The organism is Arthrobacter sp. ATA002 (genome assembly GCF_026898095.1).
GTDB lineage: Bacteria > Actinomycetota > Actinomycetes > Actinomycetales > Micrococcaceae > Arthrobacter_B.
Genome location: NZ_CP114015.1, coordinates 2,743,369 through 2,858,711 on the forward strand (window position 1 = coordinate 2,743,369; position 115,343 = coordinate 2,858,711).

A 115,343-nucleotide genomic window follows, 5' to 3' on the forward strand; every position below is an offset into this window, starting at 1 on the left:
CGCTTCCATCATCCCCCGTCTCCGACATCTTGATGACCCGGATGTGATGATCGGCAAACGCTGCCACCTGCGGCAGGTGGGTCACCACGATGACCTGCACGTGCTGGGCCAGCATGGCCAGCCGGCGGCCGATCTCAACGGCTGCCTTGCCGCCGACGCCGGAGTCGACCTCGTCGAAAATGAAGGTGGGTACCGGATCAACCGCGGCCAAGACAACTTCAATGGCCAGCATCACACGGGAGAGTTCGCCGCCGGAGGCTCCCTTGCCCAGCGGCCGGGCCGGCGCTCCGGGGTGCGGCTGCAGGAGGAACGTAATCGCGTCGGCTCCGTGGACGCTGAGCTCTTCGACGGGGGTGACGTCGATGAGCAGGTTGGCGTTGGCCATGGCCAGGGCGGAGAGCTCATCGCTGACCCGCCGGGCAAGGTCGACTGCCGCTTCCGTGCGCAGCTTGGTCAGCTCTGCCGCAGCCGTCATCAGGGACGCCTGGAGCTCGGTGATCTCCGCCTCCAGCGCCTCGATCCGGGAGCTGTCGTCCCCGAGTTCAGCCAACCGGATGCGGCTGGCGTCCGCCCAGGCCAGGACCTCGTCCACGGAGGGGGCAAACTTTCGGATGAGGGCGGAGATTTCCGCCCGGCGCGATTCCACCTCGGCCAGCCGTTCCGGGCCTTCGCCGTCCAGGGAAGCGCTGTAGCTGGCCAGCTCGGTGGCGATGTCGGCCAGGATGTAGCCCACCTCAGCCAGCCGCTTCGCGGATTCAGCCAGGGCGGGGTCGTGCTCACCGGCGAGTTCCAGCTGCCGCTTGGCGCTGTCCACAAGGGAGGTGGCGTCGGAGCCGTCGGAAAAGTCACCGGCGATCAGGGCCTGATGGGCGCCCACCGCTGCGGTGCGCAGTTCCTCGAAGTTGTTCAGCCGGGTGGCCTCGGTCTTGAGGGTTTCGTCCTCCCCCGGCAGCAGCTCCAGGGCGTCGATCTCCTCCAGCGACGCCGCAAGGTATTCCGCTTCCCGGAGCCGTTCCCGGGCCTGGTCGCGCAGCGTGGACAGTTCCGTGACCGCCGCCCGCCAGCGTGCGTAATCGGTTTGGTAGGCGGACAGCGCCGCGGCCAGGGCCGGCCCGGCGTACTTGTCCAGGGCTTCACGCTGGGCCACGGTGCTCTTGAGCCGGAGCTGGTCCGACTGTCCGTGCACCGCCACCAGGTGCTGGCCGACTTCGGCCAGCACCCCGACCGGTGCGGAGCGTCCGCCCACGTGCGCACGGCTGCGCCCGGCGGCATTCACCGTGCGGGCCAGCATCAGCTCGGTCACGCCGTCGTACGTCTCCAGCTCCGCGCCTGCGTCTTCGGCGCGGGCCACTGCGGCGTTGTCCGGGGGCAGGCGAACCAGGGCTTCCGCCAGTGCCGCCTTGGCTCCGGTGCGGACGGCCCCGGCGTCGGTCCGGGCCCCCAGGAGCATGCCCAGAGCCGTGATGACCATCGTTTTCCCGCGCCGGTTTCACCGGTGACCACGGTGAACCCGGGACCGAGCTCCAGGGTGGCATCGGTGATGACGCCGAGGTCGCGGATGCGGATTTCTTCGATCATGCGTTCAGCCCTCCGCTCTCCGCCGTCCGGGGCGTGAGTTCCACGCTTCCCGAAAGCTCTCCCGCGCCGCCCACCGGGCCGCGCCAGCCCTGGGTGGGCAGCTGGAACTTGCGGACCAGCCGCTCCGAGAACGGCGTCGCATGTGTTCGGGCGAGGCGGACCGGAATCTCCGAGCGGGTCACTTCCACGCGTGCTCCCGGCGGCAGTTCCACGCTCCGCCGGCCGTCGCACCACAGCACGCCGGCGGCGTCGGTCCGGGTGAGGATTTCCACAGCCAGAATCGAAGTGGGCGCGACCACGAGCGGCCGGGCGAAGAGCGCATGGGCGCTGATCGGAGCGATGAGCAGGGCTTCAACTTCGGGCCACACCACGGGGCCTCCGGCGGAGAAGGAGTACGCGGTGGATCCGGTGGGGGTGGCGAGGACCACGCCGTCACACCCGAAGGAACTGATCGGCCGGGCGTCCACCTCCACAACCACTTCGAGCATCCGCTGGCGGTCGGCCTTTTCAATGGCGGCCTCGTTCAGGGCCCAGGTGTGGGCGATCAACCGGTCCCCGAACCAGACCCGGACATCGATGGTCATGCGTTCTTCGACGGTGTAGGCGCGCTCCACTACCCAGTGCACTGTCTGTGCGAGGTCTGCGCGTTCGCTCTCCGCGAGGAAGCCAACGTGCCCGAGGTTCACCCCGAGCAGGGGCACGTCGGTGCCGCGGACCAGTTCCGCGGCACGCAGGATGGTGCCGTCTCCGCCCAGGACCATCACCAGGTCCACTCCGTCGAGTTCGACGTCTTCGGTCAGGATTTCGGTGGGCGCAGTCAGGACGCCGTATACGGCTTGGATGTCTTCCAGGTCCCGGCGGCGCATGACCGGGGTCAGTCCGGAGGCGTGCAGCTGAGTGCAGGCCTCCTGGGCGGCAGACATGGCAGCCTGCCGGCCGGTGTGGGCCAGCACAAGTATCCGTCTGCTCATGTCCGTAACATCCTCTTCCGCTCCCGGAGGAGCTGGTTGGAACCCCGCCGTCAGTGCTCTGTCGTCAGTCTCCCGCGGCCGCTTCCGCGGCGCCGGTTTCGCCTGTTTGGCGGTCCGCTGCGGGTTTCGGTCCGGCTCCATCAAACCCGCCAAAGGCCTCATCCACCAAACGGCGGGCTTCGGCCTGTGCATCACCGGCCGGCGTTCCGGACTCCGCGCCCGGCTCCGGCACGTGCAGCCAGAGGAAGAACTCAACGTTGCCGTTCTGGCCCGGCAGCGGGCTGCGGGCCAGGCCGGCGATGCGGAGATTTTCGGTCAGAGCCGACTCCACGACCCGGGCAACCGCCATCCGGTGCTTCTGCGGATCCAGGACGACGCCGGCCTTTTCCAGCTTCTCACGGCCCACCTCGAACTGTGGCTTGACCATGAGCAGCAGGCTTCCGCCCGGGCGCGTTGCTGCCGCCAGCGGAGCAAGCACCATGGTGAGTGAAATAAAGGATAGGTCGGCGACGGTCAGGTCCGCAGGTCCTCCGATCCGGCCGGGCTCCAGGTACCGGACGTTCAGTCCCTCGTGGACATCCACGCGGGCGTCGGCGCGCAGTGTGTCCACCAGTTGTCCGTGTCCGACGTCGACGGCCACCACCTGCTTGGCGCCCCGCCGCAGGAGGACGTCGGTGAATCCCCCGGTGGATGCTCCGGCGTCCAGGCAGCGCAGCCCTTCAGGGCGAACCGCAGGAAAGGCGTCAAGGGCTCCGGCCAGCTTGTGGCCGGCGCGGCTAACGTAATCCGGAGCGCCGTCGTCGATCACCGAAAGTACATCTTCCGCACCGACGGTGGCCGAGGCTTTGCCCAGAGCGACGCCGGCCCGGAGGACCCGTCCCGCTGCGATCAGCTTGGCCGCGTGGGTCCTGGAACGGGCCAGTCCCCTGGTCACCAGTTCCTGGTCAAGTCTTGCCACTTCTCTAGCGCTCCTCTGGCGGTTCGGTGTTCAGTTCAGCCAGCAGGCGGTCGTGGAGCGCGCTGTACATACTGTGATGCCCGGAGACGGGGGCCGCTGCCAGAGTGCGCAGCGGTGCCAGGGCGGCATTGACCGCAGGGTCCGCGGTTTCTGCCCGCGGCTCAGGCCAGCTGTGCCCGGCCGGACGCTGTTCGCCTGCGTTCTCAGTCAACCCGCTGCCCTCCCCTCTCCGACGTTTGCCACCAGCTTATCCGCCGGGGGTGACAGTCCAGTTGAGGGCGGGTGTAGTGGCTTTTTCCTCATCCGGGTGCGCGTTCCACCATGCTGCGCACGCCGCGCGCCAGCTGTCCAGGTTGCTGCTGTCTCCGGAAATCTCCACAGTGTCCCCGGAGACCCGGGCCGTGGAAGTTCCGCAGCTGTATCCGCCGTCCCGGGCCTCCACGGCCGGGTAGGGCGAGTACAGGGCGTCAAGGTCTGCCAGCAGATAGGTGGGCCGTTCCTGCGTGCGGGCGGCCAGGACGGTCTGGGGCGTGTCGACGCCGGTAAGCACCAACGCCGTTGCGAACCCGGCGTTATTGCCGCCGAGGATGTCGGTGTCCAAGCGGTCACCGACCACGAGCGGAGCGTCCGCCGCCAGATGCCGTGCGGCCGTGAGGAACAACGGGGCCTCGGGCTTGCCGGCCACCAGCGGTGTCCTCCCGGTGGCGGCCGCAACGGCAGCCACCAGCGTTCCGTTGCCCGGGGCGATCCCCCGCGCCTGCGGAATGGACATGTCGGTATTGGTGGCCACCCACACGGCGCCGCGCTCCACGGCAAAGGCGGCCTCCGCCAGGTCTTTCCAGCCCAGCCCGGGGTCGAACCCCTGGATGACGGCGTTGGGCCTGTCATCGGCGGAGTTCACGGGCACCAAGCCCTGTTCGCGGACCTGGTCGGTCAGCCAGGCGCTTCCGGTCACCAGGACCGGGCGCCGGCAGGCACCTGCCCGGCCAGCAGTTCGGCACCGGCCTGCGCCGATCCAAACACGGTTTCCGCTGTTGCCGGGGCACCCAGCTCCTGTAAATGCGCTGCCACCGTTTCCGAGGAGCGCGATGCGTTGTTCGTGACGTATGCCAGCTGGACTCCGGCGCTTTCGAGGCGCTGCAGCGCCTCAACGGCTCCCGCAATGGCGTGCGGCCCGGCATACACGACGCCGTCGAGATCGGAAAGAACGGCGTCGTACCCGGCAATCAGCGGTGTGTTCGCCATGGAGCTACGCGCGTTCCTCGTCAACGTCACCGGCAGGTGCGTCGGCGGAGAACTCGTCGTTGTCGTTGCCGTCGTCGTGCAGCTCAACGTTGTTGTTGTCGTCGTCTTCTTCGGCTTCGAGGACGCCGATGATGCCTTCCTGGTCGTCCGACGGCAGGGTGTCGACGTCGTCGCTCAGTTCCAGCTCACCGCCGGCATCTGCGGGCTCGGCTTCCGCGGGAGCGGCGAAGGGAGTGTCCGAACGCTCGGCGCCGCGGTGTTCACCGCGGTTGTCGCCGTCGCGGTCTTCACGGCCGCGGCGCGGCTTCTCCGGCTTCTCCTCTTCATCGTCGAGGTCAAAGATGTCCGGCTCGGCAAACTCGCCGATGCCCAGGGCCTTTTCGGCCAACAGGGCACGGCTGCGCCACTGTTCGGCTTCTTCGTTACGGCCGGCAAGTTCCAGTGCGTCACCGTAGGCCCGGAACAGGCGCGGGCTGAAGGAGAACGCACGGTTCTTGTCCAGCTGCGGGATTTCCAGGGCAGTCACGGCGGCATCGTACTGTTCCATGTCCATCCGGGCGCCCGAGGCCACGATGGCCATGTCCACCTGGCCGGCAGTGTCCAATTCTTTCGCCTCGTCGGAACGGGCGATATCCAGGGCACGGTCCGGACGCCCGAGTCCGCGTTCGCAGTCGGCCATCATCGCCAAGTAGGCATTGGAGCCGCTAATACGGCGGTACGTGCGGAATTCGCGCAGCGCTTCACCAAAGTGCTCGGACGCGTATGCGGTCAGGGCAACGGCTTCGCGCACTGCCGCCATGCGTCCGCCGCGGCGGCTGGCAGCCAGCGCGTGCTGGAAGGCAAGTTCCGGATCGATGTCGATCAGGCGTCCGGCCATGACGAGGTGCTTGGAAACCCACTCGCCGTTCACTTCCTCCAGGACACGCAGCTGGGCGCGCGTGACCTTGTCCAGCTCCTGGCCTGTGACGTCGTCATCGATCTCGGGTGAACGCTCACGGTCGGGACGGTTGGCACTGCGCAGGTCACGGGCGTTGTGCTTGTGCTCCACAACCGGTGCATCCTCGCCCCGGGCCGGACGGTCCTTGGAGAAGGACGGCTTACGGTCGTTGACACGGGCCGGACGGCGGTCATCCCCGCCACGCGCCGGACGGTCGCCGAACGACGGCTTGCGGTCGCCGAACGACGGCTTGCGGTCGCCGAAAGACGGCTTGCGGTCGCCGAAAGACTTCCGCTCGCCGCTGCGCTCAGAGAACGGCTTCCGCTCACCATCACGCGGCGGACGACGATCGTCGCCACCAAACGACGGCTTACGGTCACCGCCACGCGCCGGACGGTCGCCAAACGACGGCTTCCGGTCACCAAAGGACTTCCGCTCACCGCTGCGCTCAGAGAACGGCTTCCGCTCACCATCACGCGGCGGACGACGATCGTCGCCACCAAACGACGGCTTACGATCGCCGCGGTCGCTAAGGGCTTACGCTCACCGCTGCGCTCAGGGAACGGCTTCCGCTCACCATCACGGGCCGGACGACGGTCATCGCCACCGCGGGCAGGCCGGTCACCAAACGTCGGCTTGCGGTCCTTCGAGTACGGCTTGCGGTCCGAGGACGCGCCCCGGTCGCCAAAGGACTTCCGCTCACCATCACGCGCGGGCCGGCCCCCGAAGGAGGGCTTCCGGTCTTCGAAACGCTTAGGAGCGTTCCGGTCATTCGTGGCGGGGCGTCCGCGGTCATCCCGCTTGCCTGACGAGCTACTGCTGCCGGCGGCGTTGTTTCCGGCGCCGCGCTGATCCCTGTTGTTTTGCTCTGACATGCTGGTGAGTTCCTCTCGTCGTGAGCCGACCAACGGAATTTACTGCAGTCGCTCGTCACTATGGATATATAAAAGTCGGTTCTAAAGTTTGGGGGCCTAAACAGGCACAGTCTGATTCTAGTCCAGGTACGTTCGGCGATGGTCATCCCCTCCGGTGAAGCTGCAAAGGGATTAGGTGAGTCTTGCCACCTCGGCCCTCCGGACCTAGGCCGGCCGGGCTATGAACCTGGGTACAGACCCGAGGCAGGCAACGCACGATCCAGCTCCGGGGTTCGCAGAAGTCCTGTGCACAGAACAGGCGGGATGTCCGGGGCTCGGGCCCGCCATGCCTGCCATAGGACGCACCGTCGATCCGAAGTCCAGCTGTTCACCGCAGCGTGCCGGGTTAAACAAGTAAGGCCCCGCAACCATGCGGGGCCTTACTCTCTCAACCAGAACTTGTCCGGCGGTGACCTACTCTCCCACACCCTCCCGGATGCAGTACCATCGGCGCTGTGGGTCTTAGCTTCCGGGTTCGGAATGGGACCGGGCGTTTCCCCACGCTATGACCGCCGTAACCCTTCCACCCACACCACCCCAAAACAAACCTCAGGGTGAGGGGAAAACAATGGTCACAACAAGAAACACACACCCCCGGCAACCAGGAAACCCCAGCCACCTCAGCGCGTATTCCCCATAGGTGAATACAACAATAATAATTCTAAACCATCACACCGCCGGTAAAGACAGTCTGATGACCTGTTCACGGGTGACAAACCACACGGGTTTGTTATCCGGGAACCACATAGTGGACGCAAGCAACACATGATCTCCCATGATCCTTCTCTGGCCGGAACGTTTGAAGTCGTTTCCCGCCCAGATCATGGTGTGGTGTAAGTTATCGGCCTATTAGTACCGGTCAGCTTCACGGGTCTTTAGTCCCCGCTTCCACATCCGGCCTATCAACCCAGTGGTCTGGCTGGGGGCCTCTCACACACAAGGTGTATGGAAATCTCATCTCGAAGCGGGCTTCCCGCTTAGATGCTTTCAGCGGTTATCCCATCCGAACGTAGCTAATCAGCGGTGCACTTGGCAGTACAACTGACACACCAGAGGTTCGTCCGTCCCGGTCCTCTCGTACTAAGGACAGCCCTTCTCAAATTTCCTGCGCGCGCAGCGGATAGGGACCGAACTGTCTCACGACGTTCTAAACCCAGCTCGCGTACCGCTTTAATGGGCGAACAGCCCAACCCTTGGGACCTACTCCAGCCCCAGGATGCGACGAGCCGACATCGAGGTGCCAAACCATGCCGTCGATATGGACTCTTGGGCAAGATCAGCCTGTTATCCCCGAGGTACCTTTTATCCGTTGAGCGACGGCCATTCCACAATGTACCGCCGGATCACTAGTCCCGACTTTCGTCCCTGCTCGAGATGTCTCTCTCACAGTCAAGCTCCCTTGTGCACTTACACTCGCCACCTGATTGCCAACCAGGCTGAGGGAACCTTTGGGCGCCTCCGTTACTCTTTAGGAGGCAACCGCCCCAGTTAAACTACCCATCAGGCACTGTCCCTGACCCGGATTACGGGCCGAAGTTAGATATCCAGTATGACCAGAGTGGTATTTCAACGATGACTCCGCCCGAACTGGCGTCCGGGCCTCACAGTCTCCCACCTATCCTACACAAGCCACACCGAATATCAATACCAAACTATAGTAAAGGTCTCGGGGTCTTTCCGTCCTGCTGCGCGTAACGAGCATCTTTACTCGTACTGCAATTTCGCCGAGTTTATGGTTGAGACAGCGGGGAAGTCGTTACTCCATTCGTGCAGGTCGGAACTTACCCGACAAGGAATTTCGCTACCTTAGGATGGTTATAGTTACCACCGCCGTTTACTGGGGCTTAAATTCCCAGCTTCGCCCACGAGGGGCTAACCGGTCCTCTTAACCTTCCAGCACCGGGCAGGAGTCAGTCCGTATACATCGTCTTGCGACTTCGCACGGACCTGTGTTTTTAGTAAACAGTCGCTTCCCCTGGTCTCTGCGGCCCCGATCCCCTCCGGACAGCAAGTGTCCATCAAGGTTGGGGCCCCCTTCTCCCGAAGTTACGGGGGCATTTTGCCGAGTTCCTTAACCATAATTCTCTCGATCGCCTTAGTATTCTCTACCTGATCACCTGTGTCGGTTTGGGGTACGGGCGGCTAAAACCTCGCGCCGATGCTTTTCTAGGCAGCATAGGATCACCGGATTCCCCCCTGAGGGGGTCCCGTCAGATCTCAGGATCGTCATCAAAGACACAGCAACGGATTTACCTATCGCTGACCCTACATCCTTAGACCAGGACAACCATCGCCCGGCCCGGCTACCTTCCTGCGTCACACCTGTTAATACGCTTACCTCCCGGGATCAGGTCCCGCGCTCCACCAAAAACCATGTCGCCACAAGGGCTAACGGTCAGGTATCGGGCGGTTAGTGTCCCCCGTTCAGTATGGGCGGTTCTTCGCCGGTACGGGAATATCAACCCGTTGTCCATCGACTACGCCTGTCGGCCTCGCCTTAGGTCCCGACTTACCCAGGGCAGATTAGCTTGACCCTGGAACCCTTGATCATTCGGCGGACGGGTTTCTCACCCGTCTTTCGCTACTCATGCCTGCATTCTCACTCGTGTAGGCTCCACCGCTGGTTTACACCGCGACTTCACTGCCCACACGACGCTCCCCTACCCATCCAAACGCTTGAACGAAAATGGATAAAACCATCCGCTTGGCTAATATTTGAATGCCACAACTTCGGCGGTGTACTTGAGCCCCGCTACATTGTCGGCGCGGAATCACTTGACCAGTGAGCTATTACGCACTCTTTCAAGGATGGCTGCTTCTAAGCCAACCTCCTGGTTGTCTGAGCAACTCCACATCCTTTCCCACTTAGCACACGCTTAGGGGCCTTAGTTGGTGGTCTGGGCTGTTTCCCTCTCGACTATGAAGCTTATCCCCCACAGTCTCACTGCTGCGCTCTGACTTACCGGCATTCGGAGTTTGGCTGACGTCAGTAACCTTGTAGGGCCCATTAGCCATCCAGTAGCTCTACCTCCGGTAAGAAACACGCAACGCTGCACCTAAATGCATTTCGGGGAGAACCAGCTATCACGGAGTTTGATTGGCCTTTCACCCCTACCCACAGCTCATCCCCTCCATTTTCAACTGAAGTGGGTTCGGTCCTCCACGCGCTCTTACACGCGCTTCAACCTGGCCATGGGTAGATCACTCCGCTTCGGGTCTAGATCACGCCACTGCAACGCCCTGTTCAGACTCGCTTTCGCTACGGCTTCCCCACGGGTTAACCTCGCGACGTAACACTAACTCGCAGGCTCATTCTTCAAAAGGCACGCTGTCACAACCACAACACCCCACAAGGGATGCTGCCCTGCTCCAACGGATTGTAGGCACACGGTTTCAGGTACTGTTTCACTCCCCTCCCGGGGTACTTTTCACCTTTCCCTCACGGTACTTGTCCGCTATCGGTCATCAGGGAGTATTTAGGCTTACCAGGTGGTCCTGGCAGATTCGCACGGGATTTCTCGGGCCCCGTGCTACTTGGGATCCTCTCCAAGCGGCAGCATACATTCCGGTTACGGGGCTAACACCCTCTACGGCCCGGCTTTCAAACCGGTTCACCTATGCACCTGCACTCACTTCACCAATCCGGCAGAACTGGTACGGAAAGTCCCGCAACCCCAGTGATGCAACGCCCGCCGGCTATCACACACCACTGGTTTAGCCTCTTCCGCGTTCGCTCGCCACTACTAACGGAATCACTGTTGTTTTCTCTTCCTGTGGGTACTGAGATGTTTCACTTCCCCACGTTCCCTCCACGCACCCTATGTGTTCAGATGCGGGTCACCCGGTCACTCGCGCGCCGGGCGGGGTTTCCCCATTCGGACATCCTGGGATCACCGCTCGGTTATCAACTCCCCCAGGCTTATCGCAGATTCCTACGTCCTTCTTCGGCTCCTGATGCCAAGGCATCCACCGTGTGCCCTTAAAACTTGACCACAAAGATCAATAAATATTATCGCTATCGAGAAAACCATGATCTCACCAGGCACCACCCCAAAGGATGACCCCTGGATCCACCAGGTTTATCTGAAATTGCACTTAATAATTTTAAGATGCTCGCGTCCACTATGTAGTTCTCAAACAACAACCCCGTCACACCCCGCCACCACCACGGATACACCGTGGACAGTCTTGGACCTGCGCAGGAACAACCGGAAACAACACGAAAACCCGTGTCCCCTCCAACCAAACATGCAGTTGTCAGTTCTTCGGTCCTGTTATTTCAGGACCCAACAGTGTGCCAAACGGTAAAACCCGGTACTTGAAGACACCGGCAGCGCTTTCCAGTTCCCGGAAGGGAACGTACTCCTGCTGCCGGGCCCAACGCCGGGCACCTGCTCATTGATATTCCACCCTTGAGCACCCACCGGAAAACGAATGTTTCCGACATGGGCATCTCCTGCAAAGCACACATCCAACACTGTGGAAGGATCCGGGCTTTGAGGTGCTCCTTAGAAAGGAGGTGATCCAGCCGCACCTTCCGGTACGGCTACCTTGTTACGACTTAGTCCCAATCGCCGGTCCCACCTTCGACGGCTCCCTCCCCGCAAGGGGGTTAGGCCACCGGCTTCGGGTGTTACCAACTTTCGTGACTTGACGGGCGGTGTGTACAAGGCCCGGGAACGTATTCACCGCAGCGTTGCTGATCTGCGATTACTAGCGACTCCAACTTCATGAGGTCGAGTTGCAGACCTCAATCCGAACTGAGACCGGCTTTTGGGATTAGCTCCACCTCACAGTATCGCAACCCTTTGTACCGGCCATTGTAGCATGCGTGAAGCCCAAGACATAAGGGGCATGATGATTTGACGTCGTCCCCACCTTCCTCCGAGTTGACCCCGGCAGTCTCCTATGAGTCCCCGGCATAACCCGCTGGCAACATAGAACGAGGGTTGCGCTCGTTGCGGGACTTAACCAACATCTCACGACACGAGCTGACGACAACCATGCACCACCTGTAAACCGGCCACAAGTGGGGGACCTGTTTCCAGGTCTTTCCGGTTCATGTCAAGCCTTGGTAAGGTTCTTCGCGTTGCATCGAATTAATCCGCATGCTCCGCCGCTTGTGCGGGCCCCCGTCAATTCCTTTGAGTTTTAGCCTTGCGGCCGTACTCCCCAGGCGGGGCACTTAATGCGTTAGCTGCGGCGCGGAAAACGTGGAATGTCCCCCACACCTAGTGCCCAACGTTTACGGCATGGACTACCAGGGTATCTAATCCTGTTCGCTCCCCATGCTTTCGCTCCTCAGCGTCAGTTACAGCCCAGAGACCTGCCTTCGCCATCGGTGTTCCTCCTGATATCTGCGCATTTCACCGCTACACCAGGAATTCCAGTCTCCCCTACTGCACTCTAGTCTGCCCGTACCCACTGCAGACCCGGGGTTGAGCCCGGGCTTTCACAGCAGACGCGACAAACCGCCTACGAGCTCTTTACGCCCAATAATTCCGGATAACGCTTGCGCCCTACGTATTACCGCGGCTGCTGGCACGTAGTTAGCCGGCGCTTCTTCTGCAGGTACCGTCACTTTCGCTTCTTCCCTGCTGAAAGAGGTTTACAACCCGAAGGCCTTCGTCCCTCACGCGGCGTCGCTGCATCAGGCTTTCGCCCATTGTGCAATATTCCCCACTGCTGCCTCCCGTAGGAGTCTGGGCCGTGTCTCAGTCCCAGTGTGGCCGGTCACCCTCTCAGGCCGGCTACCCGTCGTCGCCTTGGTGGGCCATTACCCCAACCAACAAGCTGATAGGCCGCGAGTCCATCCAAAACCGCATCAAGCTTTCCACTCCCATGACATGCGTCAGGAAGTCGTATCCGGTATTAGACCCGGTTTCCCAGGCTTATCCCGAAGTTAAGGGCAGGTTACTCACGTGTTACTCACCCGTTCGCCACTAATCATTTTGTGCAAGCACAAAAGTCATCGTTCGACTTGCATGTGTTAAGCACGCCGCCAGCGTTCATCCTGAGCCAGGATCAAACTCTCCGTAAATGTGTTACAGACACAGGGCCGGAGCCAAGGAAAATTGGCTGCACAGTCCTGCACTAAATTCGAAACCAGCTAAAAAAGCTGCTCCCAGCCCACGGGGTGGGCGGAAACAGCCAGTTCAACCAATCAAAATAATTGGTATCAATAAACTTGGCACACTATTGAGTTCTCAAACAACAGATGCATACGAAATACTCGGAAAACAATCCGTGAACCGGACCGCGTTTTTTCTTTTCTCTTCGCTGCAGTGTTTCTTTATTCTATTTCATCCGGACCGTTTTTGGCAATTCGGGATAATTCCCGCTATTTGCTTCATTCGTCCGAAGAAAACCCGTTACAAAGCGTCCGGATTATCTCCGGTGCTCTTGTGTTGGGGTTTTGCTGCCGCTTCCGGGAGTCTCACGTGCAGATACACTTCGCAGTGTCTGTCAGGCGCTCACCGGGGCAACTCACTCAACTTTACACAGCCCCGGCGGTCCGCGCAAACCGTTGGAGTGTGACCTCCTGCACGCCGCCCCTGCCGCCGTTCGCAGCCTCCCGCCGTCCTCCCGTGGATTCCAGACGAGGTCGAGAAATACTCCGAAACGGAGAAAACCGGCCCTCCCGCACGCGGCTCCGAAAACTCGGAACCGGCGAAAGAGGACCGGCCTTCCAACGGGCCGGTAAAACTATCCGGCTGACACTTCCACGGTCGCAAGCGTCCGCTTACCGCGGCGCAGCAGCAGGTACCGGCCGTGCAGCAGTTCATCGCTGCCGATCCTTGTTTCCGCGTCCGTTATCTTGCGGTTGTTGACGTAGGCACCGCCTTCGGCAACAGTGCGGCGGGCCGCAGAGTTGCTGGCCGCCAAGCCCGACGCAACCAGCAGGTCCGTAATGCCCAGCCCACTGCCGTCGACTACCACCCGGGGAAGCTCCGCCGTAGCAGCAGTCAGGGTCGCTTCGTCCAGCCCTGCAAGTTCACCCTGTCCGAACAGTGCGGCGGAAGCGGCGATAACCTTCTCGGTTGCCTCCACCCCGTGAATCAGTGAGGTCACGTCGTAGGCCAGCCGGCGCTGCGCCGCACGCTTGTGCGGCTCTTCGGCAACCGCGCCGGCGAGCTCTTCAATTTCCGCCCGGGACAGGAAGGTAAAAACCTTGAGGCGGTCGACCACGTCGGCGTCGGAAGTATTCAGCCAGAACTGGTACATCGCGTACGGGCTGGTCATGCTCCCGTCCAGCCAGATGGCGTTGCCCTCGCTCTTGCCGAACTTGGTGCCGTCGGAGTTGGTGATCAGCGGCGTGCCCAGGGCGTGAACGCTCTTGCCTTCGACCTTGCGCACCAGTTCGGTGCCGGAGGTGAGGTTGCCCCACTGGTCCGAGCCGCCGGTTTCCAGCACGCAGTTGTAGTCACGGAAGAGCTGCAGGTAATCCATGCCCTGCAGCACCTGGTAGCTGAACTCCGCGTACGAAATACCCTCGTCGGAGTTCAGGCGGGAGGACACGATCTCCTTCTTGATCATGGTGCCCACCCGGAAGTGCTTGCCGATGTCCCGCAGGAAGTCGATGGCGCTCATGGGAGCAGTCCAGTCAAGGTTGTTGACCATCTGCGCAGCGTTGTCCCCGTCAAAGCTGAGGAAGCGCTGCACCTGTCCCTGCAGGTAGCCGACCCACTCCGAGACGGTTTCCTTGGTGTTCATGGTGCGTTCGGCGGTGGGACGCGGATCCCCAACCAGGCCGGTGGATCCTCCCACCAGCGCGAGCGGACGGTGGCCGGCCAGCTGGAGCCGGCGCATCGTCAGCAGCTGCACCAGGTTTCCCAGGTGCAGGCTCGGCGCGGTGGGATCGAAGCCGCAATAATAGGTGATCGAATCCCCGGCGAGCAGTTTCTCCAGTTCGGCCTCGTCAGTGGAGACATGGACCAAGCCACGCCACTTCAGTTCCTGCCAAACATTGTCGAACGTTGGATCATTCTTCTGGGCGCTCAGGCCCGCAGGGGTTTCGGTAGTCACGTCTTCCAAAATATCAGTCTTCTTCGTCAACAATGCCCGCGGGAACCGGGCGTACGGCAATAAGTCGCAGCCGCTGGGTGGGGCGTGTCATGGCCACGTACAGGTCCCCGACCTTCCCGGCCGCCGCGGTCAGCAGCTCTTCAGGCTCCAGGATGATAACGCCGTCGAACTCCAGGCCTTTGGCCTCCCGCGGCGAGGTCACCACGATGTCCTGTTCAATCCCGCCCGCACCGGTCCCCAGCCGCCGGCCGTAGGCCGCACCAACCTCGCGGCGCACGGCGTCCAGATGATGCTCCTCGGCAATGATCGCCAGCAGCCCGCCTTCCAGTGCAGCCAGGTCCTCGGGGAGGACCTCCATCAGGCGGGACACCAGCCCGCCCTCCGGAACCTGGTCGATGAACGGCGCCCAGCGGCCCTCGCGGACCGCCTTGGGTGCGGAAACCACGAGGCCGGCGGCATTGGCCATGCGCACCGCCGCTTCGGCGATCTGCGCCGGAGTCCGGTAGTTCACCGTGAGCTCCTCCAGGGTCCAGCGGTCCCCAACGAACGGCGCCAGGGCCTGCTGCCACGAGGTGGCGCCGGCGGCAGAGCTGGTCTGGGCGATGTCGCCGACCACGGTGAAGGACTTCAGCGGGCAGCGGCGCATCAGCAGCCGCCACTGCATGGCGGAGAGCTCCTGCGCTTCGTCCACCACGATGTGCCCGAAGGCCCAGGTGCGGTCGACGGCGGCGCGGTCGGCGGCGGTCAGGCGCGCCTCCCCCACCGTGTTGTGGTCCGCCAGGTCCTCGGCGGACAGGATGCCGTGTGCCCCGGAGTCCTCCAGGAAGCCCTCGGTGTTCTCGATGGCGCGCTCGGCGTTGGCCAGGTCCCGCTTGCGCTGTTCCTCGCGCAGGGCATGGTCGCGTCCGGCCGAGGCATCGAGCTCGCCCAACAGCTCAGCCGCTTCATCCAGCAGCGGAATGTCGGATTCCGTCCACGGCGCATCGGGGCTGCGCCGCAGCATGCGAAGCTCTTCCGGGCTCAGTTCGGGTGCGGCAGCCTCGAGGTGACCCGGCTTGCTGAAGAGCTCGGAGAGCAGTTTCTCCGGGGTCATCGGCATCCAGCACAGGTTCAGGGCAATGCGCACGTCACGGGAACTCCGCACATCCTCGGCCAGGTAGGCGCGGTCGGTGCTGTTCCCGGCACCGGCGGATTCCTCGAGCTGCTCCGTCAGCTGCTCGGTCAGCTCGCGCAGCAGGATTTTGACGAAGGTCACGCGTGCTTCATTGTGCGGCTTGCCCGTGGCGCGTGCCTTGTCGCGTGCCCGCTGCACCATTTTCGGCGTCAGCGTGAGGATGGTTCCCTCCACGTTCAGCCGCCGCGGCTCGAGCACCAGCCGCTGGCGGTTGGCGACGGCGTTGGCCACCACCTGCGCCATGGAAATCCGGCCCTTGATTTCGGCCGCGTGGGCGTCTTCTTCGGGTACCGCGTTGATGCCCGGCATCAGCTGTCCCAGGCTGGACATAACGACGCCGGTCTCGCCCAGGGATGGCAGCACCCGCTCAATGTAGCGGATGAATGCGTTGGAGGGACCCACCAGCAGCACGCCGGCGGACTTGAGCCGTTCACGGTGCGTGTACAGCAGGTACGCCGCACGGTGCAGGGCGACGGCGGTTTTTCCGGTGCCCGGTCCGCCCTGTACCACCAGCGTGCCGGCCAGCGGTGCGCGGATGATGCGGTCCTGTTCGGCCTGGATGGTGCCGACAATGTCCGACATCTGTCCGGTGCGCTTGGAATTGAGAGCCGCCAGCAGCGCGCCTTCGCCCTGCAGCGCCTCGTCCTCTTCGAGCATGGTGTAGTCGAGCACATCGTCTTCGATGGCCTGCACATTGCGGCCTTTGAGGATCAGGTGGCGCCGCCGCCGTACGCCCTGGCGCTCGAAGGCGGTGGCCTGATAGAAGGTACCCGCTTCCGGGGCGCGCCAGTCCACCATCAGCCGCTGCAGGTCTTCCGTGGACAGGCCGATGCGGCCGATGTAGCGCTCCTCGCCGTCGTCGAGGTCCAGCCGGCCGAAAACCAGGCGGTCGTCCACGGCATTCAGCTGCGCCAGGCGGTCCTCGTACATGGTTGCAAAGGCATCGCGTTCGGAGCGGTTCTGGTGCGAACCGGCCGAGTGGCTGCGCCGCACCTGGGCCAGCTGTTCGCGCTTTTCCTCGCGGAGTTCATCAAGTCGCTGGTACAAACCGGCGACGTATTCTCGCTCGTGTTCCAGCTCGTGGTGGGCAGAAGACATTTCAGGCATGTTCGCGTTCCCTCTCGCAAAGGCAGACCGTCAAGTTTAGCGTGCATTTGGACTTTTTCCATGCATTGCGGTAACCGGGTGGCACCGGCCCTTGCCGGGGTGGCCGTGATGCGCCAAAGCGCAGTGCGGCCGGGCGGCATGGCGCCGTCCGGCCGGGACGTTGAGCGTGTCTAGTAGGTGGTGAGGGCGTGAACGGAATAACCGTCCAGCGCCCCGCGTCCGCCGAGGTCACGCAGCTCAAGCACGACGCCGAACCCGGCGACAACGCCGCCGGCCTTCTCGATGAGGCGGGCAGTGGCGGCGAGTGTCCCCCCGGTGGCCAGGACGTCGTCAAGGATCAGGATCCGTGAGCCTGCGGGGAAGTCGTCCCGGTGAACCTCGAGCGTGTTTTCGCTGTACTCCATCGAGTAGCTTTCCGAGTACACGTCCCGGGGCAGTTTGCCCGGCTTGCGGACGGTCAAAACGCCCTTGCCGGCCGCATAGGCGGCTGCGGCGGCGAGGAGGAAGCCACGGGCTTCAATGCCTGCGACGTAGTCAAAACGTCCCTCGTACTCGGCCAGCAGGGAATCGACGACATTTTGAAAGGCCGGTCCGTCGGCGAAGACGGGGGTTAGATCCCGGAAAACGACGCCGGGCTTGGGATAGTCCGGCACAACTGCGCCAAGGCGTTCGATGGTGTCGGCGATTGACTCAGTGTTCTGTGCGGCATCCGCGGGCGTTTCTTTCACCCGTCCACCTTACCGGCTCCGCTGCGGGACCTCTTGGTCGGACCGGGCAGCTGTGGTGCTTCTCTCGAGGGCCCGCGGCGCCGGAAGCCGGCGGAATAAAGGCTCCGGGGAGGCAGTTGCCACATTCGCACGGGTTCTTCGGAGAGGACCCTGAATCAACAGCAAGGATTGAAACACATGGCTAACCTGCACGAAGTGCTGAAGAACAAGATCGGATTCGGGACAGCTCCGCTGGGAAACATGTTCCGGGACATACCCCAAGACGAGGCGCTGGCCACCGTCGAGGCCGCCTGGAACGAAGGTATCCGCTACTTCGACACTGCCCCGTTCTACGGAGCCGGTTTGGCTGAATCCCGTTTGGGTGAGGTGCTTTCCCAGCATCCCCGTGACGAGTTTGCCCTGAGCACCAAGGTGGGCCGGCTCATCCTGGACGAAGAGGAAGAGAAGAACGGCGGCCTCTTCAACCACGGACGGGCGAATAAGATCGCCACGGATTACACGGCTGATGCCACGCTGCGGTCCATTGAGGAAAGCCTGACGAGGCTAAAGACCGACCGCTTGGACTTTGTCTTCATCCACGACACGTCCCGGGACTTCCTGGGCGATGAGTGGGTGGCTAAGTTCAATGAGGCCCGGACCGGTGCATTCCGCGTGCTCGCCCGGTTGCAGGACGAAGGCGTGATCAACGGCTGGGGCCTCGGCGTCAACACCACCGAGCCCATCGAACTGGCCATGGACATGGACTCGGCCGCTCCGACCATGAGCCTCTCCGCCACCCAGTACACCCTGCTGCAGCACGAGCGTGCCCTGCAGCGGATGATGCCCGCCGCCCAGGCGAAGGGTGTGGGCATTGTCGTCGGCGGTCCCTTCAACTCCGGCGCCCTGCTGGGTGGAGACTACTTTGATTACGCGGAGATCCCTCCGGAGGTCAGGGAGCGGATTGCCCGGTTGACCGCAATCGCCGGGCGGTACAACGTGAGCCTGAAGGCCGCTGCGCTGCAGTTCTCCGCCGCCCACCCCGCGGTGGCTGCGGTCATCCCCGGTTCCAGCCGGCCCGAGCGCGTGGCGGAGGATGTTGCGGCTATGAAGGCACAGATCCCCGGCGCGTTCTGGAACGAGCTGCTGGAGAACAAGCTGATCTCCGCGCAGGCGCCCTGCCCGGCGCGGTGTAGGCGCGGTGTAGAAGGGCCCTGCTGCCAAGAGGGTTAGGCTCCCGCAGGGTTTAGGGCTCACAGGCGGCGTCCGGGTGGTCATCCCGGACGCCGCTTATGCGTTCTGCGGCTACCGGGCCGTGGCGCCGGCGGCAGTCCGGGGCTTGCGGGCCACGGCGGGACGGTATTTGGATACGGTGGGATCGGTTGTTAGCCAGAACCGCCAGGGGTACTCAGTGGTGCCTCCGGGTCCGCTGACGCCTACCCGCGGGCCGGAGGAGACCAGCGACGCCGCCACCGGCTGATCGGGCAGCTCCAGGTGCAGCGGAGCGGCAAAAGCGTCGGCACCGTCAAGGGTGCGGTCGATGCCCAGGGCCTGGGCCAGCCGGGCCGGACCGCGGGCCAGGTCCAGATCGGTGCGCGGGTTGTTGCGGCGCATCCGTGCGGTTTCCTGCCCGCCCACGATTTCCCCGGCACGCAGCAGCAGCCCCGTTGCGGAAACCTTCCTCGCCGCACACCACGTTGGCGCAGTAATGCATGCCGTAGGTGAAGTAGACGTAAAGGTGTCCGGCGGGCCCAAACATGGTGTTGTTCCGGGCCGTGCGTCCGCGGAAGGCGTGGGATCCGGATCCACGTCGCCCATGTAGGCCTCCACCTCGGTGATCCGCACGCTCACCGGTTCACCGCCGTCGTCGTGCGTCAGGACCGAGCCCAGCAGGAGGCGGGCCGCGTCCGTGGCCGGTACAGCAAGCCGTGCTCTTTCGCTTGTTTCTTCCATTTTTCGACCGTAGCAAGCGCCGGGCCGCTCCGCGGAATCGGAGGTGCGCCGGGGCTCTAGACCATGGAGCGGTAGAACCGTTCCAGTGCTGCCAACCGGTGCGAGTTCGGGTGCGGCATGCTGCCCTCCAGCTGGTCATGCACGGAGTCCAGAGCCATGTGCCACGCGGCCAGCAGGGCCGCGGTCTGATCCCGGCTAGCGGTTACGGGCCGGCGCACTTTGAGGCGGGTCTCCTCGCCGTCGTTGGTCATTTCCATCTCAGCGTCCCCGCCAAGTCCGAGCGTCCGGCCGGCGGCGTTGACGGCGGCCTCCACGTCTTCGGAGGGAGCACGGTACCAGCGGTTGAAGACCAGTTCGGCGTCGGAACCCGAGCCCGCCACCAGCCCGATGGTGGGTGAAACATCGAAGTCTTCCGCGTAGGCATCCCGCAGCGCCAGCCAGCGTTCCATGCTGTCCGGATTCGGCGTCCGTCCGGCGGCAACGCTGGCAAAAGCATCAAGGATCCCCTGCCACCCTGCGCTCCCTTCGGCGATGAAGTCCGGCGTGTCGGTGCGCGAGCGGAACTGCAGCAGCGCTCCCCGCTGCTTTCCAGGACGTGCCATTCCAGCACCGAGTCCGATCCGAGCTGGTCTTCCCACGTGATTTGCAGGCTGGAGCGCGGCTCGAGCTGGAGAACGGTTCCGGAGCTGGAACCGCCGTCCATCTCCAGTTCGTACTCCTTGCCGAGCTGCCAGCCGGGGCTCACCTGCCCCAGCCACAGTGGAATTTTTGCCGGATTCGTCAGGATGTCCCAGATGTGTGCTGTCGGATAGTCGAGTTGGCGGTCAAAAGCGACCGCATATCCATCGGAGAGTTTCTCGATGCGTCCTTCGGGAACCGGTGCCGAACTGTAGCTTGCCGCCATTGTTTGTCCTCCTGTCCGGGAGCCGCCGGCATGGACTTGTTCCAGCGTAGCGCCGGGTGCGAACCCTCCGTAAGGCTCCCCCGGCTACCGCCCGCGCCCAAAGGTGATACTCGCCCGTGCTCGGAATTTACTTGGTTTTGGAACGCGCTCCAATTGCCGGAAAGGTCGGTGGCAGCTGAAAGCCTAAAGCCATGAAAACGACGACGGCGCCCGGCCAGCGGGTGGATCCACCTCCCGATCCTCTGTGCTCATCTGAAACGTCCCGGCCCGGGTGGAGGACAGCATGGGAACCTGTGAAGGACGACGGCCACGGGCTCGGCGATTCGGCAGAAGAACCCGCCGGCAGGACTGAACCGGCGGAGGATGCGGACATGCAATCCGTATTTTCTGCACGCGGTTCCGATTGCACTGCTGCTCGTCAACCGGGCGTCTTTGTGCTGCCGGTCGGACTCAGCGGCTCCCTGGGGCTGCGCTCTGCCGGTTCCCTGGACCAGGAACGGACCGGATCGGCGCTGCAGGGGCTGCGGGGGCTCGAGGGCTGGGCCGCAGCAGCGCGGGCGCGGCTGGTTCATCGACAGCATCAGCTCATGGCCGAAGAGCTCGAGCGGTTCAATCGGGACCAAGCTGCCCGGGACGCAGCATGCGGTCTGCCGGCCGTTCCCCGAAGGGTGGACCGCGGCCTTGCCTTCACTCTTGCTGCCACTGAGATCGCCACAATGCTCGGCATCCCGGAAGGGACCGCAAAGGCGCTTGTTGATGAGTCCGACGAACTGTGTCAACGCTGCCCCGGCACCCTGGCCATGCTGGAGCGGGGAGATATCAGCCCCGCACAAGCCAGAACCATCCTTGACCAGACCCGCTCACTCGTCGCGGAAGAAGGGCCCGCTGGAGCTGCCGCTGCCCCGGACACCTCCGGCGGTCCCAAAGCCGAAGATGGTGCCCCTGCCAGAGATGAGGACGGTGCGGGACCGGACGGAACCGGTGCGGGTCCGGACGGCGGAGCCGGTCACGGAGGACTCCTTTCCGGTGCCGGCGCAGGTTTCCTCCAGGCGCTGCCCGTGCCTTGGAAGTAAAGCTCCTGGAGCTGGCTCCGGGTCTGACCAACGCCCAGTTGCTCCGCAAAGCCCGGCGGTTGCGGGAACGGAGCTATCCGGAGTCCATTCCGGTGCGCCATCGTACGGCTTTCGAGCAACGCAGAGTGTGGTTCCAGCCGCAGCCGGACGGCATGGGCCATCTCACGGCGTACCTACCGGCAGATAAGGGGAAGAACATTTTTGGCGCGCTGACCGGGGCGGCCCGCGGCGAGCAGTCGCTTGGCGATCCGCGGTGCCTGGATCAACTGCGCACTGACATCCTGGCTTCCCTGCTCCTGCACACGCCCGAACCTTGGATTGGTACATCTCTCAGTGACACGAGAATGCGCGTCACGAGCGAATCCTGCGGTCCGGAGGAAGCCGGCACTCTACGTGCACACGGCAACGGCCCCTCATCCCCTGGTGGGGAGACGCGCGACGTCCCTTTGCTCCCGCCCGGTTCAGTCGCCGAAATCATGGTGCTCATCAATGCCGACACGCTCCTTGGCGGCGATGATGCTCCTGCAGAACTAGCCGGCTACGGGCCGATCAGTGCTCAGGATGCCCGCAGAATGGCGCAGGCAGCGTTGCGGTGGACCGGGTTGGTCCAGGATCCACGAACGGGACAAATCCTGGGAGTCGGACGGCGCCGAAAGGTGCCGGACGGATTGCGAAGGTGGCTGCAGGCGAGGGACCAGACCTGCCGCTTTCCCGGGTGCAGTGTGGGCACTGCCCGAACCGAAGCGGACCACACCATACCGTGGGCGCAGGGAGGCCCCACTGAGCACTGGAATCTTGCGAATCTCTGCAGGAAACATCACCGGATGAAGACCCTGGGCCATTGGAAAGCCAGACAGGTTTCACCGGGTGTGTTGGAGTGGATTTCTCCCCTCGGTCGGCATTATCAGACCCAGCCGGAACTCACGCTTGGGCAACTTCGCCCGCCACCGCGCCGGGTGGTCGAGCCTGGGCCGGAAACGGGATCGATGCCGGCGGCGGGACTGCTTCGGGAATCGGGACTCCGCCGGGAACCGCAACCGGAAGCGATAGCGGGAACGGAGCCCGAGGAGTGCCCGCCGCCGTTCTAGGCAGCCGGGCGTTTGGCGAGTGATCGGGTGCTTGCCGATCCCGGGCCTTTCTGGTCCCGGGCCTTTCTGGTCCCGGGCCTTTCTTGTCCGCTCGGCTGCAGGTTTGGTGACCGGGCTACAAGTCCGGCGCTCCACCTGCACGTCCCGCGGAAAGCCATCGGGACTGCTTGCCTGCCTGGCAGCCGGCAGCCGGCAACCGGACTGGATGTCGGCGGACCGCCAGCAACTCGGCCACATGCCTGGCAGCCGGCCCGACCACACGCCTCCTCGGACAACCATCCGGATTGCTTGCCTGCCCGGTGGACCACCAGCAACTCGGCCACCTGCCCCGTGGACCACCAGCAACTCGGTCACCTGCCCGGCGGACCACCATCCATCGGCCGCAAGCCCTGCGGTTTACGGTCCGACAGAATGTCGCTGGACCACCGTCCGGTCGGCTGCCAACCCGGGCAGCCAGATCATGGATTTACTTCGCCGGAATACCTGACGGCCAGGGCAGAAGTGACGGAAGCGAGACACCGTCAGCAGCTGCCTCCGCCCGAAGGCTTCCAAGATTGGGAGTTCGCCCGGCGAGCCAGGCAGCGATGTCCGTTGCCATGCCGTTCACCGAGACCGTCGTCGTCGGTACTTCCGGGGCGGAGCCGCCCAACACACGGGGAGGCAAGCCGAGCGGCTGAAGCCTGAGGCGGACTCCGGAGGGTACGCGGGCAGCGAGGAAACCGAACAGGTTCTCGCAGAATTGCGGCGACCAAGAGTCTGCCTGCGCGTCGGACCCCAGATCGGTTCGGTGAATGACCAGTTCACGCCACATCGCCAGGCCGCCATCCCGGACAACGCCGTTGCGGTAGGAAATCGGCGCGTCCCAATCGTCTTCCCCGAGTCCGCGGAAGGCCGTAAGGGCGGCGTTCAACGAATTCCCAAGATCGGAGCGGAGCCGGTCGGCACTCCGAACCGCGCCTTCTTCGATGGCACGGTTCCGTCCTTCAGCACCGCCGTCATATAGATCGACCTTTTCCCCGCGGGCGGCATATTCAAGCTGCCGGGTCATTCCTTCTGCCACACCTGTCACATGGGCCAGCACATGTCCGCGCGTCCAGTCCGGAAGCTGGGAGGGAGCACGCACGTCATCGTCAGAGTAGGCTGCGATGCTCTCCTGCAGTGCCGCAGCGGCAGCTTCCAGATTGGCGACGAGCTGAGCCGCTGAAGGACGGGGCGAAGGCTTCGGCGCGGAAGAGGCGGGGAAGGAGTCTGTGGAACCAGTCATGGACCTACCCTAGGCGGAAGACCTGCAAAAACCGGACAGCCCACTGCTCATTGTCGGCGTCACATGAATACGGCGTCACCGCCTCAGCAACGTTGCAGCGTCCCAGCGTCACGTGATCACAGGGCCAGCAGCTCCGGCAGCGTCAGCCCCGCTTACAACTCATAACAGTGCCGGATATGCCGCCGCCCAGGATCTGCCTGCCAGAATTCGATTTCCCGCGGCTGGACTGCATAGAGCTGCCAGGAGGGGTTCTCGGATCCGTCGGCAGCCGGACGCTCTGCCCAATCCCGCGCCGAGGCAGCCACGGACAGCTGTACGACAGAACCGCTGACCCGGACCTGTCGCCCCACTTCGGACCAGTAAAAGTTCATGGCGGCACGCTGATTCTCCGACAGTTCCTTCCCTTTGCGGGAGGTCCGGGCGGTGGCGAAATGCCAGCCGTCCGCGTCGAGGTCCTTGAGGATGAGCATGCGCGACGAGAGATTTCCTGCAGCATTGGCGGTGGCCAACGAGAAGGCATGCGGCTGGCGTACGCCGGCAGCGAGGGCTTCACGAAGCCAGGACCGGAACAAGTCGGAAGGATCGGCCGGAGCCGAGGCCGGATCAAATGCAGGAAGATTTTCCGGGAAATCAGGCAGGGCCCGCAGCATCAGGCGGAAAGAGTCACTCATGGTCCCACACTAGGCCTGCAGCCAAGAAGCGGACACGTCCGCGCACAAGACCCGGCTATGTCCGGGACGGCGTGGCCGGACATTGCGCTGCTGCCTGCGCTGCAACCTCCGCTGCTGCCTCGGCCGCCGCCTGCGGGCTGCTGCCCGTGTACTGCCTGCCCGTGTACGGCCTGCAGGCAGCAGTAGGACAAGACCCGGAACGTGCAGTGCCCGTGCGGAAAAATTTCCACACGGGCACTGCAGGCGCATGATGCAGCCTTCGAACCGCACCGGCCAAGCAGCACCGGCTGAGCCGCACCATCCGGGCCTCACCCTCGCACTACGCGGTGTAGTTCCGGGCTGCTTCCAGCTCCTGCTTCAGCGCGGCCAGCTGCGCTTCGACGGCGGACCGTGCGGTGCCACCCTGCGCACTGCGGCTGTCCAGCGATCCCTCGGTGCTCAGAACCGTACGGACCTCCGGGGTCAGATGCGAAGAAATCCCCGCATAGTCCCCGTCCGTCAGGTCCCACAGCTCCACGCCGCGGCTTTCGGCCAGCTGCACCGCGGCACCGGAGAGCTCATGCGCTTCGCGGAACGGTACGCCCTGGCGGACCAGCCACTCGGCAATGTCCGTCGCCAGGGCAAAGCCCTGCGGTGCGAGAGCCTGCATCCGCTCGGTGTTGAACGTCAGCGTAGCGACCATGCCGGATACCGCCGGAAGCAGGACCTCCAGCGTGTCGGCAGCGTCGAAGACCGGTTCCTTGTCTTCCTGCAGATCACGGTTGTACGCCAGGGGAAGTCCCTTGAGCGTGGCCAGCAGGCCGGTCAGGTCGCCAATGAGGCGGCCCGCCTTGCCGCGGGCCAGTTCCGCCACGTCCGGATTCTTCTTCTGCGGCATGATGGATGACCCGGTGGAGAAGGCGTCATCAAGGGTTACGAAGGAGAACTCCTTGGTGGCCCAAATGATGATCTCTTCACTGATGCGGGACAGATCGACGCCGATCATGGCGGCAACCCAGGAGAACTCCGCGTAGACATCGCGCGAGGCGGTGCCGTCAATGGAGTTCCAGACCGCCGATTCAAAACCCAGTTCGGCAGCGACGGCGTTGGGATCCAGGCCCAGCGAGGAACCGGCCAGGGCACCGGAGCCGTACGGTGATACCGCAGCCCGCTTGTCCCAGTCCATCAGCCGCTGCACATCGCGCAGCAGCGCCCAGGCATGGGCCAGCAGGTGGTGGCTGAGCAGCACCGGCTGGGCGTGCTGCAGGTGGGTGCGGCCCGGCATGGCAACACCCAGGTGCTTTTCGGACTGTTCAACCAGGGCATCAACTGTGGCCAGGACACCGGCAGCGATGATGCGGGCATGGTCGCGCAGGTACATCCGCCCCAGCGTGGCGATCTGGTCATTGCGCGACCGGCCGGCGCGCAGCTTGCCGCCCAGCGCCGGACCGGCACGCTCAATGAGTCCGCGCTCCAGGGATCCGTGAACATCTTCATCGGATTCCGCGGGAACGTAGGCGCCCGAGCGGACGTCGGCGTCGAGCTGGTCCAGAGCGGCGAGCATGCCCTCCAGCTCGGCGTCGTCCAGCAGGCCGGCCGTGTGCAGCACGCGGGCATGCGCACGGGAGCCGGCAATGTCATAGCCGGCAAGCCGCCAGTCGAAGTGGGTGGACTTGCTCAGCGCCGCGAGGGCGTCAGCGGGACCGCCTGCAAAGCGGCCGCCCCACAGAGCGCCCTGGACGGTGGAACCCGCAGCTGCGGTTCCGGCCGGGTCAACCGGCGGCTTGCCGTGATTCATTTCCTACTTACCTTCTGCCAAACGCTGGTCGCGGCCGGAGGCCACCTTGGAGGACATGCCGAACAGTTCGATGAAGCCGCGGGCCATGGACTGGTCGAAGCTGTCACCGGTGTCGTAGGTGGCCAGGTTGAAGTCATACAGCGAGCTGTCGGACCGGCGCCCGGTGACCACGGCACGCCCGCCTTCCAGAGTCATCCGGATATCACCGGAGACGTACTTCTGCGTGTCCTCGATGAACGCATCCAGGGACTTCTTCAGCGGGGAGAACCACTGGCCGTCATAGACCAGTTCGGTCCAGCGCTGACCGACAGTCTTCTTGAAGCGCGCCTGCTCGCGTTCCACCGTGACGTTTTCCAGTTCACGGTGGGCGGTCATCAGAGCCATGGCACCGGGGGCTTCATAGATTTCACGGCTCTTGATGCCCACGAGACGGTCTTCGACAATGTCGATGCGGCCAATGCCCTGGGCACCGGCGCGGCGGTTCATCTCTTCGATGGCCTGCAGCGGGGTGACCGGCGTGCCGTCGATCGCCACCGGCACGCCTGCACGGAAGGTGATGACCACTTCGTCGGCAGCCAGGCCGGCGGCGGGATCGGAGGTGTACTCGTACACGTCGGGGGTGGGGCCGTTCCAGATGTCTTCGAGGAAACCGGTCTCCACGGCCCGTCCCCAGACGTTGGCATCGATGGAGAACGGGTTCTTCTTGGTGGTGACGATCGGCAGGTTCTTTTCCTCGGCAAAGGCGATGGCCTTGTCGCGGGTCAGGGCCAGGTCGCGGACCGGAGCGATGCACTTCAGGTCCGGGCCCAGGGTCTGGATGCCCACTTCGAAGCGGACCTGGTCGTTACCCTTACCAGTGCAACCGTGCGAGACGGTGGTGGCACCGAACTCGCGGGCGGCAGCGACCAGGTGCTTCACAATCACCGGACGGGACAGCGCCGAAACGAGCGGGTAGGAGTCCATGTACAGACCGTTGGCCTTCAGGGCCGGCATGGCGTACTCGGAGGCGAATTCGTCCCGGGCATCGGCAACATAGGCTTCGACGGCGCCGCAGGAGAGGGCGCGCTGGCGGATGGTTTCCAGGGATTCGCCGCCCTGTCCGACGTCGACCGCCACGGCGATGACTTCGGCACCGGTTGCCTCGGCGATCCAGCCAATGGCCACCGATGTATCAAGGCCACCGGAGTAGGCCAGAACAATGCGTTCGCTCACGAAATACGCTCCTCTTGCTTGGTGCAGCCGAAGCCGGCTGCTGTGTTGATGAAGGTAGGTGGAAAGTCTTGTGGGGACAGCTACAGGATGCGGCTGTCCGGTGCCTGGCCGTTGGCCGTGGCCTCGTCCGCGATGCGCAGGAAACGCGCTGCTACGTCGGCACCGCCGTCGGGGTCGCGGGTGACCATAACCACGGTGTCGTCTCCGGCAATGGTGCCCAGGATGGAGGGCAGCACCGAGTGGTCGATGGCCAGGGCCAGGAAGTTCGCGGCGCCCGGAGGGGTCCGCAGGACCACGATGTTGCCGGAGGCCTCCGCGGTGACCAGCAGTTCCCCGCAGAGCCGGGCCAGCCGGGCGTCCAGGACTTCCTGGGTTACCCCGGATTTCGGTGCGCGTTCGCCGCCTTCGGACGGCACCGCGTACACCAGCACCCCGTCCTTGCCGCGCATCCGCACTGCGCCCAGTTCCACCAGGTCCCGGGACAGGGTCGCCTGGGTGACCTGGACGCCGTCGTCTGCCAGCAGGGCGGCAAGTTCGGCCTGGGACCGGACCGAGGATCCGGTCAGCAGGGCGCGGATGCGCGCCTGGCGGGCGGTTTTGGTGGCCGGCATGCTCATGATGCGGCTCCCGGAGCTGATGCGCCCTCCGGAACACCGGTCAGGCCCGAGCGTGCCATCAGCCACACCATGAGGGCCTTCTGCGCGTGCAGCCGGTTTTCCGCTTCGTCCCACACCACGGACTGCGGTCCGTCGATGACGTCGGCGGAGATTTCGTAGCCGCGGTAGGCGGGGAGGCAGTGCAGCACGACGGCGTCATCCGCAGCGTGTGCCATGGCGGCGGTGTCCACGGCGTAGTCGCGGAAGAGCTCGGTGCGGGCAGCCTTTTCATCTTCCTGGCCCATGGAAACCCAGGTGTCGGTGGCGACGACGTCGGCTCCGGCCAGCGCTTCGGCGGGATCGGTGGTGATCATCACCGATCCGCCGGTTTCCTCGGCGCGGGCCGCAGCGGCGTCGACAATCAGCGGATCCGGCAGGTAGCCCACCGGGCCGGCCACCCGGACGTGCATTCCCGCGGTGACACCGGCGAGCAGGTAGGAGTTGGCCATGTTGTTGGCACAGTCGCCCAGATAGGTCAGGGTCAGGCCGGCCAGCACCCCCTTGCGCTCGCGGATGGTCATCAGGTCCGCCAGCAGCTGGCAGGGGTGGTAGTCATCCGAGAGGGCATTAATGACCGGAACACCGGAGTTTGCGGCCATCTCCTCCAGCCCGGACTGCGCGTAGGTGCGCCAGACAATGGTGGAAACCATCCGCTCCAGCACCTTGGTGGTGTCAGCGACGCTCTCCTTGTGCCCGAGCTGCGACTCCCCCGCACCGATGATCAGCGGCACCCCGCCGAGATCGGAAACCCCGGCGGCGAAGGACACGCGGGTGCGGGTGGACGTTTTGTCGAAGATGACGGCCACGGTTTTACGGCCGGTGCCGGCTCCCGCGTAGGGCTGGTACTTGTAGCGGTCCTGCTTCAGCGCGTCGGCAAGGTCCAGCACCTCGGCCTGCTCGGCCTGGGTAAGGTCGGTGTCGACCAGGAAATGGCGGGTCATGATTGTCCTTCTGTCTCTGCTGCGGCCCGGGCGGCGGCCAGGATCTGCGGCAGTGTGTTCACAAATGAGTCGGCCTGGACGCGGGTCAGGATCAGCGGCGGGGCCAGGCGCAGGGTGTGCGGGCCGGTGGAGTTGATGATGAAACCCGCGTCCAGTGCCGCGGCCACTGCCGCAGGTGCGGTCTCGCCAGTCAGATCGAACCCGATGAGCAGCCCTTCCCCGCGCACCTCAGCGACCCCGGGTACCGCTGCCAGGGCGGCGCGCAGGTAGGCGCCGGTGTCCCGGACCTGGTCCAGCAGTCCGGTGGATTCAATGACATGCAGGGTTGCCAGCGAGGCCGCGGTGGCCACCGGATTGCCGCCGAAGGTTGTTCCGTGCTGGCCTGCCGAGAGCAGCGAGGACGTTTCCGGGCCGAAGGTGATGAGCGCACCGACGGGGAAGCCGCCGCCCAGCCCCTTGGCCAGGGTCATGGCGTCAGGCAGCACGCCCTCGGAGGCGAACCAGTTACCGGTGCGGCCGATGCCGGTCTGGACTTCATCGACGATCAGCAGTGCGCCGGCAGCGGCGGTGATTTCCCGTGCCGCCCGCAGATACCCCGCAGGCAGCGGCCGGACCCCTGCTTCGCCCTGAATCGGTTCGATAAAGACGGCGGCAACTGTGTCATCCACGGCTGACCGCAGGGCTTCCACATCTCCGAACGGAAGGTGCTCCACTCCGCCGGGCAGCGGTTCAAACGGTTCGCGGTAGGCCTTTTTCGCGGTCAGGGCCAGTGCTCCCAGGGTCCGGCCGTGGAACGCCCCTTCCAGGGCAAGAATCCTGGTGCGCTGCGGACTCCCGCCGCCGGCGGCGCCGTTCCCGGCCGCCCCGGTGTTGCGGCGGGCCAGCTTGAACGCCGCCTCGTTGGCTTCGGTCCCGGAGTTGGCGAAGAACACCTTCGAGCCATCCGGAGCCCCGGCAAGCTGCAGCAGTTTCTCGGCGAGGGCTACTTGGGTGGGGCTGGTGAAAAAGTTGGAGACATGGCCCAGCGTAGCCAGCTGGCTGCTGATGACCGAGGTCAGGAAGGGATGTGCGTGGCCCAGTGCGTTGACGGCGATGCCGCCGAGCAGGTCCAGGTATTCCCTGCCGTCGGCGTCCCAGACGGTGCAGCCGCTGCCGCGGACCAGCACCCGCTGCGGCGTGCCGAAGACTCCCATCAGCGAGGAGCCGTAGCGGCGCAGCCAGTCCTCGGAGGTCCCGGTCAGTTCCGCCAGCGCGGCGTCGGCATCGGGCACGGCGGAAGTACCGGAGGGCACGTCGGCCTCGGTGTGTTTGCTCATGGCGGTGCTCATTGTTTCTCCTCCGGAATGACCTGGGTGCCGATGCCGGCGGTGGTGAAGACTTCCAGCAGCATGGAGTGGGCCATCCGGCCGTCCACGACGGCGGCGCGGTCCACGCCGCCGTCAACCGCTGCCAGGCAGGCCTGCATCTTGGGGATCATGCCTGCTTCCAGCGACGGCAGCATGGCGCGCAGTTCTCCGGCGGTGAGCGAGGAAATCAGCGAGGACTTATCTGCCCAGTCTGCATACAGGCCCTCGACGTCAGTGAGCACCACCAGCCGAGAGGCGCCCAGGGCGACGGCGAGGGCTGCGGCCGCCGTATCCGCGTTGACGTTGAGCACCTGACCGGTGGGGGCGCCGTCGCGGTCCACTTCGGGAGCCACGGTGGAGATGACGGGAATCCGGCCGGCCTCGAGGAGGTCCACAATGGCCCCGGGGTTCACGCCGGTGACTTCGCCGACCAGCCCGAGGTCGACTTCCTCGCCGTCCACGACCGCACCGATCCGCTCGGCCCGCAGCAGGGCGCCGTCTTCACCCGAAAGCCCGACGGCGTAGGGTCCGTGGGCGTTGACCATGCCGACCAGTTCGCGGCCGACCTGGCCGGTGAGGACCATGCGGACCGCGTCCATCGCTTCGGGCGTGGTCACCCGGAGGCCGCCCTTAAATTCGGACTCGATGCCCAGGCGTTCCAGCAGAGCACTGATCTGCGGACCGCCGCCGTGCACGACGACGGGATGGACACCAACGTGGTGCAGGAAAACGATGTCCTCGGCAAACGCCTGGCGGAGCTCGTCATTGACCATGGCATTGCCGCCGTACTTGATGACCATGATGCTGCCGGCGAACCGCTGGATCCAGGGCAGCGCCTCAATGAGGGTGGCGGCCTTGTCCTGGGCGGCCAGCTGTTCTTTGGCTTCTGTGGGTGTGCTCATGATGTCCCCGATCAGCTGCTGTAGGCCGAGTTTTCGTGGACATAGTCCGTGGTCAGGTCGTTGGTCCAGATGGTGGCGCTTTCGGTGCCGGCGTTCAGGTCGATCTCGACCGTCACCTTCCGGCCGGTGAGGTCCACCAGATCCCGGGAATCGCCGATGCCGCCGTTGCGGCAGACCTGCACACCGTTGATGGTGACGTTGAGCTGGTCCGGTTCGAAGACGGCATCGGTGGTGCCGACTGCGGAGAGGACCCGGCCCCAGTTGGGATCGTTGCCGAAGATGGCGGTCTTGAACAGGTTGGAGCGGGTCACGGAGCGGGAAGCGGTCTCGGCGTCGGCCACGGAGGCGGCGTTGACGGTGGTCACCGCGATGTCGTGGCTTGCGCCCTCGGCGTCGGTGATCAGCTGCTGCGCCAGGGTGTGGCAGACCTCGGTGAGGCCGGCGGTGAATTCCGCAGTATCCGGAACAGTCTCGGAGGCGCCGGAGGCCATCAGCACCACGGTGTCGTTGGTGGACATGCAGCCGTCCGAGTCGGTGCGGTCAAAGGTGACCGAGGTGGCAGCACGCAGGGCGGCATCCAGCGCGTCCGCAGGCAGGGCTGCGTCGGTGGTCAGCACCACGAGCATGGTCGCCAGGCCCGGCGCCAGCATGCCGGCTCCCTTGGCCATGCCGCCGATGGTGTAGCCGCTGCCGGTGAAGACCGCCTGTTTGGACACGGTGTCCGTGGTCATGATGGCTTCGGCCGCGGATGCGCCGCCGTCGGAAGCCAGGGCCTGGGCTGCTGCCTCCACGCCGGGAAGGATCTTGTCCATCGGCAGCTGTTCGCCGATCAGGCCGGTGGAGCAGACCACCACGTCGGAGGCAGACAGGCCGAGCACCTCAGCGGTTTTTTCCGCGGTGGCGTGGGTGTTCTGGAAGCCCTGCGGACCGGTGCAGGCGTTGGCGCCGCCGGAGTTGAGGATGACGGCGTCGGCCCGTCCGTCGGAGATGACCTGGCGGGACCAGTGCACGGGTGCGGCAGCCACCCGGTTGCGGGTAAAGACGGCCGCTGCGGCCTTGGACGGGCCGTCGTTGACCACCAGCGCCATGTCCCGCCCGCCGGAGAGCTTCAGGCCGGCGGTAACGCCCGCGGCGCGGAAACCTGCCGGGGCGGTGATTCCGGTGCTGTCCGTACTTGTGTTGGTGTTCGCGCCTGCGTTGGTGCCCGGGGACTTGATGCCCGGGGTATACGTGCCTGCGGATGTGCCGTCATGCACGGTGCTGTTTTCGGTGGTGCTCATTACGGGGCAACTCCCTGCGTTGTCAGTCCGGCGGTTTCATCCAGGCCGAGGGCAATGTTCATGGACTGCACCGCGCCGCCGGCGGTGCCTTTGTTCAGGTTGTCAATGACACAGGTGACGATCACGCGGTTGGCGTGGGCGTCATACGCCAGCTGCAGCGCGGCATAGTTGGAGCCCACCACCATCTTGGTGGCCGGCCACTGGCCGTCCGGCAGGAGCCGGACAAAGTGCTCGTTGCCGTAGGCCTCTTCCCATGCGGACCGCAGCTGCTGGGGGCTGACGCCGGGGCGGACCTTGGCGGTGGCGGTGGTGAGGATACCGCGGGACATGGGCGCCAGCGTGGGGGTGAAGGATACGGCGACGGTTTCACCCGCCGCGGCGGACAGGCCCTGTTCGATTTCCGGCGTGTGGCGGTGGCTGCCACCGACACCGTACGGACTCATCCCGCCGAGGACTTCCGAACCCAGCAGATGAGGCTTGGCAGCCTTGCCCGCGCCCGAAGTGCCGGAGGCAGCAACGATCACGACGTCGTCGGGCTCGAGCAGTCCCGCGGAGAAGCCCGGGGTGAGCGCCAGCAGGGATGACGTCGGATAGCAGCCGGGAACGGCGATGCGGGTGGCGCCCTTGAGCCGGTCGCGGTGGCCGGGCAGCTCGGGCAGGCCGTACGGCCAGGACCCGGCGTGCGGAGAACCGTAGAACTTTTCCCAGGCCAGCGGATCTTCGAGCCGGTGGTCGGCACCGGCGTCAATCACCAGCACTGAGGGATCCAGCTGCGCGGCAATGGCGGCGCTTGCACCGTGCGGCAGGGCGAGGAAGACGACGTCGTGCCCGGCCAGGTTCTCCACTGTGGTGTCCTCGAGGACCCGGTCTGCGAGCGCGTGCAGATGGGGCTGCAGCTCGCCCAGGCGGGAACCGGCGTTGCTGTGCGCCGTAATGGCACCGACGGTGACGGAGGGATGCCCGGCCAGCAGGCGCAGCACTTCGCCGCCGGCGTATCCGGAGGCTCCTGAGACAGCAGCTGTAATCGTCATGGTTTCACCCTACAGTAGTTTTATGCATAGTCCTTCATATTTATGCATTGATGACGCGGCTGCGGATTTGGGCGGCTGCGGCACCAGGGTGAGCAGGCCCGGTGTGCAGGCCGGGGTCGTGCCCTACGATGGCAGCGACACCAGTGCCTGCAACAGAAGAGACATTCCATGCATAAAGCTATTGTGGTCCCCGCGCCCGGCGGGCCGGAAATCCTGCGTTACGAAGATGTCGACCTGCCCGATCCCGGCCCCAAGGAACTGCTGGTGCGGGTCGCGGCCGCTGGCGTGAACTTCATTGACACCTACAAGCGCAGCGGCGTCTACCCGATGGATTATCCGTTCATTCCCGGCGTCGAGGCCGCGGGAACCGTGGTCGCTGCGGGGCGCGATGTGGCAAATGTCCGCGAGGGCGCCCGGGTTGCCACGGCCGAGGGGGGCGGCACCTACTCCGAATACACCATCATGGAGGCGGACAAGGCGCTGCCGGTCCCCGACGGCGTCAGCGACGAAGTGGCGGCGGCAGTGCCGATGCAGGGCATGACGGCTCATTACCTGTGCAATTCGACCTTTCCCGTGGAAGAGGGGCACACGGTCCTGACCCATGCCGGCGCCGGCGGAGTGGGGCTGCTGCTGATCCAGCTGCTCAAGGCCAAAGGCGCCCGGGTCATCACCACCGCCTCTTCGGAGGACAAGCGGGAACTGGCCCGCTCCGCCGGCGCCGACCACGCGCTGGAGTACGAGGGTTTTGCCGAGGAGGTCCGTCACCTGACCGACGGAAAGGGCGTCGATGTGGTGTACGACGGCGTGGGGAAAGCGACGTTTGACGGCTCCCTGGCCAGCCTGCGCAAGCGGGGCATGCTGGTGCTCTTTGGCGGGGCCTCGGGGCAGGTGCCGCCCTTTGACATTCAGCGGCTCAACTCTTCCGGTTCCCTCTATCTGACCCGGCCCACCCTGGGCGACTACCTGCTCACGCCCGAAGAGCGGCAGTGGCGCGCGCATGAGCTGTTCGAGATGGTCCGGGAGGAACGCTGGACGTGCGGATCGGCGCCACCTATCCGCTGGCCGAGGCCGCCCGCGCCCAGGCGGACCTTGAGGGCAGGAAGACCACCGGCAAGGTGCTGCTGCTTCCCTAGCGGTCACCCGCCGAAGTGGAATGGAAAAACCCTCGACTTTCCAGGTCGGCAAGTTTAGGCTTGCCGACATGGAAACTGAGGATCTCAGCCCCCGGGGCGTCCGGGAGCAGCTCAACACCCTGCAGGCCGACGCCGTCGTTGCCGGACGGCGGTCCGCTGCCCCGCTGTGGTACCTGACAGCGCAGGCACTCTGCTGCGCGGTCTTCGTCCTGTCCTTCAGCTTCGGCCGTTGGGAAGCCATGGGCTTTGCATCCGCAGGGGTGGCCCTGTGCCTGCTCGGAATGCTGCGTCCGGTGATCACCGGCACCCGAGCCGATCCGTGGGCCTACCGCCGGTCACTGAAAGTTGGTGCGGTGCTGGCGGCATTCCTGTTGGTCATGCTCGGCGCAGGCATGTTCGCGCTCGGCCCCGGCAGTCCGCCGGCCGTACCGGCGGCAGCTGCCCTGCTGACATTCGGCGTAACCCTGGCACTCGGTATCCGCATGGAACGGGCCTTTTCGCGCTCCGTTACCGACGCGGCATGACGCGCGTGGAACCACGGTTTGACGAGCTGGTGCACGGAGCAGTCCGGCTGCGCGTGTGCAGCATGCTGGCCCGCCTGGGCAGCACCGAATTTGCATTGCTGCGCGATTCGCTCAAGGTCAGCGATCCCACCCTGAGCAAACACCTGAAGCACTTGGAGCAGGCCGGCTACCTGCAGTTGGCCAAAGGACCCGGACTGGCCGGCCGTACCCGCACTTGGGCGGAGCTCACGGCGAAAGGACAGGCAGCCTTCGACGGCCACGTCGCTTTCCTGCGCGAGGTGATCGGCCTCGACGCCGGCATTCCTCAGCCGGGCGAATCCCCGCAGCCACGACCATCACCGAAGTGACGGCCCTCCGATGGCGGCAGTCAGCCGCAGTCAGTCTTGTCGCAGCATTGGCGGCCTGCGGCCAACCCGGTTCCCCTGAAAGCACCGCTGCTCCCCCGCGGACGGGGAGCGGATCTGGTTCTGCACGTGGACTATGAGGGAAAACTGGACTTTTGTCCGGAAACCCTGCAGCGGGGGCTGTCCTCATGAAGCCCCTGGGCCTCGGGGCGGCCAGGGAATCCGCTGAACCGGCACCGCACGCATGGAAACCCGTAATAGAGCAGTTAAGCCGGCCGGCAATAAAACGATACCTATGAAGCCGGGTGGTTAGACTCATTTTCACCGGACAGGCGTCAAGGATGGCGCCCCGCCCCGCATTCCGCGAAGTGCCAACCCGACAGGAGACCAATGTCTGCAGTGGACAAACTGACGATCGCCCTGGGCGAAGGAGCGGTTCAGATTCTGGATCTCACAACGCCCCTCAGCAGGGACACCCCGATCCTCAACCTCCCGGAACCATTCGCCAACACCGTCGGCCTGAGCCTTTCCGCCGTGAGCCGCTTCGACGACGCCGGGCCCGCCTGGGCCTGGAACGACGTGACCGTGGGAGAGCATGCGGGCACCCACCTCGACGCTCCGGTGCATTGGATCTCGGGCCGCGACGGCAAATCAGTGGACCAGATCGAGCCGGCCCGCCTCATTGGTCCCGCCGTGGTCATCGATAAAACCGCGGAGGTCGCTCAGAACCCGGATTTCCTCCTGGAGCCGGCGGACTTTGAGCAATGGGAGGAAGATAATGGCCCGTTCCCGGACAATTGCTGGATCATCTTCCGCACCGGCTGGTCAGCCCGGGGCAGCAATGCCGCCGGCTTCATTAACGCCGACGACGGCGGCTCCCACACGCCGGGAGTATCACCGGCCGGTGCCCGCTGGATTGCGGCCAACAACAGCATCAGCGGCTTTGGGGTGGAAACCGTGGGCATTGATGCGGGACAGGCCGCATCCTTCGATCCCATGTTCCCCGTCCACTCGTTCCTCCTAGGCGCGGACAAGTACGGAATCACCTCTCTCCGCAACGTCGACAAGCTGCCGACAACCGGATCCACCCTGATCGTTGCACCGCTGCCGATCGTCGGGGGAACGGGGAGCCCGGCACGCGTCTTCGCCCTCGTGGACGCCCCGTGAGTGAAACTGTGACGGTGTCCGCCCTCGTCGGGCGGACTTTGGCGGATCTTGGCGTCGGGCATGTCTTCGGGGTTGTCGGCAGCGGCAACTTCGACGTCGTCAATGCGCTCCGGGCCGAAGGAGTGCCGTTCACGGCTGCCCGCCATGAAGGCGGCGCTGCCACCATGGCGGACGCCTACGCACGGATGTCCAGCAAGGTGGGTGTCGTCAGCACGCACCAGGGCTGCGGCCTGACCAATGCCGTAACCGCAATCGGAGAGGCGGCGAAGAGCAGGACCCCCATGATCGTCCTGACGGCTGACACCCAGGCCGCCGCCGTGCGCTCGAATTTCAGGATTGACCAGGATGCGCTGGCCCGCAGCGTCGGCGCCGTCGCCGAGCGGGTCCATTCGGCCGAATCCGCCGCTGCGGACACCGTGCGGGCGTTCCGCACCGCGCTCAATGAACGGCGGACCGTTGTCCTGAGCCTTCCCCTGGATGTTCAGAAAACGCAGGCACCAGCCCCTGGTCACAGTGTTCAGCTGACGGCGCCTGCCCGCGTGCGCCCGGATTCCGCAGGTGTTGATCAGCTCGTGCGCCTGCTTCGGGACGCTGAGCGGCCGGTCTTCGTTGCCGGGCGCGGCGGCCGGGGCGCCCGTGCTGAGATTCTTGCCCTTGCCGAGCACTGCGGGGCACTCATAGCAACCTCCGCTGTGGCTAACGGGCTCTTTACCGGAGAAGCGTTCAACCTGGGGATTTCCGGCGGTTTCTCCTCTCCGGCCACAGCCGAGCTCATCTCCGGCGCCGACCTGATCGTCGGCTGGGGCTGCACCTTGAACATGTGGACCATGCGGCACGGCAGGCTGATCGCCGATGACGCGAAGGTGGTCCAAATCGACGTCGAGGACGCATCCCTCGGAGCCAACAGGCCGATTTCCTGGGCCTGCTCGGTGATGCTGGGCTTACCGCCGCAGACGCGCTGCAGTCGCTGAAGGGGCAGCAGCCGGCCGCCGCACAAAAGTACCGCACCCCGGCAAACGCGCTGCTCATCAAGGAGTTCTCCAGATGGCGGGACGTGGAGACGCCTGACCTCTCGACACCCACGCGAATCGATCCCCGGGTCCTGAGCAGGGAGCTCGACACCCTCCTTCCGGCTGAACGCATAGTGTCCGTGGACTCCGGAAACTTCATGGGTTACCCCAGCCAGTATCTGGCCGTTCCCGACGAGTTCGGGTTCTGCTTCACGCAGGCCTTTCAGGCCGTCGGACTGGGACTTTCCACAGCTATCGGGGCGGCCATGGCGCAGCCGGGCCGGCTGCCGGTCCTGGGTGCCGGCGACGGCGGATTCCTCATGGGAATCAGTGAGCTGGAAACCGCGGTCCGACTGGGCCTGCCCCTCGTGTGCATTGTCTACAACGATGCGGCCTACGGCGCGGAAGTACACCATTTCGGCCACGGCGACGAGGAAGTTGACCTCGGCAGCGTCACCTTTCCGGACACCGATATTGCGGCCATTGCCAGGGGATTCGGTGCTGAAGCAGTCACGGTGCGAACGGTGGAGGACCTGCAGTCCGTAGAAGCGTGGGTTGCTGCCTATGAGAAAGGCACCCAGGACCGCCCGCTGGTCATCGATGCGAAAATCGCGTCCGATGGCGGTTCCTGGTGGCTCGCCGAAGCGTTCCAGGGTCACTGACCTCCGTGAGCGCTCGGTTAGAACAGCCGTCTACCCTTTCGACCCGGTGCGGATTAGGATTCTCGGCACCCGGTGGACGAGACCCGTTCGCCGCTGACTGTCCCATGCCGGCGTCAAAGGAGTAGCCATGTCCAACAATCTGCTGCCGTCCGCCCCGCCTGTGCTACAGGAATATTACCGCATCCTGACCGCCGGCCCGGAGGCGTTCGACGACGGTCAGGGGCTCCGCGGACTTCTCTCAGACCGGCTCGATTTCACCGGGGCCATCGCCGGCCACGTCCCTGACGCCAAGGAGGGATTCCTGCAGGGGGTAACCGGCTTCATCGGGACCGTGCGCGGCATCGATGTCATCCGGGACGTTCATGACGAGGCGGGCTCGGCGGTTCTGTACGACGCCGAATTGCCCGGCGGGACGGTTCGCTTTGCGGAGTTCTTCACCTTCGCTGACGGCGTCATCAACACGCTGGACGTGCACTACGACGGAGCGGACTACATCGCCAAGGGCGGCCGTTAACCGCCGCTGAGTGTCCTCATGCGGCCGCTCCCTGCCGGCGCGGCCCGCTTCCCGCACCAGGAGGAGGCCAACACGGAAAAGGGCTCCGCCGGAGGAAATCCGGCCGAGCCCTTTTCGGGAAGATCTCCCCGGTGCTTTTACAGAAAGTTACCGCTGGACGGCACCGAACCGTTCGGCGGCCAGAGCGACGGCGGCTGCCCGGGACTCCGACGCCTCATCAGCGGTCAGGGTCCGGTCCGGAGCGCGGAAGCGCAGGGCGAACGCCAGTGACTTGTGCCCCTCGTCGATGCCCTTGCCGGAGTAGACATCGAACAGCGAGATGTCTTCGAGCAGTTCCCCGGCGCCTTCGCGCAGGGTCTCCAGCACCGTCTCGGCGGGGATGGCGGCTTCCACCACCAGGGCCACGTCCTGCGTGGTGGCCGGGAACGAGGAAATCTCGCGGGCCACAATCACCTCAGGCGCGGCGTCGAACAGCGCATCGGCGTCGAGCTCCAGCGCCACGGTGCGGGCCGGCAGGTCGCGGGCGGCCAGCAGCTTCGGATGCAGCTCACCGGCGTAGCCCACCGTCTCGCCGCTGCGCAGTGAGAGCTTGGCGGTGCGGCCCGGGTGGAAGGCCTGGTGCTCGCCCTGGCTCACCACCAGTTCCACACCCAGCACGTCGCCCATCAGGCGGGCTGTGTCGACGGCGTCGGCCCAGTCCCAGGCACGCGGGGTGTAGCCGGCGCCCGGCTGCGACTCGTGTCCGGTGAACAGGACGCCAATGTGCAGCGGCTGGTCCGGAACGCCCTCATACAGGGAATCCAGAACTTCCTCGGAGGGACGAACCCCCAGCGGCGGAATCGTTTCGGTTCCCAGCTGCTCACCCGGCAGGAAGACCGACCCGGATTCGAACAGGGCCAGGTCCCGGAACCCGCGGGACAGGTTGCGCTTGGCCACCTCGAACAGCCCCGGCAGCACCGAGGTGCGCAGGTAGCCGAACTCCGCGCTGAGCGGGTTGGCCAGCTTGACCGCGGCCGGCGGGGTGCCGGCGTCGGGCGTTCCGAAGGTGTTGTTGTCCTCCTCCGTGACGAACGGGTAGGACAGCACCTCGGTCAATCCGGCGGCGGCGAGGGCCTGCTGCAGGCGGCGGCGCTGCTGCTGGATGCGGGTCAGTCCGCGGCCGGGAGGGGCCGTGGGCAGAGTGGAGGGAATGTTCTCGTAGCCGACCAGGCGGATGATTTCCTCGGTGAGGTCCTCACGCGTTTCCAGGTCCGAACGCCAGCTCGGCGGGGTCACCGAGTAGCCGGCAGCAGTCTTGTCCACCTCGGCGCCCAGCGCGGTGAGGGTGCCGGTGATCTGGTCTTCGCTGAAGTCGTAGCCGATCAGCTTCGATGCGAAGTCCACCGGCAGGTCGATGGCCTTGGCCTCGGGCTTGGTGCCGGCGTCGGTCACTGACGCTTCGGCGGTGCCGCCGGCCAGCTCGGTCAGCAGGTCCACGGCCCGCTGCGCGGCGACGTCGGCAATGTTCCAGTCCACGCCGCGTTCGAAGCGCTTGGACGCTTCCGAGGGCAGGCGGTGCCGGCGGCGGGAGCGGCCAATGCTGACTTCCTCGAAGTGCGCGGCTTCGATGAGCACGTTCTGCGTGGCATCGGAGACCTCGGTCTCCGCGCCGCCCATCACGCCGGCAATGCCAATGGCGCCGGAACCGTCGGTGATGAGCAGATCCTCGGGATCCAGGATGCGGACCTTCTCATCCAGCGTCTTCAGCGTCTCCCCGGCAGCGGCACGGCGCACCACAATGTCACCGGACAGCTTGTCCAGGTCATAGAAGTGCAGCGGCTGGCCGAGTTCGAGCATCACGTAGTTGGAGATATCCACGATCAGGGAAATCGAGCGCATTCCCGCCAGGCGCAGCCGCGAAGCCATCCACGGCGGCGTCGGTCGCGTGGGATCCACGCCGCGGACGGTGCGGGCCACAAAGCGGTCGCAGCCGGCCTTGCCATAGATCGGCGCTTCGTCTTCCAGACGCACGCCGTAGCCCTTGCCGTCGGCTTCGGGCACGACGACGGCGCCGGCCGGGTCGGTGAACTTCGTTCCGGTGGCGTGCGCGTACTCCCGGGCAGCGCCGCGGATGGAGAAGACGTAGCCGCGGTCCGGCGTGACGTTGATTTCGGCAGCCTGGTCGTAGAGTCCCAGCAGCTCCATCGCATCGGTGCCGACCTCCGGGTCGAGTCCCAGGGTGGAGAGCACCAGGATGCCGTCGTGGTCTTCACCGATGCCCAGTTCGCGCACGGAGGCGATCATGCCGGCCGAAACGTGGCCGTAGGTCTTGCGCGGGCTGATCCGGAAATTTCCGGGCAGTACGGCGCCGGGCAGGGTGACCACAACCTTGTCCCCCACGGCGAAGTTGTGCGCACCGCACACGATGCCCTGCACACCGGACGGGTCGATGCCGTCACCGGCGAGCGTCTGCTCGGTGCCCTCGGGCACCACGCGGACGGAGCACCAGTTAATGGTCTTGCCGTTCTTCTGCGGCTCGGGCTCCATGGAGAGCACCTGGCCTACAACGATCGGGCCCGAGAGTTCGTCGGTGGGACGGTGGACGTCCTCTTCCTCCAGGCCTACTTTGACCAGTTCGGCCATAACGTCTTCGGCGGTTGCGTCCGCCGGAACCTGGGCATACTCGCGCAGCCAGGAAAGTGGGATTCTCACTCAGATCTCCATCCCGAAGTGTTCGCTGAAACGTACATCGCCCTCGATCATGTCGCGCATGTCCCCTACTTCGTTGCGGAACATCAGTGCGCGTTCAATACCCATGCCGAAGGCAAAACCTGAATAGACCTCGGGATCAATGCCGGCCGCGCGCAGCACGTTCGGATTGACCATGCCGCAGCCGCCCCACTCGATCCAGCGCGGGCCGCCCTTGGCACCGGGATGCCAGATGTCCAGCTCGGCGCTGGGCTCGGTGAACAGGAAGTAGTTCGGGCGCAGGCGGACCTTGGCTTCGTCGCCGAACAGCACGCGGGTGAAGTGCTCCAGCGTGCCGACGAGGTCGGCCATGGTCAGGCCCTTGTCGATGGCCAGGCCTTCGAACTGGTGGAAGACCGGCGTGTGGGTGGCATCGAGTTCGTCGGTGCGGAACACCTTGCCCGGGCACAGCACATAGATGGGCAGGTCGCGTTCGAGCATGGAGCGCACCTGGACCGGCGAAGTGTGCGTGCGCATCACCAGGTGGGCTTCGGGCGGCTCGACAAAGAAGGTGTCCTGCATTTCGCGGGCCGGGTGGTCCGGCTTGAAGTTCAGGGCGTCGAAGTTGAACCACTCCGACTCGACCTCGGGGCCTTCGGCGATTTCCCAGCCCATGCCCACGAAGATGTCGCTGACGCGGTCCTGCAGGGTGGAGAGCGGGTGGCGGCCGCCCATGCGGCGGCGGCGCGGCGCTGCGGTGACATCCACGGCCTCTTCGACCAGGATCCGCGCGTCGCGCTCGGCTTCCAGTTCCACGGTGCGGGCCGCGAGCGCGGCGTTGATGCGGCCCCGGGCCGGGCCGATCAGTTTGCCGGCGGCGGACTTCTGATCCTTGGGAAGGGAACCGATGGTGCGGTTGGCCAGGCTCAGCGGCGACTTGTCACCGGCAACGGCGATGCGGACGTCCTTAAGGGCGTCCAGGTCCGCTGCAGCAGCGATGGCGGCGAGCGCGGAGTCGACGGCGGCACCAACTGCCGCTTCATCCAGCGGATTGGGCGGCTCGGGGACGGTGTCTGGGGACGGCGTCCCCGGTATGGAGTTCGACATGTACAGTTCTTTACCTATTTCCGGCCCTGTTGATGGACGTTTTGATGGGCGTTGGTCGTGGAAAAACGAGGGAAAATGCCCGTAGCTTCCAGTCTAACCAACCCGGACTGTGACCCGGGCATGACGACGGCGGGGATGACCGGGAATGATCCGCACGTGACGGGTCCGGCGTGGCGTCCCTACACTGACAGCGTGAACCGTCCCCGCACTGCTGCCCCCTCCCGGTTCCGCACGTTTTTTGTGAGGCTCCGCCGGTTGCTGAACATCGTCAACCTGAGCACCCCCGCCGGGATTGCCCTGGCCCGCGCCGGTGGATGCCGGATTTCCCGGGGCCCGGACGGACTGCTGCTGGCCGGCGGCTGGACCTGGCCGCTGCCCCGGGCAGCCGCCTTCACGGTGGGCAACGTGATCCTGTACCGCTCCCGGGCCGCTGCTTCGTTTCGCCCCGGACCAGCCGGACACACCGGACCCGCGGTCAAAACCGCAGCGCCCGGCAGTGCCGTCAGCAGCCTGCTGCGGCACGAGTCCCGGCACAGCAGCCAGTACGCGGCGTTCGGGCCGGTGTTCCTGCCGCTCTATTTCCTCGCGGCGGCGATCTCCACGCTCCGGACCGGGGATCCGGCGTCGGGCAATGTTTTTGAGCGGCTGGAGGGACTGGAGGACGGCGGTTACCGGCGCCCCGGGCATGCCTCCCCTGTGCCGCTCCCCGGACCCGGCTCCCCCTAACCCTGTCCCCCACCTAACCCTGTCCCCTAACCCTGTCCCCTAACCCTGTCCCCCGCCGCTCCCGCTGACGCCGCAGGGACTGTCCCGGCATTAGTACATGTGTTCTAATGGACGGCATGAGATGGGAAGCCCAGGAACCAAAGGCGGCCGGCACGCAGGATGCGCTGCTGGCCCTGCAGGGCGTGGTGCGCAGCGTCAAGACACCGGAATTTGCTGGGATCACCTTTCACGAAGTGATAGCCAAGTCAGCCCTGAACAAGGTGGGGAAGACATCCGGAATGCCGTTCGGCTGGACCATCAATCCCTACCGTGGCTGCAGCCACGGCTGCGTCTACTGCTTCGCGCGGAAAACACATACCTACCTGGACCTGGACAGCGGCCTGGATTTCGACAGCCAGCTGGTGGTCAAGACCAACGTGGCGGAAGTGCTCCGCTGTGAGCTGCGGCGTCCGTCCTGGCAGCAAGAGCACGTCGCGATGGGCACCAACACCGATCCCTATCAGCGGGCCGAAGGCCGGTACCGGCTGATGCCGGACATCATCAAGGCACTCGCCGCCTCCGGAACGCCGTTTTCCATCCTGACCAAGGGCACGCTGCTGGCCCGGGACCTTCCGCTGCTCAGGAGCGCCGGGCAGGACACGGAGATCGGCATGGGAATCTCCCTGGCCCTGCTGGATCCGGATTTGGCCCACCGGGTGGAGCCGGGAACACCCACGCCAAAAGCGCGGCTGGAGCTGATCAGCCGGCTGCGGGATGCCGGCCTGCCCTGCTCCGTGATGGCCATGCCAATCCTGCCCTGGCTGACCGACGGCGATGAGTCCTTGGACGCCCTCTTCGGCGCCCTGGCTGCTGCCGGCGCCACCGGAGTAACCGCCGGGGCACTGCATCTGCGTCCGGGCGCCCGGGAATGGTTCCTCACGTTCATTGCCCGCGACTACCCGCATCTATCAGGCAAGTACGCCCGGCTGTACGGCGGCGGAACCTACGCCTCCAAGGAGTACCGGCAGTGGCTGGCCGGCCGCGTGCAGTTCTTCAAGAAAAGACACGGCTTCACCTCGAAGGCACAGTTCCTGCCCTCCCGGACCGATACGCCAGCCCGCCCCGGACAGCCCGCCCGGGTAACCGGGGCAGGACCCGCAGTTCCAGCCTTTGCCGCGGAGGCAAACCCGGTTGCCCAAACGCTCTTCTGAGCCGCCCGAGAAAAACGCCAAACCGCAGCGTGGAGCCCGGCGGTAAGCGCCGGGAGCTGCGCCGCTACGGCCGGGCGGCAGTCTCCAACAGTGCCCCGACGATGGGAAGATCGGCGGGAATCCAGGCCAAAGCGTTCAGCTCCCCGGGGTCGAGCGCAACCCACCGCAGCTCGTCATGGTCCTCCAGCGGAGAAGGAGTACCCTCGGTTACCTCGGCAAGCCACACCCGCATGGCTGCTTTTACGTTCAGCGGCCACCCCTGCTCCCCGGCCCGCGGATTTCGGCACCGAGCCGAACCTCAATCCCGAGTTCTTCCTGCAGTTCCCGGTGCAGGCCCTCTTCGCAGGTCTCGCCGGCTTCGACCTTGCCGCCGGGGAACTCCCACATACCGGCATACTGCTCGGGCGCTGTGCGGCGTGCAGCCAGCATTTTCGTGGGAGCGGCCAGACTGTCCACGAGTGCGGCACCAACAACTTGTTTCAGTTCGGAATTAGACACGGATCGAGTCTACGGCCCGGTCTGGACTAAACTGGGCGGGACAGCGCTGTTGCGGTTACCGCCAAGCCCCGGAGCATCTACGCCGGCAGGGGCCGTGCGCGTCCCTTCCCAAACGTTGGCGGCCGCCCGCGCCAGGCCGCCCTCCGACTTCCCCGCAGAAAGCCTGCAGGTTTCTGGGGAATCCTCGCGGATTCTTATGGTTTCCACGGATTTCCAGGGGTTTCCATGGTTTTGCGGCGGACTTCCACGGTTTGCCGCGGTTTTTCTGCGCGTTCCCGGCCTGCGGCGACCGCCCGGCCTCACACCGCATTTGTTCTGAAAGAGATCTATGTCGTCGTCCTCACCCGCACGCAACGCCAAGCGGGCCTCACTGGCCATCTTCGCCCTCGCCGTCGGCGGATTCGCCATCGGCACCACGGAGTTTGCCATCATGGGCCTGCTCCAGGAAATGGTCACCGAGCTGGGGATCTCCGTTCCCGCGGGCGGCCACGTCATTTCCGCCTATGCCCTCGGCGTGGTGGTCGGCGCTCCGGTCCTCGCCGCCCTCGGGGCACGGATGCCGCGCAAAAAACTCGCGGTGGGGCTGATGGTCCTCTTCGCGGTGGGCAATCTGTCCTCGTTCTTTGCCCCGGATTACGCATGGCTGCTGGTCAGCCGCTTTGTCTCCGGCCTGCCCCACGGAGCCTTCTTCGGCGTCGCCGCCGTGATCGCCGCGTCGCTGGTGGCACCCACCCGCCGGGCCCGTGCCATCTCCATGGTGATGCTGGGCCTCAGCATCGCCAACGTGGTCGGCGTTCCGTTTGCCACATGGCTGGGCCAGCAGGCCGGGTGGCGCTGGATGTTTGTCCTGGTAGGGGGCATTGGACTGCTGACTGTGGTCCTCATGGTGCGGTTTGTCCCGTATCAGGCAGCCCTTCCCGGAGCCAGCATCCGGCGCGAACTCGGTGCCCTGCGCCGGGTCCAGGTGTGGCTGGCCCTGCTGGTGGGCACCGTGGGCTTCGGCGGCTTCTTTGCGGTGTACGCCTACATCTCCCCCACGATGACCAATGTGGCGGGCTTTAATGCTGAGCTGCTGCCGCTGATCGTTGGCCTGTATGGCTTGGGCAACGTGGCCGGGAACATTGCCGGCGGACGCCTTGCGGACCGCAGCGTCATGCGGAGCATCTACGGGATTCTGGCCGGCACCGTCCTGATCCTGGCGTCGTACGCGTGGCTCGTCCAGTACAAGGCCGGGGCACTGGCGTTGGTGTTCCTGGTTGGAGCCATCGGGTCCATGCTGGTTCCGCCGCTGCAGACCCGCTTGCTGGATGTCTCCCCCGATGCCCAATCTCTGGCATCGTCCCTGACCCACTCAGCGTTGAATATGGCTAATGCGCTCGGGGCCCTGCTGGGCGGGTTGGTCATCGCCTGGGGCTGGGGTTACCGCTCGCCCGCCGTCGTCGGCGCCGTCCTGGCCCTGATGGGACTGGGCATCGCCCTGCTGAGTGGCTGGCTGGACCGGAAGGGTCCCAGCCTGCCTGCAGAGTCCGTGGGGCAGGCAGCCTCGGAACAAGCACCCGTTCAATAGGAGCACCGGCCGGCGCCTTGAAGGGCCGGGGCGGACTATGGCGTGGGCGGGCCATGCGCCCTGACCCGCCCGCTGTGCGGGCATCAGGAGGGGCTCCGCCCGGTCTGGACTCAACGCGCGTTCCCGCACGTGATCCGCCCGTTTCCAGCGGCGCCTCGGCCTCTGGCGCTGCCGGGTGCTAGCGGTTCTGGGCGCGCGCCGACGCGTAAAGGCACACTGTGGCCGCGGTTCCCACATTGAGGCTTTCGGCCCGCCCGTATACCGGCACTGCCACACGGTAGTCGGCTTCGGCCAGCGCGGCGTCGGACAGGCCCTGGGCTTCATTACCGAAGAGCCAGGCGGTGGAGTTCTCCAGCCGCGGCTGGGACGGTTCGGCCACGGCGGCGGGGGTGGCGCCGTCGGCCTCTTCCGGAGCGGCAGGTGCCAAACGCCGCAGCGCGCTTTCGTCCTGGAGCCGGTCAAGGTCCACGTTTCCGTAACCGTCGGCGGCCAGGACAGTCAGGCCGTGCGCGCGCAGGGCGGACATCAGGAAATCGAGCTCGACGCCGGTGACCACCGGCAGGTGGAAGAGCGAGCCGGCCGTGGAACGCACGGCTTTGGGGTTGTGGATATCCACGCTGGAGGAGGTCAGCACCACGGCGTCGGCGCCGGCCGAATCAGCGGCACGCAGAATGGTGCCGGCGTTTCCGGGGTCGCGGACTTCGCACAGGACGGCAACCATCCGGACACCGGAGGCCAGCACATCGTCCAGGTCATACTCCGCAATGCGGCACACGGCCACGATGCCCTGCGGAGAAATGGTGGTGGCCATCGCGCCGATGACCTCATCGGTGGCCAGCCGCAGCGGCAGCCCGGCTGCCAAGTCGGCCAGCTCCGGCATCCGCTCCAGGCACGCTTCGGTGGCGAAGACTTCAAGTACGACGCCGGCCCCGCCGGCCGAGGCGTCGGCCCGGTGGCTCAGCAGCGCCTCACGGACGGCCTGCGGCCCTTCGGCCACAAAGCGGCCCGTCTTCGACGCGCCGGGCGCCCGGCCAGCTTCGCCACATCCCGTACCCGATCTGCTCGGGGATTGGCCATTGGCGGAGCCGGCGGGCGCCCAACAGTATTCATGATCGGTTAATAACCGATTTCTAGCCCTGGAACTTCTGGCGGGATTCTCCGCCAGCAGGCTCCAGTCCGGCAGCCTTGGCGGCTTCGACGGAGTTGAACCAGTACTCGGCTACGGTCTGCTCGTACCAGGTGGAACCCGGAACGTGGTACTTGCCGGAGCCCAGGTTGCCCTTGATGACAAAACCCTCGGGAGCGTCGCCTTCGGAAGCCTTGAAGCCACCCTGGGCGTCAGCAACAGCAGCAGCCGGCTTGGAGGCAGCCGGAGCAGCCTTGGCAGCGGGAGCAGCAGCAACGGCCGGAGCCGAGGTGTCGGACGGCAGGGCGTTCTTGGCGATCTGCACCAGCGTGGCGAACGCGGCGGCGTCGTTGACGGCCAGTTCTGCCAGCATGCGGCGGTCAACCTGGATCTCGGCAGCCTTCAGGCCCTGGATCAGGCGGTTGTAGGTCAGGCCGTTGGCGCGGGATGCAGCGTTGATGCGCTGGATCCACAGGCGGCGGAAGTCGCCCTTGCGCTTGCGGCGGTCGCCGTAGCTGTACACGAACGAGTGCAGCAGCTGCTCTTTGGCCTTGCGGACCAGACGTGAACGCTGTCCGCGGTAACCCTTGGCGCGCTCGAGGATAACCCGACGCTTCTTATGGGCGTTTACCGCCCGCTTCACACGTGCCACGTGCGTACTCCTTTGGATAAATCTTCCGTGCACCTGCACTCAGGTACTCGGCCTGGATTCAGGCCCGGAAAAGCTTGATGGTGTGACGGAAGCCCGGACGGGCCGCCTGTCGAGGGGGGAAAGACTAGATGCCCAGCATCTTCTTGATGACCTTGGCGTCTGCCGGGGCAACGAGCTTGTCGCTGGCAAGGCGGCGCGTCAGCGTGGACGGCTTGTGCTCGAGGTAGTGGCGGCGGTTGGCCTGCTGGCGCTTGAGCTTGCCGGTACCGGTCAGCTTGAAGCGCTTCTTGGCGCCACTGTGGGTCTTCATCTTCGGCATGACTACCGATCTCCTTTGGGTTTCCGCAGGCTTAGAGCCTGCGGGGCTTTGGGCACCTTGCAGTGCCGGGGGTTTACTGGACGCCGGGACGTCCTGCGGGGAAAAGCTGAGTTCTACTCCGCAGTTCCGGGCTTGCTCTGGCTTGCTGCACCCCGTGAAGGAGCAGCCTTGCCAGCAGGTTTGGATGCTGCGGCCGGCTTGGGACGGGCAGCAGGCTTGGGTGCCGGCTTCATGGCCGTGGGCTTGGGCACTGCAGCCGGCTTGGGAGCCGGCGCGGGCTTCGACTCGGCGGGAGCAGGCGCTGCGGCGGGTGCCTCTGCAACCGGCTTCGGAGCCGGAGCCTTGGCTGCTTCCGCCGCGCGGCGTGCGTCCGCTGCTGCCTTTTCGGCGGCAGCCTGGGCACGCTTTTCAGCCATCTCCTTATCGGCCTTTTCCTTCTCGGCGCGGGCCTTGTCAGCCTCGGCCGCGGAAGAACCAAGCCGCAGGCCGTCGGGCAGAAGATCCGCCAGGCTCTGCGTCAGCGGCGCCTTGTTTTCAGCGGAGGTATCAACCCGTGCGGGTGCTTCCCCGTTCTTGACCGCTTCGTTGGCTGCCCTGGCATCGGCACGCTGCGACGCGCGGCGCGCTTCGGCCTTGGCTTCGGCCTTGTTCTTCAGCGGTCCAATAACCATGACCATGTTGCGGCCGTCGATGCGGGGAGTGGATTCCACTACGCCCACCTCGGCGACGTCGGCTGCGAACTTGTTCAGCAGCTTCATGCCCATTTCCGGGCGCTGCTGTTCACGGCCGCGGAACTGGATCATGGCCTTGACCTTATCTCCGGCAGCGAGGAAGCGCATGGCATGCCCGCGCTTGGTCTCATAGTCGTGAGTGTCGATCTTCAGGCGGAAACGAATTTCCTTCAGAACGGTGTTCGTCTGGTTCTTGCGTGCCTCACGGGCCTTGACGGCGGCTTCGTACTTGTACTTGCCGAAGTCCATTAGTTTGCACACCGGAGGCTTTGCCTGCGGTGCCACCTCAACAAGATCCAGGTCGGATTCGGCTGCCAGACGCAGGGCGTCTTCGATACGGACAACCCCAACTTGCTCTCCAGCCGGTCCTACCAGCCGCACCTCAGGGACGCGGATTCGATCATTGATTCTTGGCTCGCTAATGTTGCAGCTCCTGATTTCTTCAAAACGGCTACCGCCTGCAACTGAAGAAGGCCCCCAATTGCACGCGCAATCGGAGGCCTCGAGGGGTCGGCGGGTGCTGCGTCAGCAGCAACCTCCCGGATTGATTGGTCCAGGCAATGCCTGGACCCGCCACCGGGGGCCGACCGTACCCGGCAACTCTGCTTCTGCACAGGCGCCCTAAGGCACGCGGACTGAAGATTCAGGCTGACGCGGGTGGGAGGATTCTCCGCTTGCATACTGGTTGATGTGACGCAGTCAACAACCGCTTCAAGAAGGGCGCTGAAAGTAACGACAACCAGTTGGTCTGTGACAAGCTTACCAGTATGAGTACCCCACAGAGCAACCCGGCGGACGAGCACACCCGTCATTCCTTCCCCGGCACCCCGGAAGAGGTGCACACCCCTTCGGCTGAAGAGCAGGAAGTGGCGGCCCAAATGCGTGACATCGCAGAGGTCCCCGCAATCGAAGTTATCACCACCGCCGCCGTCCACCTGATGAGCGCCGCCGCCGTTAAGTGCGGCCTCGCCGAAGGAGACGACGCCGAGGAACTGAAGGACCTGGATGAGGCCCGGAAACTGATCGTCGCGCTGGCCGGCTTTGTTACCGCCGCCGCTCCCGAAATCGGCAGCCGGCACGCCGGTCCGCTGCGCGACGGCCTGCGCTCCCTGCAGCTGGCCTTCCGCGAGGCGTCCCTGGTCCAGGATCCCCCGGCAAGGGCCCCGGCGAGAAGTTCACCGGTCCCGTTAACTAGCTTTCGCATTCCCTGAGCCCGGCGGGCCCGCAGTTCGCGGTGGCCCGCCGGGCTTTTCGCTGTCCGAAAGAATGCGTAACCTGTACGGGACGTTCAACGGAAGGCGGTGACGCCCGATGGGCAGCACGGGTGCCGAGGCCTACAGGAAAAGGCTCGAACAGGCAGCACGGCTCAAGGCTGCGGGAACGCCGGAGAATGCGGGCTACAAGATGCCCGAGGGCCTCGGCGGCGCACGGGAGGATGAGCTTGCTGCGAAACGCCGGAAAATCAGCGCGGCAGACAAAGCCGATTACCTAATCCGTGACGCCATGAACCGTGGGGAGTTCCAGGATCTGCGTTACGCCGGCAAGCCGATCCCCGGCCTTGGTGACCCGGACCCGGACTGGTGGATCAAGCGCCTGATCAAACGGGAGAACATCTCCGGTCTCGGCCCGCCCGCCCTGCTGCTGAGGGTCGAGGATGAGGAGTTCGGGCCGCGGCTGGACCGGCTGCCCTCCGAGCGGCAGGTGCGCGACGCCGTGGAGGACTTTAACTCGCGCATCATCGAGGCGCGCCGGCAGTTGCTGGGCGGGCCGCCCGTCATCACTAAGCTCCGCGACGCCGAGGAGGAAGTGCGCGGCTGGCGGGAGCGCCGGGGCCTGCCAGCCGGAGAGCCGGAGGCGGAAGCGCTGGCTGCGGCGGCAAACGGAGCCGGTACGGCCGATACGACCCGGCGGCCCGGTCCCCGGCGCTGGCTGCGCCGCCTCCGCGAACGGCTTGCCCACGGTCGGCCGGGCCGGCTGCCGGAGTAGCCCGGGAGGCCCGCCAATCCGTCCTGCGCTTCAAGGGCTGCGCCACCGGGCCTGCACCACCCCGGCGGTTCTACGCAGCCGGCAGCCGCTGCCCGCGGCGGCTGACCTTCCGCACGCTCAGGGTGACCAGCACCAGCAGCGTGGCAGAGACCCCGGCAACCGTGAATCCGGCCCAGGGACCAACGAAATCGATTGCTGCACCGGCCAGCGGTGCACCAAGTGCCGTCCCCGAGGTCAGGGCGGAGCCGTACCAGCCCATCGCCTCTCCGCGCCGTTCCTCGGACACCAGATCGGCAACCCGTTCCGAAGCCGAGGACAGCACCGGAGCACACAGCAGACCGGCGGGAATGGAGAGCAGCGCCAGGCTGATTGTGTCCGTGGCCAGGGCCATGGGAAGGGTCAGGACGGCCATGGCCAGCAGCAGGAGCATGGGCGAGATCCGCCGGCGCATGGCCCCGTAAGTCAGGCCGCCCACCACGGAGGCCGCACACCAGACGGCGAACACGATGCCTACCTGCTGGGGCTGGCCGGTGTGCTCGACCAATGCCACAATGCCGACGTCGGAACTGGACAGCAGCAGCCCGGCACCCACCGCCACGGCAAAGACCACGGCCACGCTGAGCGTAAACCAGGAGAATCCCGACTTCAGCCGCGCACCGCGGCTGAGGGCCGCCAGCGGCTGCAGCTCTGATGAGGCCTCTGACAGGTGCGCGGGCGCGGCGGCCACCACGGCCGCATTGGCGGCCTCGCGTTCCTGCACCGCAGACGCAGCATCACGCGGATTGTCGGAGCGCGTGGGCGGATTGAACCAAATCAGCAGCAGGCCTGCGAGCGAGGTGGTAACACCCACCAGGGTCAGTCCGATCACGGAGGAGAACGATGTGGCCAGGACGGCTCCCAGCGCGGGTCCGCCCATGAACACGACTTCGGTGGCGATCGAATCCAGGGCAAAGGCGGTTCGGCGCTGGTCCCCCGTGGCGAGCACGCCGAGGGACTGGCGGACCACGCTAAAGACCGGAAGGGTGAAAACGCCGCCGATCAGTGCCAGGACGAGCAGCCACTGATAGCTGGCGTGCGGGGCGATGGACCAGATGACGGCCTCGGAGACCACCGAGGGAATCAGGGCGCGGCGCAGGCCAACGTTGTCCACGCGGCGGCCGCGCCACGGGGCGCCGACGGCTATGCCCACGGTCACGACGGCGGCAACGGCACCGGCTTTGGCGTATCCCATGTCCATGGTCAGGACCACATGCAGGGTCAGCAGCACGCCGGCGGCGGAATGCGGGAACCGGGCGATCATGCCCACCAGCAGCAGCCGGCGGATGGGGGCGATACGGAGCAACTCCCCGTAGGCGGAGAAATTCACGGCACTTCACTTCCGGCGGTCCCCCGCCCAGCAAGGTCAGCGCGTGATTTTGAGATCCAGGGAATCCACGCGCTCAACGAATAACGGATCGGCAGCGAGGCGTTGCTGCAGCGTGCCGGCGATGCCCTGCACCGCCTGCGCATCCAGTCCCGGTGCCAGGTGAAGGACCATTCTAAGCTCAGGACCGGCACCACCCCGGCCACCACCGTTCCGCGCGCCGACCGTGTCACCGTTCCCGGTCCCTGGACGAGCTGAACGCCCGTGACGGCGGGTTCGGCGTCGACTGCTGCCGATACCGCCTGCGCCACCTCCTCATCGGCGTACGAGGGGGTCCAGGGCCGCTGCTGGGCCAGGGCCCACATGGCCGGGCGGCGCACGACGAAGGTGACGTCGGCACCGGGATCCACGACCAGCAGCTGCGCCTCCTCCGATACGGCGGAGAGGGCGGCGCGGGCGGCATACACAGCCACCGGGCGGGCCTCCGGGTGCCATTGCTGCAGCGCCGGTACGGAGGTGAAGACCGGCAGCGCCTTGCGCCCGTCGGGAGCGGTGAGGGTAACCAGTGCCATATCGGCCTCTTTGTCCGCGGTGAGTCCGTGCTCGGACTCCGCCTCGGCGCCCAGGGTCGCCACGATGGGTACAAAGACGCGGGCGGTGGCCAGCGCGGCGACCACGTCCGCTTCCGTGCCTGTACCCTCTTCCAGCGCCGCTGCGGCGGCGAGGTATCCGGCGTCGGCCGCACCGTCGTCGGCGTCGAAATTGTGCAGCGGATTGCCGTCGCCGGAGAGGTCCCGGCCGGACCAGGGCTGCCCGGCGGAGTCGGAGGGCCCTCCGGCCCCGGCGAGGGCGGCGGCGATATGTCCGGGGAGGGCGCGCTCAGCCATGGGTCCTAGCGCTCCGGATGTCCGGCGATGTCGAACGCCTGCGGAAGCGTGAAGGCGCCGGCGTAGAGGGCTTGCCCACGATGGTGCCTTCCAGACCGAGCGGAACGAGTTCGCGCAGGGCAGCCAGATCGTCCAGGGACGAGATGCCGCCGGAGGCGACCACGGGCCGGTCGGTGCGCTTCAGCACCTCCCGCAGCAGCTCCAGGTTGGGACCGCGCAGCGTGCCGTCCTTGGTGACGTCGGTGACCACGTAGCGCGGGCAGCCGGCGTCCTCCAGCCGGGCCAGGACCTCCCAGAGATCCCCGCCTTCCTTCGTCCAGCCGCGCGCGGCCAGGGTGGTGCCGCGGACATCGAGTCCGACGGCGATGGCCTCGCCGTAGCGGGCGATGGCACTGGCGGTCCATTCCGGATTCTCCAGCGCGGCAGTGCCCAGGTTTACCCGGCTGGCACCGAGTTCCAGGGCCAGGTCCAGGGAAGCGTCGTCCCGGATGCCGCCGGAGAGCTCCACCTTGATGTCCAGTTCCTCCACTACGCGCTTGAGCAGCGGAAGGTTGGAACCGCGGCCGAAAGCTGCGTCCAGGTCCACCAGGTGAACCCAGTCGGCGCCGTCGTTCTGCCAGGCCATGGCCGCTTCAAGCGGATCTCCGTAGCTCGTTTCGCTGCCGGCCTCACCCTGGACCAGGCGCACGGCCTGGCCGTCCGCGACGTCCACGGCGGGCAGCAGTTCGAGGATGGGCGTTTCAATCAATGACATGGTTCTGCTTTCCGTGGGGTTCAGTCCGGGGCGGCGCGGGCGCCGGGCGGGGGTCTAGGCGGGGTGTCGATCAGCAGGTAGGCACCGAGCAGTGCCATTCCTGCCAGGACCCAGAAGCTGACGGTGACGATTTTGGACATGCCTTGGCTACGGAAGGAAATCGCGCCGCCAATCAGCAGTCCGGCCAGGCCCATGAGGATAATGCTCCACATAGCCCTAGCCCAGTGTCTTCAGCCAGTTTTCCAGCAGCGCCGCACCGGCGTCACCGGACTTTTCCGGATGGAACTGCGTTGCGGTCAGCGCGCCGTTTTCCACGGCTGCCACAAAACGGCTGCCGTGCTCGGCCCAGGTGACCTGCGGCGCGCGCATGGCCGGCTGGGTAACGTCAAAGTCCCATTTCTGCACGCCGTAGCTGTGCACGAAATAGAACCGCTCGTCCTCAATACCGGCAAAAGCCGGAGCCTTCCGGCGGCTGGACGGTATTCCAGCCCATGTGCGGCACCACCTCGGCGTCGAGGCGTTCCACGACGCCGGGCCACTCCCCATGCCCGGGGTCCGGACGCCGTGTTCCACGCCCTCGTCAAAGAGCACCTGAAGCCCCACGCAGATACCCATGACGGGCCGGCCGCCGGCAACGCGGCGGCCGATCATGCGCAGTGCGTCGACCTCCTTCAGGCCCTGCATAACAGCGGCGAAGGCGCCCACGCCGGGCACCAGCAGGCCGTCAGCCTCCAGGACGTCGGAGGATTTGGAACTCAGCGTGACGTTGGCGCCGACGTGTTCCAGCGCGCGGACGGCCGAGCGAATGTTGCCGGACCCGTAGTCCAGGACAGTGACATTGCGGCTGCTCACAGGGCTCCTTGGTGGATGGAATACCCTCGACGCGGGGGTCCGGCTCCACGGCGGCACGCAGCGCCCGGGCGAAGGCCTTGAACTGGGCCTCAACGATGTGGTGCGGGTCGCGGCCGCCGATGACGGTCATGTGCAGGCAGATTTGGGCGTGCAGCGTGATGGCCTCGAAAACGTGCCGGGTCAGCGATCCGGTGAAGTGCCCGCCGATGAGGTGGTATTCCTGTCCGGCCGGTTCACCCGAGTGCACCAGGTAAGGGCGCCCGGAGATGTCGACGACGGCGTTGGCCAGGGCTTCGTCCAGCGGTACGGTAGCCTCCCCGAAGCGGCGGATGCCCGCCTTGTTCCCCAGCGCTGTCTTCAGTGCCTCACCAATGCTGATGGCAATGTCCTCGACGGTGTGGTGCACATCGATATGGGTGTCGCCGGTGGCCTGCACCGTGAGATCCATCAGGGAGTGCTTGGCCAGGGCCGTCAGCATGTGGTCGTAGAACGGCACCGAGGTGCTGATGTTGGACTGGCCGGTTCCGTCCAGGTCCAGCTCCACTACCACTGACGATTCACTGGTGACCCGTTCGAGGCGGGCTGTGCGGCCGGTGGTGGTCTCCACAGTCATGGTTTTCCTTTGAAAGAAGGTGGTCTCTGCTAACAGTTTAGTGTCTGGACGCCGGAGGTTCCGCTCACCGGCGGGACGGGCACCGGGGCTCGAAGTTACCTGACGCCGGCCGCCAGCAGTTCGCGCAGCCGGCCCAGGAAGGCGCTGGTCTCGGATTCCGTGCCCGCGGTGACACGCAGATGGCCGGGGATCCCAACATCGCGGACCAGCACACCCGCTTCCAGCAGACCCTCCCAGACCGCGCGGGGGTTTTCCAATCCGCCGAAGAACACAAAGTTGGCATCCGAGGGTGCCGGCTTCAGACCCAGGCCAAGCAGCTCGGAGACAATCCGGTCGCGCTGGACCTTGATGGCTTCAACGTTGGCCAGCAGAGCGTCAGCGTGCTCCAGCGCGGCATTCGCGGTGGCCTGCGTGATGGCCGAGAGGTGGTACGGCAGGCGTACCAGGCGCAGGGCATCGGTGACTTCCGGGGCGGCAGCCATATATCCCACACGGGCTCCGGCAAGAGCGAAGGCCTTGCTCATGGTCCGGGACACGATCAGGCGCTCCCTGCCGGGCAGCAGCTGCAGAGCGCTGGGAGTGCCGGCGTGGAAAAACTCCCCGTAGGCCTCGTCCACGATCACGATGGCCCGGGAGGCGGCACCTGCCTCATAGACGGCTTCCACAACATCCAGTGAAAGGGCCGTTCCGGTGGGGTTGTTCGGGGTGCACAGGAAAACGATGTTTGGTGCCTGCTCGCGAACCTGTTCGGCTGCCGCCTCCGCCGTCAGTCCGAAGTCGCCGCTGCGTTTTCCGGTCACGTAGCGGGTACCGGTACCGCTGGCCAGCAGCGGGTACATGGAATAGGTGGGAGGAAAACTCATGGCGGTGCGCCCGGGCCGCCGAAGGCCTGCAGGATCTGCTGCAGGACCTCGTTTGAGCCGTTACCGGCCCAGATGTTGTCAGTGCCGAGTCCGTGGCCCAGATAGGCAGCCAGCCGTTCGCGGAGTTCGGTAAATTCACGGTCCGGATAACGGTTGAGCCCTGCGGTGGCCTGCTCAACGGACGCCGCGATTGCTTTGCGCACCGAGTCCGGCAGACCGTGGGTATTCTCGTTGACATTCAGCAGGATGGGCACGTCGAGCTGCGGGGCACCGTAAGGCGTCAGTCCGCGAAGGTCATCGCGCAGGGGAAGTCGGTTCAGTCTTTCCAGCTGTTCAGTCACCAGTACAGCTTAAGACTTCAAAGCGGGGCGGGAAGAATCCCGGAGCCGCAGCGTCGGGGGTGTTACGTCCGGAGGCAGGGTCGGGGTGTTCTGTCCGGGGTGTCACGTCCGGAGGCAGGGTCGGGGTGTTCTGTCCGGGGTGTCACGTCCGGGGTGTCACGTCCGGAGGCAGGATCGGGGTGTCACGTCCGGAGGCAGGGGGCGGCGTGTTCTGCCGGGAGATGGACTTGGTGCCCTCGGGCCTGCCGCAAAGCCCTGTCCTGTTCTTGTGCATGGCTCTGTCCCGTCGCACAGCGCGTTGCCATGCGGCCCGAGCGCCGGGTCAAAACGGGCGCCACGGTGAAGGCGCTGTTTACGACTGGACCGGAATGAACAGCTGTACGCCGGCCGGAACCCGCTCGTCGGGGAGGTTGTTCAGTTCCACGATGTCGGCGACCACATCCCGGGGATCCCGCTCGGGAGCGAATTCCTCCGCCAGGCCCCACAGGGAATCACCGGGACTGACGCTGACCTGGAGTGTGCGTGTGAGGTCCGGCCCGCCGCTGGAGGCCATGGCCGGAGCCGTGAAGAAGCCGAGCACAGTGAGCGCGGCCGCAGCGGTGAGCATCAGCGGGAGGCCAATGAACACCAGCCGGCCCCTGCGCGTCAGGCGAAGCGGCGCGGCCGGAGACAGGGATGCGGCGGCAGCCGCATCCGGTGCGGCATAAGAGGACGACACGGCCGGAGAGAGAGGAGCGGCCGGGAATGTGGCGGCCGCAGCTGCCGGGGCTGCAGGAGTCTGGCACGTTGCTGCAGCCGGTTCTGCGGCGGAAATCAAGGGGGAAGACTGGCGGGACATTGTCTGGGCTGGCATGAAAATACCTTTCCGGTTCGATGGCAGCGGCTGCAGGGCCGAAGCTGTATTCGAAGAAGTGGAAGTTGCACGGCGAGAACGCTTCGAAACTATGTTCGAACCTCGTGAACTCATTTCTAGCACCTATCTACTACTAAAGTCGAGACTCGCTCGAACAAATGTTTGAAAAGACACCCCGGCTCCCCTAGCGTTGACTTTCAGAGGGACAGTTTCTCCGGTTCAGGCCGGGCCGGTGCGGGGCGCAGGCTTCGGGCGGTTCGTACGGGACCACTGAATCAGCTGCCTCTGACATTTCCGCCGGCACGGCTAGTACAGTGTTCCGGCCCAGACATCCGCCCGACCAGCTCCGGCACCGCCCGGACCAGCTGACCCGAAGGGAACCCCACGTGGCCCGCAGGACTGCTTTAGAAGACAGCACCAACCAGCCAGCGGCAACCGGCCCCCGTGCGCGTGTGAAAGGCCTCACTCCGCGGCAGAAGACCGTCCTGGAGATGATCCAGCGATCAGTGAGCACCAACGGATACCCGCCCACCATGCGGGAAATCGGGGACACCGTGGGCCTGGCGAGTCTGTCCAGCGTGACCCACCAGCTCACACAGCTGGAGAAGCTCGGCTACATCCGCCGCGATCCCAAGCGTCCCCGGGCCATGGAAATCCTGATTCCGCTGATGCTGCGCGATGGAGCCGCTGATGCAGCGGGCAACAGCACAGAGCCGGCGGAGAGCCCCGGCCGCACGGAACCGTCGTCGCCGGCCGAGGCCACACCCGGCAAGGGGAACAGCCGCTCCGGCAACGGCGACAGCTCCTCACCCGGGCTGGCAACAGTGACCGAAATCTCCACCTCCGTGGACACGGCCATGGTGCCCCTGGTGGGACGCATCGCTGCCGGCGGCCCCATACTGGCGGAGCAGGTGGTGGAGGACATCATGCCGCTGCCCCGTCAGCTGGTGGGACACGGCGATCTCTTCATGCTCCGCGTCTCGGGTGACTCGATGGTGGACGCCGCCATCTGCGACGGTGACTGGGTGGTGGTCCGGCGCCAGCCCACGGCTGAGAACGGCGACATCGTAGCCGCGCTGCTCGACGACGAGGCCACGGTCAAAACGTTCCGCCAGCGCAACGGCCACACTTGGCTGCTGCCGCAAAACACCCGCTATGAGCCCATCGTGGGCGACCACGCCGTCATTATGGGCAAGGTTGTCTCGGTCATGCGCTCACTCTAGGAGCCGGCCAACGCCGTGTAGCTGCGAAGAAGGGGTGCAGTGCGCAGAAACCGCAAAGGCGGCCGGAGTTCCGGCCGCCTTTCTTATTGAGTGTCCGCCCGGCGGTGAGCGTTGCTGCCGGCGGTGCGCGTTTCCCGTCGGTGGATACCCGGCCGCCGGCGGTGCGCACCCGCTGGACAACTGCAGGACGGTCCGCCGGGTTTTATGGAAGCTCCGGACCCAAGCTGCTACTTGCGCGGCGCCGAAGTGTTCTCCCCGGCCGCGGACTGCTCCGCCAGGCGGCCCAGCACCGACAGGACAACGGAGCGGTCTGTCGTGGACCAGAACGGGGGCAGCGCCGCCCGCAGGAAGCTGCCGTAGCGGGCCGTCGCCATCCGGGAATCCAAAATGGCCACAACCCCGCGGTCACCGGCGGAACGGATCAGCCGCCCGGCTCCCTGTGCCAGCCGGACAGCGGCATGGGTTGCGGCCACGGACATGAAACCGTTGCCGCCGGCCTTGGCCACTGCCCGGGTGCGGGCAGTCATCAGCGGGTCGTCCGGGCGCGGGAAGGGAATCCGGTCGATAAGCACCAGCCGGCATGCGGTACCGGGCACATCGACGCCCTGCCACAGGGACATCGTACCGAACAGGCAGGTGTCGGGTTCCTCGGAAAACTGCTGCACGAGCGAGGACATGGAGGACTCCCCCTGGCAAAGAATCGGAAAGTCCACCCGCGACCGCATGGCATCGGTGGCCTCCTCCGCGGCCCGGCGTGAGGAAAACAGCCCGAGTGCTCCACCGTTGGACGCCTTCAGGAGCGCCTCAATCTCGTCCAGCTGCGCCTCCGAGGTGCCCCGTTCAGGTTTGGGCAAGTCCTTGGCCACATACAGCACGCCCTGGCGCGGATAGTCGAAGGGGCTGCCAACGTCGGTGCCTGTCCAGGACGGAGCTCCGGGGCCCAAAAGCCCCAGGGCGCCGGCGACCGGACCGAATTCGGCACCAATCGCAAGGGTCGCCGAGGTCAGGACCACCGTGTGCCCGTCAAACAACCCTTCCCGCAGCCGCCCGGCTACTGACAGCGGCGCAACGTTCAGGGTGGCCGGAGCGGTCTCATCAGGCGGGGAATAACCGCCGGACGGTGAAAAGGTGCTGGGGCGCGACGCCCAGATCACTTCGCCGGCGTCGGGAGCGGAAAGCAGCCGCTCACAGATGCCCAGCACCGCCATCAGCCGGGACCTGGCCGTCTGGCGGCCGCCGTCGGCGGTTTCGCCGGGCTCCGGTTTGGAGTCGGAAAGGGCCACACGGCAGGCCTCTCGGACGCGGCCCACCGCCTGCCCCTGTTCTTCGTTCAGTCCGCTGGCCAGCAGCCCCGACGGGAGACCTTCCAGAGACTGGTCGAAGATCCGCCCTGCCTGCGCCAGCTCCTCGACGCTGGCCGAGGTGTGCTTGCGCGCGGCCGTTACGGCGGCGGAAATCACCGTCCCGGACAGCTGGCCCGTCACGGCGCCGGTGACGCGGTCCTGCAGTTCGTGGGCTTCGTCAATGACCACCACGTCATAGTCCGGCAGCACGGCCAGTCCCTCGAAGGCGGCGATGGCAAGCATTGCATGGTTGGTGATGACGACGTCGGCCACGGCAGCCTGCGCACGCGCCCGTTCACTGAAGCACTCGGCGGCTACCGGGCATTTTTGGGCGCCGAGGCACTCCATGGAGGTCACCGAAACCTGCCGCCAGGCTTTGTCGCTCACCCCGGGAACGAGGTCGTCGCGGTCCCCGGTGTCGGTCTCGTCGGCCCACTCGCGCAGCCGCACCACTTCCCGTCCCATGGCGGAGGTGGGCGCCGGCGCGGGATGCCCCACGGCGCGGTCCTCGCCGAGGGTGAACAGGGCGGCGGCGGGATCTTCCTCCTCCGGGAATCCCCCGCCGGTCTTGTGCAGGCAGACGTAGTTGCTGCGGCCCTTCAGCAGCGCCACGTCCACGTCCCGCGGCAGCTTGGGCTTCAGCGTCTTCAGCAGCCGCGGCAGGTCCCGGCCCACAATCTGGGACTGCAGGGCCAGCGTGGCGGTGGAGACCAGCGTTGGTTTAGTGCTGTCCAGCGCGTGGTGGATCAGCGGCACCAGATAGGCCAGCGACTTGCCGGTGCCAGTGCCGGCCTGCACCAGCAGGTGCTGTCCTTCGTCGATGGCCTGCGTGACCTGGCGGGCCATTTCGTGCTGGCCCGGGCGGTTTTGCCCGCCCATGCCGGCGACGGCGGTGTCCAGCAGTTCCAGGACTTCGCCGGTGGTGTCTTTACTCATCGGTGGCGAAGAACTCCAGTTCAGCTGCAAGACCCTCGCGGACCATGACGTGCAGGCGGGTTCCTGCCTCGGAGTGCTCCAGGGACAGGATCTCCGTATCCGAGCTGTGCAGCCGGGAGACAATGTCGCCGCGGTCGTACGGAACCAGAAGATGCATGTCCACGCCGGGCCGGGGAATGCCGTCGGAAATGGCCTGCAGCAGCTGATCCATGCCCTGGCCCGTACGGGCGGAGACCACCACGTGGCGGCGTTCCTTCTGGCGCAGCCGTTCCAGGACAAACGGATCAGCGGCGTCGGCCTTGTTCAGGACAATGATCTCCGGGATCCTGCGGGCGTCCACATCGGTCAGGACGGAACGCACGGCGGCGATCTGGCCCTCAGGATCCGGGTGCGAGGCATCCACCACGTGCAGAATCAAATCCGCGTCGGCGACCTCCTCGAGCGTGGACCGGAACGCTTCCACCAGCTGGGTGGGCAGCGACCGGACGAAACCCACCGTGTCCGCCAGCGTGTAGCCGATCCCGTCTTCGGTCTGCGCCTTGCGGATGGTGGGGTCCAGGGTGGCGAACAGGGCGTTCTCCACCAGGACGCCGGCATCCGTAAGCCGGTTGAGCAGGGACGACTTGCCGGCGTTGGTGTAGCCGGCAATGGCCACCGAGGGGACTTCGTTCCGCTGCCGGTTGGCCCGCTTGGTTTCCCGGGCCGGCTTCATGCCGGCGATTTCACGGCGCAGTTTCGCCATGCGGGTACGGATTTTCCGGCGGTCCAGTTCGATCTTGGTTTCACCGGGACCGCGCGAACCCATGCCGGCGCTGGCGCTGCCGACCTGGCCGCCGGCCTGGCGGGACATTGATTCGCCCCAGCCGCGCAGGCGCGGCAGCAGGTATTCGAGCTGCGCCAGCTCGACCTGTGCCTTGCCCTCGCGGGACTTGGCATGCTGGGCAAAGATGTCCAGGATCAGCGCAGTCCGGTCGATGACCTTGACCTTGACAATGTCTTCCAGGCCGCGGCGCTGGGACGGGGCCAGCTCGCTGTCCACAATGACCGTGTCCGCACCGGTCGCCATCACAATGTCCTTCAGCTCCTGGGCTTTGCCCGATCCCAGGAACGTCCCCGGGTCAGGCTTCAGGCGCCGCTGGATGATGCCGTCGAGTACTTCGGATCCCGCCGTCTCGGCAAGGGCAGCGAGTTCCTGCAGGGAGTTTTCTGCTTCGGCCGCTGTGCCTTCGCTCCACAGGCCGGCGAGGACAACGCGCTCCAGCCGCAGCTGGCGGTATTCAACTTCGGTAACATCTTCCAGTTCGGTCGACAGACCTGCCACACGCCGCAGCGCGTGCCGGTCGGCCAGATCTTCCTGGTCGCCGTCGTGCGATGAGCGCCCGGCGTCGTCGGACAGTGCCTGTGCCCTGCCGCGCGGCGCGTTGCCACCGGCCGTTTTGGCCTCGGCGGCGCTTTCCTTGGCGAGGATCCTGTCAATGACCCCCTGGATGTCCCCCGGGCTCAGCTCCGTGTTGGGCTGGGCAGTACCGGACGTGCCAGGACGGGAATTGTTGATCGTCATATTCTCCTTATAAGGCGTGTTCTCCATGGTAAGTCAGTGCACGGACATTTGGGGTGCGATCTTCCCGCCGTTCCCATCCGGTTTCTGCTGCCTGCCACAGACCCACTATTCTGGGTTGTTATGGGTTCAGACCATTACTTCAGTTCACAGCCCTCGGCCCCCGAGGTCCGCCGGCCGCTTCACGTCACACTCGACGGCCGCGAGCGGACCCTTGTCACCTCGGGCGGAATCTTCAGTCCCGACGCCATCGACAAGGGAACCGTGATTCTGCTGGACGAGGTTCCGGCCCCTCCTCCACCGGCAACCTGCTCGATGTTGGCTGCGGCTGGGGACCGGTCGCCCTGACCATGGCGCTCAGGTCTCCGAACGCCAGAGTCTTCGCCGTGGACGTCAATGAGCGGTGCCTGGGCCTCACCCGGGACAACGCCGCGGCCCTGGGCCTGGACAACGTGACAGCGTCCCGGCCCGAGGAGGTGGATCCCAACCTGCGCTTTGACACCATCTGGTCCAACCCGCCCATCCGCATCGGCAAGGACGAACTGCACGCCCTGCTGCTGCTGTGGCTGCCGCGGCTGGCCCCTAAAGGAACCGCATGGCTGGTGGTCCAGAAAAACCTGGGAGCGGACTCGCTGCAAAAATGGATGGCGGATCAGCTCGGCGGCGGCTTCTCCGTGTCCCGCCACAGCACTGCCAAGTCCTTCCGGATCCTTAAGGTCCAACGGAACGCCGGCGAAGGCTAGCCGCCGAAAACTGTCGTTATTTTTCTTCCATGCTTTGTCCAACCGCCTCCCCGGGCGCTTTATTCCGGGTGCCGAAGCGCCCGCCGGCACGCCGAACGCGGCCGCTGATGCCGCCTGGGCCTACAGGAACGCACCCCGAGCCACCAGGACTGCCGGTCCACTGAGCTCCACGTGTTCGCGGCCGTCTTCAGCGGTCAGGAAACGGACGCCGACGACGCCGCCGGGCACCGTGACAGCCCATTCGTTTGGAGCGTCGCGGCCGGCCCAGAAGCGGGTGGCCGCGGCGGCCGCACAGGCTCCGGTGCCGCAGGACAGGGTCTCCCCCACGCCGCGTTCATGCACGCGCATCGTCACCAGGCCCACCCCGTCAACGACCAGCGGATCGGCGGGGACAACGAATTCCACGTTGGTGCCGTTTTCCGGTTCGGGCTGCACCGACGGAGCAACCGTGAGATTGGTCGCCGCGAGTTCGGCCAGTTCAGCCAGTGCCACCACGGTGTGCGGGTTTCCCATGCTGACGGACAGGCCCGGACGCGGAACCTCCAGCCCGTCGGCGTTGACCACCGCATCCATGGCCTTGGCTGCCGCGTGGTCGGGATGGATAAATTCCCACGGGCCCATGTCCACGGCGTAGCCGCTTTCCACCCGGGTGACGGTCTTGGTGCCGGCGCGGGTGCCGATGGTCAGGGTTTCCCCCTCAGCCAGCTGTACGAGGCCTTCCGTGAGCAGGAAGTGGGCAAAGACCCGGACGCCGTTGCCGCACATTTCCGAGACGCTGCCGTCCGAGTTGTAGTAATCCATGAACCATTCGGCGCCGGGGTCGCTCTGCAGCAGGGCCTGCCCCTCGGGCAGGCGGGCTGAACGGACGGCCCGGATGAAGCCGTCCGCGCCGATGCCGCGGTGCCGGTCGCAGACGGCGGCCACGTCGGCGGCAGTCAGCACGCGCTCTCCGCCGGGATCGGCAATCAGCACGAAGTCATTACCGGTGCCGTGGCCTTTGGTGAAGGCCAGGCCGGCCAGGGATGCGGGCAGGCCGGAGGCTGACAATCCGGATTCGGGCAGAGGGGCGGAGAGTGTTGTGTTCACTGTTCAAGGATAGCGGCGGCGGCACGGGCGGTCAGATCGGGATCGTTCCAGTCCAGCCAGGTGATCCTCGGGTCGGCCCGGAACCAGGTCAGCTGCCGGCGGGCGAACTGCCGGGTGGCCACCACTGTTTCCTCTGCAGCCGCCGGAACGGTCGATGCGCCGTCGAGCACCCGCAGGAACTGCGCATAGCCCAGGGCGCGCCCCGCTGTCCGGCCCTCGCGCAGGCCGCGGTCCGCCAGCATTTCCACTTCGGCCAGCAGGCCCTGGCCCACCATTTTTTCCACCCGTTCGGCCAGGCGCCGGTGCAGCAGGGGCCGTTCCACGGTCAATCCCAGCTGGACCGCGGGCTGGAAGTACTCGCGGGCGGGCATGAAGGAGCTGAAGGGCCGTCCCGTGAGCCCGTGGACTTCAAGGGCCCGCACCACCCGCCGTCCGTCACCGAGACGGTCGGCCGACACCGGATCCACCGCGCGCAGCCGCAGCCGCAGCGCGTCCAGGCCCGTTTCTTCCAATTCGCGCTCAAGTGCGGCCCGCAGCGCCGGATCCGTGCCGGGGAATTCCAGGACATCCAGTGCGGCCCGAACGTAGAGTCCGGAACCGCCCACGAGGATCGGATAGCGGCCGCGGGAACGGATCTGCGCGATCAGGGTGCGGGCCTGCTCCTGGAACCGGGAGACACTGGCTTCCTCGGTGACGTCCATGATGTCCAGCAGGTGGTGCGGAACGCCCCGGCGTTCGGCCACACTGATTTTCGCGGTGCCGATGTCCATGCCCCGGTAGAACTGCATGGCGTCGGCATTGATGACTTCACCGCCGAGCGCCAGGGCCAGGGAGACGCCCAGATCCGATTTGCCGGAACCTGTCGGCCCCACGACGGCGATGACCGGACGGACCGGATCCCCCTCGCCTGTCTCGGCAGGGTGTCCGGCGGAATCAGTGCCGTGCACGGCATGAGGGGGACGCGCAGGGTCCATGCCGGTTAGGAGCGGGGAGGAAGGGACGGCATGCCCAGAGACACCCCGGGTTTCCCGCCCCCGGCGGCTGGGGACGGCACGCCGCAGGACTCAGCCTGCGACCGGTCCCAGGCGTCTCCGGCGCGTGACCGGCGCAACGAGTAGTCCGCGGCCGTCGCCGGATCCGACACGAGGTGGAACGCTGCGGCCGAGGTGACGGGAACCGTGACCAGGTCTCCCGGGCGGGGTACTTCGCAGCCCTCGGGAACCGAGAAGTGTACGAGGCGCTGGTCGCGGGAACGTCCGGACAGCCGGCCGGTCTCCTCGGACTTGCGGCCCGAGCCGGCAGTGACCATAACTTCCACCGTGGTGCCGACCTGCTTGGCGTTCTCTTCGGCGGCGATCCGGTCCTGGAGCGCGGTCAACCGCTCGAACCGCTCCTGGACGACGGCCTTGGGGAGCTGGTCCGGCAGGTCGGCGGCGGGAGTGCCCGGGCGCTTGGAATACTGGAAGGTAAAGGCGGTGGCAAAGCGGGACTTCTCCACGACGTCGAGCGTGGCGGCGAAGTCCTCCTCGGTCTCCCGGGGAAGCCGACGATGATGTCGGTGGAGATGGCTGCGTGGGGCATCCGTTCGCGGACGCTGTCCAGGATGCCGAGGAATTTCTTGGAACGGTAGGACCGGCGCATGTCCTTGAGGACCTTGTCCGAGCCGGACTGCAGCGGCATGTGCAACTGCGGCATGACATTCGGGGTTTCCGCCATGGCGTCAATGACGTCCTGGGTAAAGGCCGCCGGGTGCGGGCTGGTGAAGCGTACCCGCTCCAGTCCCTCGATGTTTCCGCAGGCGCGCAGCAGCTTGGCGAACGCTCCGCGGTCGCCAAATTCCACCCCGTAGGAGTTCACGTTCTGCCCCAGCAGCGTAACCTCAATGGCGCCGTCGTCCACCAGGGCCTGGATCTCCGCGAGGATTTCGCCGGGCCGCCGGTCGCGTTCCTTGCCCCGCAGCGAGGGCACGATGCAGAACGTGCAGGTGTTGTTGCAGCCCACGGAAATCGAGACCCAGCCGGCGTACACGGAGTCCCGTTTGGTGGGCAGCGTGGACGGGAACACGTCGAGGGATTCCAGGATTTCCAGCTGAGCCTCGTCATTGTGGCGGGCCCGTTCCAGCAGGGCCGGCAGCGAGCCGATGTTGTGGGTGCCGAAGACGGCGTCCACCCACGGTGCTTTCCGCTGGATGGTGTCGCGGTCCTTCTGCGCCAGGCAGCCGCCCACGGCGATCTGCATCCCGGGGCGCGTTTCCTTCACATGGGCCAGCATGCCCAGGTTGCCGTAGAGCTTGTTGTCCGCATTTTCGCGCACCGCGCAGGTGTTGAAGACAACGACGTCGGCGTCGTCCTCCTCCGCAGGGACATATCCGGCGTTTTCCAGCAGGCCGGAAATACGCTCCGAATCGTGGACGTTCATTTGGCATCCGAAGGTCCGGACCTGATAGGTGCGCGGGTGCTGCGGGTGCTCGGCGGGGGCAGGGGTAGCTACAGTCAAACTCACCTTCCTAGGGTACCCGCCGTGGGGCGGAGCCGGTGGTTTTCCGGCGCCGCCCCACGGTCTTACCGGGACGCCTGCTGCGGCGGCGCGGCCTGCCCTGCGGTTTTCCGTGCTTTCCGGAACCCGTCGACGATGGTCCACAGGCCGGCGACCGCCACGGCTGCCGCAGTGACCGTCCCGATCCAGTTGGCGGCGGCCGCTCCCCAGTCGACGTTGGACAGGAAGGACCAGTCGAAGACCCGCTCATTGGCGAGCAGCCACAGGACCGGAACCGTGAACAGCAGCGCCAGGGCAGCGTTCACGGCGGCCAGGGCATACGTCCAGCGGCCGGCCGCATAGACGACGACGGCGAACACAGCTTCCAGCGTCAGCAGGACGATGATGCAGGGCAGCCAGAAATTCCACAGCTGTTCCTGCAGGACCAGCACCGGTTCACCGTCCAGATAGAACAGCGAACCGACCCGCTGCCAGAGCAGGAGACCGATAAAGAACGCCAGCACAATGACCGCGGCAATCGTGTCACTAAGCGAAATTCCGCTGTGGCGCTGGATCTGCGGCAGCATTCCGGGTGTCCACTGCTTCAGGCCCTCTTTGCGTCCGGTTCCGGTGCGCTGGATGACCGCGAAAGCGAGAGTCACCCAGAAAGTGACCTGCACCAGTGCAGTGATGGAGGCGCTGATCGCAGCGCCGAAGGCAGCGGCAGGGTCTTCGGGGTCGCTGGCCATCCGGACGAGGGTGGCAGCGACAAAGGCCAGCGGCACCACGGTCAGCAGCAGGATTCTCAGTATCCGACGCCAGTCCGGATAGAGTTCGGGGCCGATCAGGTACAGCGGGCGGTCAGCGTAGCGGGCCGCCAGCCGCTGCGGATCACCAAATTCCGCCAGCACGGCGTTCTCGGCGTCGGCGGGCGGTTCGCCCGCGTCAAGCCGCGCGTCGACGGCGTCGGCGATGGAGGCGCGCAGCTCCCGGTCAATGTCACCGCGCTGCTGCTCGGGAATGGAGCTCAGAGCTGCAAAAACGTAGCGGTCAGTGAGGGTGTTCATGATCCCGTTCCTTCATTGAGCTGGCAGATGGAGGCATGCAGGCTGTTCCAGTCCTTCAGCAGCAGATCCAGCAGTTCCAGGCCCTGCCGGCTGGTCGTGTAGAACTTCCGCGGCCGCGCCTCTTCGGTGTTCCAGGAACTGGTCAGCAGGCCCTGTTTCTCCAAGCGGCGCAGCAGCGGATAGAGGGTGTTGGCTTCGACGGCAAGCCCGGCCCGGTTCAGGTCCTCGAGGAGCCCGTAGCCGTAGCCCGGGTGCCTAAGGATGGACAGGCAGGCCAGCACCACGGTTCCGCGGCGCAGTTCCTGCAGGTGTCCGCCGATCAGGTCATCATCCATAGGTAACACTATGGTGTGTCACGCACACTAATGCAATAGCTACGGCCCAGTCAGCCGGCAGCGCACACAGTGCGGCACCGGGCGGACCGGGATGCCAAACACCACCGGGCGGGCCGGGGGCTTCGGACACCGCGGACACCACCCGGCGGAGTCCGGGACACGCGAAAGGACGGAACCGGCCGGGATAATCCGGCTGGTTCCGTCCTGTCCTGCGGCGTAGTAGCAGTTCCTTTCGGATTAGAACCAGTTACCTGCGGTCTAGTACCAGTTGTTGGCGTAGTGGAAGTTCAGCGCCCCGCAGGGGCTTCCGTAACGGGACTCGATATAGCCAAGGCCCCAGTTGATCTGAGTCTTGTAACTGGTCAGGTAATCCGAACCCGCTGATGCCATCTTCTCGGCCGGAAGCGACTGCACGATCCCGTAGGCGCCGCTGCTGGCGTTCATGGCACTGGTCATCCAGTTGGATTCCTTCTCCCAGAGCGTGTTCAGGCAGGTCATTTCCGTTGCGGCCCATCCATGGCCGGCGAGGGCGGAGGCGGCGTAGGCCTTCGCCCCGGCGGGATCATCCACGGGCACCGCCGCTGCGGCTGCCTCAGCAGCCGCAGCTTCCTCGGCCGCCCGCGCGGCGGCATCGGCATCTGCGGCCGCCTGTGCCGCCGCTTCCCGCTCCGCTGCCAGCCGGGCCTGCTCTTCGGCGGCCCGGGCTGCAGCGGCAGCCTCTTCGGCCACCCGTGTTTCCTCAGCCACGGCCGCCTCCGCAGCGCGGGTTTCTTCAGCCGCACGCTCTTCTTCGGCGGCCAGACCGTCTTCCGCGGCCTTTGCCGCTGCGGCATCTTCCGGTGCCGACCCGCCCTGAGCCTGGCCTTCCCCGTCATCGGCCGCCGCGGTGCCGGGGGCCGCGGCTTCAGCAGCGGTGTCGCCGGTGCCCGTTCCTGTTATCGGTGACGCCAGGCTTACGAGACCGGCGCGCAGGTCCTCACTTTGCATGGAGGCACCGGCGACACCAAAGAAGGCCAGCGATCCGGCAACAGCAACGGCACCGACGCGGAGCCGGCGGACGCGGCGGGAGCGCCGGCGTTCCAGGGTGTATTCGCGTCGCCCGGGGGCGCTCTTGTGGAAGGAAGTCATAGGACCGAGACCCTACCGGCGAATTCTGGCCGGCGTTTCAGCTACATAACAATGCCGTTGACAGCCATGTCGATCCCGGCTTTAATGCCACGTTTTGCTAATACCAGTTCTTGTCTTCGGAGTGCTGCCACGCCGCGCAGGGACTGCCGTAGCGCGCAGCAATGTATCCCAGGCCCCACTCGATCTGCGTACGGTAATTCGTCCGCCAGTCGGCGCCGGCAGTGGCCATCTTGTCGCCGGGCAGAGACTGCGGAATGCCGTAGGCGCCGCTGAAGGGATTGTTGGCGCTGGTCCGCCAACCGGACTCACGCTGCCACAGGTTGACCAGGCAGCGCTGCTGGTCCGGACCCCAGCCAAAGGCTGCCAACCGGCCGGCTGCGTAGGCCTGGGCGCCGGCAGGATCATCGACGGGAGCGGGCGCCGGTCCGGGTGGGAGCTTTGGGGCAGGGGGTGCAGGAGGAACGGGTGTTACAGGTGGGGGCGCTGGTAATTTAGGAGCCGGTGTGGGATTAATCACCGGAGCGGGCCCTCCCGGCAGCGGCGGCGGAGTCAATCCGCCGCGGTCCTCCGAGTCCTGGTCCTTCTGCCGGTCAGCTTCCCGGGCGGCCTCTTCCGCTTCGCGCGCCGCCTGCTGCCGCTGGTAGTCCTCCTCCGCCTGCAGCCCGCGCAGCCGCTCCTCTTCCAGCTCCGCGCTGCTGTCCCGGAGGACGGCCAGCTGCCCGAGCAGGACGGCGCTCTGTTCCCCGTGCCCGCGCACCGCAGCATCGGCCGCGGCCGCCGCTGCCTGGGCGCCACGCGCAAGCTGCAGCGATTCAGCTGCGGCTTCATCCCGCGTTTCGGCTGCCGCGGCCTCGCGTTCTTCAAGGCTCCGCAGCACATTGGCGGCCGCCGAGGCGTCGGCCCGAAGTTTGTCGGTGCGCCCGCTAATCCCCTGCAGCGTGGTAATCCGGTCCATGGCATCCACCGCGGCGTCTGCGTCCAGAAGCATCAGCAGACTGGAATCCACTCCGCCGGTTTTGTAGGTCTGGGCCGCCAGTGCGCCCATTTGCTCAGTGAGCTCTCCGGCCGCGGCGGCGGCTTCGGCCCGTTGCACGGAAAGAACATCGAGGGTCCGGCTGGCAGCTTCCGCCTCGGACGCAGCCCGCTGATGGTCCGCCGTCGCCCGCACGGCAGCGTTGCCCAGCCGTCCGGCGTCCGCGGACACTTCGCCCAGGAGCGCCTCGATTTCGGCGGCCTGCTTCTCTGTTGCTTCCACACTCTGCTTGGCCTGCTCCACCTCGTCCCAGGACGGGAAGTCAGCGGCGCTAGCGGGCACAGCGGTGAGGACCGCGGCGGCCAGCACTCCGGTCAGCACCACGGACCCCATCGAAACGAAAGAGAACTTCTTCCCCTGCAGCAACATAGTCAACATCGGGGTTTAGCCTACGGCACAGTCCGGAATATCCCTACGGTCCTACCAGTCGTCCTCCGGCTGCCGGTCGAGCACGTCACCGATCACCTCGTTGACAACCCGGTAGCCGATCGACGGCGAGTAGCCCTTGCGGGCGAGCATCGCCACGAGACGCCGGGCCTGCTTGTCACGGGCGGCGCGGTCGGTCAGGTCGGCGGAGCGCTGCAGCCTGCGGCCGGCCAGCGCGCGGGCCGCTTCCAGTTCGTCGTCGTCGCTCACCTGTTCGAGCGCTTCCTCCGCGCGGTCTCCGGTAATGCCCTTCTCCGAGAGTTCACGTTTGAGCGCACTTCGGGCGAGCGACTTTGACCGGGACCTGCTGGCCACCCACATGCGTGCGAATTCGGCGTCGTCCACGAGCTGGACCTCTTCGAAGCGGTCCAGCACCGCCTCAATCACCTCGCCGGGGATGTCCTTCTCGGCCAGTTTCACCGCAAGTTGGCGGCGGCTTTTCGGAGCGCTGGTCAGCTGCCGCAGGACAATGGTGCGCGCCGTCCCGTACGGATCGCGGTCCAGCTCCGCCGCTGGCTCGGCAGCGGGTTTCCCGGATGAACTTTCCGCACCGTGAAACCCGCTGTCCTGCTGCTCCATGGTGCCTAGGCGTTCTTCGGAACGGCCTTGAGCTTCGGTTCGCCCGGAGCTTCTTCGGCGGGACCGTCGATGCCAAGCTTCTCCCGCAGGCGGCGCTCCAGCTCATCGGTTAGCTCCGGGTTGTCCCGCAGGAACTTGCGGGCATTCTCCTTGCCCTGGCCCAGCTGGTCGCCGTCGTAAGTGAACCAGGCGCCGGACTTCTTGACGAAGCCGTGCTCCACGCCCATGTCAATCAGCCCGCCTTCGCGGCTGATGCCCGTTCCGTAGATGATGTCGAATTCAGCCTGCTTGAAGGGCGGGGCCATCTTGTTCTTCACGATCTTGGCACGGGTTCGGTTACCGACCGGGACCGTACCCTCCTTGAGCGTTTCGATCCGGCGCACATCAATGCGCACGGAGGCGTAGAACTTCAGGGCCTTGCCGCCGGTGGTGGTTTCGGGGCTGCCGAACATCACGCCGATCTTCTCGCGGAGCTGGTTGATGAAGATGGCGGTGGTGTTGGTGTGGCTCAGGCGCCCGGCGATCTTCCTTAGTGCCTGGCTCATGAGCCGGGCCTGAAGGCCCACGTGGCTGTCGCCCATGTCGCCTTCGATTTCCGCCCGCGGAACCAGCGCCGCCACGGAGTCGATGACCACCACATCGACGGAACCGGAACCAATCAGCATGTCCATGATTTCCAGCGCCTGCTCACCGGTATCCGGCTGGGACACCAGGAGCGAGTCAGTGTCCACACCGAGACGGGCGGCGTACACCGGGTCCAGGGCGTGCTCGGCGTCAATGAATGCGGCGATTCCGCCGCTCTTCTGTGCATTGGCGACGACATGAAGCGCCAGGGTGGTCTTACCCGAGGATTCCGGACCGTAGATCTCCACCACGCGGCCGCGGGGAAGTCCACCGATGCCCAGGGCGAGGTCAAGGGCGATCGAACTGGTCGATATGGTTTCCGCCGGAGCACGGACCTCATCTCCGAGCCGCATGATCGAGCCCTTGCCGTACTGCTTATCGATCTGGGCCAGCGCTGCTTCAAGAGCCTTTGCGCGGTCGACTGCTGCTGCCATTCTTCACCTCGGTTGTTGGAGTTATTCATGGCCCGAAGGCCGGTTGTCCTGCTCACCTACGACCATATGCGGCGGCACTGACAAAACGGCCGAACGGGCTGCCGTGGGGATATCGGGGATGGTTTCGCGGTCGTGTAGCCCTTGTGTAGGAGCATATCCGCACCCGAACAGATATTCGAATCCCGGTCACCGGCGTGTCCCCTTTTCGTTATCCGCCGGACTACTTCTTGGGCGGAATATCACGGCCCAGGCGGCGTTCGGGCGGAACGTCCTGAACGTCGCACACTGCCAGCCACACGGCTTTGGGTTCAATTCCGCCGCCCAGCGCCTCGGCCGCCGTCCTGCCGCCGAGCGAGCCCAGCACCAGGTCATTGGCCAGCACCCGGGAGTAGGCCGCACCGAACTCATCGTCCATCAGCCGCCAGAAATCACTAAGTCGCATCGCTTAATCCTCTCACGCCCGCGCGGTCCGCAGCCGGCAGGCCACCGCACGCCGCTGGAAACGCCCTGCGCAGGGCAGACACAGCTTTTCGCCGGCGCTGCCGCGGCCGGACCCTAGAATGGAACCATGACCGACCAGGCATCCTCCCCTTCCCCCCGGCACCACGAAGCCGCCATCGAAACCCTGGAACATGCCCTGTCCGTGCTGTGGCGCCGGGCACGGTCGAATTCGCACAAGGTGGCCCGGGAGGTACACCCGGACATGGAGCCGGCGGCCTACGGACTGCTGCTTCTGCTGCAGCAGCAGGAGGCGATGCGCCTGACCGATATCGCCGCGAACATCGGCATCGGCAAGCCGTCCATCAGCCGGCAGATCGTCATGCTGGAGAGCCTGGGCCTCGTCCAAAAGCATGCGGACCCCCAGGACGGGCGGGCACAGACCATTTCGCTGACCCCGGCCGGGTCGCAGGCGCTGGCCCGCACCCAGGCCGCCCGCAAGGATCTGTTCCGCACGCTGCTGGAGGGTTGGGAGGATGAGGAGCTGGTGCAGCTGGGCTCGCTGCTGACAAAGCTCAACGCGTCCTACGCGCGGGAGCGCTGACCCGGCCGGCGGGCCCGGCCCGGTGCGGATCGGCCGGGTGCTGGGCACGGGTGCCCGGCCGTCGGGAAGCACTGACACGGGAAGCATTCAGGGGAACTATCGGCACAGCAAAGACCCCGCCGTTGCCGGCGGGGTCTTTTTATCGTGCGGAGGCAGGCCGTCTTTGATGCGGCGGCATGCCCGATGTAGGTCTACGGTGTGCGGGCCAGGTCCCGCGCCATGTCATCCGGAAATTCACGGGCAAACTCGCGCGAGAACTCGGATGGGACGGTGTCGGGTATGGCGATGCCTTCTGCGCTCGCCACCCGGTCGCTGACCTCACGAAGCATCAGAGACAGGGGCACATCCAGCGCGGTGCAGATTGAGGAGAGAAGTTCCGAGGAGGCTTCCTTCTGGCCCCGCTCCACCTCGCTGAGGTAGCCGAGCGAAACGCGTGCGCTGTGCGAGACCTCGCGCAGGGTACGACCCTGGCGCTGACGGACATCGCGCAGTACGTCGCCAATTTCATGACGAAGAACAACCATTTTGCGCTCCTTTGGCTCCCGGCGTGCATCTTCCGCTAACCCTACATCCCGCCAGCGAATAACGCCGTTCACGGATACGGGTTGCTTAACCATCTGTATCGTCCTGCTCCTTATGTGGTCCGGCTGCGGTTGTACCGCAGCTATCTAAAGATCGTAGTCCGGAAACCTTGGTGGTTCCTGATACTAACAACTGAGCGTCACCGTGATTTGTTCCCGGTGCCGTCCACGCGTTCCTGCGGTCCGGTCAGGCTCTGTCCGCGAGGACCCCGGCCAGCAGTACCAGTGCTTCGTCACAGGCCTGCCGGCGGATGGCTGCCCGGTCCCCCGAAAAGGAAAATTCCCGGACCAGGGTCTGCTCCGGTGCCGCCACGGCGATAAACACGCAGCCCACAGGCTTGCCGTCATGGGGTTCCGGACCTGCGGCCCCGGTGGTCGCCACTCCAATGTCCGCTGCGAGGACCCGCCGGGCGCCGCAGGCCATCTGCCGGGCCACCTCCGCGTCGACGGATCCCGCAGCAGCCAGCAGGCCGCCGTCGACCCCCAGGACATTTTTCTTCACAGTGTTGGCATACGCGACCACTCCCCCGAGGAGCACCGCGGATGCTCCGGGGACGGCACCAAGCTCGGCGGCGACCAGCCCGGCAGTCAGAGACTCCGCGGTCGCCACGGTCAGCCCGGCTGCGGCCGCCGCGGAAACAACTTCCTGCGCGCCGCCGCTTCCGGCAAAAGTCACCGGCCGCCCGGATTCTGCAGCGCGCTGCGGCGAAGTTTAACCGCCTGGATGATGTAGTCGATCCCGGTGACCACCGTGATCACCAGCGCAGCAGCCATGACGACGGCGCTGATCCACCAGGCCCAGCTGCCAAGCCAGGTGGCCAGCGGCAGCAGGAACAGGAAGATCGCGAAGGTCTGGACCACGGTCTTGAGCTTGCCGCCGCGGGACGCCGCCATGACGCCGTACCGGATGACGACGAAACGCAGCAGGGTGATGCCGATTTCCCGGGCCAGAATCACGATGGTTACCCACCACCACAGCTCGCCCAGCGCGGAGAGCATCACCAGGGCTGATCCAATCAGCAGCTTGTCCGCGATGGGGTCCGCGATCTTGCCGAAATCGGTGATGAGGCCGCGGCTGCGGGCGAGGTCGCCGTCGAGCTTGTCCGTGTAGATCGCGACGGCGAAGGTCGCCACGGCAAGCCAGCGGTACATTCCGTCCCGGCCGTCGTCTGACAGCAGCAGCCAGATGAACAGCGGAACCATCAGGATCCTGATGACCGTCAAGACGTTGGCGATGTTCAGGACGGGGACATTCCCGGAAGAAGAGTTGCTCACAGTTCCAGCCTAGCGGGAATCACCGCCCGGTTAAGTTCCAGGCGTCCTCGGACCCCTCTTCTCCGTTTTCGGCGTCGCCGTCGTAATACTCGGTGGCCTGCCTGCGGCCCTCCAGGTCCTGTGCCACGAGGTCCGCCGGACCTTCGGGGTCTAAGCCGTGGTTGACGTTCGCGTTCTCCGCCAGCGCCGCGGTCTCGGCCGCGCCGGGACCGTTGGCCGCTTCTCCCCCGCTGATTGCGGCCAGCGTGGCAGCCAAATCATCCGGCTTAACCATGACGTCGCGGGCTTTGGAGCCCTCGGAGGGCCCGACGACGCCACGGGACTCGAGCAGGTCCATGAGACGCCCGGCCTTGGCGAAACCGACGCGCAGCTTGCGCTGGAGCATGGACGTGGAACCGAACTGCGTGGTGACCACCAGCTCGGTGGCCTGCAGCAGCAGGTCCATGTCGTCGCCGATGTCGTCTTCGATCTGCTTCTTGGGGGCGGACACCGTTACGTCGTCGCGGTAAACGGCGCCCAGCTGGCCCTTGACGTGCTCGACCACGCGGTGGATTTCCGATTCGGTCACCCAGGCGCCCTGGACACGGATGGGCTTGTTGGCGCCCATCGGCAGGAACAGGGCATCGCCCTGGCCCAGCAGCTTTTCGGCGCCGGGCTGGTCCAGGACCACCCGGGAGTCGGTGACCGACGACGTCGCAAACGCCATGCGCGACGGCACGTTGGCCTTGATCAGGCCCGTCACGACGTCGACGGAGGGCCGCTGGGTGGCCAGGACCAGATGGATGCCGGCGGCGCGGGCGAGCTGTGTGATGCGGACGATGGAATCTTCGACGTCGCGGGGGGCGACCATCATCAGGTCGGCGAGCTCGTCAACGATCACCAGCAGGTACGGATAGGCCCTTACGACCCGCTTGGAGCCGGCCGGCGGAACGACCTTGCCCAGTTTGACGGCCTTGTTGAAGTCATCGATGTGCTTGAAGCCGAAGTTGGCCAGGTCATCGTACCGGGTGTCCATTTCCCGGACCACCCACTGCAGCGCCTCGGCGGCCTTCTTCGGATTGGTGATGATCGGTGTGATCAGGTGCGGCACGCCCTCGTACGCGGTCAGTTCCACGCGCTTGGGGTCCACCATCACCATGCGGACCTCATCCGGGGTGGAGCGCATCAGGATGGACGTGATCATGGAGTTCACGAACGAGGACTTACCGGCACCGGTCGCACCGGCCACCAGCAGGTGCGGCATCTTGGCCAGGTTCGCGACGACGAAGCCGCCTTCGACGTCCTTGCCCACGCCCATGACCATGGGATGCTCGGTCTTGCGGGCGGCATTGGAGCGCAGCACATCGCCCAGGGCGACGACTTCCTTGTCCGCGTTGGGAATCTCGATGCCAATGGCACTTTTCCCCGGGATGGGCGACAGGATGCGCACGTCCGAGGAGGCCACGGCGTAGGAAATGTTCTTGGACAGTGCGGTGACCCGCTCCACCTTGGTGCCAGGGGAAAGCTCGATTTCGTAGCGCGTCACCGTGGGGCCGCGGCTGAAACCGGTGACGTGGGCTTCGACCTTGAACTGGTCCAGCGTGTTGGTCAGCGCATCAACCACGGCGTCATTGGCCTCGGAGCGTTCCTTCGCCGGCGGTCCGGCCGGCAGGAACTCGGACGGCGGCAGCGTGTAGGTCACATCGCCGGAGAGCTGGAGCTGTTCCGTGCGCTGCGGGATGGGGGTGGCGGGCGTGAGGTTCTTGACCGTCCGCGCGGGAACCGGAGGCACGGCAGGGGCCGCGGGCAGCCCGCCGGGGGCGCCAAGCGCCGCACCGGCTTCGGGAACCATGGCGATGGCCTCGGTGGGCGGCTCGGCGCCGTCGAACCCGCCGGCCGGCAGGCCCTGGGCACGGCGGATCTTCTGCGTGGCAAGCTCGGACCGGGTGGGCCGCCGCACGCCCGGCGGGATGGCCGGTTCGGGCACCGCGGGCACATCGGAAGCGCCGGAGGCATCCGCGGCTTCGTCGTCATCCGCCAGGACGGCACGCTCAAAGGCTTCGTCGCCGGCAAAGCCCTCGGCGGGAAGGTCCTCCCCCGATTCGGCGTTGCGGCCGAACATCCGCCCCTTCTTTTTCGGCGTCTTCCGCGTTTTCTGCGCCTTCGCCGGGCGCTGGTCCCGCTCGTACAGGTAGCTCTGGTCGTGGGCTTCGGGATCGTCCGGGGCCAGGTCCTGGCCCATCAGGTGCTCGTAAAGGGCGCGCAGGCGCATCGGGATGTGGCGGAACGGGGTGGCCGTAATGATCAGCAGACCAACGAACACCAGGAACCCCAGCAGGATGGCCACGGGCCACGGGGTCAGTGCCGCGGACAGCGGTCCGGCCACCAGGAAACCGACGATGCCGCCGGACGCCCAGAGCCGGTCGAAGCCGTCGGAGAGGGCGGGCGAGCCGCCGACAATGTGGGTGATGCCCGATCCGGCGAAAAGGACCAGGACCAGGCCGATGCTGATGCGGCTGTTGGCGTGGTGCCGTTCGGGATAACGGAACAGCCGGACCGCGCCGGTGAGGAGCATGAAGGGAACGACGACGGCCATCCAGCCGAAGGTGCCGGCTGCCCCCGCATGGATGATGTCGGCAACCGGGCCGCGCAGGGCCCACCACTCGACCGTAGCCACGGCAAGGGCGGTCAGGATGAGGAAGAATCCGGTTCCGTCGCGGCGGACGTCCCGGTCGGGAACGACGTCGGCTCCCAGTTTGCGGATGCCTGCACCCGCCAGCCGGGCCATCCCCATCCACGCGCCCTGGACTGCGCGCAGCGGCAGCGGTACCTGCTCGGCGTCGGCCTGTGCCGTGCCGCCGGCACCGGAGCGTCCGGTGGCCTTGCCCCGCGGCTGTGTTTTGCCGGCGGATTTTCCTGTGGTGCCCCCGGTGTTCCGGCTGGTGCTCCGGCCGGAAGCAGCGCCGCGTGCGGCAGGGGAAGTACGAGTGGCCATAGCCTCCACGGTACCCGATGCGGCCGGGCAAGCCGCGGATTTACGCGTCCTGCCCGGCCCTGGGGTACCTGTCCTGCTGCTGTCCTTGAGCTGCCCAGCGCCCGCCTACGCTTCGAGGACCACCGGAACGATCATCGGGCGCCGGCGCAGGCGCCGGTTCACCCAGGTGCCGACCACCCGGCGGACCACCTGCTGCAGCTGATAGGTGGTGTGGTCCTTGTTCGACGTGACCGCTTCTTCCAGGGCCTTGCTGATCCGGGGCTTGATCTCATCAAAGACGGCGTCGTCTTCAGCGAAGCCGCGCGCGTGGATTTCCGGGCCGGACACGATCGTTCCGGTGCTGCGGTTGACCACGGTAATGACCGAGATGAAGCCCTCTTCGCCGAGGATGACCCGGTCCTTGAGGTCGGTGTCGGTGATTTCCCCGACGCTGGAGCCGTCCACGTAAACGAATCCGCACTCGACGGAGCCAACCACGCGGGCCTTTCCATCGCGCAGATCCACCACGGTGCCGTCGTCGGCCAGGATCACGTTCTGCGCCGGAACGCCGGTGGCCTCGGCCAGCTTGCCGTTGGCGATCAGGTGCCGGGTTTCTCCGTGCACGGGCATGGCGTTCTTCGGCTGCAGAATGTTGTACGTGTACAGCAGTTCTCCGGCCGAGGCATGCCCTGAGACATGGATTTTGGCGTTGCCCTTGTGCACCACATCGGCGCCGAGCTTCATCAGCCCGTTGATCACGCGGAAAACGGCATTCTCGTTGCCGGGAATCAGGGAGGAAGCGAGGATGACCGTGTCGCCCTGCCCAATCCGGATCCGATGGTCGCCGTTGGCCATGCGCGACAATGCCGCCATCGGCTCGCCCTGGGAACCGGTGGACATCAGCACGAGCCGGTCATCGGGCATGTCGTCCACGTTTTTCAGGTCCACCAGGATGCCCTCGGGCACGTTCAGGTATCCGAGCTTCTCGGCAATGGCCATGTTGCGCACCATGGAACGGCCCACGAAGCACACCTTGCGGTTGTGCGCCGCCGCGGCGTCCAGCACCTGCTGCACGCGGTGGATGTGGGAGGAGAAGGACGCAACGATGATGCGCTTGCTCACCTTCCCGAAGAGGGTTTCCAGCACCGGGCCGATTTCCCGCTCGGCCGTAGTAAAACCGGGAACGTCGGCGTTGGTCGAGTCGGCCATGTACAGGTCCACGCCCTCTTCGCCGAGCCGGGCGAAGGCGCGCAGGTCCGTGATGCGCCCGTCAAGGGGCAGCTGGTCCATTTTGAAGTCGCCGGTGTGGAGCACGGTGCCGGCGGCGGTGCGGATAAACACGGCCAGGGCATCGGGAATGGAATGGTTCACGGCCACGAACTCGCATTCGAAGGGCCCGAACTGCTCCACCTGGCCCTCGGTGACCGTAAAGGTGAACGGCTTGATCCGGTGTTCCTGCAGTTTGGCTTCGATCAGGGCCAGAGTCAGCTGTGAGCCGATCAGGGGAATGTCGTTCTTCAGCCGCAGCAGGTACGGCACTGCACCGATGTGGTCTTCGTGGCCGTGGGTCAGCACCACGCCCACGACGTCGTCGAGCCGGTCCTCGATATAGGAGAAGTCCGGCAGGATCAGGTCCACGCCGGGCTGGGTTTCCTCGGGAAAGAGGACGCCGCAGTCCACGATCAGCAGCTTGCCGTCGATTTCGAAGACGGCCATGTTACGGCCGATCTCGCCGAGTCCGCCAAGGGGGACAATCCGGAGCGTTCCCTCCTGCAGGGCCGGCGGAGCGCTGAGCGCGGGAACTGCGGTTTCAGTCATGGTGCTTTATGCCTTGCCTTCCGAAAGGGTCCGGGAGAAGTCCCAGCCTGCCTCGGCCAGGTCGGTCAGGACCGTTTCCATTTCGACGGCGTCGGGCGCCACCAGCGGAAGCCGGACGGCAGCACCGGGAATGGTGCCCTGCAGCTTGAGGATCTGCTTGGCGGAGACCGCGCCGGGGATGTGGGTCATGACGGCGCGCACCACCGGGTCCAGTTCGAAATGGATCCGCCGTGCGGTGGCGAAGTCCCCCGCCGCCGCGGCATCCACCAGCGCACGGAACTGCGCCGTGGCCACGTGGGCCGAAACGCTGACCACGCCCACGGCACCGGCGGCCATCCACGGCAGGGTCAGTCCGTCGTCGCCGGCATACACGTCGAGGGTGGTGTTGGCCAGGACCTGCGTGATCGCCGCGAAGTCCGCCTTGGCGTCCTTCAGTGCCATGACGGCCGGGATATTCGCAAGGCGGACCATGGTGTCCGTGGAAATTGCGATGCCGGCGCGGCCGGGAATGTCGTAGACCATGATCGGCAGGTCCGTGGCAGCGGCGACTGCTTCGAAGTGCGCCACCACGCCGGCCTGGGTCGGCTTGTTGTAATACGGCGTCACGACCAGCTGCGCGTCGGCGCCGGCGCGCAGGGCACGGCGGGCCATTTCCACCGAATGGGAGGTGTGGTTGGTCCCCGTGCCGGCGATAACCTTGGCGCGGCCGCCCACGGTCTCGGCCACGACCCGGAACAGGTCTTCCTTTTCGCTGTCCTCCAGGGTGGAGGTTTCGCCCGTGGTTCCGGAGACCACCAGGCCGTCACAACCGTCCTCCACCAGCTTGTTGGCGAGGCTTGCCGTGGCGTCGAAGTCCACGGCTCCATCCTCGGTGAACGGTGTCACCATGGCGGTGACGAGGGTCCCAAACGGAAGTGCGCGAATATCAGAATCAGCCATGGGTAAAACGTTACCCGTTCCCTGCACCGTTGGGACAACGCGGCCGCGGCTTCGCCGGGAACCGGAAAGCGCCGCGCGGCGGCGGCGTGTGCTGTGAGACGATCGGTTCATGATCGGACGGCGGTTGACGGGCATCGATGCAGCCCGGGGCATAGCGCTTTTGGGCATGATGGCGACCCACATTTTTCCTCTTTACGACGAGCAGACGGGGAATCCCTCCTGGACCGGCCTCGTCTTATCGGGGCGCTCCTCCGCGCTGTTTGCCGTGGTGGCGGGCATCGGCCTGGCGCTGCTTACCGGCGGCAGCCAGCCGCGCTCCGGCACCGCCCTGACCGCAGACCGGCGCGGCATCGCCGTCCGGGCCGTGATTATCGCCCTCACCGGCCTGGTTCTCGGCGGCCTGGACACGACCATTGCCGTCATCCTGTTCCACTACGGCGTCCTGTTCCTGCTGGCGCTGCCCTTCGTGGGCATGCGGCTGCCCCGGCTCGCGCTGTGGGCCGGTGTCTGGCTGCTGCTCTCCCCGGTCCTGGCCTATCTGATCCGGCCCTGGCTCTCTTCCGCGGTGGAACCGTCAACGTTGGACTCCAATGTCAGCTGGGAAGCTTTCCTGACGCCCGGAACCCTGCTGGCGGATGTCTTTTTCACCGGCTTTTATCCGGTGGTGCAGTGGCTGAGCTACCTCCTGATCGGGCTGGTCATCGGGCGGCTCCGCCTGCAGGATGTTCCCGCCCAGGCTGGTCTGGTGGCCGCAGGCATCACGGCTGCCGCGGGAGCCAAGTTCCTGAGCTATTACCTGCTGGTGGACCGGGGAGGCTTTGAAGCTCTGCTCGCCACGGAGTCCGGGCGCATCTGGCCGCTGGCCCGCATGATGGAGGTCAACCTCGCCGGGGTGGAGCAGACCGGCTCCTGGTGGTGGCTGGCAGTGAGCGGGCCGCATTCGGGCACCCCGCTGGACCTGCTGCATACGGCCGGAACTGCCGCTGCCGTCGTCGGCGTGTGCCTGCTGCTGACCCGGGCGCGGCCCAACCTGCTGCTGCCCCTCTCGGCGGCGGGAGCCATGACGCTGACCCTGTACAGCATCCATGTCTGGATCATGTCGGTCACGGATGCGCAGCCGGTGCCGCCGGAGCCGGTGTGGCTGTTCTGGATCTCTGCCGTGGTTGCTGCCGGCCTCGGCATCGCCTTCACCCGGTTCGGCTCGCGCGGTCCGCTGGAGACACTGATGCATGGTGCCTCACAGCTGGCCCGGCACGGCTCGCTGAGCGGAAAATAAGCCAGCGGCTGGCAGCCTTAGGCGGAGTAGAGCTTGCCGGCCCGGCGCATGGCGGACCGGGCGCGCTTACGGTCCCCCGCGGCGTCGTACGCGCAGGAGAGCCGGAACCAAGCGCGCCAGGAGTCCGGCGCGGCCTCAACCTCGGCCTGATACTGCGGGAACTGCGCGTCGGCGGCTTCCCGGATGATCCGGCCGCCGGGCGTCCGCGGCAGGTCGTCCACCGGCAATCCACCCTCATCGGCGAGGATGTGCGCCATTTTCTCGGTGCGTCCGCCGAACTGCAGTTCGCGGATCAGGGCCCAGGCCCCCACAACCGGCAGCACCAGGTACGCCGCGCCCAGCGCGTTGGCAGTCAATCCGTCGTTCCCCGTCAGCAGGGTCCAGCCGCGCTGGACGACCACCAGCATGTAAAACACCAGCAGCAGGGTGATCAGCAGGACGCCGATCTTGGCTTTGTTTCGGAAAAGCCCGGTAAAAAAGACAACGTGTTCCTTAGGCGTTCAGGTTGAGGTAGCCGTCGAGTCCGACGGTCAGGCCCGGATGGGCGGCGGCTTCGCGCAGTCCCAGCAGGACACCGGGCATGAAGGACGCCCGGTCAAAAGAGTCGTGGCGGATGGTGAGCTGTTCGCCGGCGCCGCCGAACAGCACCTCCTGGTGTGCCACCAAGCCGCGCAGCCGGACGGAGTGGACGCGGACGCCCTCGACGTCGGCACCGCGGGCGCCGGGAATTTCCGTGGCGGTGGCATCCGGGGAAGGGTCAGTGCCTGCTTCGGCGCGGGCCGCGGCGATCAGCTGGGCGGTGCGCACGGCGGTGCCCGAAGGTGCATCGATCTTGTCCGGATGATGCAGCTCGATCACTTCCACCGACTCGAAATACCGGGCCGCCTTCGCGGCAAAGGCCGAGGCCAGGACCGAACCGAGCGCGAAATTCGGGGCAATCAGCACGGCGGTTCCGGGGTGCTCTTCGAGCAGAGCCGACAGACGGTCCAGCCGGTCCGCGTCCCAGCCGGTGGTTCCGACCACGGCATGCATGCCGTGTTCGACGGCGAAGCGGACGTTGGCTTCGGTGCTGTCGGGAACGGTGAGGTCCACCACGTACTGTGCGCCGGCGGAGACGAGCGTATCGAGTGAGTCTCCCCGGCCCAGGGCGGCCACCAGCTTCAGGTCGGGTGCCGCTTCAACGGCTTTAACGGCTTCGGATCCCATGCGGCCGCCGGCCCCGAGGACCGCTACGGCGAGTTGCTCAGTCATACCCCCAGATTACCGGTCACTGCGGGGCGTCGCTGACACCCACCCACTCGGACGTCCCGTCGCTGAAGCCCTGTTCCTTCCAGATGGGAACCCGGGCCTTGACGGTGTCCACCAGGTCGGAGCATGCGGCAAACGCGGCACCGCGGTGCGCGGCACCCACCGCCGCCACCAGGGCGGCGTCGCCAATCTCCAGCGGACCGGTGCGGTGGCCGACCCAGATCCGTACGCCGCCGTGGGCCACGGCAATCTCCGCGGCCACCGCGGCGAGCACCTCCCCGGCGGAGGGGTGGGCGCTGTAGGAAAGGCTGGCAACGCCGCGGCCGCCGTCGTGGTCGCGGACGATTCCGCTAAAACCGACGACGGCTCCGCACTGCGGCGACCATGCGGCGGCCTGGGCGTGGTCCGCGTTGAGCGGCAGGCCGGAAACCGTGGCGTTGAGGACCTCCGAGGCTGCGGCAGCCGCGCCCCCGGGTTCGGTGGCAGGTCCCGTGGCGGGTTTGGTGTGCTCAGTGTCCATGGTGTCCCTCCAGTTGTGCGCAGATGTGCCCGATGACCGGTTCCAGCACGGCGAGGCCGTCCGCGACGGCGCCGGGCGAGCCGGGCAGGTTTACGATGAACGTCCGCCCGGCCGTGCCCGCGCAGCCGCGGCTGATGGCGGCCATGGGCGTCTTGGTGCGGCCGTCTGCGCGCAGCGCCTCCATGATTCCGGGAACTTCCCGCTCCAGCAGCGGCAGCGTCTGTTCGGGGGTATGGTCATCCGGGCTCAGCCCGGTTCCGCCGCTGGTGAGGATCACCGCCGGTTCCAGCGCGAGCATGCGGCGCAGCGCCTCCCCCACGCGGTCGCCGTCGGGCACCACCTCGGCGAGCACGACGTCGAACCCCAGCGCGTAGAGCCAGTCCGCGGCCAGCGGACCGCATTCATCCTCATACTCCCCCGGGCGGCCCGGGTGGAGGCGATCAGCACCGCGGCAGTGCGGCGGGGCGGCTGCTGCGCGGCCGGTGGCGAGTCGTTCACAGGGCCCAGTCTCCGCCCTTGCCGCCGGCTTTGGCGAGCACCTGGATGTCGGTGATGGACGCATGCTTGTCCACGGCCTTGATCATGTCGTACAGGGTCAGCGCGGCGACGGTCGCCGCGGTCAGGGCTTCCATCTCCACACCGGTGAGTGCCTTGGTTTTCACCGTGGCCAGGATGACGACGTCGGAGTCCCCGGCGTCAAAGTCCACCGTCACTTTGGTCAGGGGCAGCGGGTGGCACAGCGGAATCAGGGTGGAGGTCTGTTTGGCCCCCATGATGCCGGCGATCCGCGCCACGGCCAGCGCATCGCCCTTGGGCAGTCCGCCTTCGGAGAGGAGCTTCAGGACGTCGGCGGTGGTCCGCAGCCGTGCCCGGGCGGTCGCGGTCCGGGTGGTTTCGGTCTTCGCGGAAACATCCACCATGTGGGCGGAGCCGTCTTCGCGGACGTGGGTGAGTCCGGGCTGCTGCCCGTCGGTGCCGGTCATGAAGGTACTCCTTGTGCGCAGTGCGGTTAGTCCAACAGCCATACTGCCACTTCCGTGCCGGCGGGGACCGTGTCCACTCCGGCCGGAATGTGCACCAGGGCATTCGACGAGGCCAGGGCGTGAACCAAATGCGAGCTTGGACCGCCGACCAGCTCGACCCGTCCCGTTGTGCCGGGGCCGGCGGGAGGGTGTAGCGGCCGCGCCGGACCTGGTGTTTGCCGGCGGGGCTGTGCGCTTCGGCGGCCAGCACGGCCGGCACCTGCCGGCGCGGAGCGGGAAGGCCGGTGAGGGTCCCCAGCGCCGGGCGCAGGAACATTTCAAAGGAGACGACGGAGCTGACCGGGTTACCCGGAAAACCAAGGAAAGGAACGCCGTCGACGGTTCCGATCCCCTGCGGCCCGCCGGGCTGCATCGCCACCGGAAGGAACTGCACGCCTTCGGCGGCCAGGGCCAGGCGGACCACCTCGTAGGCGCCCATGCTGATTCCGCCGGAGGTGAGGACCAGGTCGGCGGGGTGGCGGCGGAGGTCCCCACGGAGCTGGGCCAGGAAGGCGTCCGGTGAGTCAACCACGATGCGGGACCGGACCACCTCCGCACCCGCTTCCCGCAGGCTCACGGCGAGCAGCGTGGAGTTGGCGTCGTGGATCTGTCCCGGGGCCAGAGCCTCTCCTGGTTCGACCACCTCGTCGCCGGTGCTGAGCAGCAGCACCCGGAACGGAGCCCGAACCGGCACGGCGGGGATGCCCAGCGCGGCCAGCAGGCCCAGCTGCAGCGCGCCGAGCCGGGTGCCGGCTTGCAGGGCCACTGTTCCGGCGCGGATGTCGCTTCCTGCTCTCCGGATGTAGTCTCCGGGCGCCGCTCCGGAGGGGAAGCTGACGGTGGCTCCCAGCCGGTCCCGGTCCGCGAAGAACGCATCGGGCACGGCCCGTTCAATGGGTACGACGGCGTCGGCTCCGGCGGGAAGCATGGCGCCGGTCATGATCGGAGCAGCGGATCCCGGTTCCAGGGCGGAAGCCGCGATGCCGGCGGGAATCGGTTCACTGACGCGCAGCGCAGCGGCCCGCCCCGCAGCGGACGCCAAGTCAGCCGTGCGCACGGCATAACCGTCCATTTGGGAATTGTCGAAGGGAGGAAGGCTGCGGGGCGCGTGGACGTCCGCGGCCAGGATCTTCCCTGCCGCCGACACGAGGTCCACGGTGTTTGTCCGCTCCGGCGCGGCTGCACGGCAGGCTTCCAGCAGCCCAAGCACGGCATCGCGGTGTTCTTCCACTGTCCGGGTCTCTGCTGCCCTGCGGATCACGGCTGCCTCCGAAGCCGCCGGCGCAGCATCGCCAGCTCGTCCTCGAGGAGTCCGCCGGAGAGCAGGTATCCGGCCGCGCCGCCGTGGTGTTCATCCACCCACTCCAGCGCCCGGCCGATGGCCTCTTCGGGGGCGCCGGTCACCAAGGCGGCCACCTCGTCCGTCAGGGGAACGCCCAGCGCCTCGATCATGCCGAGCATCCGCGCGGCCCACTCCCCTGGAAAGGTTGGCCTCGCTTTGCCGGTAGTCCGCCACCACGGCGGCGGGGTCCACGCCGACGGCGCTCAGGATCAGTGCCACCGCCACTCCGGTGCGGTCTTTTCCGGCGGTGCAGTGCACCAGGGCCGCCGAGCCTTCCGCGGCGCATCCGACCGCACGGGCGGTCTCGGCAAACACAGCGCTGCCGTCCTGCAGCATTTCGGTGTAGATGCCGGCCAGCGTTGGCAGCTGCGCAACAGCTGCCTGCACCGCCCGGGCGGCAGCCTCCGGGTTCCCGGACTGGCGGGCGCGCTGCATTTCTTCCTGGGCGGCTCCGGTGAAGGCGCCTTCGAACAGCGGCAGGTTGAGCCGGATAAAGGAACGCGCGGGCAGCCGGTCCGGCGCCATGAGCTGCTCCGCGGGAGTCCGCAAATCGACGATCACCTCGATCCGCGACTCGGCAAGGCGTGTTAGTCCCCGTGGAGTCAATGCGCTGATGGCATCTGAACGGTAGAGGACTCCGGGGGCGCTGCGGCCTCCTCCGGCCAGCGGCAGTCCGCCGGTGTCCCGGAAATTGACTGTGCCTTCCAGTGCGGTGATCGTCACAAACCGAGCCTAGCGCGCATTCACCTGAACCGTGTGCAGGCCGGTGGCGCCGTCGGGGACGACGGGCCGCTCCCGCTCGTCCTGCTCTGCTCCCGTCGAGTCGATGGCCCGCACGGTGATCTCGTGATCCCCGGCGCCCAGGTCCAGGACCGCCGACCACTGCACCCAGGTATCCGCCGAGATTCCCGCGGCCAGAACCGCATCCTGCCATCGACCGCCGTCCACCCTTACCTGCACCCCGCGGATACCGGTGTGCTGCGCCCAGGCCATCCCGGCCACGGTGACCGCGCCGGCGTCCACCGAGGCGCGGTTGGAGGGGGTGTCGATGCGGGAGGAAAGCTTGATGGGACCGCGTTCGGTCCAGCCCCGGTCCGTCCAGTAGGCGGTCTCGTCGCTGAAGCGGGTGACTTTGAGTTCGGTGACCCATTTGGTGGCCGAGACGTAGCCGTACAGGCCCGGCACCACCAGCCGCACCGGGAACCCGTGTTCCAGCGGCAGCGGCTCGCCGTTCATGCCGACGGCGAGCAGCGCGTCGCGTGAATCGGTCAGCGCTTCAAGCGGGGTCGATGCCGTCCAGCCGTCCCGGCTGGTGGACAGCACCATGTCGGCTCCCTCCCGGACACCGGCGGCGGCCAGCAGGTCCCGGACCGGCCAGCCCAGCCACTTGGCGTTGCCGATCAGGCTGCCGCCCACCTCGTTGGAGACGCATGCCAGTGTCACGTAGCTTTCCTGCAGGGGCTTGGCCAGCAGTTCGGCGAAGCTGATCCGGATCTCGCGGTCCACCATGCCCGTCACCGTGAGGGTCCACTGCTCCGGGTTGACCAGCGGAACGCTCAGCGCGGTGTCGATCCGGTAGAAATCGGCGGCAGGGGTGAGCACGGGATCCAGTCCGCTGATGCCCAGTTCCGCTCCGGCCGGAACAGCCGGTGCGGGGGTTACCGCGGCGGGCAGGACAATCCCGTCCCGCAGCCCCACTGTGGTGATCTGGCCGCCGCGGGAGGTCCCGGCCAGGGCGCCTGCGGCCACGGCAACACCGGCGCCGCCGCCCACCCCCAGCAGCACATCCCGCCGTCTGGCGCCGACATCGGCCGGGGCCGCGGTGCCCCACCTGCGAATGCGCTCCACAAAGGCCCGCAGCACCGGAAGGCCAACGGCCACCGCCAGCAGCGGCGGCGCCAGGGACAGCATGCTCATCTGCGGGCGGGTGAGCACTGCAACCAGCCCTGCCGCCCCAAACAAGGCGACGACGACGGCGCCTGCGGGAGGGCGGCGCAACTCCAGGATCCCGGCGGCCACGGCGAGGACAGCGATGACGGCAGCCATTGCCACGAGGAACGCGGCCTTGTCAGCGGTGCCGAACAAGCCGATGGCCCAGTCTTTGACGGCGGCGGGCATGGCATCAATGACTACCGATCCCACCGCGCTGACCGGTGACAGCGACGGACTCAGCAGCGCGGCGGAAAGTTCTCCGGCGGCCACGGCCAGTCCAACCGCCACGATTCCCGCCGCGGCTGCCCAGGGCGAAAGGTTCCGGTCCGTGCCGTTCATGATGCTCGTTTCTGTTGGTGCCGCGTGGAGTGGTGCCGGAGCGCCGGATTCAGCGCGGCACCAGCAGCCCGACTCCGAGCCGGGCAAGCGCCAGCAGTACCAGGTACAACGAAATCAGGATCAGGCAGATTCCCAGCGCAATTTCGGGCTGGTTGGAGTTCAGGCTCAATTCGATCTGCAGGGGCAGGGTCCGGGTGCGCCCTTCGATGCTGCCGGCGAAAGTGATGGTGGCGCCGTACTCCCCCAGGGACCGGGCAAAGGCCAGCAGTGCCCCCACGATGATGCCCGGCAGCGCCAGCGGCACCGTGATGTAGCGCAGGATCGCCGTGGGACCGGCACCGGAAGTGGCGGCCGCCATTTCCAGGTCGTGATCCACCGCCCGCAGGCTGCTCAGGGACGCCACCACGAAGAACGGCAGCGATACAAAGACCTGGACGATCAGCACTGCCGCCGGCGAGTACCCCACCCCCAGTCCGGCCGATTCGAGGAACCGGCCGGCGAGCCCCTGCCGGCCCCAGAAATAGAGCAGGGCGATGCCCGAAACAACCGGAGAAAGGACCAGCGGAATCAGCAGGATGCCGCGCAGCACCTGCATCCACGGTCCGGCCAGCTTGCTGAACAGCACGGCCAGGGGAAGCCCCAGGACCACGCAGATCAGCGTCGATCCCACAGAAGTGGTCACCGACAGGAGCAGCGCGGTGCGTGCTTCCGGAGCGGTGAGCAGCTCCCCCAGGGATGAGAAGGGGACATTCAGCAGCAGGGCGGCGACCGGCCCGGCGCAGAACAGCAGCGCCAGCGACGCCGGAACCCAGAGCCAGGCCGGCGTGGTCGCCCGCGCACCGCGTGTCATGCCGAGGCCGCCCACAGCCGCTGACCCGGGCTTCTGCCGACCGGCCGGCCGCCGCCGGTTCCGTCCCGGCCTAGGTTCCCGGTGGCCGGAAGCCTGCCTCCCGGAGGATGCCGGCGGCTTCCCCGCCGGCAAGCCACTCGTAGAATCGGACAGCTGCCTCATGCTCTGCTCCTCCGCGGTCAGGGCCGCGGGGTACTGGTTGGGTTCGGGATCGCTCACTTCAAGATACGTCACCCCTTGCTTCGACGCCGAGAGCGCATCGGTTTGGTACACCAGCCCGGCATCCGCCTGTCCGGTCACCACTTTGGTCAGCACCGACCGCACACTGTCCTCGCGGCTTTCACCCGACAGGTTTACACCGCCGGCTTCAAGGACGCGTTCCGCGGAGCGGCCGCACGGCACCGAGGGCGCGCACGCGGCAACCTGGGCCGCGCCGCCGGATACATCGGCCAGGGAGGTGATGCCGGCCGGGTTCCCCGGTGCCAGCGCCAGGACGGTCGTGTTCCCGGCCACGATCTGCTCCCGGGCAATCAGGCCCTCCGCACGCACCGCGTCCAACGCTTCCAGGTCGGCGGTGATGACGACGTCGGCGCCGGCGCCGGAGAGAAGCTGCCCCGACAGCTGCGCGCTGGAGCCAAGATTGGTGCGCAGGAGGCCGCCGCCGTCGTAGGCTTCATTCATGGCCGCAATCACATCCGTGAGCGAAGCGGCTGCGAATACCGTAACGACGGGGCTTTCCGACGCCGCGGAATTCCCGTCAGCGTCCGGCCCTGAACAGCCGGCAGTGGCAACGAGCAGGACGGTGGACAGGGCGGCGGCGGACAGGGCGGTGACGAGCCGGCGCCGACGGATAGAACGCATTGATAGAGCCTAACCGCGAAAGGGCGTAGCCTCGACCCATGGGAATCCAGCTGGGAATGCCGTCCATCGGCGCGCCGCTCGCCGGCGGCCCGTCCACCCTGCCACAGCCTGATGCCCGGGCGGCGGCCTGCGGGCCGGTGGAGAATCCCGCGGCCGAGCCGGCCGCGGTGGCGGAGCAGCTGCGGCAGCGGGTGTGCGGGCCGCCGACGGCCTGCTGGACCGCTACGGGCGGCGGGCCACCGACATGCGCCTCTCGCTCACCGACAAGTGCAACCTGCGCTGCACCTACTGCATGCCCGCCGAAGGCCTCGACTGGCTGGCGAAGGACAAAGTCCTGACTGCAGCCGAGATTGTCCGGCTGGTGGGGATCGGAGTGGACATGCTTGGCGTCCGCGAGCTGCGGCTGACCGGCGGCGAACCGCTGGTGCGGGCCGATCTGGTGGAGATTATTGCCGGCATCCGGGCCAACCATCCGGACCTTCCGATTTCGCTGACCACCAACGCGCTGGGCTTGGACAAAAAGGCTCAGGCCCTCAAAGACGCAGGCCTTACCCGGATCAATGTTTCCCTGGACTCCCTGCATCCCGACACCTTCGCCCAGCTGACCCGGCGTCCGTTCCTGGCCCGAGTGCTCGCCGGGATCGAGGAAGCAGCACGGGTGGGGCTGGGCCTGGTCAAGATCAACGCGGTCCTGATGCGCGGGATCAACGACGTCGAATCCCCCGATCTGCTGGAATGGGCCGTCAGCCGCGGCTTTGAGCTGCGCTTCATCGAGCAGATGCCGCTGGACGCCGATCACGGCTGGACCCGCGACGGCATGATCACCGCTGCGGAAATCCGCAGCAGGTTGGAGCGCGACTTCATCCTGACCCCGGATCCGCGGCAGCGCGACGGCGCCCCGCCGAACGTTGGGAGGTCCGGCGCCGGTCCGATCCGGACGTCGTGGCGGGGACCGTGGGCGTCATCGCGTCGGTCACCGAACCCTTCTGCACCGACTGCCGCCGGACACGAATCACCGCTGAGGGAAGGGTGCGCAGCTGCCTTTTCTCGCACGAGGAAACCGATTTGCTGGAGTTGCTGCGCTCGCCCGGGGTCGGCGACGCAGAGGTGGCGGCCCGCTGGCAGGACGCCATGTGGGGCAAGCCCAAGGCCCACGGGATGGACCACACCGGTCTCGGCGACGCTGACTACGTGCAGCCGGACCGGACCATGAGCGCGATAGGCGGCTAGATGTTAGTTCGATATTTTGGTGCCGCAAAGGCTGCGGCGGGGCTGGAAGAAGAAACGCTGCCTGCCGCCGGTTTCAGCGGCACATCCGGCGGCGCCACGCTGCAGGACCTGTTGGAGTTCCTGGGTGCCCGCCATGTAACGGCGCCGGACGGCACTCCCCGCTAAAGAGCGTGATCTCCCGCAGCACCTTCCTGGTCAACGGTTTCGCCGCCCGTGACCGGTCAGCGGTGCTGTCCGGCGGGGACACTGTGGACATCCTGCCGCCCTTCGCCGGCGGCTGAGCGGGCACCCTTTTCCAAACCGCACAGCACAACAGCAGGAGCACGTCCCCTCGCCGGGACGTGCTCCTGCTGTTTGAAGCGAAAGGCTAGAAGCCCAGCTCTTCTTTCGAGCTGAACGGTCCCACCACAGTGATGGTGCGGGCGCCGCGGCCAGTTCGGCGGCCAGCGCCTGGACTTCCTCTGCCGTAACGGCGCTGATCCGGGCCAGCGACTCGTCGATGTCGATGAACTCGCCGCTGACCAGCTCGGCGCGGCCCAGGCGCGACATGCGTGAACTGGAATCCTCCAGCGCCATGACCATGCCGCCGGCAATCTGCCCGCGGGCCTTTTTCAGTTCAGCTTCATCCACGCCGTCAGCCGCCAGCCGTTCCAGCTCCGAACCCATCAGGTCGATGACCTGCCGGGTCTTCGCCGGAGAACAGCCGGCGTACATCCCGAAGTAGCCGGCGTCGGCGTAGGACGCGGAGAAGGAATAGGTGGAGTACACCAGCCCGCGCTTTTCCCGGATTTCCTGGAACAGGCGCGAGGACATGCCGCCGCCCAGGATCGTGTTCAGGACGCTCATCGCGAAGCGGCGGTCATCGGTGGCCGTCAGCGACGGGCAGCCCATGACCACGTTGGCCTGTTCCACCGGCCGGTTGATGACCTGCACTCCGGCAGTGCCGGTGATGACGGCGGGTTCGGTGTTCCGGCGCGGAGCGGGCGTCGCATCTTCGGAAAGATCCCAGCCGGCCTTCTTCAGGGCGTCGAGCACCAGGGCGCACACGTCGTCGTGCTCCAGGCCGCCGGCCGCGGTAACGACCAGCTCGGTGGGCCGGTAGTAACGGCGGTAGTGTTCCAGCACGGCTTCGCGCGGAACGCTCTTGATGGCTTCGGGGGTGCCGCCGATCGGACGCCCCAGGGCGTGGCCGCCCAGGACGGCTTCGGCGAACTTTTCGTGGCAGAGGTCGGCGGGATCGTCGGCGTCCATGGCAATTTCTTCCAGGATGACGTCGCGTTCCTGCTCCAGTTCCTCCGGGTCCAGGACCGCGGAGGTGACCATGTCCGTAATCACGTCAATGGCCATCGGCAGGTCGGTGTCCAGCACCCGGGCGTAATAGCAGGTGCTTTCCTTCGCCGTCGCGGCATTGGATTCTCCGCCAACCTCGTCAAAGGCCAGCGCAATGTCCAGCGCGGTTCGGCGGGTGGTGCCCTTGAACAGCAGGTGCTCCAGGAAGTGGGTGGAGCCGTGCCGGCCCGCGGCTTCATCCCGCGAGCCGACACCAACCCAAAAGCCGATGGTCGCGCTCCGCTGGCCGGGCATGGCCTCGGTCAGCACACGCACCCCGCCCGGAAGGACGGAACGGTGCACAACGGCGCCTCCCGGAGTTCCCGACACAAGGGACGGGTCGCCGGGAAGGGTGGTCAGCGGAAGGCGGACAACCGTCCCGGATGCCGGAGCATGTCCGGCACCGGGACGGTTTCCTCAGCAGTATGTGACATTTACTCTGCGGACTCTGTTTCTGCCGCTTCTTCGCCTTCAGCGACAACCGGAGAGAGGGAGAGCTTGCCGCGGTCATCGATCTTGGTGATTTCCACCTGGATCTTCTGGCCCACGGAGACAACCTCGTCGACGTTGTCCACGCGCTTGCCGCCGGCGAGCTTGCGCAGCTCGGAGATGTGCAGCAGGCCGTCCTTGCCCGGGGTCAGGGAGACGAAGGCACCGAACGTGGTGGTCTTCACGACCGTGCCGAGGTAACGCTCGCCGAGCTCGGGGACCTGCGGGTTGGCGATCGCGTTGACCGCCGCACGGGCAGCCTCGGCGGAGGTGCCGTCGGTTGCGCCGATGAGGACCGTGCCGTCATCTTCAATGGAGATGTCAGCGCCGGTGTCCTCCTGGATCTGGTTGATCATCTTGCCCTTCGGGCCGATGACCTCGCCGATCTTGTCCACGGGGATCTTCACCGAGATGATGCGCGGCGCGTACTCGGAGAGCTCGTCCGGCGTGTCGATCGCAGCGTCCATGACACCGAGGATGTGCAGGCGTGCTTCGCGGGCCTGCTTCAGGGCTGCTGCCAGCACCGAGGCGGGGATGCCGTCGAGCTTCGTGTCCAGCTGGATGGCCGTAACGAACTCGGAGGTGCCGGCTACCTTGAAGTCCATGTCGCCGAAGGCATCTTCGGCACCGAGGATATCGGTCAGGGCGGCGTAGCGGGTTTCGCCGTCAACCTGGTCGGAGACCAGGCCCATGGCGATGCCTGCAACCGGAGCGCGCAGCGGAACACCGGCGTTGAGCATGGACAGCGTCGAGGCGCAGACCGAACCCATGGAGGTGGAACCGTTGGAGCTCAGGGCTTCGGAGACCTGGCGGATGGCGTACGGGAATTCCTCACGCGTCGGCAGCACCGGCATGAGCGCGCGCTCTGCCAGGGCGCCGTGGCCGATTTCGCGGCGCTTGGGCGAACCCACGCGGCCGGTTTCACCGGTGGAGTACGGCGGGAAGTTGTAGTTGTGCATGTAGCGCTTGCGCGTCACCGGCGACAGCGAGTCGATCTGCTGTTCCATCTTCAGCATGTTCAGCGTGGTGACGCCCAGGATCTGGGTTTCGCCGCGCTCGAAAATGGCCGAACCGTGCACGCGGGGCAGAACCTCTACCTCGGCGGTGAGCTGGCGGATGTCCGTCAGGCCACGGCCGTCGATGCGGACCTGGTCCTTCAGGATGCGCTGGCGCACAACCTGCTTGGTGACGGAGCGGAACGCTGCGGAGAGTTCCTTCTCGCGGCCTTCGAACTGCCCGGCGAGAGAAGCAACAACTTCGTCCTTGAGCTCGTCGGCGGCGATGTCGCGCTCCTGCTTGTCAGCAATGGAGAAGACCTGAGCCAGCTTGTCAGCGGCTGCGGCTTCCACGGCTTCGAAGACGTCGTCCTGGTAGTCCAGGAAGATCGGGAACTCGACGGTCGGCTTGGCGGCGCGGGCTGCCAGGTCGGCCTGTGCCTCGCACAGGGCCTTGATGAACGGCTTCGAGGCTTCGAGGCCTTCAGCAACAACCTCTTCGGTCGGGGCGGTGGCGCCCTCTTCCTTGATGAGGTTCCAGGCGGCGTCGGTGGCTTCAGCTTCCACCATCATGACGGCGACGTCGTCACCGGCGATGCGGCCGGCAACCACCATGGAGAAGACTGCGCGCTCCAGTTCGGAGTGCTTCGGGAAGGCAACCCACTGGTTATCGATCAGGGCAACGCGGACGCCGCCGATCGGACCGGAGAACGGCAGGCCGCTCAGCTGGGTGGACATGGAGGACGCGTTGATCGCAACGACGTCATACAGCACGTCGGGGTTGATCGCCAGGACGGTGACCACGATCTGGACCTCGTTGCGCAGGCCCTTAACGAAGGCGGGGCGCAGCGGGCGGTCCATCAGGCGGCAGGCCAGGATGGCTTCGGTGGACGGGCGGCCTTCACGGCGGAAGAACGAGCCCGGGATGCGTCCGGCGGCGTACATGCGCTCTTCGACGTCCACGGTCAGCGGGAAGAAGTCGAAGCCCTCACGCGGGGACTTGCCGGCGGACGTCGCCGACAGCAGGACGGTGTCATCGTCGATGTAAACAGTGGCTGCGCCTGCAGCCTGCTGGGCCAGACGGCCGGTTTCAAAGCGGATGACGCGCTGGCCGTATTTGCCGTTGTCAATGACTGCTTCTGCGAACTGAATTTCGGGACCCTCCATAGAGAGTCACCTCCGTTTCTTCGTTGGCGGAGGCATCCAGCATCGTCCCAATAAACGCGTACACCGCTGTGGAGCGGTTCGGTTCAACACCCGGTCTTCGATCGAGGTCCACGGGCGGAAACTCCCGGAGACCACTACCGAGGACCGCGAATGCTGCGATGCTGGCTGACTCCTGTTGATGTGTGCTGGTACTGCCGGTGCTGCTGGGTTACTGCATTGGTGCCGTTACTGCGGTAATGCTTGGATCATTCGAGGGCGGGTGCGCTTCCGGTCTGCGCCGGTGTCCATGCCTGCCTGAAAAAGGGCGGCTCCCGCGAAGAACGCAGGGGCCGCCCTCTCCAAAGACTACTTGCGCAGGCCGAGGCGCTCGATGAGCGCACGGTAGCGGGTGATGTCCGTATCTTTCAGGTACGAAAGCATACGACGACGGCGACCAACCATGGCCATCAGGCCGCGGCGGGTGTGGTGGTCGTGCTTGTGCGTCTTCAGGTGTTCAGTCAGGTCAAGGATGCGGCGCGACAGCACAGCAACCTGAACCTCGGGCGAACCGGTGTCGCCTTCGGCCCGGGCGTATTCCTTGATGATGTCCTGCTTGACTACGGGATCAAGTGCCAATGTAACTCTCCTAGAGTTGTGCCGTGAGGCCCGAGTCAGCACTGCGCTGCCGGGGATCTTGGCGCCGTCCAGGGAAAATCCTGAAGGACACAAAGAAATTCAGCCGCCACGGACCGCAGCCGAATTTGATTCCAGTTTACCTGTCCCCGTTGCTATCTGTCGAAAGCACGTCCCTGCTGCGTGCCACGTCAAGGCGCATCTGCTCAATCAGGGCTTCGGGGCCGGTGTAGGCCACCATGCCGCGCAGCCGCTCCACGAACTCCACCACCACGTGCTGCCCGTAGAGATCGAAGTCGCTGACCAGTTCGTGCGGGCGGTCGATGACGTGCGCCTCCACCTGGCGGCGAACGCCGTCGAACGTCGGATTCGACCCCACCGAGACGGCCGCGGGCCAGCGGGTCCCCGCTTCGTCAACGAGCCAGCCGGCGTAGATTCCGTCGGCCGGAATCAGCCCGCTCGCCTCCGGCGCCAGGTTGGCGGTGGGAAATCCCAGCTCGCGTCCGCGGGCGGCGCCGTGCACCACTTCGCCGCGCATGCGGTGGGTACGTCCCAGCAGGCGGGCGGCGGTGCGCACGTCGCCGCTGCGCAGTGCCTCCCGGATCCAGGTCGAGGAGCAGCGCCGCCCCCGGATTCGGCCGGTCCGTCCGGCAGGGCACCGAAGTCCTCCACCGCCAGCACCTCGAAGCCCAGTTTCTCGCCAAGCCCGCGCATGGTCTCCAGGTCACCGGCGTTGCCGCGGCCAAAGCGCACGTCGTGGCCGATGACGACGGCGCACACCCGCAGCCCCTCCACGAAGACCCGGCGGACAAACTCCTCAGCGGTCAGGGACGCCAGCTGGAGGTCGTAGTGCATCATCAGCAGACCGTCCAGGCCGGTGGCCGCCAGGGCTTCGCGGCGGTCGAGCGGTCCCATGATCTGCTCGGGGGCCGCCTCGGGGCGGTGCACCTGGGCCGGATGCGGATCGAAGGAGATGGCCACCGCAGCGGCGTCCTTTTCCCGGGCCACCTTTACCAGGCGGTCCAGCACATGCTGGTGCCCCAGGTGGACGCCGTCGAAATTGCCGATCGTGACTACTGTCGGACCAATGCCGGCAGGAACCTCCGCCAGGTCATTCCAGTAGTACACAAAGGCTCCTTAGGGCAGGCGGGTCGGCTGCGGCGGTGCCGCGGCTGGTGGGCCGGAACAGCGCGGAGCTGAAACCGGACCTAACCATTATTGCCGAAAATACTGCCGGAAATGACTCAGCCCTGTGTTCCGCCCGCAGCGGCACCGTCGCTGCGGCCTGCGGATCCCTCGCTGAATTCGCGCTTCAGCTCGCTGGTCTTGGCAATGAAGCGGTGCCACACCAGCAGGGCGGGAGGGAAGGCCAGCTCCACGATCATCAGGATAATCATCGTGTAGTGCGGCGTTCCGCTGAAGGCCCAGGACAACACGCGGCCGATGCCGCCCAGGAAGACCATGAGGCACACCAACCACAGCATGTTGGCCCACTGGAACTTCACCGCAATGGCGATGAAGGCCGCCCCTACGCCCACCATCATGGCCGAGAAGAACCGGAACTGGGACTCGAGGGACGGATTGACTTCGCCGCCGCCGGTATCCGAAACTCCGGCGGTGCCGGTGACGAGGTAATAGACGCCGACGGCGGCGATGAGGATACCCACGGCGATGACGACGGCGCGGAAAACTCCCCAGTCGTCGCTGCTTTTGTAGGGCTTTGCCCTGGACTTGTCCGGCTGCTTCCCGCCCTGCCCGCCATCCGTCCCGGATCCTTTGCCGGTCCGTGGAATGTGCAGCTTCTCGGTCGGACGGACTCCCTGGCCGGTCGAGGGAACGGCCGGTTTGCGGCCGGATGTCCCCGCCGATGCGCTGGAGGGCTGGGCTGCCGGCGGCTGGGCGGGCTGCCCTGCCGGCGGCTGTGCTGGCTCGGTTCCGCCGCGGCGGTCACTGGGTGTTGCTGCCGGGTTGCTCATTGTTCCCCCTGAAGGAGTGGAAAACCTGCCGATGTGATGCATTCTCCTGCCATCGTCTCACGCAGCACAACGCCGGCGTGCGCATCGGCGGCGGCGGTTTGAACCGCCGGCGCCCGGGACGGTGCTTCAGTTGCGCCGGGCGCCGCTCCGGTGGCGGTACAGCCACCAGAGGCCCAGGATGGGCAGCAGCAGCGGCACATAGCCGTAGCCGGCCCCAAAACCGGACCACACCGTGTCGTCGGGAAGGGCACCGGGGTTGACCAGCCCAAAGAGGCCGACGGCCAGCACACCCAGCATTTCAATGCTCACCGCAGTGAGCGAAACCTTGTATGCCCCCCGCCCGGGCCGGGCCAGCCCCACGGTCGCCACGATATAGACGACGGCGGCAAACGCCGAGAGCAGGTACGCCACCGGAGCCTCTTCAAATTTCGTGGCGATTTGAAACACTGCGCGCGCGGTCGAGGACAGCGCAAACACCGCGTAGACCGCCACCAGCAGCCTGCCGGGTCCGGCATTGCGGCCGGCGGGTTCGGATGCAGCCGGTTCGCTGGAGGAACTGCTGCGCTCCGGGTTGTTCATTTTCATGCGAGGGGTACTCCGTCCCAGATTTGTTCCATCCGGAACAACATGACAAACACCGTGATGCCGACGGCACCAAGGACAAAATTGCTCCAGCGGCTGCGGTCCATCAGCGACCACCAAATGGCGCCGACCGGGATCAACATGGCGGTGAAGAGGTAGCCCCAGAACTCCCACGCCTCGCCGGCGATCCCTTCCCCGCCGACCTGGCGGATGACGCCGAACACGCCGTAGACCACAAGGAACAACTCGACGGCGGCAACGGAGAGGATGGTGAGGTCGTTCGGCCCGTGCTCAAGGATGGCCGCCCCGAAGCAAAGCACGACGGACACCAGGCACACCATGGCGCCCGCGATGAACATCGGATCGACTACCACCTATGCCCCGTTTCCCGGTGCGAAGACCAGCAGTGCCTTGGCATAGGCGGCCGGGAACTCCGCGCCGGCGGGGCCGCGGTTTTCGAGCAGGGCCACCAGCGTTCCGCCGGGGGCGAAGGCAGCCACCGGTGCGCCGGAGTCGGCTTCCGGCACATCCGTGGCCGACGGCGGCACCCGGCGGCCGTGGGAGAGGTCCGCTGCTTCCGCGGCAGTGAGCTCACGGACCGGGAAGAGGGCCCGGGCGGCGTCGTCGAGGTCCAGGACCGAGAGGTTTTCGGCCAGCTGCTCCAGGGTTGCGGCCTGTCCGATGCCGTACGGGCCCACGCAGGTGCGCCGCAGTGCGGTCAGGTGCCCGCCCACCCCGAGGGCTGCGCCCAGGTCGCGGGCGAGGGCACGGATGTAGGTCCCGGAGGAGCATTCAACCGTCACGTCGACGTCGCGCAGCTTACCGCCGTTTTCCCGGCGGATGGCGTGGACCTCGAAGCGGGACACCGTGACGGGACGGGCGGGAAGGTTGACCTCTCCCCCGGCCCGAACACGGGCATAGGAGCGCTCGCCGTTGACCTTGATCGCACTGACGCTGCTGGGGACCTGGGAGATGTTCCCGGTCAGCTCGGCGACCGCGGCCATGATTTCCTCATCCGTGACGGCGGCGGCGATGGTCTCGGCGGTAATCTCGCCTTCGGCGTCGTCGGTAACGGTGGACTGGCCGAGCCGGATCGTGGCTTCGTAGGTCTTGGAAGTACCCACAATGTAGGTCAGGAGCCGGGTTGCCTTGTTGATGCCGACCACCAGCACTCCCGTAGCCATGGGGTCCAGCGTCCCCGCATGTCCCACTTTCCTGGTTCCCGCTAGTTTCCGCAGGCGGCCAACCACATCGTGGCTGGTCCATCCCTGCGGCTTGTCAACAATAATCAGCCCTGAACGGACCTGCCCGGAATTCACGCCTTCCAGTATATGCGTCGGCGGGCCGCCGTTCCTGCCGCCGGCTGCCGGTTGCGCCGCCGGGCTGTTACGCCAGCTCTGCTACACCGGGCCGGCGGCGTTCGCTGCTCCTGCCGGGACAGGGATAGCATGCGGGTATGCCTGAGCTCTCGCCCCACGTCCGGAACGCTGCTGCCAACCAGATCCGCGAAATTACCCAGGCGGCATGGGCGCAGCCGGACTCAATCGTACTCAGCATCGGTGAACCGGGTTTTCCCACCCCGCCGCACATCCTGGAGGCGGCGCAGGCCACCCTGGAGCGCGACGAGACCGGTTACACGCCCAACGCGGGCATCACCCCGCTGCGTGCCGCCTTCGCCGAGCGCGTGGGCCGGCACCACGGCATCAACGTGTCCCCCGGCCGCGCCTTCGTGACCGCCGGTGCCCAGCAGGGCCTGCACCTGGCGATGAGTATGCTCCTGGATGCCGGGGACGAAATCCTGATTCCGAACCCGGGCTACCCGACCTTCGCGATGACCGCCCGTCTCCTCCACGCCGAGCCGGTGGAGTACCCGTTGTACCCCGAGCATGATTTCCAGCCCCGCATCGCCGACATTGAAGCTCTGATTACCGACCGGACCCGGGTCCTGCTCCTGAATTCGCCCTCCAACCCCCTGGGCGCGGTCTTCAGTGCCGGTCTGGTGCGGGAACTGGTGGAGCTGGCGCGCCGACGGGACCTGTGGATCATTTCCGATGAATGCTATGAAGCCTTCACCTATGACGTCCCGCATGTGAGTCCGCTGGCCTACGACGGTGATTCCGGGGCGGGGTCCGGAGCCGGCGCCCGGGCGGACGGCGGCGAACGGGTGATTGTCTCGGTCACGCTCTCCAAGACCTACGGCCTGACCGGGCTGCGGATCGGCGCCCTGATCACGCCGTCGGGCCTGGAGACGCAGATGAGCACCGTCATGGAGTCGATTGTCTCCTGCGTGGCATCGCCGTCGCAGTACGCGGCATTGGCTGCGCTGACCGGGCCGCAGGACTATGTCAGCGCAGCGGCAGCCCATTATCGCGCGAACCGCGACGCGGCGTCGGCTGTGCTGGACGCCAAGGAATCCCCTATCTCAAGGCACAGGGGCTTTTTATCTCTGGGCCGACCTGTCCCACGCTTCGCAGGGCAACGTGCGGGCCTGGGCGCAGCGATTCCTTGCGGACCAGGGCGTGGCAGTTGCACCGGGCACGGCCTTTGGCTCGATCGGCGAGGGCTGGATCCGCATCGCCCTGTGCGGCGGCCGCGATGAGCTGGTCACCGGGCTGGGGCGCCTGCCGGCCCGGTGATAGTCGCCGTCCGGGGCGCCGTTGTCGACGTCGTGCCCCTCCCGACCGCCGAGTGTCGACGTCGTGCCTCCCCCTTCGCCGAGTGTCGACGTCGTGCCTTTCCCACCGCCGAGTGTCGGGACGATGCCGTTTCCCGCGCCCCGAAACGGCATCAACGCGTCACTCGGCGGACATATCCGCATTAGCCCGACACTCGAAGACGTGCGGGCCGGAAGCGGAAGCCGAAACGGTGTTCAAGCGTTGTTACGGACTGGATACTCGTCTCTGATTTGCTTTATCGAATCAGGGCAATCCGGTGTTTACGGAGGTTTTGGCTGCATTTAGGCTGTGACTGCCTCGGCCGGGGGCGTGGCTGGGAACCGCGGAGGCCTCGAGGAAGTCTCGCATTGCACCCGACCAATGCTGAGGAGAATGCACCGTGAAAAAATCATCACCCGCACTTGCCGTCCTGGCCGCTGCTGCGGCTTTGGGACTCGCTGCCTCACCGGCTTCCGCCGGCGGATGGCATCCCGAGCCGCCGGGCCCTGACCCGGATCCACCCGCGGCCGGAGAAGTCACCACCGTAGCCGGCGGCTTGCTGACGCCGCTGAGTTTCGCCGTCGGGCGGGGTCCGACCTTTGATGCAGCCCAGGATTTTGCCGGACTGCTCACCCGGACCGGTCCGGACGGAACAACCGAGGTCCTCGACACCGCAGAGCCCGGCTACGCTCCGGGAGCCGTCTCCCGCTCCCGCGGGACCACCTACTACACCATGACCACCGGGGCCATGACCCACGATCCGGCGCTGAATACGTCACTGCTCAAGGCGATAGCCCGGGACGGAACCATCGAGACCATCACGGACATTGCGGCCTACGAATACACCGAAAACCCGGACAGCGTGAACACCTACGGCTTCGAGGATCTCGATCCCGCCTGCGCCGCCCAGCTCCCTCCGGAAATGCCAGCCAGTTACACCGGTCTGCCGGATTCCAATCCGTATTCAACGCTCCCCGCCGGCCGCGGCCGTGTCCTGGTGGCGGACGCAGGAATGAACGCCATAGTGGAGGTGGACCTGTCGGACGGCAGCGTCTCCACCGTGGCAGTCCTTCCGCCGGTCCCGGCCACAGTTACCGCCGCGGCAGCCGCGGCGGTTTCATTTCCGGCCTGCACCGTGGGCGCGACCTACAATCTGGAACCGGTTCCCACCGACGTCGAATGGGGACCCGACGGAGATCTGTACGTGACGTCCCTGCCCGGCGGTCCGCCCGAGGCGGCTCTGGCGCCAGGATCCGTGTACCGGGTGAGCCCCGGGGACGGCAGCTCGGAACTGCTGGCCACCGGCTTTGCCGCCGCCACGGGGCTGGCCGTCAGCGGGAATGGGGACATTTTCGTGGCCGAGCTTTTGGCAACCGGATTTCGGTGGTGCCCGCGGGGTCCGATACGCCGGAGCTGTTCTACGAAGTCAACCAGCCCGCCGCCGTCGAACTGCGAGGTGACGTTCTTTACGCTTCGGTGGATGCCCTGCCTCCCGGGGGCCTGCCCGAGGAACCGGCTCCGGGACAGCCGCCGGTGGCCCCTCCGGTGGAACCGCCGGTGGAACCGCCGGTGGAACCGGGTCCTCCCGCCGGCCGGATCATCAGCATTGAACTGGATGACGGGGACGACCACTGCTACGGCGGCCACGGCGGTGCAGGCCACTTTCACGGCATTCATGGGAACGGCAGCACTCACGGGGACGGAAAATAGCAGCACCGCCCCAGACAACAAAAAGGGAGGGGGACGGTTCCTTTCGGAACCGTCCCCCTCCCCTTGCCTGCTGAGACCGTTTCTCATGAAAGAAGCGGCACCGCCGGCTTACTTGGCGTCGGAACCGGCCGGAGTCTCCTCATCGGCGTCGTCCTCGTCGAAGTCCTCGTCCCTGCGGTACGGATCGGCGTCACCGGCGTACGTGGCGCCTTTCTTGAGGGCTTCAAGCTCGGCGTCGCGCGCCTTCGCGGCGCGGATGAGCTCTTCCAGGTGGCTGGCGTTGACCGGAATTTCGTCGGGAACGAATTCCAGTGTGGGCGTCAGCCGCACGGTGATGTTCTTGCCGACCTCGGCGCGCAGGATTCCGCGGGCGGATTCCAGGGCGGCCTTGGTGTCTGCCTGCTGGGCCTCGTCGCCGAAGACCGTGTAGTACAGGGTTGCGTGCTGCAGGTCGTTGGTGACGCGGGCGTCGGTGAGGGTCACAAACCCCAGCCGGGGATCCTTGATCCGCCGTTCCAGCGCCTGGGCAACTACAACCTTGATTCGGTCAGCGAGCTTTGCAGCGCGTGCTGGATCTGCCATTACCTCTCCTTAACTAAGATTTTTGGGATCGTACAACGGCGACGGCGCCGGCCGGCAATTCGTGTACGTCATATGTCGTGCGCGGCCGCCTCCGGGCAAAGCCGGGGGCCTGGCCGACCTCGGCGGGGGCCGGCACCATGGTGCCGGCCGGCCGCCGGGGCGGGGCCGCCGGAATACCGGCAGCCCCGCGGGGTACTGCTAGACGCGCGGCTTCTCCCGCATTTCGAAGGTTTCGATGATGTCGCCTTCCTTGACGTCGTTGAACGAGCCCAGGCCGATACCGCACTCGAAGTCCGTGCGGACCTCGGTGGCGTCGTCCTTGAACCGCTTGAGGGAGTCAACGGTGAGGTTCTCGCCGATGACCTTTCCATCGCGGGTGACCCGTGCCTTGGCGTTGCGGCGGATAATACCGGAGCGGACGATCGAGCCGGCAATGTTTCCGAACTTGGAGGAACGGAAGACTTCGCGGACCTCGGCGGTGCCGAGCTGGACCTCTTCGTACTCCGGCTTGAGCATGCCCTTGAGCGCAAGCTCAATGTCATCGATTGCTGCGTAGATGACGGAGTAGAAGCGCATGTCCACGCCTTCGCGCTCTGCCAGGTCGGCAACGCGCTCGGCCGGCTTGACGTTGAAGCCAATGATGACGGCGTTGTCCACCGTCGCCAGGTTGACGTCGTTCTGCGTGATGGCACCCACGCCGCGGTGGATGACGCGCAGCTGCACGCCTTCGCCGACGTCGATCTTGAGCAGCGAGTCTTCCAGGGCTTCCACGGCACCGGAAACGTCACCCTTGAGGATGAGGTTAAGGGTGTCAACCTTGCCGTCAGCAACGGCCTGGTCGAAGTCCTCAAGGCTGATGCGCTTGCGGCGCTTGGCCAGGGCCGCGTTGCGGTCAGCTGCTTCACGCTTCTCGGCGATCTGGCGGGCCGTACGCTCGTCGTCGGTCACGAAGAACGTATCGCCGGCGCGGGGAACGTTGGACAGACCCAGCACCTGGACCGGACGGGAAGGTCCGGCCTCGGCGACGGTCTCGCCGTTCTCGTTGAACATGGCGCGGACACGGCCGTGGGCTGTTCCGGCAACGATCGTGTCGCCAACCTTCAGCGTTCCGGACTGGACCAGGACGGTGGCAACTGCACCGCGGCCCTTGTCCAGGTTTGCTTCGATCGCAATACCGCGGGCGTCCTTGTTCGGGTTGGCGCGCATGTCCAGGGCAGCGTCCGCGGTGAGCAGCACGGCCTCGAGCAGGGCGTCGATGTTGAGGTTCTGGCGGGCAGAGACCTCCACGAACATGGTGTCGCCACCGTATTCCTCGGGAACCAGTCCGTATTCGGTCAGCTGGCCGCGGACCTTCTCCGGGTTGGCGCCTTCCTTGTCGATCTTGTTCACTGCGACCACGATCGGCACATCCGCTGCCTGGGCGTGGTTCAGCGCTTCAATCGTCTGCGGCATGACGCCGTCGTCGGCTGCGACAACCAGGACGGCGATGTCGGTCACCTTGGCACCGCGTGCACGCATGGCGGTGAACGCCTCGTGGCCCGGGGTGTCAATGAAGGTGATCGGACGGGTGGCGCCCTCGTGGTCGAACTGGATCTGGTAGGCACCGATGTGCTGGGTAATGCCGCCGGCTTCGCCTTCAACCACCTTGGTGTTCCGGATGGCATCCAGCAGGCGGGTCTTACCGTGGTCAACGTGACCCATGATCGTGACTACCGGAGGACGCGCCTCCAGCTGGTCGTCGCCTTCCGCTTCCAGTTCGGCATCGAAGTCGATGTCGAACGTGCTCAGCAGTTCGCGCTCTTCGTCTTCCGGCGAGACAACCTGGATCTTGTAACCCAGTTCCGAACCGAGCACGCCGAACGTTTCTTCGTCCAGGGACTGCGTGGCCGTTGCCATTTCACCGAGGTGGAACAGTACGGTCACCAGTGCTGCCGGGTTTGCCTCAATCTTGTCGGCGAAGTCCGTGATGGACGCGCCGCGGCGCAGACGGACAACAGTGTTGCCGTCGCCGCGGGGCACCGAAACGCCGCCCAGCGACGGAGCTGACATCTGCTCCAGTTCCTGCCGCTTTGCCCGCTTCGACTTGCGCTGCTTGCCGCGTCCTGCGCCGCCCTTGCCGAAAGCACCGGCAGTGCCGCCGCGTCCGCGGCCGCCCTTGCCGAAGCCGCCGCCAACGGGAGCGCCGCCGCCTGCACCGGGAGCTCCGCCCGGAGCACCGCCCGGACCCCTGCGGGGTCCGCCGCCGGCGCCGCCGCGTGCCGGGGCTACCGGACGCTCGGTGCGGTTGGGCATCATGCCCGGAGTCGGGCGGGGGCCGCCGGGACCGGCGGGACGTGCCGATGCCGGACGCGGAGCGCCCGGACGGGGTGCACCCGGACGCGGAGCGCCCGGACGCGGGCCGCCGGAACCGGCTGCCGGGCGGGGACCGCCGGCGCCCGCTGCTGCGGGACGCTCGGTGTTCTCGTCACGGCGGCCCGGGCGGGGCATGCCCTGGGACGGAGCGAACGGGTTGTTGCCCGGACGCGGTGCGCCGGTCCCACGGTCGTTCTCGCCGCGGCCACGGGGGCGCGGCATGCCCTGGGACGGAGCAAACGGGTTGTTGCCCGGCCGTGCCGCCGGACGCGGAGCGCCCGGACGCGGGGCGTTGCTGCGGCTGCCGCTCTCGGCGGAGGCAGCAGGCTTTTCAGCCGGCTTTTCAGCCTCCGGAGCCTTGGGGCCCGGACGTGCGCCGGGCTTGACGCCCGGCGACGGCGCAGCTGCCGGCTTTTCGGTGGCCGGCGCGGCCGGCGCCTCAGCAGCGGGCGCCGGTGCAGCCGGGGCAGCCGGAGTCTCAGCAGCAGGCGCAGCAGGTGCCGGCGCTGCCGGAGCAGGTGCGGCGGGTGCTGCCGGTGCCGGAGCGGCCGGTGCAGCAGCCGGGCGGGGGCCCGGCGTGCCAGCAGACGCGGCGGGCTTGGAATCGGACTTGGCTTCGGAAGCCGGGAAGGCGCCCCGAAGCTTCTTGACTACGGGTGCCTCAATGGTTGAGGAAGCGGAACGGACGAATTCGCCCAGTTCCTGCAGTTTTGCAACTGCGTCCTTCGAAGTGATGCCGAGCTCTTTGGCGAGCTCGTGTACGCGGACCTTGGCCACATTTCTCCTGTCTCGGTCCGCACCGAGCCAGGTACGAACCGTCTATTTCCTGCGGGCTTCCACTGCAGTCACAGCAGGGCCCTTCACAGAGCACAAAGAAGTACTCATCGCTGGGTACTCATCGGGTTTCCATCAGATTTCTGACCCGCTTTCAGGTTGGACGGTTTCGAGTTTGCTCCCGGTCGGAGCATCCTCAAGAGCCTTGAACCAAGCCTCCGCGTCCGTGGTGTCCGCCTGGCCCCGAAAGGCCCGGTGGAAAGCACGTCGCCGAAGCGCTGCTGCAAAGCATGCTGTCCCGCGGTGCACCCAGGCACCGCGGCCAGACATGCGGCGGTGTTCGTCGACCTGGACGGCAATCCTGCCGTCCATATCCACACCAACCAGCCGCATCAGAACAGCCTGGTCATCCGTTTTCCTGCACCCGATGCACGTTCTCTGTGGAACATGCGCTGCAGCGCCTGAGGCTGCAGGGGACAAAAGAAAGCGGACGGCGACCCGGCTTCATACATTCTAACGCGTTTCTCTCCCTGTGCCGCATCCACCGGCTGACCTGCCCGGTTATGCGCTCTTGGCGTCGGAAACGATATCGATCCGCCATCCGGTCAGCTTCGCTGCCAGCCGGGCGTTCTGTCCCTCTTTGCCGATGGCCAGCGACAGCTGGTAATCGGGGACCACAACGCGTGCGGAACGGGTGTCCTCGTCGGTGATGGTTACGGAGTTGACGCGCGACGGCGACAGCGAGTTGGCGATGAACGTCGCCGGATCCTCGCTGAAGTCAACGATGTCGATTTTTTCATCGTGCAGTTCCGTCATGACCGCACGGACACGCGAACCCATTTCACCGATGCATGCTCCCTTGGCGTTGATGCCGGGAACATGGCCCTTTACGGCGATTTTGGTCCGGTGGCCGGCTTCACGGGCCAGCGCAACAATCTCCACGCTGCCGTCGGCGATCTCGGGAACCTCCAGCTCGAAGAGCTTCCGGACCAGGCCCGGGTGCGAACGCGAGAGTGTAATGGACGGGCCCTTGAAGCCGCGGCGCACGTCGACCACGAAGGCGCGCAGCCGGGAACCGTGCGTGTACTTCTCACCCGGAACCTGTTCGGTGGGAGGCAGCAGTGCCTCCACGGTGCCCAGATTGACCTGGATCATGTGAGGGTTGTTGCCCTGCTGGATCTGTCCGGAGACGATCTCGCCCTCGCGGCCCTTGAACTCACCCACAATGGCGTCGTCTTCGACGTCGCGCAGCCGCTGCAGGATGATCTGGCGTGCCGTGCTCGCGGCGATCCGTCCGAAACCGGTGGGGGTGTCGTCGAACTCGCCCACGGCCTCGCCGTCGTCGTCGAGCTCGGTGGCCCAGATGGTCACGTGGCCGTTCTTGCGGTCCACCTCCGCGCGGGCCTTGTCCTGCGCCCCGGCGGTCTTGTGGTAAGCCACCAAAAGCGCCTGCTCGATGGTCGGAACCAACAGATCCAGGGGGATCTCCCGTTCGCGTTCCAACAGCCTCAGCGCACTCATATCAATATCCATCTGGGCCTCCTCAGCTGTGGTTTCTTCATCACTGTCGGCGGGGCCGTCCAGCGGTACGTCTTCGATATGCGCGAATTCCACTTCTACGCGTCCCTTGCGGATGTCGCCGAAGGGCAGGCTGGTCTGCTCGCCCTGCTTCGGTTTCATCCCTTTCTTAACCGGCAGCTCCGGTATCAGCGTGATGCCGTCGGCTTCGACGGAGACCAGGCGGCCCCGGACGTCGTCACCGGTCAGGACGTTCACGGTGACCATGCGCCCGATATTGCGCCGCCAGTGCCGCGGCTCGGTCAGGGGGCGCGATACACCCGGGGATGAAACCTCCAGGCTGTAGGGGCGTCCGTCGTCGTGCGGATCGGAGTCCATCGCTTCGGAAAGCGCGTGTGCGACGTCGGAGATCCGGTCCAGGCTGACCCCTCCGGCCTCACCCTCGGGAAGGTCGACGATGACGTGCACGGTGCGGCTGGCACCGGCCATCTTGATTTCAATGTCCTCGAGGAAAAGCTGCTGCTGTTCAACCGTGGGAGCAAGGAAGTTTTTGAGCCGCTGGGTTTCAGCTGCGATTTCTGCGTGCATGGCCTTTTTGCGGTAATCCGATGACGTGTCTTTTTTGGGGCTGGGCCGAACCGCCATAGGTGCCTCCCACTAGATGATGTTGTACCTACTAGCGTACCGACTTTCCTGAGTCCCCACGGCATCGCAGCAGACGGGGGCCCGTTCATGGCATCATCGAAAGTAGTGAAAAAGCCCCCGTCCCGCAGAACGCCCGCGGCCGGCCGCGCCGGACGGGCGATGGCGGTCCTGGGCGGCGTGAGGCGTACCACTCTGCTGCTGGTGCTGGCGGCCGTGGTCCTGAGCCTGGGGATGGTCGCCGGAAACGGAGCCGGTGAGGGCCGGCCCGCCAGTTTCTCGGAAATCGCCCAGACTGACGCCCGGGCCTCTGCTGTGGAACTTTCGCGGCTGGCCCGCACCCTGGCTGACGCGGAGGATTCAGGGCAGTTGGCTGCCGAGCTGTCCCGTCAGGCCGCGGTCCTGGACGAGCAGTCGGTTCTGTTGACCCGGCCGGGCAGCTTCCGCCCCGGCGTCCCGCCCTTTCCTGCCGCATCCTCCGGTGCCGCGTCCTCGAGCGCTCCCGTCTCCCCCGGCGTCGAGTCCGGCGGCGGCGCGTCCAAGCCCGCTGCCGCGTACATCCGGTCCGTCACCGCCTCTGCCCGCCATAGCCTTGATGCCGCCCTCCGGGCCGACGCCGGAACCGCCCGTTTACTGGCGGCCACCGGAGCGGCCCAGCAGGTGCTGGCATCCCGCGCCGCCGAGGCAGCCGGTCTGGACTCACCGGAGCCCTGGACGCCGGTCGCTCAGGCTGCGCCGGCTCCGGACAGCAACCACTGCGCTGCCGGAGCGGCGGCGGAGTCGAAAACCACGTCTTGGTCCGGGACCCGGGGCAGCGGTTCGGCCCCGGACGCGGCAGCGGCGCTGCAGGCCGCCGTCGATGCCGAGTTCGGTGCGGCGTATGCCTACGAGGTGGGCATGGCCCGCACCGCCAACGCGCGGGTTGGTGCGGCTCTGGCAGACCGCCGGGAAGAGCATCTAGCGGCCGGAGCCGAGGGAGTGCAGCTGCTGCCCGAGGTCTGCCTTCCCGCGCTGACCCCTGCGCCGGCCTTCTCGCTGCCGGCGTCGTTCGAAGCGGATCCGGCCGAAGCCCTCGACGCCCTGCAGGCTTCCCTGCCCGCCGTCTACGCGGATCTGGCAGCCCTGGGAAACGGATCCGTCCGCGCCTGGGCAGTGGAGCGGCTGGCCGAACTGTGCGCCAGCCTCTACACGGAGTCAGGTCCCGTTCCCGCTGCACCCGGGCTGGAACCCGACGGTGCGGCGGGGCTGGAACGCGACGGTGCGGCGGGGCTGCCGCAGGCCGCCGGCACCGCTTAGCCTGTAGTCATGTTCCTGCGCCAGTATCCTGCCAGCGCCACCGGTGCCGTCTTTGCCCCCGAGGGCCGGCCGGTGCCCCGCACCGCCGCTCAAGGACGCCGGACCACGACCCGGGTGCCCGGATGAGGGCGCCGGTGTCCATTCCCGACGCCCTGGGCCGGCGGTATGCCCGCACCCGTGCCGGCCGGGACTGGCTCGCCGCTCTTCCGGTGCTCATCGATGCCGCTCTGCGGCGCTGGGACCTGTCCGTGGACCTGCGGGGAAACGACCCGTGGCACGGCCACGGTGCCCTGGTCCTTCCGGTTGCATCGCCCTGCGGGCCCGCTGTGCTGAAGGTGGCATTCCCACATGACGAGTCGCTGACTGAGCCGGCGGCCCTGTCCCTGTGGTCGGGGCATGGAGCAGTACGGCTGTATGCCAGCCATGCCGACAGCGGCACACTGCTGCTCGAGCGCCTGAACCACCGCCGGAGCCTGTCCGGCACCGGGATGGAAACTGCACTGCAGGTATGGGGCGCCCTGATCCGGAAACTCTCCCTGCCGGTGGCCGACTCCCCCGCCTGGGCCGGGGTCCCGTCGCTGGCCGAACGGGCGGAGCAGCTCTCCGATGAGCTTCCCGCCTCGTGGGACGATCTGGGCAGGCCCCTTGAACGGCGTCTGTTGGAAGCCGCGCTGGAGGTTTGCCAGACCCGCGGCGCGGTGGGGCGGCGCAGCAGCAACGACGTGCTGGTCCATACCGACCTGCATTTCGAGAACATTCTGTACCGCGATGAAGGCCCTGCCGACACGCACGGCTTTGTGGCCATCGACCCGCAGGCCATGGTGGGGGAACCGGAATTCGCCGCCGCTCCCATGCTCTGGAACCGGATGGATGAACTCGACCGGATCCAGCCCGCGGCGGCCTGCGCGGGCGGCTCCTCCGGCTTTGCGCCGCCGGCGGACTGGATCCGGAAGCCGCCCGTCAGTGGAGTGTGCTGCGGGAGGTGGCCAATGCCCTGGAGTATGTGCGGTCGGGACGGCGGGCCGACGCAGACCGTTCGGCCTGGGTGGCATCGGCGCTGGCAGAGTGATCCGGGGCGGCGGCGCCTACCCGCGGATGTTCTCCACCCACACGTCGTAGCCGAGCTTGCAGATCAGGGCGCCAACCACCACCAGGAACACCACGCGGATGAACTTGCTGCCCTGCTTCACGGCCATCCGTGTTCCGATGTAGCCGCCCACCATGTTGGCCAGGCCCAGGATCAGGCCGATCCCCCACAGCAGTGCCCCGTTGGGCAGGAAGAACGCCAGGGCGCCCAGGTTGGTGGCCATGTTCACGATCTTGGCCTTGGCGCTGGCGGCCAGGAAGTTGTAGCCGAGGAAGGTGACCATGGAAATGATGAGGAAGGACCCGGTCCCCGGTCCGATCAACCCGTCGTAGAATCCGATCGCCAGGCCGATGGCCGCGGCGGTTCCGTAGTGCCGGCGTCCCTGGTGGCGCAGCTTGGTCAGCTCTCCCACCGTCGGCTGGGTGGCCGTAAACACCGCCACCACAATCAGGGCCACCACGATGATCGGCTTGAACACCGAGGACGGCAGCGACAGTGCAAGCACCGCCCCGCCGAAGCTGCCCACCAGGGCAATGCCGGCCATGGGCAGGGCCGTCTTCAGGTCCGGGTGGGCGCGGCGGTAGTAGGTGATGGCGCTGGTGGTGGTGCCGAAGATGGAGCCCATCTTGTTGGTGGCCAGCGCCTGCACCGGTGTGATCCCCGGAATCAGCAGCATGGCCGGCAGCTGCAGCAGTCCGCCGCCGCCCACAACGGCGTCAACCCAACCGGCGGCCAGGCCCGCCACCACCACAAGCAGGATGGTGGCGAGCTGGATCTCCTCGAGACCGGAGACCACTGGATGCTACTGCGCTGCGGCGCGGCGCACGTACTCCACCGCTTCAGCCACCGGAATGTTTTCGGCAACGCCGGTGGCGCGGTCCTTGATCTCCACGACGCCGTCGGCCAGGCCGCGGCCGACCACCAGGATGGTCGGCACGCCGATGAGCTCGGCGTCGCCGAACTTCACGCCGGGAGAGACCTTGGGGCGGTCATCGTAAATGACTTCCAGTCCCGCGGCTTCGAGCTCCTCGGACAGTGCGGCGGCGGCGGCAAAGATTTCTTCGCCGCGGCCGGTGGCGACCACGTGGACGTCGGCGGGGGCGACGGCGCGCGGCCAGACAATGCCCTTCTCGTCGTGGTAGGACTCGGCCAGGGCGGCAACCGCGCGGGTCACGCCCACACCGTACGAGCCCATGGTCACGGTGACCAGCTTGCCGTTCTTGTCCAGCACCTTCACCCCGAGAGCTTCAGCGTACTTGCGGCCGAGCTGGAAAATGTGGCCCATTTCGATGCCGCGGGCAGCTTCGAGCGGTCCGGAACCGTCCGGGGCCTCGTCTCCTTCACGCACCTCGACGGCTTCGATGACGCCGTCCCAGGTGAAGTCGCGGCCGGCGACGAGGCCGATGACGTGCTTGCCGGCTTCGTTGGCGCCGGTGATCCAGCTGGTCCCGGAGACCACGCGGGGATCCACGAGGTACAGCAGGCCGGTGGCGGATTCGGTGCCCAGGACCGGCTCTTCGACGGACAGGCCCGGGCCGATGTAACCCTTGACCAGGCCCGGGTGCTTCTTGATGTCCTCGTCGGTGGCGGCGTCGACCTCCAACTCGCCGCCGATTTCCACGTGCGCGGCGATGTTCGCCTCGATCCGCTTGAGGTCCACGGCGCGGTCGCCCGGAACGCCGACGACGACGATCCGGCGCTCACCGGTGGGCAGCGTGACGGCCAGGACAACGTTCTTCAAGGTGTCAGCGGCGGTCCACTCCCCTGATTCGCGGGCGAAGCGGGCATTGACGTCGGCCACCAGGGTGTCAATGGTCGGAGTGTCGGGGGTGTCCACGACCTGTGCGGCGGGGGCGCCGCTGAAGTCGGTCTCGGCGGGAGGAACAGTGCTGACGGCTTCGACGTTGGCGGCGTACCCGCCCGCGGAGCGGACGTAAGTGTCTTCGCCAACCGGGGTCGGATGCAGGAATTCCTCGGACTTGGATCCGCCCATGGCACCGGACACGGCCGATACGACCACGATGTCCAGGCCCAGCCGCTCGAAAATGCGCAGGTAGGCACCGCGGTGCGCCTGGTAGCTGGCTTCCAGCCCGTCGTCGTCAATGTCGAAGGAGTAGGAGTCCTTCATGATGAATTCGCGGCCGCGGAGCAGACCGGCGCGCGGCCGGGCTTCGTCGCGGTACTTGTTCTGGATCTGGAACAGCGAGACCGGCAGGTCCTTGTACGAGTTGTACAGGTCCTTGACCAGCAGCGCGAACATTTCCTCGTGGGTGGGTGCCAGCAGGTAGTCGTTGCCCTTGCGGTCCTGCAGGCGGAAGAGGTTATCGCCGTATTCCGTCCAGCGGTTGGTGGCCTCGTACGGTTCACGGGGCAGCAGGGCAGGAAAGTGCACTTCCTGGGCGCCGATGGCCGCCATTTCCTCGCGGATGATGGCCTCAACCCGGCCGAGCACCCGCAGCCCCAGCGGCAGCCAGGAATAAATGCCCGGGGCGGCCCGGCGGATGTAGCCGGCGCGCACCAGCAGGCGGTGGCTGGCGACGTCGGCGTCGGAAGGGTCTTCGCGCAGTGTGCGCAGGAAAAGAGTGGAGAGTCGAAGGACCACGCTGGGTATCCGTTTCTGCAGCCGCCGGCTGCATTCAAGCTGGGAAAAATGGGAAATAACGCTCCCCTCTAATCTAGCGCCTGCTGCCGCTCCTGCCGGACAGGCAGTACGACGGCGGGGCCGGGCCTGCGCTGCAGGCCCGGCCCGTTCGCACGGTTCGGCGTCGGCCCGGCTACTCCTTTTCGAGTTCGGTGAGCGCCGCGTTGATGGTCTCCTCGGCCTTCGCCACTGCCGCGTCCGGGTCAGCCGGATCGAACAGGGTGACGCTGAGGTTGAGCGTGCCGGAGAGTCCGCTGACCTGGATGGTTGACGCCTCGCCGCCGTCTGCCCGGGTAATCACCGTCCGGTACGCCTGGGTGGACGGTGCGTCGGTGGAGGCCTCCAGGCCTTCCACCGCGCCGGTGATGACGGCGCCGTCAAGTGCCATTTCGAAATCGACGCAGTCTTTGATGAGCTGCTCGCTGCTCCCGGCCTGCTCCTCCAGGACGGAAGCGTCCTCGTAGCTGATCAGCATCAGCGTGTCGCTGCTGTCCAGGCCAACGGTGGCGAGGTTTCCCCCGGCGATCTTTTCGTCGAAGAAGGACGACACGAGAATGTT

At 66.3% G+C, this 115,343-nt stretch carries 86 protein-coding genes, 3 rRNA genes and 23 pseudogenes (2 of these 112 only partly in view); 27 read left to right on the forward strand and 85 right to left on the reverse strand.

The annotated features are described in order from the left end of the window. The 12 genes and pseudogenes from recN to OL239_RS13685 form a co-directional block, all read right to left on the reverse strand. A pseudogene (gene recN, locus OL239_RS13630) lies at positions 1 to 1,578 on the reverse strand (DNA repair protein RecN); it reaches 149 nt to the left of the window's first position. Next, a complete protein-coding gene (locus tag OL239_RS13635; protein WP_268909385.1) occupies positions 1,575 to 2,549 on the reverse strand; it encodes an NAD kinase in 975 nt (324 codons plus the stop codon). Before OL239_RS13635 ends, recN begins: the two are co-directional and overlap by 4 nt. 64 nt (positions 2,550 to 2,613) lie before the next feature. Next, positions 2,614 to 3,507: a TlyA family RNA methyltransferase gene (locus tag OL239_RS13640; protein WP_268909386.1), complete on the reverse strand. Its 894-nt coding sequence runs from the start codon at positions 3,505 to 3,507 to the stop codon at positions 2,614 to 2,616. 4 nt (positions 3,508 to 3,511) lie between these two features. Next, on the reverse strand, positions 3,512 to 3,718 hold the full coding sequence (locus tag OL239_RS13645; RefSeq protein ID WP_268909387.1) for a hypothetical protein: 207 nt from the start codon (positions 3,716 to 3,718) through the stop codon (positions 3,512 to 3,514). A 36-nt stretch (positions 3,719 to 3,754) separates the two neighbouring features. Continuing rightward, a pseudogene (locus OL239_RS13650) lies at positions 3,755 to 4,752 on the reverse strand (HAD-IIA family hydrolase). 4 nt (positions 4,753 to 4,756) lie between these two features. Next, on the reverse strand, positions 4,757 to 5,800 hold the full coding sequence (locus tag OL239_RS13655; protein ID WP_268909388.1) for a hypothetical protein: 1,044 nt from the start codon (positions 5,798 to 5,800) through the stop codon (positions 4,757 to 4,759). A gap of 1,204 nt (positions 5,801 to 7,004) precedes the next feature. Further along, positions 7,005 to 7,120 (reverse strand): 5S ribosomal RNA (gene rrf / locus OL239_RS13660). 310 nt (positions 7,121 to 7,430) lie between these two features. Continuing rightward, positions 7,431 to 10,596: ribosomal RNA gene (locus tag OL239_RS13665) — 23S ribosomal RNA — on the reverse strand. Between the two features lie 519 nt (positions 10,597 to 11,115). Continuing rightward, positions 11,116 to 12,643: ribosomal RNA gene (locus tag OL239_RS13670) — 16S ribosomal RNA — on the reverse strand. Together the 16S, 23S and 5S rRNA genes form the textbook arrangement of a ribosomal RNA operon. A gap of 665 nt (positions 12,644 to 13,308) precedes the next feature. Next, positions 13,309 to 14,628 carry a tyrosine--tRNA ligase gene (gene tyrS, locus OL239_RS13675; RefSeq protein ID WP_268909389.1) on the reverse strand — a complete coding sequence of 440 codons (1,320 nt, stop codon included), beginning with the start codon at positions 14,626 to 14,628 and terminating at the stop codon, positions 13,309 to 13,311. A gap of 13 nt (positions 14,629 to 14,641) precedes the next feature. Beyond that, positions 14,642 to 16,909 (reverse strand): HelD family protein, encoded by a 2,268-nt coding sequence (locus tag OL239_RS13680; RefSeq protein WP_442864148.1) that lies wholly within the window; start codon positions 16,907 to 16,909, stop codon positions 14,642 to 14,644. Between the two features lie 170 nt (positions 16,910 to 17,079). Then, entirely contained in the window at positions 17,080 to 17,637 is a 558-nt protein-coding gene (locus OL239_RS13685) for an adenine phosphoribosyltransferase (RefSeq protein WP_268909390.1), read from the reverse strand. Positions 17,638 to 17,814: 177 nt separating this feature from the next. Here OL239_RS13685 and OL239_RS13690 point away from each other — a divergent pair, with 177 nt between their 5' ends. Next, positions 17,815 to 18,846: an aldo/keto reductase gene (locus tag OL239_RS13690; RefSeq protein ID WP_268909391.1), complete on the forward strand. Its 1,032-nt coding sequence runs from the start codon at positions 17,815 to 17,817 to the stop codon at positions 18,844 to 18,846. A gap of 72 nt (positions 18,847 to 18,918) precedes the next feature. On the opposite strand, the gene OL239_RS13695 is transcribed toward OL239_RS13690, so the two are convergent. The 3 genes and pseudogenes from OL239_RS13695 to OL239_RS20245 form a co-directional block, all read right to left on the reverse strand. Then, positions 18,919 to 19,566 carry a DNA-3-methyladenine glycosylase gene (locus OL239_RS13695; protein WP_329609233.1) on the reverse strand — a complete coding sequence of 216 codons (648 nt, stop codon included), beginning with the start codon at positions 19,564 to 19,566 and terminating at the stop codon, positions 18,919 to 18,921. Positions 19,567 to 19,622: 56 nt separating this feature from the next. Continuing rightward, positions 19,623 to 20,168, reverse strand: coding sequence for a hypothetical protein (locus OL239_RS13700; RefSeq protein ID WP_268909392.1), 546 nt, complete (start codon positions 20,166 to 20,168; stop codon positions 19,623 to 19,625). Positions 20,169 to 20,224: 56 nt separating this feature from the next. Then, a pseudogene (locus tag OL239_RS20245) lies at positions 20,225 to 20,470 on the reverse strand (hypothetical protein); the annotation flags it as partial. 371 nt (positions 20,471 to 20,841) lie between these two features. Here OL239_RS20245 and OL239_RS13705 point away from each other — a divergent pair. Next, on the forward strand, positions 20,842 to 21,543 hold the full coding sequence (locus OL239_RS13705; RefSeq protein ID WP_268909393.1) for a DUF222 domain-containing protein: 702 nt from the start codon (positions 20,842 to 20,844) through the stop codon (positions 21,541 to 21,543). Between the two features lie 38 nt (positions 21,544 to 21,581). Beyond that, the gene (locus OL239_RS20250) at positions 21,582 to 22,631 is read left to right on the forward strand and encodes a DUF222 domain-containing protein (protein ID WP_442864307.1); all 1,050 of its coding nucleotides are present in this window, start codon (positions 21,582 to 21,584) and stop codon (positions 22,629 to 22,631) included. A gap of 466 nt (positions 22,632 to 23,097) precedes the next feature. On the opposite strand, the gene OL239_RS13710 is transcribed toward OL239_RS20250, so the two are convergent. The 10 genes from OL239_RS13710 to argC form a co-directional block, all read right to left on the reverse strand. Then, entirely contained in the window at positions 23,098 to 23,895 is a 798-nt protein-coding gene (locus OL239_RS13710; protein WP_268909394.1) for a maleylpyruvate isomerase family mycothiol-dependent enzyme, read from the reverse strand. Between the two features lie 152 nt (positions 23,896 to 24,047). Continuing rightward, positions 24,048 to 24,566, reverse strand: coding sequence for a pyridoxine/pyridoxamine 5'-phosphate oxidase (locus tag OL239_RS13715; RefSeq protein ID WP_268909395.1), 519 nt, complete (start codon positions 24,564 to 24,566; stop codon positions 24,048 to 24,050). Positions 24,567 to 24,885: 319 nt separating this feature from the next. After that, positions 24,886 to 26,343: an argininosuccinate lyase gene (argH, locus tag OL239_RS13720; protein WP_268909396.1), complete on the reverse strand. Its 1,458-nt coding sequence runs from the start codon at positions 26,341 to 26,343 to the stop codon at positions 24,886 to 24,888. A 3-nt stretch (positions 26,344 to 26,346) separates the two neighbouring features. Then, positions 26,347 to 27,555, reverse strand: coding sequence for an argininosuccinate synthase (locus tag OL239_RS13725; protein ID WP_268909397.1), 1,209 nt, complete (start codon positions 27,553 to 27,555; stop codon positions 26,347 to 26,349). Between the two features lie 80 nt (positions 27,556 to 27,635). Further along, positions 27,636 to 28,172, reverse strand: coding sequence for an arginine repressor (locus tag OL239_RS13730; protein ID WP_268909398.1), 537 nt, complete (start codon positions 28,170 to 28,172; stop codon positions 27,636 to 27,638). Further along, positions 28,169 to 29,152 (reverse strand): ornithine carbamoyltransferase, encoded by a 984-nt coding sequence (gene argF, locus OL239_RS13735; RefSeq protein ID WP_268909399.1) that lies wholly within the window; start codon positions 29,150 to 29,152, stop codon positions 28,169 to 28,171. Before argF ends, OL239_RS13730 begins: the two co-directional genes overlap by 4 nt. Further along, positions 29,149 to 30,480, reverse strand: coding sequence for an acetylornithine transaminase (locus OL239_RS13740; protein WP_268909400.1), 1,332 nt, complete (start codon positions 30,478 to 30,480; stop codon positions 29,149 to 29,151). The genes argF and OL239_RS13740 overlap by 4 nt, the downstream gene beginning before the upstream one ends. Further along, positions 30,477 to 31,400, reverse strand: coding sequence for an acetylglutamate kinase (argB, locus tag OL239_RS13745; protein ID WP_268909401.1), 924 nt, complete (start codon positions 31,398 to 31,400; stop codon positions 30,477 to 30,479). The genes OL239_RS13740 and argB overlap by 4 nt, the downstream gene beginning before the upstream one ends. Before the next feature lie 11 nt (positions 31,401 to 31,411). Next, positions 31,412 to 32,680 carry a bifunctional glutamate N-acetyltransferase/amino-acid acetyltransferase ArgJ gene (gene argJ / locus OL239_RS13750; protein ID WP_268909402.1) on the reverse strand — a complete coding sequence of 423 codons (1,269 nt, stop codon included), beginning with the start codon at positions 32,678 to 32,680 and terminating at the stop codon, positions 31,412 to 31,414. Continuing rightward, entirely contained in the window at positions 32,680 to 33,711 is a 1,032-nt protein-coding gene (gene argC, locus OL239_RS13755) for an N-acetyl-gamma-glutamyl-phosphate reductase (RefSeq protein WP_268909403.1), read from the reverse strand. Before argC ends, argJ begins: the two co-directional genes overlap by 1 nt. A gap of 168 nt (positions 33,712 to 33,879) precedes the next feature. On the opposite strand from argC, the pseudogene OL239_RS13760 reads away from it, so the two are divergent. The 6 genes and pseudogenes from OL239_RS13760 to OL239_RS13785 all read left to right on the forward strand — a co-directional run bounded on the left by OL239_RS13760 (position 33,880) and on the right by OL239_RS13785 (position 39,065). Further along, a pseudogene (locus OL239_RS13760) lies at positions 33,880 to 34,844 on the forward strand (quinone oxidoreductase family protein). A 68-nt stretch (positions 34,845 to 34,912) separates the two neighbouring features. Next, on the forward strand, positions 34,913 to 35,368 hold the full coding sequence (locus OL239_RS13765) for a hypothetical protein (RefSeq protein WP_268909404.1): 456 nt from the start codon (positions 34,913 to 34,915) through the stop codon (positions 35,366 to 35,368). Next, on the forward strand, positions 35,365 to 35,715 hold the full coding sequence (locus OL239_RS13770; protein ID WP_268909405.1) for a transcriptional regulator: 351 nt from the start codon (positions 35,365 to 35,367) through the stop codon (positions 35,713 to 35,715). The genes OL239_RS13765 and OL239_RS13770 overlap by 4 nt, the downstream gene beginning before the upstream one ends. A 387-nt stretch (positions 35,716 to 36,102) precedes the next feature. Then, positions 36,103 to 36,879 carry a cyclase family protein gene (locus tag OL239_RS13775; protein WP_268909406.1) on the forward strand — a complete coding sequence of 259 codons (777 nt, stop codon included), beginning with the start codon at positions 36,103 to 36,105 and terminating at the stop codon, positions 36,877 to 36,879. Further along, positions 36,876 to 38,551 (forward strand): annotated as a pseudogene (locus OL239_RS13780) (thiamine pyrophosphate-binding protein). Before OL239_RS13775 ends, OL239_RS13780 begins: the two are co-directional and overlap by 4 nt. Before the next feature lie 127 nt (positions 38,552 to 38,678). Beyond that, complete coding sequence (locus OL239_RS13785; RefSeq protein WP_268909407.1) at positions 38,679 to 39,065, forward strand: hypothetical protein; 387 nt, start codon at positions 38,679 to 38,681, stop codon at positions 39,063 to 39,065. A 147-nt stretch (positions 39,066 to 39,212) separates the two neighbouring features. On the opposite strand, the gene pheT is transcribed toward OL239_RS13785, so the two are convergent. After that, complete coding sequence (pheT, locus tag OL239_RS13790; RefSeq protein WP_268909408.1) at positions 39,213 to 41,756, reverse strand: phenylalanine--tRNA ligase subunit beta; 2,544 nt, start codon at positions 41,754 to 41,756, stop codon at positions 39,213 to 39,215. Continuing rightward, the gene (pheS, locus tag OL239_RS13795) at positions 41,757 to 42,839 is read right to left on the reverse strand and encodes a phenylalanine--tRNA ligase subunit alpha (protein ID WP_268909409.1); all 1,083 of its coding nucleotides are present in this window, start codon (positions 42,837 to 42,839) and stop codon (positions 41,757 to 41,759) included. A gap of 75 nt (positions 42,840 to 42,914) precedes the next feature. On the opposite strand from pheS, the gene OL239_RS13800 reads away from it, so the two are divergent. Then, positions 42,915 to 43,565, forward strand: coding sequence for a hypothetical protein (locus OL239_RS13800; RefSeq protein ID WP_329609234.1), 651 nt, complete (start codon positions 42,915 to 42,917; stop codon positions 43,563 to 43,565). A 116-nt stretch (positions 43,566 to 43,681) separates the two neighbouring features. Next, positions 43,682 to 44,755: an Rv2578c family radical SAM protein gene (locus OL239_RS13805; protein WP_268909410.1), complete on the forward strand. Its 1,074-nt coding sequence runs from the start codon at positions 43,682 to 43,684 to the stop codon at positions 44,753 to 44,755. Between the two features lie 64 nt (positions 44,756 to 44,819). Here OL239_RS13805 and OL239_RS19655 read toward each other — a convergent pair. Further along, positions 44,820 to 45,184: pseudogene (locus OL239_RS19655) on the reverse strand ((deoxy)nucleoside triphosphate pyrophosphohydrolase). A 397-nt stretch (positions 45,185 to 45,581) separates the two neighbouring features. Here OL239_RS19655 and OL239_RS13820 point away from each other — a divergent pair. Next, positions 45,582 to 46,820: an MFS transporter gene (locus OL239_RS13820; RefSeq protein WP_268909412.1), complete on the forward strand. Its 1,239-nt coding sequence runs from the start codon at positions 45,582 to 45,584 to the stop codon at positions 46,818 to 46,820. A 178-nt stretch (positions 46,821 to 46,998) separates the two neighbouring features. Here the strand turns inward: OL239_RS13820 and OL239_RS13825 are convergent. The 4 genes and pseudogenes from OL239_RS13825 to infC all read right to left on the reverse strand — a co-directional run bounded on the left by OL239_RS13825 (position 46,999) and on the right by infC (position 50,029). Continuing rightward, positions 46,999 to 47,930: pseudogene (locus OL239_RS13825) on the reverse strand (TrmH family RNA methyltransferase). A 20-nt stretch (positions 47,931 to 47,950) separates the two neighbouring features. After that, positions 47,951 to 48,598 carry a 50S ribosomal protein L20, sunset domain variant gene (gene rplT, locus OL239_RS13830; protein WP_210230643.1) on the reverse strand — a complete coding sequence of 216 codons (648 nt, stop codon included), beginning with the start codon at positions 48,596 to 48,598 and terminating at the stop codon, positions 47,951 to 47,953. A gap of 124 nt (positions 48,599 to 48,722) precedes the next feature. Continuing rightward, entirely contained in the window at positions 48,723 to 48,917 is a 195-nt protein-coding gene (gene rpmI, locus OL239_RS13835; RefSeq protein WP_104055427.1) for a 50S ribosomal protein L35, read from the reverse strand. 113 nt (positions 48,918 to 49,030) lie between these two features. Further along, positions 49,031 to 50,029, reverse strand: coding sequence for a translation initiation factor IF-3 (gene infC, locus OL239_RS13840; RefSeq protein ID WP_442864149.1), 999 nt, complete (start codon positions 50,027 to 50,029; stop codon positions 49,031 to 49,033). Between the two features lie 497 nt (positions 50,030 to 50,526). On the opposite strand from infC, the pseudogene OL239_RS13845 reads away from it, so the two are divergent. Then, positions 50,527 to 50,843: pseudogene (locus OL239_RS13845) on the forward strand (DUF1844 domain-containing protein). A 116-nt stretch (positions 50,844 to 50,959) separates the two neighbouring features. Continuing rightward, positions 50,960 to 51,634, forward strand: a complete 675-nt coding sequence (locus OL239_RS13850) for a J-domain-containing protein (RefSeq protein WP_268909413.1) — start codon at positions 50,960 to 50,962, stop codon at positions 51,632 to 51,634. A 70-nt stretch (positions 51,635 to 51,704) separates the two neighbouring features. On the opposite strand, the gene OL239_RS13855 is transcribed toward OL239_RS13850, so the two are convergent. The 8 genes and pseudogenes from OL239_RS13855 to OL239_RS13890 all read right to left on the reverse strand — a co-directional run bounded on the left by OL239_RS13855 (position 51,705) and on the right by OL239_RS13890 (position 58,160). Beyond that, entirely contained in the window at positions 51,705 to 53,000 is a 1,296-nt protein-coding gene (locus OL239_RS13855) for an MFS transporter (RefSeq protein WP_268909414.1), read from the reverse strand. Positions 53,001 to 53,036: 36 nt separating this feature from the next. Next, positions 53,037 to 53,884: pseudogene (locus OL239_RS13860) on the reverse strand (SseB family protein). A 5-nt stretch (positions 53,885 to 53,889) separates the two neighbouring features. Further along, a pseudogene (gene priA / locus OL239_RS13865) lies at positions 53,890 to 54,638 on the reverse strand (bifunctional 1-(5-phosphoribosyl)-5-((5-phosphoribosylamino)methylideneamino)imidazole-4-carboxamide isomerase/phosphoribosylanthranilate isomerase PriA). 20 nt (positions 54,639 to 54,658) lie between these two features. Further along, positions 54,659 to 54,850 carry a hypothetical protein gene (locus OL239_RS13870; protein ID WP_268909415.1) on the reverse strand — a complete coding sequence of 64 codons (192 nt, stop codon included), beginning with the start codon at positions 54,848 to 54,850 and terminating at the stop codon, positions 54,659 to 54,661. Positions 54,851 to 54,854: 4 nt separating this feature from the next. Continuing rightward, positions 54,855 to 55,490, reverse strand: coding sequence for an imidazole glycerol phosphate synthase subunit HisH (hisH, locus tag OL239_RS13875; RefSeq protein WP_268909416.1), 636 nt, complete (start codon positions 55,488 to 55,490; stop codon positions 54,855 to 54,857). Between the two features lie 7 nt (positions 55,491 to 55,497). Beyond that, positions 55,498 to 56,103 (reverse strand): annotated as a pseudogene (gene hisB / locus OL239_RS13880) (imidazoleglycerol-phosphate dehydratase HisB); the annotation flags it as partial. Between the two features lie 95 nt (positions 56,104 to 56,198). After that, positions 56,199 to 57,307: pseudogene (locus OL239_RS13885) on the reverse strand (histidinol-phosphate transaminase). 352 nt (positions 57,308 to 57,659) lie between these two features. Beyond that, complete coding sequence (locus OL239_RS13890; RefSeq protein WP_268909417.1) at positions 57,660 to 58,160, reverse strand: LysM peptidoglycan-binding domain-containing protein; 501 nt, start codon at positions 58,158 to 58,160, stop codon at positions 57,660 to 57,662. A 386-nt stretch (positions 58,161 to 58,546) separates the two neighbouring features. Between OL239_RS13890 and lexA the strand changes: the two genes are divergently transcribed. Continuing rightward, the gene (lexA, locus tag OL239_RS13895; RefSeq protein ID WP_442864150.1) at positions 58,547 to 59,383 is read left to right on the forward strand and encodes a transcriptional repressor LexA; all 837 of its coding nucleotides are present in this window, start codon (positions 58,547 to 58,549) and stop codon (positions 59,381 to 59,383) included. A 227-nt stretch (positions 59,384 to 59,610) separates the two neighbouring features. On the opposite strand, the gene OL239_RS13900 is transcribed toward lexA, so the two are convergent. Continuing rightward, the gene (locus OL239_RS13900; RefSeq protein WP_268909418.1) at positions 59,611 to 61,662 is read right to left on the reverse strand and encodes an ATP-dependent DNA helicase; all 2,052 of its coding nucleotides are present in this window, start codon (positions 61,660 to 61,662) and stop codon (positions 59,611 to 59,613) included. Further along, positions 61,655 to 63,223 (reverse strand): GTPase HflX, encoded by a 1,569-nt coding sequence (gene hflX, locus OL239_RS13905; RefSeq protein ID WP_268909419.1) that lies wholly within the window; start codon positions 63,221 to 63,223, stop codon positions 61,655 to 61,657. Before hflX ends, OL239_RS13900 begins: the two co-directional genes overlap by 8 nt. A 120-nt stretch (positions 63,224 to 63,343) precedes the next feature. Between hflX and OL239_RS13910 the strand changes: the two are divergent. Next, positions 63,344 to 63,963 (forward strand): annotated as a pseudogene (locus OL239_RS13910) (class I SAM-dependent methyltransferase). 120 nt (positions 63,964 to 64,083) lie between these two features. Here OL239_RS13910 and dapF read toward each other — a convergent pair. The 10 genes and pseudogenes from dapF to OL239_RS13960 all read right to left on the reverse strand — a co-directional run bounded on the left by dapF (position 64,084) and on the right by OL239_RS13960 (position 73,592). Continuing rightward, positions 64,084 to 65,025, reverse strand: coding sequence for a diaminopimelate epimerase (dapF, locus tag OL239_RS13915; protein ID WP_268911770.1), 942 nt, complete (start codon positions 65,023 to 65,025; stop codon positions 64,084 to 64,086). Between the two features lie 20 nt (positions 65,026 to 65,045). Then, complete coding sequence (gene miaA / locus OL239_RS13920; RefSeq protein ID WP_268909420.1) at positions 65,046 to 65,996, reverse strand: tRNA (adenosine(37)-N6)-dimethylallyltransferase MiaA; 951 nt, start codon at positions 65,994 to 65,996, stop codon at positions 65,046 to 65,048. A 32-nt stretch (positions 65,997 to 66,028) separates the two neighbouring features. Next, positions 66,029 to 67,467: pseudogene (gene miaB / locus OL239_RS13925) on the reverse strand (tRNA (N6-isopentenyl adenosine(37)-C2)-methylthiotransferase MiaB). A 143-nt stretch (positions 67,468 to 67,610) separates the two neighbouring features. Then, positions 67,611 to 68,591 (reverse strand): permease prefix domain 1-containing protein, encoded by a 981-nt coding sequence (locus OL239_RS13930; protein ID WP_268909421.1) that lies wholly within the window; start codon positions 68,589 to 68,591, stop codon positions 67,611 to 67,613. After that, positions 68,588 to 68,926 (reverse strand): PadR family transcriptional regulator, encoded by a 339-nt coding sequence (locus OL239_RS13935; RefSeq protein WP_268909422.1) that lies wholly within the window; start codon positions 68,924 to 68,926, stop codon positions 68,588 to 68,590. The genes OL239_RS13930 and OL239_RS13935 overlap by 4 nt, the downstream gene beginning before the upstream one ends. A 258-nt stretch (positions 68,927 to 69,184) precedes the next feature. Further along, positions 69,185 to 70,054, reverse strand: a complete 870-nt coding sequence (locus tag OL239_RS13940; RefSeq protein ID WP_268909423.1) for a hypothetical protein — start codon at positions 70,052 to 70,054, stop codon at positions 69,185 to 69,187. A 97-nt stretch (positions 70,055 to 70,151) separates the two neighbouring features. Continuing rightward, positions 70,152 to 71,465: a lytic transglycosylase domain-containing protein gene (locus OL239_RS13945; RefSeq protein ID WP_268909424.1), complete on the reverse strand. Its 1,314-nt coding sequence runs from the start codon at positions 71,463 to 71,465 to the stop codon at positions 70,152 to 70,154. A 42-nt stretch (positions 71,466 to 71,507) separates the two neighbouring features. After that, positions 71,508 to 72,092 carry a regulatory protein RecX gene (locus OL239_RS13950; RefSeq protein ID WP_268909425.1) on the reverse strand — a complete coding sequence of 195 codons (585 nt, stop codon included), beginning with the start codon at positions 72,090 to 72,092 and terminating at the stop codon, positions 71,508 to 71,510. 5 nt (positions 72,093 to 72,097) lie between these two features. Continuing rightward, complete coding sequence (recA, locus tag OL239_RS13955; RefSeq protein WP_268909426.1) at positions 72,098 to 73,150, reverse strand: recombinase RecA; 1,053 nt, start codon at positions 73,148 to 73,150, stop codon at positions 72,098 to 72,100. 220 nt (positions 73,151 to 73,370) lie between these two features. Then, complete coding sequence (locus OL239_RS13960) at positions 73,371 to 73,592, reverse strand: DUF3046 domain-containing protein (RefSeq protein WP_268909427.1); 222 nt, start codon at positions 73,590 to 73,592, stop codon at positions 73,371 to 73,373. Positions 73,593 to 73,718: 126 nt separating this feature from the next. Here OL239_RS13960 and OL239_RS13965 point away from each other — a divergent pair, with 126 nt between their 5' ends. Next, complete coding sequence (locus OL239_RS13965) at positions 73,719 to 74,192, forward strand: MarR family winged helix-turn-helix transcriptional regulator (RefSeq protein ID WP_268909428.1); 474 nt, start codon at positions 73,719 to 73,721, stop codon at positions 74,190 to 74,192. A 191-nt stretch (positions 74,193 to 74,383) separates the two neighbouring features. On the opposite strand, the gene OL239_RS13970 is transcribed toward OL239_RS13965, so the two are convergent. From OL239_RS13970 to dapA, 6 genes are all read right to left on the reverse strand, one after another. Next, positions 74,384 to 74,809 carry a helix-turn-helix domain-containing protein gene (locus tag OL239_RS13970; RefSeq protein WP_329609235.1) on the reverse strand — a complete coding sequence of 142 codons (426 nt, stop codon included), beginning with the start codon at positions 74,807 to 74,809 and terminating at the stop codon, positions 74,384 to 74,386. 151 nt (positions 74,810 to 74,960) lie between these two features. Next, complete coding sequence (locus OL239_RS13975) at positions 74,961 to 75,449, reverse strand: CinA family protein (RefSeq protein ID WP_268909429.1); 489 nt, start codon at positions 75,447 to 75,449, stop codon at positions 74,961 to 74,963. Beyond that, on the reverse strand, positions 75,446 to 76,048 hold the full coding sequence (pgsA, locus tag OL239_RS13980; RefSeq protein WP_268909430.1) for a CDP-diacylglycerol--glycerol-3-phosphate 3-phosphatidyltransferase: 603 nt from the start codon (positions 76,046 to 76,048) through the stop codon (positions 75,446 to 75,448). The genes OL239_RS13975 and pgsA overlap by 4 nt, the downstream gene beginning before the upstream one ends. A gap of 19 nt (positions 76,049 to 76,067) precedes the next feature. Continuing rightward, a complete protein-coding gene (locus OL239_RS13985; protein ID WP_268909431.1) occupies positions 76,068 to 79,022 on the reverse strand; it encodes an FtsK/SpoIIIE family DNA translocase in 2,955 nt (984 codons plus the stop codon). A gap of 105 nt (positions 79,023 to 79,127) precedes the next feature. Continuing rightward, positions 79,128 to 80,819, reverse strand: a complete 1,692-nt coding sequence (locus tag OL239_RS13990) for a ribonuclease J (protein WP_268909432.1) — start codon at positions 80,817 to 80,819, stop codon at positions 79,128 to 79,130. A gap of 6 nt (positions 80,820 to 80,825) precedes the next feature. Further along, positions 80,826 to 81,758, reverse strand: coding sequence for a 4-hydroxy-tetrahydrodipicolinate synthase (gene dapA, locus OL239_RS13995; RefSeq protein WP_268909433.1), 933 nt, complete (start codon positions 81,756 to 81,758; stop codon positions 80,826 to 80,828). A gap of 109 nt (positions 81,759 to 81,867) precedes the next feature. On the opposite strand from dapA, the gene OL239_RS14000 reads away from it, so the two are divergent. Beyond that, positions 81,868 to 83,034, forward strand: coding sequence for a heparan-alpha-glucosaminide N-acetyltransferase domain-containing protein (locus OL239_RS14000; RefSeq protein ID WP_268909434.1), 1,167 nt, complete (start codon positions 81,868 to 81,870; stop codon positions 83,032 to 83,034). A gap of 17 nt (positions 83,035 to 83,051) precedes the next feature. Here OL239_RS14000 and OL239_RS14005 read toward each other — a convergent pair whose 3' ends face one another. From OL239_RS14005 to OL239_RS14045, 11 genes and pseudogenes are all read right to left on the reverse strand, one after another. After that, positions 83,052 to 83,441, reverse strand: a complete 390-nt coding sequence (locus tag OL239_RS14005; protein ID WP_268909435.1) for a hypothetical protein — start codon at positions 83,439 to 83,441, stop codon at positions 83,052 to 83,054. Positions 83,442 to 83,526: 85 nt separating this feature from the next. Continuing rightward, positions 83,527 to 84,285 carry a 4-hydroxy-tetrahydrodipicolinate reductase gene (gene dapB / locus OL239_RS14010; protein ID WP_268909436.1) on the reverse strand — a complete coding sequence of 253 codons (759 nt, stop codon included), beginning with the start codon at positions 84,283 to 84,285 and terminating at the stop codon, positions 83,527 to 83,529. A gap of 16 nt (positions 84,286 to 84,301) precedes the next feature. Beyond that, positions 84,302 to 84,802: a molybdenum cofactor biosynthesis protein MoaE gene (locus tag OL239_RS14015; protein ID WP_268909437.1), complete on the reverse strand. Its 501-nt coding sequence runs from the start codon at positions 84,800 to 84,802 to the stop codon at positions 84,302 to 84,304. Continuing rightward, positions 84,792 to 85,300: pseudogene (locus OL239_RS14020) on the reverse strand (MogA/MoaB family molybdenum cofactor biosynthesis protein). Before OL239_RS14020 ends, OL239_RS14015 begins: the two are co-directional and overlap by 11 nt. Further along, a complete protein-coding gene (gene moaC / locus OL239_RS14025; RefSeq protein WP_268909438.1) occupies positions 85,297 to 85,785 on the reverse strand; it encodes a cyclic pyranopterin monophosphate synthase MoaC in 489 nt (162 codons plus the stop codon). The pseudogene OL239_RS14020 and the gene moaC overlap by 4 nt, the downstream one beginning before the upstream one ends. Positions 85,786 to 85,811: 26 nt before the next feature. Further along, positions 85,812 to 85,913 carry a hypothetical protein gene (locus OL239_RS19660; RefSeq protein WP_329609236.1) on the reverse strand — a complete coding sequence of 34 codons (102 nt, stop codon included), beginning with the start codon at positions 85,911 to 85,913 and terminating at the stop codon, positions 85,812 to 85,814. Between the two features lie 227 nt (positions 85,914 to 86,140). Further along, positions 86,141 to 87,085, reverse strand: a pseudogene (locus OL239_RS14030) (molybdopterin molybdotransferase MoeA); the annotation flags it as partial. After that, a complete protein-coding gene (locus tag OL239_RS19665) occupies positions 87,082 to 87,240 on the reverse strand; it encodes a tyrosine-protein phosphatase (protein WP_329609237.1) in 159 nt (52 codons plus the stop codon). The pseudogene OL239_RS14030 and the gene OL239_RS19665, both read right to left, overlap by 4 nt. After that, a complete protein-coding gene (locus tag OL239_RS14035) occupies positions 87,176 to 87,889 on the reverse strand; it encodes a tyrosine-protein phosphatase (protein WP_268909439.1) in 714 nt (237 codons plus the stop codon). Before OL239_RS14035 ends, OL239_RS19665 begins: the two co-directional genes overlap by 65 nt. A 9-nt stretch (positions 87,890 to 87,898) precedes the next feature. Continuing rightward, positions 87,899 to 89,437: a molybdopterin-dependent oxidoreductase gene (locus OL239_RS14040; RefSeq protein ID WP_268909440.1), complete on the reverse strand. Its 1,539-nt coding sequence runs from the start codon at positions 89,435 to 89,437 to the stop codon at positions 87,899 to 87,901. A gap of 49 nt (positions 89,438 to 89,486) precedes the next feature. Then, positions 89,487 to 91,148: a substrate-binding domain-containing protein gene (locus OL239_RS14045; protein ID WP_268909441.1), complete on the reverse strand. Its 1,662-nt coding sequence runs from the start codon at positions 91,146 to 91,148 to the stop codon at positions 89,487 to 89,489. Positions 91,149 to 91,392: 244 nt separating this feature from the next. Here OL239_RS14045 and moaA point away from each other — a divergent pair. The 3 genes and pseudogenes from moaA to OL239_RS20260 all read left to right on the forward strand — a co-directional run bounded on the left by moaA (position 91,393) and on the right by OL239_RS20260 (position 92,659). Beyond that, positions 91,393 to 92,378, forward strand: a pseudogene (gene moaA, locus OL239_RS14050) (GTP 3',8-cyclase MoaA). Beyond that, complete coding sequence (locus tag OL239_RS20255; RefSeq protein ID WP_442864151.1) at positions 92,379 to 92,543, forward strand: MoaD/ThiS family protein; 165 nt, start codon at positions 92,379 to 92,381, stop codon at positions 92,541 to 92,543. Between the two features lie 5 nt (positions 92,544 to 92,548). Beyond that, on the forward strand, positions 92,549 to 92,659 hold the full coding sequence (locus OL239_RS20260) for a MoaD/ThiS family protein (protein WP_442864152.1): 111 nt from the start codon (positions 92,549 to 92,551) through the stop codon (positions 92,657 to 92,659). Positions 92,660 to 92,745: 86 nt separating this feature from the next. Here OL239_RS20260 and OL239_RS14060 read toward each other — a convergent pair. From OL239_RS14060 to truB, 8 genes and pseudogenes are all read right to left on the reverse strand, one after another. Continuing rightward, a pseudogene (locus OL239_RS14060) lies at positions 92,746 to 94,067 on the reverse strand (M16 family metallopeptidase). A 74-nt stretch (positions 94,068 to 94,141) separates the two neighbouring features. Continuing rightward, entirely contained in the window at positions 94,142 to 96,358 is a 2,217-nt protein-coding gene (locus OL239_RS14065; RefSeq protein ID WP_268909442.1) for a polyribonucleotide nucleotidyltransferase, read from the reverse strand. A 345-nt stretch (positions 96,359 to 96,703) separates the two neighbouring features. Continuing rightward, entirely contained in the window at positions 96,704 to 96,973 is a 270-nt protein-coding gene (gene rpsO / locus OL239_RS14070) for a 30S ribosomal protein S15 (RefSeq protein ID WP_268909443.1), read from the reverse strand. Positions 96,974 to 97,109: 136 nt separating this feature from the next. Then, positions 97,110 to 98,098: pseudogene (locus OL239_RS14075) on the reverse strand (bifunctional riboflavin kinase/FAD synthetase). A gap of 116 nt (positions 98,099 to 98,214) precedes the next feature. Then, positions 98,215 to 98,946: a DUF4345 domain-containing protein gene (locus tag OL239_RS14080; RefSeq protein ID WP_268909444.1), complete on the reverse strand. Its 732-nt coding sequence runs from the start codon at positions 98,944 to 98,946 to the stop codon at positions 98,215 to 98,217. 126 nt (positions 98,947 to 99,072) lie between these two features. Further along, positions 99,073 to 99,525 carry a hypothetical protein gene (locus tag OL239_RS14085; protein WP_268911771.1) on the reverse strand — a complete coding sequence of 151 codons (453 nt, stop codon included), beginning with the start codon at positions 99,523 to 99,525 and terminating at the stop codon, positions 99,073 to 99,075. A 2-nt stretch (positions 99,526 to 99,527) separates the two neighbouring features. Continuing rightward, a complete protein-coding gene (locus OL239_RS14090; protein WP_268911772.1) occupies positions 99,528 to 99,887 on the reverse strand; it encodes a hypothetical protein in 360 nt (119 codons plus the stop codon). Between the two features lie 15 nt (positions 99,888 to 99,902). Beyond that, on the reverse strand, positions 99,903 to 100,847 hold the full coding sequence (truB, locus tag OL239_RS14095; protein ID WP_268909445.1) for a tRNA pseudouridine(55) synthase TruB: 945 nt from the start codon (positions 100,845 to 100,847) through the stop codon (positions 99,903 to 99,905). A gap of 137 nt (positions 100,848 to 100,984) precedes the next feature. Here truB and OL239_RS14100 point away from each other — a divergent pair. The 4 genes and pseudogenes from OL239_RS14100 to OL239_RS14105 form a co-directional block, all read left to right on the forward strand. Beyond that, a pseudogene (locus tag OL239_RS14100) lies at positions 100,985 to 101,809 on the forward strand (pyridoxal phosphate-dependent aminotransferase); the annotation flags it as partial. A gap of 61 nt (positions 101,810 to 101,870) precedes the next feature. Then, complete coding sequence (locus OL239_RS20265) at positions 101,871 to 102,164, forward strand: aminotransferase class I/II-fold pyridoxal phosphate-dependent enzyme (protein WP_442864308.1); 294 nt, start codon at positions 101,871 to 101,873, stop codon at positions 102,162 to 102,164. A gap of 418 nt (positions 102,165 to 102,582) precedes the next feature. Further along, a pseudogene (locus OL239_RS20270) lies at positions 102,583 to 103,548 on the forward strand (ScyD/ScyE family protein); the annotation flags it as partial. Between the two features lie 20 nt (positions 103,549 to 103,568). Next, the gene (locus tag OL239_RS14105; protein WP_268909446.1) at positions 103,569 to 103,892 is read left to right on the forward strand and encodes a hypothetical protein; all 324 of its coding nucleotides are present in this window, start codon (positions 103,569 to 103,571) and stop codon (positions 103,890 to 103,892) included. A 108-nt stretch (positions 103,893 to 104,000) separates the two neighbouring features. Here the strand turns inward: OL239_RS14105 and rbfA are convergent, their stop codons facing one another. From rbfA to rimP, 5 genes and pseudogenes are all read right to left on the reverse strand, one after another. Further along, a complete protein-coding gene (gene rbfA, locus OL239_RS14110) occupies positions 104,001 to 104,474 on the reverse strand; it encodes a 30S ribosome-binding factor RbfA (RefSeq protein ID WP_268909447.1) in 474 nt (157 codons plus the stop codon). A 198-nt stretch (positions 104,475 to 104,672) separates the two neighbouring features. Further along, positions 104,673 to 107,603 (reverse strand): translation initiation factor IF-2, encoded by a 2,931-nt coding sequence (gene infB / locus OL239_RS14115; protein WP_268909448.1) that lies wholly within the window; start codon positions 107,601 to 107,603, stop codon positions 104,673 to 104,675. Between the two features lie 132 nt (positions 107,604 to 107,735). Continuing rightward, a complete protein-coding gene (locus OL239_RS14120) occupies positions 107,736 to 108,080 on the reverse strand; it encodes a YlxR family protein (protein WP_268909449.1) in 345 nt (114 codons plus the stop codon). A gap of 81 nt (positions 108,081 to 108,161) precedes the next feature. Then, positions 108,162 to 109,133: a transcription termination factor NusA gene (nusA, locus tag OL239_RS14125; protein ID WP_268911773.1), complete on the reverse strand. Its 972-nt coding sequence runs from the start codon at positions 109,131 to 109,133 to the stop codon at positions 108,162 to 108,164. 84 nt (positions 109,134 to 109,217) lie between these two features. Next, positions 109,218 to 109,763: pseudogene (rimP, locus tag OL239_RS14130) on the reverse strand (ribosome maturation factor RimP); the annotation flags it as partial. Positions 109,764 to 109,868: 105 nt separating this feature from the next. Between rimP and OL239_RS14135 the strand changes: the two are divergent. Then, positions 109,869 to 111,056 (forward strand): DUF4439 domain-containing protein, encoded by a 1,188-nt coding sequence (locus OL239_RS14135; protein ID WP_268909450.1) that lies wholly within the window; start codon positions 109,869 to 109,871, stop codon positions 111,054 to 111,056. A 122-nt stretch (positions 111,057 to 111,178) separates the two neighbouring features. Continuing rightward, a pseudogene (locus tag OL239_RS20275) lies at positions 111,179 to 111,886 on the forward strand (aminoglycoside phosphotransferase family protein); the annotation flags it as partial. 255 nt (positions 111,887 to 112,141) lie between these two features. On the opposite strand, the gene OL239_RS14140 reads toward OL239_RS20275, so the two are convergent. From OL239_RS14140 to OL239_RS14150, 3 genes are all read right to left on the reverse strand, one after another. Next, positions 112,142 to 112,939, reverse strand: a complete 798-nt coding sequence (locus OL239_RS14140; RefSeq protein ID WP_268909451.1) for a sulfite exporter TauE/SafE family protein — start codon at positions 112,937 to 112,939, stop codon at positions 112,142 to 112,144. Between the two features lie 6 nt (positions 112,940 to 112,945). Next, positions 112,946 to 114,745, reverse strand: a complete 1,800-nt coding sequence (locus OL239_RS14145) for a proline--tRNA ligase (RefSeq protein ID WP_268909452.1) — start codon at positions 114,743 to 114,745, stop codon at positions 112,946 to 112,948. Positions 114,746 to 114,917: 172 nt separating this feature from the next. After that, on the reverse strand, positions 114,918 to 115,343 hold the 3' portion of the coding sequence (locus OL239_RS14150; RefSeq protein WP_268909453.1) for a hypothetical protein. 309 nt of this gene lie beyond the right edge of the window; only the last 426 of its 735 coding nucleotides appear in the window; the start codon falls outside the window, past its right edge — the gene reads right to left on this strand; the stop codon is at positions 114,918 to 114,920.

Bases quoted from the DNA above. Each gene is read 5' to 3' on its own strand.
- OL239_RS13635 (WP_268909385.1), bottom strand. From the start codon at position 2,549: ATGAGCAGACGGATACTTGTGCTGGCCCACACCGGCCGGCAGGCTGCC.
- OL239_RS13680 (WP_442864148.1), bottom strand. From the start codon at position 16,909: ATGCCTGAAATGTCTTCTGCCCACCACGAGCTGGAACACGAGCGAGAA.
- OL239_RS13690 (WP_268909391.1), top strand. From the start codon at position 17,815: ATGGCTAACCTGCACGAAGTGCTGAAGAACAAGATCGGATTCGGGACA.
- OL239_RS13695 (WP_329609233.1), bottom strand. From the start codon at position 19,566: ATGGAAGAAACAAGCGAAAGAGCACGGCTTGCTGTACCGGCCACGGAC.
- OL239_RS13700 (WP_268909392.1), bottom strand. From the start codon at position 20,168: ATGGCACGTCCTGGAAAGCAGCGGGGAGCGCTGCTGCAGTTCCGCTCG.
- OL239_RS13705 (WP_268909393.1), top strand. From the start codon at position 20,842: ATGCAATCCGTATTTTCTGCACGCGGTTCCGATTGCACTGCTGCTCGT.
- OL239_RS13710 (WP_268909394.1), bottom strand. From the start codon at position 23,895: ATGACTGGTTCCACAGACTCCTTCCCCGCCTCTTCCGCGCCGAAGCCT.
- OL239_RS13715 (WP_268909395.1), bottom strand. From the start codon at position 24,566: ATGAGTGACTCTTTCCGCCTGATGCTGCGGGCCCTGCCTGATTTCCCG.
- argH (WP_268909396.1), bottom strand. From the start codon at position 26,343: ATGAATCACGGCAAGCCGCCGGTTGACCCGGCCGGAACCGCAGCTGCG.
- OL239_RS13730 (WP_268909398.1), bottom strand. From the start codon at position 28,172: ATGAGCATGCCGGCCACCAAAACCGCCCGCCAGGCGCGCATCCGCGCC.
- argF (WP_268909399.1), bottom strand. From the start codon at position 29,152: ATGACCCGCCATTTCCTGGTCGACACCGACCTTACCCAGGCCGAGCAG.
- OL239_RS13740 (WP_268909400.1), bottom strand. From the start codon at position 30,480: ATGAGCACCGCCATGAGCAAACACACCGAGGCCGACGTGCCCTCCGGT.
- argB (WP_268909401.1), bottom strand. From the start codon at position 31,400: ATGAGCACACCCACAGAAGCCAAAGAACAGCTGGCCGCCCAGGACAAG.
- argJ (WP_268909402.1), bottom strand. From the start codon at position 32,680: ATGAGCACCACCGAAAACAGCACCGTGCATGACGGCACATCCGCAGGC.
- argC (WP_268909403.1), bottom strand. From the start codon at position 33,711: ATGACGATTACAGCTGCTGTCTCAGGAGCCTCCGGATACGCCGGCGGC.
- OL239_RS13765 (WP_268909404.1), top strand. From the start codon at position 34,913: ATGGAAACTGAGGATCTCAGCCCCCGGGGCGTCCGGGAGCAGCTCAAC.
- OL239_RS13770 (WP_268909405.1), top strand. From the start codon at position 35,365: ATGACGCGCGTGGAACCACGGTTTGACGAGCTGGTGCACGGAGCAGTC.
- OL239_RS13775 (WP_268909406.1), top strand. From the start codon at position 36,103: ATGTCTGCAGTGGACAAACTGACGATCGCCCTGGGCGAAGGAGCGGTT.
- OL239_RS13785 (WP_268909407.1), top strand. From the start codon at position 38,679: ATGTCCAACAATCTGCTGCCGTCCGCCCCGCCTGTGCTACAGGAATAT.
- pheS (WP_268909409.1), bottom strand. From the start codon at position 42,839: ATGTCGAACTCCATACCGGGGACGCCGTCCCCAGACACCGTCCCCGAG.
- OL239_RS13800 (WP_329609234.1), top strand. From the start codon at position 42,915: ATGCCCGTAGCTTCCAGTCTAACCAACCCGGACTGTGACCCGGGCATG.
- OL239_RS13805 (WP_268909410.1), top strand. From the start codon at position 43,682: ATGAGATGGGAAGCCCAGGAACCAAAGGCGGCCGGCACGCAGGATGCG.
- OL239_RS13820 (WP_268909412.1), top strand. From the start codon at position 45,582: ATGTCGTCGTCCTCACCCGCACGCAACGCCAAGCGGGCCTCACTGGCC.
- rpmI (WP_104055427.1), bottom strand. From the start codon at position 48,917: ATGCCGAAGATGAAGACCCACAGTGGCGCCAAGAAGCGCTTCAAGCTG.
- OL239_RS13850 (WP_268909413.1), top strand. From the start codon at position 50,960: ATGGGCAGCACGGGTGCCGAGGCCTACAGGAAAAGGCTCGAACAGGCA.
- OL239_RS13870 (WP_268909415.1), bottom strand. From the start codon at position 54,850: ATGTGGAGCATTATCCTCATGGGCCTGGCCGGACTGCTGATTGGCGGC.
- OL239_RS13890 (WP_268909417.1), bottom strand. From the start codon at position 58,160: ATGCCAGCCCAGACAATGTCCCGCCAGTCTTCCCCCTTGATTTCCGCC.
- OL239_RS13900 (WP_268909418.1), bottom strand. From the start codon at position 61,662: ATGAGTAAAGACACCACCGGCGAAGTCCTGGAACTGCTGGACACCGCC.
- hflX (WP_268909419.1), bottom strand. From the start codon at position 63,223: ATGACGATCAACAATTCCCGTCCTGGCACGTCCGGTACTGCCCAGCCC.
- OL239_RS13930 (WP_268909421.1), bottom strand. From the start codon at position 68,591: ATGAACACCCTCACTGACCGCTACGTTTTTGCAGCTCTGAGCTCCATT.
- OL239_RS13935 (WP_268909422.1), bottom strand. From the start codon at position 68,926: ATGGATGATGACCTGATCGGCGGACACCTGCAGGAACTGCGCCGCGGA.
- OL239_RS13940 (WP_268909423.1), bottom strand. From the start codon at position 70,054: ATGACTTCCTTCCACAAGAGCGCCCCCGGGCGACGCGAATACACCCTG.
- OL239_RS13945 (WP_268909424.1), bottom strand. From the start codon at position 71,465: ATGTTGACTATGTTGCTGCAGGGGAAGAAGTTCTCTTTCGTTTCGATG.
- OL239_RS13950 (WP_268909425.1), bottom strand. From the start codon at position 72,092: ATGGAGCAGCAGGACAGCGGGTTTCACGGTGCGGAAAGTTCATCCGGG.
- recA (WP_268909426.1), bottom strand. From the start codon at position 73,150: ATGGCAGCAGCAGTCGACCGCGCAAAGGCTCTTGAAGCAGCGCTGGCC.
- OL239_RS13960 (WP_268909427.1), bottom strand. From the start codon at position 73,592: ATGCGACTTAGTGATTTCTGGCGGCTGATGGACGATGAGTTCGGTGCG.
- OL239_RS13965 (WP_268909428.1), top strand. From the start codon at position 73,719: ATGACCGACCAGGCATCCTCCCCTTCCCCCCGGCACCACGAAGCCGCC.
- OL239_RS13970 (WP_329609235.1), bottom strand. From the start codon at position 74,809: ATGGTTAAGCAACCCGTATCCGTGAACGGCGTTATTCGCTGGCGGGAT.
- OL239_RS13985 (WP_268909431.1), bottom strand. From the start codon at position 79,022: ATGGCCACTCGTACTTCCCCTGCCGCACGCGGCGCTGCTTCCGGCCGG.
- OL239_RS13990 (WP_268909432.1), bottom strand. From the start codon at position 80,819: ATGACTGAAACCGCAGTTCCCGCGCTCAGCGCTCCGCCGGCCCTGCAG.
- dapA (WP_268909433.1), bottom strand. From the start codon at position 81,758: ATGGCTGATTCTGATATTCGCGCACTTCCGTTTGGGACCCTCGTCACC.
- OL239_RS14000 (WP_268909434.1), top strand. From the start codon at position 81,868: ATGATCGGACGGCGGTTGACGGGCATCGATGCAGCCCGGGGCATAGCG.
- OL239_RS14005 (WP_268909435.1), bottom strand. From the start codon at position 83,441: ATGCTGGTGGTCGTCCAGCGCGGCTGGACCCTGCTGACGGGGAACGAC.
- dapB (WP_268909436.1), bottom strand. From the start codon at position 84,285: ATGACTGAGCAACTCGCCGTAGCGGTCCTCGGGGCCGGCGGCCGCATG.
- OL239_RS14015 (WP_268909437.1), bottom strand. From the start codon at position 84,802: ATGGACACTGAGCACACCAAACCCGCCACGGGACCTGCCACCGAACCC.
- moaC (WP_268909438.1), bottom strand. From the start codon at position 85,785: ATGACCGGCACCGACGGGCAGCAGCCCGGACTCACCCACGTCCGCGAA.
- OL239_RS14040 (WP_268909440.1), bottom strand. From the start codon at position 89,437: ATGAACGGCACGGACCGGAACCTTTCGCCCTGGGCAGCCGCGGCGGGA.
- OL239_RS14045 (WP_268909441.1), bottom strand. From the start codon at position 91,148: ATGCGTTCTATCCGTCGGCGCCGGCTCGTCACCGCCCTGTCCGCCGCC.
- OL239_RS20255 (WP_442864151.1), top strand. From the start codon at position 92,379: ATGTTAGTTCGATATTTTGGTGCCGCAAAGGCTGCGGCGGGGCTGGAA.
- OL239_RS14065 (WP_268909442.1), bottom strand. From the start codon at position 96,358: ATGGAGGGTCCCGAAATTCAGTTCGCAGAAGCAGTCATTGACAACGGC.
- OL239_RS14080 (WP_268909444.1), bottom strand. From the start codon at position 98,946: ATGAGCAACCCGGCAGCAACACCCAGTGACCGCCGCGGCGGAACCGAG.
- OL239_RS14085 (WP_268911771.1), bottom strand. From the start codon at position 99,525: ATGAACAACCCGGAGCGCAGCAGTTCCTCCAGCGAACCGGCTGCATCC.
- OL239_RS14090 (WP_268911772.1), bottom strand. From the start codon at position 99,887: ATGTTCATCGCGGGCGCCATGGTGTGCCTGGTGTCCGTCGTGCTTTGC.
- OL239_RS20265 (WP_442864308.1), top strand. From the start codon at position 101,871: ATGTCAGCGCAGCGGCAGCCCATTATCGCGCGAACCGCGACGCGGCGT.
- rbfA (WP_268909447.1), bottom strand. From the start codon at position 104,474: ATGGCAGATCCAGCACGCGCTGCAAAGCTCGCTGACCGAATCAAGGTT.
- nusA (WP_268911773.1), bottom strand. From the start codon at position 109,133: ATGGATATTGATATGAGTGCGCTGAGGCTGTTGGAACGCGAACGGGAG.